The organism is Arthrobacter sp. Leaf69, assembly GCF_001422645.1.
Taxonomy (GTDB): Bacteria; Actinomycetota; Actinomycetes; order Actinomycetales; family Micrococcaceae; genus Arthrobacter.
On record NZ_LMLR01000010.1, the window covers coordinates 115344 to 229971 of the forward strand.

The window sequence follows — 114628 nt, forward strand, 5'->3', positions numbered from 1 at the left end:
GTCGTTGATGTCGGCGCCGTACAGGCAGTTCGCGACAACCTGCCGGATGGCTCGCAGGTACAGGTTCTTACGGTGCGAGTTGGACGGATCTTCCTCAGTCCATGCCTCCACCACGCGGTCCGCGAGGTATCGGGCGGCAGCCACAAGGAACGCCCCGGACCCGCAGGCGATATCGGCGACCTTGAGTCCCAGCAGTTCGTCGGAAGACTTCAGCTTCCACTGCTCGCCGTCAGCGGTCTGATGCGGACCGGGAGAGTAGCACAGCGGCTGGAGAGCATGGAGTACGACCTCTTCAGCCAGGGACTTCGGCGTGTAGTGCGCGCCGGCGTTCTTTCGTGAAGGGGTCTCCTTCACCACCAGCCCTCCGGTCACGACAACGAACGGGTGGCCCCGCAAATCAGGCCTGATAAGCCCAAGCCATGGCTTGATGCGGTCGCGCAGCGTGTTGTCGTCGCCAACAGTCTGAGTGAGGGCACTGATTGCACTCGGGTCGGGGGCTGCGGTGACGGCTTTGGCGATCGCCGTAGCTGACGACGGGCTAGCAGAGGGCTGGTCTTTATCAACCCATTCGCGGACCGCCGCGGCGAGCTTCTTCGGGTCGGTGTGGGTAGTCGCCAGGTCTTCGAGTATGGCCAGCGGGATCTCGGGTTCCGCTCCGGTGGTTCCGATGATGCCTAGGGTGGGCTCACTGACACGTGTCGCTGTATAGCCGAGCAGGCCTTCATAAATGTAGCCGATCTGCTCGACGTCGATGTCGCGGAACGAAATCTGCCGACTTTCCCCTTTCACGTAGGCCACCTGGATGGAGCGCAGCACGTGGAGCATTACCCGGTCGGAGACCGTGACGGCTAGAGCGCCCTGTTCATCTATGCCCGTGAGGAAAGGGAACCGTTCCGGGTTGAACAGCGATCCGCCGTAGGCGGGCATGCGCAGGTTCTCGAATGATGCACCCTTGTAGAGAGCCTGGCTGGTTGCGAGCAGCCGGTGCCAGGTCAGCGAGGTGGCATCGAGAGCCTCCTCGCTTTCTTCGTTCCTCCGGGCAGTGAGCCTGTCGAGTTCGCCGGCAATGCCGTAGCCCTGCTCGAAAAGCTCGCCAGCAGGAAGCAAGCCGCGCTCTTCCGCGAACAGCAGGAACACCGCCCGCATCATCACGGTGACGGCCGCCTCGTAAGTGTCATGGTTCCGATCCGGGAGCGGATCGGGCATGCCCCGGCGTTTAGCCTCCGCAGCCGACTCTGAGAACGACTGTATGAGCAGTTCGACGGCCCGACGTACCTGCGCGCCCAGAGCCTCGGTGATCTCCTCCGCTGCGGCGATGGATTCCTTGAAAAGCACAGGGAGGCGCTCGGCGGGGTCGCCACCGATGATGTGCTGCCTCCCGACCAGAGTGAGGAAGGCGTCCCGCGTCCGGGGTTCTTCGACCCAGGTGAGCGCGTCCACGATGCCGGAAGCGGCCATGCTGCCCTCGCGGGCGCAGACCATGCCCCACCAGCGACCGTCAGTGACGATGCCGATCTCGACCCTGTTTTCGCGAAGGAGTGCCTCACAGCGGTCGATTGGAGTTGCGGCCCACAGGTCGCTGGGTGTCTGGCGCAGTGAGTCCGTCGGATCGACGACGAGCACGAGCGCGCCACTACCCTCCGCGCCGAGAAGGGTTCCCTGCGCGGTGACGGTGACCGCGCGGTTGGGCGACTGGACCTCTGCGCCGGGGACGATGCCCCATTCCAGTGATTCACCCCAGCCGACGACGTCCCGCAGAACGGTCTCGATCCACTTGTCGCGTTCTGTTCGATAGCCGCCCAGCCTGATGTCACTGTCGGGGTCACGGTCAAGGGCTTCCCATGCAGACTCGAACGCCTTGCGGGCTTCGACCAGCGCGTAGAAGCGGTCAGGGTGAGTGGCACGGAAGTCCGGGATGCCGTTGGGCCAGACCTTTTTGAGCGGCGGGATTGCGAGGAACGGCCCGTCCGTGTCAACGAGCTGGAGCCACGCCCGGTGCAGGTCTGTAGCGTTGGTCTTCAGACCCGTGACCTTCTTTGGTCGCGCCATCAGTTGGTCCATCCTTCTGCGTCTTCACGGGTGAGGGCAAACACGACCGCTGCAGCCGTTGTGTGCGGCTTGACGTCCGCGTAGCGCTCTTTGATCGCGTCGATCTCACGGGCTTCTTCGTCGTCTAGTTCGTCGAGACGGCGTTCCATTGCCTCCATGTCCCGGCGGCGTTGGCGCTGCTGGTCATCAGGCAGGAGCATCGCGGCCGCCTCATCCTCGGCGCGACGCAGACGGGCTAGCGACTCGCGGAGGTTGGTCCGGAACGCCGTGAAGATGTCCCGTGCCCGCTGGACGTCGGCTTCCTGCCGACGCGTGAGCTGTTCAAGGACGAGCCCGTGGCGGCGGCCGGCACGGGCCTGCATGGACTCTTCCAGCCGGACACGCAGCGGAGCATCGGGCACGTTCCACAGGTCGCAGAGCTGGTCGCGGACGCGTTCGTCCGCCAGTGCGATGTGCTCTCCGTCGAGTGCGTGGTCCAGGGCGGTTTCGGCCTTTTCCTCTGCCATCGCACGGCGCCCATGCAAGCGGACGCCGGCCAGGAATACTTCCTCATGCAGGCGGATACCGCCTCTGCCGACCAGGACCATGCGGGTGACTGCGGCGACGAACGATTCGGGCAGATCGTCGACCACGACAGCGGTCACGCGGCTGAGCGGCGAGTCGACGCTCCAGAGTGACCGGCGCAGAAGACGCTGGGCCTTCTGCACGATCGGATGTCCGAGGTGCACGTACACGAGTTCGTTGCGCCCGTCGGCTGCCTGGGGATCGAAGGTGATGGGGCGTAAGGAATCGGGTTTCAGACGTGTCGGCAAGCCTTTGAGGGCTGCGCTCCATCCCGCCGACAAGCTGGGCACATCGAACACCTCGGCGTCGGTGAACTCCTGGAATTTATGGTTCGGCGCGAGTGGCTGCTGGTGGTTGATTCGCAACGCGGTGTCGACCACCCTGCGCAGGTTGGCAGGGTCAAGGTGCATTTCCGTGCGTGAGGCCTCGTAGCCCTGTTCAAGCTGTGTCAGCCTGGCGTTGAGCTCCATACCGCCGGCGAGGGCGGTATTGATGACGTCGTTCGTATCAATGCCTTTTGCCTTGGAGCGCGCAGGTGCACGCTTGCCGAAGTGGCGCTGGATCTCGTCGCCGATGACCTGGTTCACTGAGCCGAGGTCCTGCTCGACGTTTGCGACTTTCCTCGCAACACGGGCCATGAAGGAGGCATCCGCGGCGTAGACGGAGGAGTCGGTAGCAGGTGCGAAGTGGTAGACCAGAGGCTCCTGTTTCTGGCCGTACCTATCGATGCGGCCGATGCGCTGTTCCAGGCGCGACGGGTTGAAGGGGATGTCGAAGTTCACGAGCCGGTGGCAGTGCGTCTGGAGATCGATGCCCTCGCCGGCGGCGTCCGTGGCGAGCAGGACCCGCACGGGTTCTTTCTTCGGGTCTTCGGTGAACTGGGACCGGATGTACTCGCGGTCCTCGGGCGAGGTGGAGCCCTGGATAACGGCAAGCCTGTCCCCGTACCCGCGCTGGGTGAGCACACGGGTCAGCCAGTCGACGGTGTGGGCGTACTCGGTGAACACGACCACACGGTCTGACTCAAAGTCTTTGCCGTCCGGACGGCACACGGAGTCGAGAAACTTCAGCAACTCGTCGAGTCGGGAGTCTGCCCGGGACTCGTAGCTTAGGCTCCACTCCAGGAGAGCCTTGAGCTGCTCGGGCTCCGCCGCGACCAGCGGATCGGAGCCCTTCGATTCACGCAGCCGTTCGGCCTCGTCCTGCTCCCACAGGCCCTCTTCCTCATCCGACTGTCCCTCGCCGAAGACGTCATCGTAGTCATCGTCTGCCAGACCGCGGCCGGCCTTGGCGCTGAGGTAGTGCGAGAGGGTCTGTCCGAACGCGAACGGGCTGGACAGGAACCTCTTCTTCAGCAGCATGGTGACGATGTCGCCGCTGGGTTTGGTGCCGTTGGCCTTGGCACTTTTGACGACAATCTGATCCAGGAGCTGGAACATCTCCTGCTCGTCGTCGCGCGGGGTGTAGGGCAGGGCGCTGACCTTGCGCTTTTTGAAGTCCTTGCCGGTCAGGTCGCCCTTGAGGCGGCGGATGGTTACATCCTTGAGTGCTTTGGAATCCAGGAGCGCGCCGCGGGAGAAGCGCCGGGAGTCGATCATTTCCATCAGTGCGGTAAAGGATTCCGGGTGTCCGTTGTGCGGGGTCGCGGAGAGGAAGAGCCGGTGTTCGCAGCGTTCCGCGAGATCCCTCACCGCGACGGTGCGCTGGGTGTCCACGGCGTACCCGCGGCCTCCGGCGATTGCGGGGGGACTGGACGGGGCGACGTGGTGGGCCTCGTCGACAACGAGGATATCGAATGCGAAGCGTTTCGCCGTCTTTGGGCTTTTTACTTGCGCATACACGTCGCGCAGCAGCCGCTGGGAGCGGACTTGGGGCAGCCAGGCCATGCTCACGATGACACGGGGGAACATCAGGAACGGGTTGGCGTGCAGTCCGTGGGTGCGGCGTACTTCTGCCATTAGCTCGGAGTTGACGATGGTGAAGTCCAGCCCGAACTTGTCCCGCATCTCGTCCTGCCATTTTAGTGACAGGCTCGGAGGACACACGATCACAGCGGTGCGGGCACGGTGCCGCAACAGCAGTTCCTGAATCACCAGGCCCGCCTCGATGGTCTTTCCCAGGCCGACATCGTCGGCCAGCAGCAGGTTTGTGCGCGGCGCGCCTAGGGCACGGCGCAGCGGCTCAAGCTGGTATGCCTCCACGTTCGCGCCGGACCAGAACGGAGCCTGGTAGCGGTTTGGGTCGGCGCTCGTGACCGCACCCCATCGCATGGCGTCCACAAAGCCAGCCAGGGTGGTTGGGTCATCGAATTGCTCGGCATGGATCGTCTCCGGCAGTCCCTGAGCCGGGGTGAGTGTGTGACCTACTTCCAGCTCCCACACCACTGACAACTGATCCCCGAGACGGTCCTCGTCAAGGGACTGTAAATCGACCACGTGCGTAAGCTGCGCAACTGATTCGTCCGCCGGGCTGCGGGGCAGTCCCTGTGCCTGAACGTTGGCCACGGCCCAGGTTGATCCGCGAACCTCGACAACCTGGCCGGGCTCCGGCAACGGCGGCGCGGCAACAGCTGATGTTGACACGTGTGGCTCCTAGCTCCGTTGCTTCACCCCTGGGAACCCCAGCACGTGGCAACGGTGACGCCCGGGGTGTGGACTCATCTAATCATTGTCTGATGGGGATCCTCGTAACTTGCGAGCAACTCCGCCTTCTGAGGGTGCAGACGGCTTCTGAAACTGACACACTTTCCGGGCACTTAGGGGAACTGGAACACGTTCGAGAGGACGCTCCCCCGGAGGCGTATTTTGATCATCATGCCACGGCGTGCTTAGCCCTCCAGGCTAGCTCGCTGCTCCATGACTGCCTCAACGTAGCCGCGCACGCGCTCCCTTTCCGGTCCTGACAGGTCACGGATGAGGTCCTCCAGTTCCACCGTGTTCACGGACTTGCCGCGACGCCGCACGATCGGGGTGGGCTTCTGCAGGCGAGGCATCCGTACCCCGTCGCGCGATGTGAAATTGGCCCAATATACCCAGATGATCGGTAGAGGAACGAAGGCCGCGAAAGCTGCTTCGAGCTTCTTTTGGGTATTGGGGAAAGTCACCCATGCGCCTGCTTCGTCTACATCGGGCATCATGTAGGGGCTATCGAACTCGTCCGGCTCCACCTGTACCGATGCGTTCGGAAGAAGCCGTTTTAGAACACCGGCGATTCGTACCGCGAGCCGGAAAGTCGCCTCAAGATCAGGCCAGTCGCCCAACGTCTCGATGATGTCAGCATCTAGTGGTGCCGAGCCGAGCGCGTCGGGACGATCGCTGTAGAAGGCGAGTCGATCCCTCCCTACAGGTACCAGTCCTTGGCATAGCACCCAGAGTTCGTGGAGATCAGCTTCGCTCACCCCGAGGGCTGCAGCCCACGGCGCGAGCTTCGGTTCCTTAAGGGCCCGCTGACCCTTCTCGACCTGGGATACGGTCGCGGCCGGCGCCCCGATGTTCTCCCCAACCTGCCGCATGGAGTCGCCAACCCCTACCGACCGCACCAGTGAGAGTAACTGGCCGAAGAGTTTCGCTGACGGTGTTCCTCGCCTCATGTCCACGAAATGAGCCTAACGCATTTCAGAGAGATGCATTCATCCGCAATATGTACCCCTTGAATGCTCTTTCGAGCTATGTCTATGATGTCTACGTGCGACGGTTTTCGTCGCCCCTCCCCGATCAAAGGTTGAGAGCAATGAATGATGACAAGTCGGAGGTCCAGGAAGTGCTGGTCGACATCCCGAAGTACGACAAGGACGGAAACCCCGTCACCCTCGACTCGCTGAGCTCGGGCGGCGCCCGGAACGCTGCCGGCTTCCTCCAAGTTCAATACCGCAACCCGAGGATTCCGGAGGCGGCCAACGAACCTGAGTTCGACCGCGACTTCGAAGAGAGCCTCCGCCGCGAATACGACGCGCGGCGCAGGCGCGAAGAAATAGCCGAAGAACGCGCCCGCAAGGAATATGCCCGCCTCCAGTTTGTCTATGACAATGTTGTAAGACCGTACGTAATTCCAAGGGTGGCGGAGTTGTGGGACACCCAGGTGCTGCCCGCGGGCAAGCGGTTGTGGGACACCAAGATGCTGCCCGGCGGCAAACGGCTTGCGCAGCGCTGGCTCCGCCCGAAGAGGAGCCAGTCCGAGGCCCCAGGTGGGAGCGAAGATTCGTCTGAGTTTGGGGCCGAGAATGCCAACCCTCTCGCAACCTCCACGTACAACACCGACCACACCGCTGAAATATCGACAGTCCAAGAGGGGGGCGACGACGCTCCGCTCGCTGACGTGATTCAGATAGATGAATTTCAGAACCGTCGGTCCGCCTAGCGATTCAGGCGCGTTTGACGTCGTAGGCAGTCTCCGCCAGGGATTCTTTACTGACATGGACGTGGGCCTTCAAGCTGGCGCTAGAACGCGCGAGCGGTGGCATAAGGTGTTCCCGTGTCTGATCTGCAATCCATTGCCCCCTTCGTGCCAGCCGAGACGGGGGTCCCCGCCAAGCCAGCGCCCACTGCGTCCCTTACCCTCGCTCATGTACTCACTGGCATGGGAGCGGACCACGATCCGACGGTCCGGCCGGAGGACATTCACGTCATCCGCCACACCTTCAAGCCAGGCGACCCCGGAGCGCTGCGCGGGCCGGAGGACCTGACCGAGGAGCGAGTCCTCGCCTACACCAGAGAGCAGGACCTCTCGACGCGTCGCTTCCCCGCAGACCCTCCGCGATACTGGGTGATCCTCGTCGCGAACGGCCAGCACCGCTCCCGCCTGTGGGGTACCTTTGAGAACCACGGCGAAGTGACCGCAGATCGCACCGAGTCGAGCCGTTTCTTCGACCTGCGCCCGTCGGTTTTCCTTGCACCCCTCAATGACCGACTCGTGGTCGAATGGGACACCCCTCGCAGCTGGCACCGAAGCGCCGCCGCTGCCAGCGCCGCGCGCATGCCCGTATTAGAGATTGCGGACCGCGACAAGGTCCAGTTCCCTGGGTTCGATGGCGTCCTGCTCAGCTACCACCAACTACGCGACATGGTGGAAGATCCCCGCTACGCGGACTGGCGCGCGGCTCTGTCAGAGGTTCAAGGGATTTATCTCATTACAGACTCCACCAACGGCAAGCAGTACGTCGGCAAGGCCGACGGTGCCGAACGCATACTCGGCCGGTGGACAGCCTACGCGCGCGACGGTCACGGCGGGAACGTCGCTCTCCGCGAGCTTGCCCTCGCCAGCGCAACCGGGGAAGGCACAAGGACGAAGACAGACCACGCTCGACACTTCGTTTTCAGCCTCCTCCGCGTCTTCGGACCCAGCACACCGTCCTCCGAGGTGAACTCGGCCGAGTCCCACTACAAAGCAGCGCTTATGACGCGCATATTCGGCCTCAACAGGAACTGATCGCGCCGCCGGGAAAGCCGGCGGCACCGGCTATACCTAGGGAAGGAAGCTGCCGCCGGCGAAAAAGGGCTGCCATGCTGAACCATCAACGCGGATGCCGGGAGTAACCTCTCCCGGCGAGATGATGCAATACACGACGGCGTTCGCGAGCCGCCCGGCGAACAAGCGAAGCTGTGGCATCCTCAAAACATGAACGCACCGAACGACGCACCCCAAGTCCTCGACCTGCAAGCCTGGGAGACACTTCGAGAGTCCCACGCCGCCTACATGGCAGGCACATCGCGGGCATACGACGAGGTCCTCGCCGACGTCGCGGACCGAATCCGCTCGACGGGCAGCATCGGCAAAGCCGACATCGGGGCGTTGCTGTTCTGGAAGCGCCTCCGCGCGGATACACCGTGGGTCCGTGAACTGATGGTCAAGCCCGAACAGGAAGTCAGGGAGATTACGGAGAAGGCCGTGTCTGCCGTCACCGATGTGTCACTTTCCGTACCTAAGGCGGCTTCCGCCGGCCGGGCGGCGCTCTCACCGCTTCCGGGCTTCAAAACGGGAGATGCACTGGCTTCAGCACTTCTGCTGGCCGCATCTCCTGAACGAATGGCGGTATACGACGAGCGTGCCCAAACCGGGCTGGAGACTCTGGGTCTCCCGCTCTCCCCTGCACCCGGGAGGTATGGACGCTACATGGAGCTGGTTGAAGACCTGCGGTCGGCGGCGGCCCACTTTGGGCACACGTGGTCTGCGAGGGATGTCGATGTCGCGCTATTCTGGCTCGGCGGTCCGAAGTGACCGTCCGGAACGACGGGCTGACCGGAGAGCCTTAGATCCCAAACGCTTCGCGGGGGCGGATCTGCTCCCACGATTTTGCGTCGCCCCAGACTGAGTTGAAGTGCACAAACCGCCGAACCTGTTCCAAGCGCTCCTGGTCAGCATTTCCTCGGAGCGCGTTCTCCGCAACTTGTCTGCAGAAGCCCGCTGCAATATCCGCCAGCTGGATCCTAGGGTCGGTTTTTGAATCGATCTGTTTTACATCAAGCAATGGGAACTTGAGGTTGGGCAAGTTGAAGCTTGATGGGCTTCCCTCATTGGCGACTTTCACTAACAGCCTCAACAGCTTCTCTGTGAGAGCTGTCTGTTCGTCATGCATGATGACGATCGGCCGCTTCAGCGCTCCGTGCCAGCTGTAGGCGAGCTGGAACAGTGATGACTGCAACGGATCAAGAGTCTTCTGGGCCCATCCTGCGGCCAGGGCTTGTTGGAAGGCGTCAGCATGGCTCCGGGTCATCCAGACCAGCTGCAACACTTGAGAAACCTTTTCACGGCGTGACCTAAGCCTGTATTCGTCGATCTTCTCGAAGAAGCCGTCGACGGTCTCTTTGGCGCCACCCTTACGCTGTTTAGTCCTCATCAGCGACGTGAACGCGGCGACCAAATCGTTCCAAGCGTCGGCGCCAAGGGCGCGGGGACCGTATTCATAGAGGTCGTCAGCCATCTGCTTGGCCAATCCTCCGGCATACAGGTTGATCCCACGGCGGTACGCCTCCTCCTCAATAAGGAGATCGATGATCTTCCCAATCGCAAAGTTGGCCTTCTCGACAAGGTAAACCTGCGTATGACCGACAAGCTTTCCTTTCTCTCCGAACAACTCTTTGATCGCCTGGCCATTTCGGAGCACATCGGACGCCTTCAGCTCCGGACTTTGAGCCTTGGTCTTCGAGCGGAGATACCCGACAAGATCAGTTGCTTCTCCAAGATCCATGTAGAGGCTGCTGTGGGCAAGGACCGGAGTCGTACCGGCCAGCAGGTTCTCGCCATCGTGACCCGACTCGTCACAGAAGATCTCAGCGATGTCGGTGGTTCCAGCCATCTCGTTCTTCATCCTTATCTCAGAGTGGTTCAAAGGTACGCACGCCATAGCTCTGAACAGACTGGCACGAAAGACAAGTACTAGCATGTCTGGCACAAGGAGGCAGCTATGGCGATAAAAGCGACTGAAGCCCGACGCGACCTCGTACGTCTTATCGAGCGCGTCAACCTCGACCAGACCGAAATCGAGATCATGTCGAAGCGCGGATCCGCCGTGCTCGTGGCGAAGGATCGGTACGACGCCCTAGTGGAGACCAACTACCTGCTGCGCAGCCCCGTGAACGCCCAGCGCCTGCTGTCCGCCCTCGGATCCGTCCGCACGGTCGAAACTGCCGAGCACAAGCCTTAGGGCCGTAAACGGACGTAGCTTGGACTAAGCGGGCTACATCTTCCTGCAGAGGCAGTGTTGACTCAGGACACCGCGGGGATTCCCGTCATCGCCGGGGCCTCAATCAGGATGTCCTTCGTCTAATCCGGGAGCTGGTCGGGACTTCAGTATCTGCTTGGTGATCCACCACTCTGCTGCGGCCTCCCGATCGATGGCAGCTTCATCCCAGCCAGATACTTCACCGTCGGCGACGACTCGCGGCCAAGCTGATTGTCGAGGGTGACCTTCAGTCGGGCCGCGAGGATTTCGCGGCGCAGCGTGGCGAAGACCTCGTTCGTCTTTGCCGGGTCGTCTCTTGTGGCGTTGCCCGCAAGGCTTCGTTGCATTGCTTCGTTTTCTCCGGTTGCCGACGGGTCCTGCTCTTCGTCTCGGTCGTTGGCTGCGAGTTTGTCCCGCGCGAGCGCACCCCTGCATTCCGCAATGAGCTGCCGGATCTCGTCGTCGTGCATCCTCGTGTATGACCCTGCCCAGACGGTATCGAGGATCGATTTGTCCTCAGGGCCGGTCAGATCGCTACGGGCCAGTGCCTCAAGGATCGTGGTGCCGTAGAAGTGCCTCATGTCGTTGTTGGAGGCAGCAGCCCCGAGGGCCCATTGGGTGCGCCGAATCCATTCGGCCCTCGCGTCCGCCTCACGCCTCCACCCCAGGCTGTCGGTATAGGTTGCCGATTTGCCAAGGAGAGCCCTCCTCTGGCGTCGCAGTTTCAGCAAAATAAGAACGGCAGCCCCGATTAGGGCAGCGGAGAAGGCGATGGATGTGAGCGCTGAAATCTGCGTCCACTGCTCTAGGCCTTCCGGCATCGGGGACTCATGGGGAGCAGCTATGAGTACCCGCAGCATCGTGTCTGTATTCATTTCAGGGGCATCCTTTGTAATGCAGATTGCGGAGGCTCAGTCGAGTTCATCCAGAATTCGGGCTATCACCCGAAGTGTCGCTGCATCTATCTGCCCGCTCTGACAGGCACGAAAATTGCGCACGCCTGCGCGGCGCATGCTGCGGAGCAGAATAAGTTCCGCCTCGACACGCTCGGAAACGGGGCCGTCCTCCTCCAACAGGTATTCAGGGCTAACGCCGAACACCCCTGCCAAGGCCCGTAGGAGCTCCTCCGAAAGGGCCTGCTCCTTGCCGGCTTTCAGCAAGTCCCACTGCTCACTGGAGACGTAGAAACCGTGTGCTTGGGCTGCGTCGCGGACTGCCGGATAGTCGAAGGGTTTTCCGTTCTCAGCCGGGATGGTGTCCACGAGAAGGTCGACCTTACGGGCAAGCGTCTCAGTTCGTCGCCAACGAGGACCATGCTCAGGGATCAGATCAAAATCGTTCATGTGTTCGACTCCAGGTCACTGCTATCCAAAACAATTGAACGGTGCCATCTATCCGCGGCGAATGCTTTGGCTTGTTCGCGCCAGGACTATGTATCTTCCTTTGTGCATGGTTGTCTCGGTTCCTGCCCTGCTGCGGCAGGCCGCGCCTGGTGCACTTTCACATCGCGGGCACGACCGTGCCATGCCCTTTCTCATTCTTTCTTCAAGCCTGCGATTTTCCTCCGCCCGGATTCGCTCCCACTCCCTGGCCTCGATTCGCTCTGTAACCAGCTGTGGGGGGCTGGAATGCGCGCTGATCCCCTCCGCGTAATTAACCGTGAGCTCCGGCCGCTTCTGGCCAAGGTCAGCCAGCCACACGATTTGTTTTGGGGATAGTGGCGCACCGCCGGGTGAGGACCACGAGGGCTGCCCCAAGTCGTCCTCCCCAGGAAACTCGGGCGCAAGAAGAGTGCCGGCGCCCACGTGTTCGCAGGCCCGCTCCAGGAGGGCGATCTCGCTGCTCATTAGGCGCCGAGCATCCACCACAGCTCCATAGGAGGAACGCAGGTTGAGGCGCACATTGACGCCTACGATCTTGTCGAGGACATTGCTCAAGGCACCCCGGGCACTCTTCAGGGACTGGATCAGCTCCGGGAAGGTACCCTCGACCGCTTCGGGAAGTGCCTTGGCAAGGCCTCCTTCCTCGGGGAAGGCCCAGTGTTGGACGTTTTCTGTATAGAGGCGGGTAATTTCGTCGATGAGGTCATCAGTCAGAGTCTGGTTTCCGCGGACTCCGTCGAGGAAGGTGGAAACTGTGGACTCCTCCGTCACAGCCATGTCCCACTTGAGAATATCGAGTAGGGCTCTCCGGGAGAGCCTCTTCTTCTGGTACATTTCGACGGCCCGATTCAGCTGAGAGAGTTGATCGTCCGCACTCTGGATCTTGTTCACTCGGACACCGTAGCCTCAAAGATTTGACCCAAAGTGCGGCGTTCGACAGCTGCAAAGCCCGGCGGGCGAGGGACCTCTCATAAACGAGCAGAAACGGTGTGGTGAAGTTCACAAAATCGGTCCGCGCGGGTGACGGGGCGGCAGCCTGATCACAGCCCGCCAAAAGCAACGCGGACCCGGGTCTCAGATCCAGGCGATCATCAAGCCCGTCACGGTCCCGGGCCACCAATCCGTCCATCTCGCCGGGGAGGGGCCGGCGAAGCGGACGTCCCTTCTCCAACCACGCCTCAGTAGCCCCTGAAGAACTCGTGCAGCTTCCGCCCGACCATCACGGTGAGCCAGCCGAAGCCGATCAGCACAGCGAAGGCCGTTCCGGCGATGGCGAGCCTCCAGTACCACTCGTGGGCATCCAGAAACCAAATCCAAAAGGTATAGAGGATGGGCTGAAGCCCGAATGCCGCCCAGACTGTCTGGGCTGTCCCGAACACCATGGAGACCGCTATCGCCAGCGGCAGGAGCGCGGCGCTGATCTGGCCGAGGGTACGCCATGTCACCGTTCCTCGGAGCTGTGCGACTTGTTCACCGGCCCGTCGGACCTGCTCGCTGACCTGCGCGCCGGCTTCGTTGAGCGCGGCGCGACTCTCTTCCAACTCGGCCAGCATCGGACGGCTCACATCAGCGAAAGCAGTCTGCATGGCGTGCTCGTGCGCCAGCAACTGCTTTCCGAGCTCGGGAACGAGGTACTTGGCCAGCTTGTCGTGGTCGACGCTGACGGTGCGCTGGCGGCGGACGGCCTCAGCCAACTTCAGGTTCGTCGTTCCGAATGCCTTGATCTGCACCGCCATATCCTGCGTCAGAGCGTGGGCGGACACGCCCCCGGCCCGCACTGTGGACCCGTCGGGGAGCTTGACGACTCTTGAGCTGGCCATCAGTTCCAGCATCTCGCTCTGCGTCGTGGCGAGTGTTGTCAGCGTCTTCCCGTGCGAGTCGCTCGCGGAGACGTTGTAGTTGTACAGCTGCTGCGTCAACCGCTGCGTCTGCTCCATTCCTTCCCATGTGCTGAGGAAGTTCTGCGCCACCGAGCTGATCGAGGTCACGACCTCCCGCTGGCTCTTCTCGATCGCGTCGAGTCGGTCGAGCAACGAGCTCAACATCGCCGAAGTCAGTTGCTGTTCGTTGTCCAGCTCGTGCTGCTGGTTGAGAGATTCCATGATTGACACGCCTTTGCTCCTTCATCTCCTGCTTTTTCGTAAATACTTCCTCCAGGCCGTCAGCGGTGAACTCGAATGACAACGCCGAGGCCTTGCGCCGTCGAACCCGGGGATTCTTCCCGGTCGTGGACACATCGCGCATCTTGTACGTGAGGCCGGTGGCTGTCTCACCGGCCGTCTTACTGCGGTACCCGTCGCTTACAACTTTGTGTTCCGCTGTGAGTACCTCGACGCCGCGCTCATTGCACGCCGCTATGAAGGTCGGCAGATCCACAGCGGACGGGTCGAGACCAGCTTGCTCGATTGCATCGCCGAGCTGCTGGTCGAAGGCCGCCATGTCACCACGCTTATTGGCCCAGTAGGAACCTGGTGCGTACGCCCGTGCGGACGAAGTCACCTGCATCCCTTCCTCCTGCATCAGGCGGTCGTTGGCGCGCTTCACCTGCCAGTGCACACGGAAGGATGGAGGTGCCTTGCCGGTAAAGGTGTCGTGGTTCAGGATCGTGATGTGGGCGTGGGCGCAGCCGCCCGTGCCGTCGTCGTGAACCACGACCATCGCTGGACTGTTGGGCCGCATCTTTTTCGCCAGCAGGAAAGCCAAGTCACCGGCGCGCTGAAGGTCCCGTGGATCCTTGACATCCAGTTCGTCGGGATGGAAAGAAACGATGTAGGAATGCGCCTTAACTCTGCGGCCGTTCTGCTCGGCCAGCAGGTTGCCCATCTTGACGAACGCGTCGATGCTCGGTGCATCGCAGTAAAACCCTGGAGCCAGCCGGTCAGTCCCTGCCGCCTTATGACCCTTCTTCTTCGCCCCGACGCCGAGCTCCAGATAGGCCGCCCGAGTGCCCAGGTCGTAGACCGGAGACACCGTCGTGATGCTCATGAACACTCCTTCCCGCTGAGCACTGAAACCATGCGTGCGTAGCGCTCAGCCAGTTCGTCGACTACGGGGGCGAGAGCTCCGAGGTCTAACTCGCGCTTATGCGCCAAGCGGCTCAACTGGTTGAGATTCACTCCGACCCGCCGCACGTCCACCCGTGCAGCATCGAGGACCCTGAGTTGGACCGCCGTGAGCACAACCGGCGGCGGCACCGTCGCCCCGTCCCGGCTGTGTCCCTCGGCCTGCTTCGCCGCGGCAAGAGCCGCGCCTCGAACGAAGGCCGATGGAGGCAACCCCCGCCAAGTCGCCACCTTCTCGACCAACGCGAGTTCAGCTTCGCTGAACCGCGTGTCGATCCGGTGGATCCTCCGCGGGGGAGCAAGCTGTTTCGAAGTGCCGCTCATATGGCCGCCTCCATCTGCCCCTGAAGCACGAATTCTGCGGTGGAAAACGAACGCAAGCAGGCACTCTGTCCGACACCGCTTCGCTCCTCGTCCAGTGCGCCGCTTGCGAGGGGCTGGGCTCCGCCCTTCCCCCTCGACCCCCAAACCCGAACCACGGCACCGCACCCGGGTGCTTCCGCACCCAGGTACTGGCCGCCGACGACAACCTGCCCGCCGGTCACGGCGCATCCTCCGTGCTGCGCCCGTCGTGCGTAGTAACGGCATTCCCGCCGTTGCCTTGGCCCGCCGGCGGCGGCACCGCCCTCGATGTCTTGGCCCGCGTGGACCGCTGGGCCGACTCGGCGGCAAGCTGCGCACGCGCTTCACCCTCGAGCTGAGCTGCCGGCCCAGGGTGCTTGTCGCGCATCAACATGAGCATCCTCGTGTCCACGGCCTGCTGCTGCTTGCGCTCACGATCCCGCAGGAGCCGGAGCTTCTTCGCTGCCGCTGCTTTGACTGCTGCAACCTCATCTTCAATGGCCATAGTGTTTTTCCTTTCGTGGGTTCTCCAGCCACAGGTGGTGACCTGGAAGTTACTGAGTTACGCCGCGTTTACGGTGCGGTCCTTGCCCGTAACGACGTTGCTGGCCCGCAGCATGCGGTCATTGTTATCTCCCTCGAAACCCAGCCGATCCGCGATCCAGTTCAAGCTCTCTGTCAGAGTCACTCCAGTGCGCACCCTGAGTTTCATGTCCTGGTGGTGGGGCGTCATGGTCCCTGCTTCAACGTGAGCCATCCTGCATTCCTCCGCCAAGCGCTTCAGGGTAGTGAAGTGTTTCGCGTACATGAGCGGGTCGGTCTCACGGACTTCCCATATCGACAGGTTCCCGGACAACACTCGGACTTTGACTTCGTCCGAGCGTGTCGGGAGCTTCAGGGGCCTTGCGAAATGGGTGTCCACTTCACTGCGCCAGGCAAAGTTGGCCACGACCTTGGTATCCGGGTACCGGTGCTTACCGAGAGCCTGCTGAGTCGGATCTTCGTGGGTCAGGTAGCGAAGGTAGCTCGCGAAGCCGCCCCTGCCACCCAAGATTTGGACTAACTCCAGGGGTACACCGAACCACTCGGCGATTTGCTCACGGGTGCGGGCATCCCTGCATTGCAACGCGATATGGATGTGGGGAGGAACCAGGCTTCCATCATGACGACGATCCTGGTCGTGCTCAGTCCATGCCCACTTGGTGATCGAACGGTGGGCAAGGCCCCGCTGGAGTTGCATCGGGGTCATGAGTGCTTCCCCCGTTTCCGGGTGACGCCGGTACTGCGTGATCTTGAATGAGCGATAGCGAGGGGGCGCCGGCTTCTTGTCCTTGGACTTGGACTTGGACTTGGACCGGACAGTAGATCGTCCAGGATTGCGCGGACCGACCGCTCTCGAAGTGTCGTTCGCGACGGAACGGTTTTTTGCTGCCGGCATTAGTAACGCACCTCCTCGGAGGTGCTGCGGTGCTCCTGGGAAAGGAGCCAGGCTTCGACAGCCGCGGACCGGTAGCGGACCGTTTTGCCCAGTCTGATGAAAGCCGGACCGCGGCCCGTGATACGCCACTCGCTGAGAGTGCGCTCGGTGACATCCAGTTGGCCGGCGAGGGCCGGCGGAGTGAGAAGGCTGTCCAACACGGGGACGCGAGTACTTGAGATATCGCGTTCGATGGCCGCTAGGCGTTCGGCGATGGAGTTGAGGGTGGGTCGGCTTATGGAAATGGATGTAGTCATAGGAATCCCTTGCGGCTTTTCAGCGGCAAGAGGATCACCCGACGAACCATTTCAGATTTCTATGTCGGCCGTGCACCTTGTGGTGCGTATCCACTCGGGGAGATTACTCTCCACTACTCCTTGTGACTGTTTTCGGAGCATTGATCTCGTGTGTCACACAGTATACACACATGCGTGAGTCGTCCCACGAATCCTCACATTCTTTTACGTAATCCAAATATTTTGGGCTGGCACAGCTCAGCACAGTTCGGGGCTATGGACACATCGCAACGGTTCGCTTGGCGTCGACACGCCCGACCAGGTCAATGATGGCGCTGATATCGACGCAGAGTCACCCATCGACCCTCGGACTGTCGCGCACAGTTCGGCACAGCCCGGCTTCAGTCTCACTCAAGAGCAACTGCCTCTGGGCACGCGGGCGTAGAGTCCAGCAATGGCAAGAGATCCGGCGCCGACCACTGCCGACGTGGAATGCTCGAGCACAGTTAGGCACGCCAATTTTCAAAGTTTTTGATGTCGGGACAAAGTCGAAAATCGGCGGTACACACGGCACACGTCTTAAAGCAGCGGGATCCCCTGATAAACCAACAGAAAACGGTCCCAAGGGATGTGCCATCTTTTGTGTCAAAAACGGTACACCGTTCCGTGGAGTCACAAATCCCGGTACGCCCAATGCCTTTTTGGCGCTTGACCGATTGCCGAAACTCACATTTACTGACACTTCATCCGCACCACGGCATCTACAGGGAAGGCAGAGCATGGGGAGTATCCACGCCTACGAAAATAAGAGCGGTAAGTGGTACCGCGTGCTCTATAAAAAGCCGAATAACGCCCAAGGCCAGAGGCGCGGGTTCAAACTCAAGCGTGATGCTCAGGCCTTCCTGGACGGCGTAGAGGTCTCCAAGAGGAACGGCCAGTTCATCGCACCGAGTGACGGGCGAATCACTATCGAAACCCTTGGGGCGGAGTGGCTGGCAGCCCACAAACACTCGGTCAAACCTTCAACGTTCCACAGCGACGACAGCGCTTGGAGAAACCACGTACGTCCGATGTGGGGGGACCGCCCCATCTCTTCGTTGAGGCGAACGGAAATCAAGGCATGGGTGGCCTCGCTTTCCGAATCTCGAAGTCCAACAACGGTTTCTCGTTGCCTCGGCGTGCTCTCAGGGATTCTCCACGACGCAACAGAAGACAAACGTATTGCCTCGAACCCGGCAGAGGGCGTGAAAATCGCCCGAAAGACGAGCCGCCCCCGCGCGTATCTGACGCACAGCCAGGTGGAAGCCCTAGCATTGGAATCTAAATACCCGGATTTCGTGCGGTTCCTGGCCTACACCGGGCTCCGATGGGGTGAGGCCACCGGCCTGCGGGTCGGCCACGTGGACCAGTCAGCGCGGCGGGCGCTGATCGTTGAGAACGCCGTCAATGTCAATGGCAAGATGGTGATCGGTACACCCAAGACACATGAGAGCCGTTCCGTCGTCTACCCAGCCTTTCTGGCGCCGGCAGTTGCGTCCGCCTGCGCCGGCAAGGGGAGTCATTCCCTTCTTTGGGGCGACGGTGTGAGCTATCTTCGCCCCGGAAATGCCGTCAGCGGTTGGTTCGGGGCGGCCCTGAAGCGTGCGCAAGCCAACGACCCGGCGTTCCCCACGCTGACACCGCACGATCTGAGGCACACGGCAGCGTCCCTTGCCATCAGCGCAGGAGCGAACATCAAAGTGCTGCAGCGGATGCTCGGGCATGCCTCTGCTGCTATGACGCTGGACCGCTATGCCGACCTGTTTGAAGACGACCTGGACACGGTAGCCGGAGCGCTCCACAACGCCCGGCAAGATCAGCTCGTGGCAACGGGACGCCATGCCGATTGATGCCTGAACTGCAGGATGGCCGGCCTCCCGGAATCCACGGCAGCCCTGGCGTCGGGCCGGCACAACCACGTGCTTAGACTGGCGTCTTCGGCGAAACGCTACTGGGAAAACTGGACGCTCGAAAACCAATTAGCTATCACATAGACGCCGGACTGCTAACGGGGGCCAAACCAATAGGGCCTCATTGACTTGGTTAGATTCTGGGCTTGCCAATACGAACTACTGACCGCGCTCAGCGCATGTCCCGACCTGAATGATGCCAAGATCGAATGAGCAGTGCTCAGTGTGGGTGCGACGAGGCTGAGCATCGTTGTTTGACTTCATCGCTGTCTCTGCTTCGAGCCTAAGGTGTGGCCAACCCCAATTGCGCCCATCTCCACGGACCGTGCAACCGTAGCCGCACCCTTCGGAGCTGCTTCGCATCTGCTCAATAGTTTCGGACATCAACGAACATTTTGCGGATCCCAAGAGTGAGAGTGTCTGATGCGCGCAAACTGAGTTGTAGCTCGCCACGTGAGCGTTGAGGCAATAGAGGTAGTCGTCCCCAGGCTCACAGATTCGTTCGGCTGTTTCAACTACGTTGAACGCGCCCGTTGGCTGCAGGCTCTGTGTTGCGGCGCGAGCCTCTTGGTCGACGATTTCGACATCGTAACTATTTGTTGCTCCAACGACCAGGAAGGACAGAGTCACAACCACTACGAGTGGTAACCAGACCCACTTCTTGAAGTCATGCCATGACCTAGCAAACTTCCACATAAGCAGGCCGCCAATTAGAGCTACAAGCCCACCGCTAGACCAAATTCGAGCCCCTGGTGCTAGCTCGAGTCCGGCCATCTCCACTGCCGTCAGGTGACTGGCAGTTGCGACCACACCTACCAGAAAAACGGTTGACCAACCGCTCCCTAAGCCTCGGAACCAGCCTGGTCCGACCAGTCCCTTCTCGGAAGGATTCTCTACTCCTGAATTTGCGCTCATGCAGTCTGCTTACCTAGATCCGCGCATCGCCGTGTCGCCCAGTCTTCGAACTGCCTGTCGGCTTCTTCGAGCATTCGAGTACTCAATTCATTAAGGACCCGCACTCCCCGAGCAGTCTGCGCTTTCACGCCCCACGGGGTAGCTGAGCCATGCGCAAACATGTGACGAAGCACTCTCCCAAAGAAGAGAATGTCATCTGTTGAGTGCATTCCGGAAAAGCTAGTCCGTGAGGTGTTCTCGTCGGAGCTAATGGAATCCAGGTCAAGAACTTCACTGAGACTCTCGGCCAGATCCATATCTTGAAGTGGCTTGCCTCGCAGGGCTGGAATTATATGGATTAGTTGGTCCACCGCGGAGTACGAGAGAGTAACCCGAAGAAGAGCCTCGTAGCCAGCGATGGTTCGCGAATCACGCTTCCCGCTAAGCGTTAGGCTCTCAAAATCCCGTGCAAATGTGCGGCGCGCATGGAACCGTTGTCGCTCGGCGCACTTGGGGTCCGAGGCGGTTGCCTTAATGTAGTCAGCATAACCAGGAAGCTGATAGGGCATTGGTACTTCAACTGGAGCAGCACCGATCAGTTGATCACGCATCGTCCCCCCATTGAAGTTCTCGTTCAGTTCCTTGACGTCGATGCTACCGAATTCCAATGCCGGGATAGGACGGGCACGTCGACCGCATCGCCGCACTTGTCCGCGCCGCGCCGGCGACCGTCGGCTACCACCTTCGCGTGGCCCGGCGCCAGGATCCAGAGCTTGAAGCGGCGCACCGCACCGCCGGGGCAGCGCCGTCTCCGGCCGCGGTGGCGCGGATGGAGGAAGTCATTGCCTGGGTCACCGAGGCGGGCCGGCTGCCGCGCGGCCGTTCCGATTACCAGGCAGAACGTTCCATGGAGGCATGGATCAGGCAACGCCGCAGCGAGGCGGCCGCCGGGACACTTCATCCCTCCTACCGGGACGGGCTGGCCCGGATCCCCGGCTGGGACAGTAACGCCAGGACAGCTGCAGATGAAGCACGCTGGCAGGCGCGGCTGGTAGAGCTCGTGCGCTACCGCGCCCAAGGCAACGACTGGCCCCGCCACCGCGCATACGAAACCGAACAGGAACACGCCCTCTGCGTGTGGATCCATGGGCAAGGCAGAAGCTAAGGGAAGACGCTCTCTCCCCTGACAAGGCCGCCCAACTTGACGCCGCGGTCCCGGGCTGGGAAAAAGGGAGAACGAGGGGCCGCCCAGCTCGGTCTTGAACGCGTCACCGATTCCGCCCCTTGCAGGTCTGTTCAAGGACGGACCTGAACACCGTGGCCAGCGGCCCCGGCCTACGCCGACCGGATGGGTTCCTTGGCAAAGAATTGGCAAAGGAATCGCTGTGAAGTGATGTTTTCAACTGTTTGAGAGTGTGACCAAAAGTCCTATGTTTAGCTGGAAAACCAAGGCTTTTCACGATTTTCCGCGAAGCTACGGGGATGATGAAATGGGTTCAAATCCCACCGTCACCGCCAATGAGAAAGGCCCTGCTTCCCCTGTAATGAAAGGGAAGCAGGGCCTTTTGCTTTCGCCCCGAAAGGGTCCTGCGGTAATGCGGCAGGTCGGCGATGCGTTGGGCGGTGTTTGTTGGTGTTAGTGCTCCGCTTCCGCGGCAGCCTTCTTGGCGTTCTTCTCCGCGTCCCTTTCGGCACGCAGAGCCTCCGTCTCGTGCTGTTCCTCAGCTTTTTCCTGGTGGATTACCTGTGCGAAGAGCTTCTCCATCTCCTTGGCCACGCCGGCGGCTGAGGCCGGGTTCTGGCCGGTCACCAGCCGCTCGTCAACCACGACTTTTTCCTCGAAGACGTCAGCGGAGACGTGGGTGGCGCCCTGCTCCTCAAGTCGGTCTGCCAAAAAGAACGGGATGACTTTGTCCTTTCCTGCGGCAACCGATCTCGGAAACGCTGGTCAGTACCATGAGGATTTTCTTCATGAAGTGTTCCTTTCGTCTAACGTCCACCGTACGCCCAGGCCCGCATGGGGGTTCTGCAGTTTTATTGGATCACCGGTGTCCAGCCATTCCCTGGCAGGCATTGCCACCCTAAGCTTTCAATCCGGGGCAGCTGCCTCTCATCAAAACCGGGGGGAAAATGCCAGGAGCATGGACGTGCGAACACTGCGGTGCCAACACAATCAACCGAAAAGTCGAATCCACATCGATGGGTGATCGGGCGAAGCAATTCATAACAGTCCCGGCCAAGTGCAGCGACCCCCAGTGCCCCAACAGCAACCGGCTACAGCACGGCTTGGAATGGTGCAGTCCTGCTTAGGTGAGTCCCCTGAAAGGCCGCGCCAGGCCTGAATAGTTCCGCAAGCTGGCTCCATCGTTTTGAGACCATGGAGCCAGCCTTTGCGGAATCCGGCTCGATCGGAACACCGAAATGGTCTCTCCCCAGAAAGATGCCCGGGCCAGATCCCAACGTAAGGGTAAGTGCCCTGGCCTTGACGGGCAATAGCCTTCATTTGACTTGAAAAATTGGCCTTACTGTGGTCATTCCGGGCCGCGCCTTCGAGATTCCCTCAATTAGTGCCCACCACCCCTAGGCCCGGGTGACGGTCAGCATGACGTTGGGGCAGGAGTTTGCGTAGCGGATGAGCGCCGCCTTCTCCGCGCTGTCCACGCGGAGGCCCCAGCGGATCTTCACCGCGACCCACTGTCCGATGTAGGCGCAGCGATTCGCCGGCGGCATCCAGGCTTCGGGACCCCTCGCCTGCTTGGACGAGTTCAGTGCAGACGTCTGGGCACTGAGGGTGCGGGCGTCGCCCATGTCGTTGTAGAAGGCCACGCGCCGCGCCTGGGTCCAGTACCTTGCTCCGGAGCCCCACGCCTCATGGACCGGAACGGTGTGGTCGATCTGGAGCGTCGACGCGGACGTGTGGATTCGGTTGTCCCACGAGGTCACCCAGCGTCCCCTGCTCACCGTGCACCGGCGGCTGGTGGTGTAGGACAGGGCGGCGCGGGCTTCCTGGATCAGGACCTCGTGCCGCGTGTTCTGGCAGTCACGGTTGGTGTCCTTCCAATCGCCGAATTGACGGTCCCGGTCGAACCCCGTGTTGACCTCAGCGGAGACCGCAAGCGCGCGAACGGCGGTGCGCAGGGGCGCCTTGTACACAGTCGCCGCCTCGGCCGGAACCGAAAGACTTGTGAGCAGAAGCCCTGCGACCACACCGGTCACACCGGCCGTCCGCGCCAGGCTAACGAACGGCTTTGCTGACTTCAGTGCCAGCAGCGCCTTGACGCGGACATAGTTGATCTGACGGACCTTCATGATTCCCCCATAAAACTCAAAGAAAGTGGCGCCTCATCCAGGCGCGAAGGTAATAGTGCCACAGCAAAACCAAATCGCCGCGCAATTGAGAGGAAACCCGCTAATTACCGCCTGCGCCGCGCCCCTGGGCGGCATACGGTATTGAAGCGGCAGGAATTCTGCTTGAACTCCGCAGCTTTAAAAAGGGGCTTCTACAGGGCCCCTGCCTGACTTCCGCAATTTGTGGCTGTTCAGAGGAGCCTCACCCCGCCGGACTCACCACATCCTCCAGCACCGAGCGGTCGAAGAAGCGCACCTCGCCGGTTTCCTGGAAATACACGGGCACCACGGAAGTGCTGGGGTCCTTCGAGGTCTCGTAAATTTCGGCCGGGCTCCCATGCTTGCGGGCAATGGTTCCGACCAGGTCCGTGCCGCGAACCTTGACGGTTCGAAATTTGTAGCTCATTGGGGCTCCCTTGGTGACGTGAGACACACCCTACTCCCCGGCGCCCGGAGCGTCATTCAACAACACCGCGGCCCGCTCTGGGGCACAATGCGTTCATGACCAATGACGCTCCCCGCCCGGTTTACTTCCTTTCGGACAGTACGGGCATCACCGCAGAAACGCTCGGCAACACCCTGCTGACGCAGTTCCCCGCGAACGAGTTCGACCGCATCACGGTACCCTTCATCACCACCGTCGAACAGGCCCGGGCTGTCGTTAAGGTGATCGACGACCTGGCTTCCACCGGCCTGCAGCCGATCGTGTTCTCCACGGCCGTCGGCGCGGACATCCGCCAGACGCTGGGAACCTGCCAGGGGATCATCGTGGACCTCATCGGGCCCCACGTCGGGCAGCTGGAGCGCGCCCTGGGCACCCAGTCCAGCGGGGAACCAGGCCGTGCGCACGGACTGGGCAACGCCGCCCGCTACCAGTCCCGGATGGCCGCCGTCGAATACGCCATGGAGCACGACGACGGCCAGAGCCTCCGCGCGCTCGAAAAGGCCCAGGTCATCCTGGTGGCCCCGTCCCGCTGCGGCAAAACGCCCACCACGATGTACCTGGCGCTGCAGCACGGCATCTTCGCCGCGAACTTCCCGCTGGTGGACGAGGACTTTGAACGCGAGGGTCTCCCCAAACCGTTGCGGCCGTTCATTTCAAAGTGTTTCGGCCTCACCACCAATCCCCTGCGCCTCAGCCAGGTGCGCACCGAACGCCGCCGCGGCTCGCCCTACGCGTCCCTCCGACAGTGCGGCTTCGAGCTGCGCAGCGCCGAGCGGCTGTACGTGTCCCACGGGATTCCGTACCTCAATTCGGCCAGCGTCTCCGTGGAGGAAATGGCCGCCACCATCCTCCAGAAGATGAACCTGAAGCATTAGGTGCCGCTTCACAAGTGTTGCGTGGACCACATCAGGTGGAAACACCGGCGGAGACCTGTCACTGTGGACAGGAATTGCGCCCTCAACCGGCGAACGCCCCGCGCGGGGCGGCGATACCGCATGCCATCATCTGCAAAGGAGCAGTAACCATGACGACAGACATCCTGTGGTTCTCAGAACTCGGCCTCAAGGACCTGGACCGGGTGGGCGGAAAGAACGCCTCCCTCGGCGAGATGGTGCAGAACCTGACGTCTGCCGGCGTCCAGGTTCCGGACGGCTTCGCCACGACAGCCGACGCCTACCGCAGTTTCCTGGCCGACTCGGGCCTGGACCAGAAGATCGCCGACCGGCTGGTCGGACTGGATACCGACGACGTGACCGCCCTGGCGGCAGCCGGCCAGGAAATCCGGGCGCTGATGCGCGAGACACCTTTCCTGCCGGACTTTGAAGCGCAGATCCGTTCCTCCTACCAGACACTGGTGGACAAGCACGGCGGCTCCGAGGACCTCTCCTGGGCCGTCCGCTCCAGCGCGACGGCAGAAGACCTCCCGGATGCCTCCTTCGCCGGACAGCAGGAAACCTTCCTGAATGTCCGTGGCATCGAGAACATCCTGCAGGCCATCAAGGATGTCTTCGCGTCCCTTTATAACGACCGGGCCATCGCCTACCGGGTGCACCACAAGTTCGAGCACGCCGAAGTGGCCCTCTCGGCGGGCGTCCAGCGCATGGTGCGTTCCGACGTCGGCGCGTCCGGTGTGATGTTCACGATGGACACCGAATCCGGGTTCCAGGACGCCGTCTTCGTCACCTCCTCCTACGGACTCGGGGAGGCCGTGGTCCAGGGCGCCGTCAACCCGGACGAGTTCTACGTCTACAAGCCGGCCCTGGAGGCAGGCCGCCCGGCGATCCTCAAGCGCGGGCTGGGCGAGAAGGCGCTCCAGATGACGTACACAAGCAACCGCGAAGTGGGCCACACCATTGACTTCGTCCCGGTCGAGGCCTCGCTGCGGAACCGCTTCAGCCTCACGGACGACGACGTCGAGCAGCTCGCCCGCCACGCCGTCGCCATCGAAAACCACTACGGCCGCCCGATGGACATCGAGTGGGGCAAGGACGGCGTCGACGGCGGCCTGTACATCCTGCAGGCACGCCCGGAAACCGTGCAGTCCCGCCGGGCCTCCGGCAGCCTGAGCCGCTTCCGCCTGAACGGGACCGGCCGGGTCCTGGTCGAGGGCCGCGCGATCGGCCAGCGCATCGGCGCCGGCAGCGTCCGCATCCTCACGTCGATCGACCAGATGGCCGCCTTCAAGACCGGCGATGTCCTGGTGGCCGACATGACCGACCCCGACTGGGAACCGATCATGAAGCGCGCCTCCGCCATTGTGACCAACCGCGGCGGACGCACCTGCCACGCGGCGATCATCGCCCGGGAACTGGGCATCCCCGCCGTCGTCGGCACCGGCGCCGCCACCGACGTGCTGTCCGACGGCCTCGATGTGACCGTCTCGTGTGCCGACGGCGAGACCGGCGTGATTTACGAGGGACTCCTGGACTTCGTGGTCGAGGAAACCGAGATCACCCAGCTGCCCGAGGCCCCGGTCAAGGTCATGATGAACGTCGGCACCCCCGAGCAGGCTTTTACGTTCGCGCAGCTGCCCAACCACGGCGTGGGCCTGGCCCGGCTGGAATTCATCATCAACCGGCAGATCGGCATCCACCCCAAGGCGCTGCTGAACCTGGACGAGCAGCCGGCGGACGTCATCGCGGAAGTCCGGGAGCGGATCGCCGCCTACGACAGCCCGCGCGACTACTACATCAAGCGCCTGGCCGAAGGGGTGGCGACCATCGCCGCGGCGTTCGCGCCGGAGCCGGTCATTGTGCGGATGTCCGACTTCAAGTCCAACGAATACGCCAACCTCATCGGCGGACCCGCCTACGAACCGCACGAAGAGAACCCCATGATCGGCTTCCGCGGCGCCTCACGGTACCTCGAGCCGTCCTTCCGGGACTGCTTCGATCTGGAATGCGAGGCGCTGTCCTTCGTCCGCAACGAGATGGGCCTGACCAACGTCAAGCTGATGATCCCGTTCGTGCGCACCCTGGACGAGGCCAGCGGCGTCATCGACCTCCTCGCCGAGAACGGCCTGCGCCGCGGCGAAAACGGCCTTGAGGTCATTATGATGTGCGAACTGCCGTCCAACGCGCTGCTGGCCGATGAGTTCCTGGACCACTTCGACGGCTTCTCGATCGGCTCCAACGACATGACCCAGCTGACCCTGGGCCTGGACCGGGATTCCGCCATCGTCGCGGGCAGCTTCGATGAACGGAACCCCGCCGTCAAGAAGCTCCTGAGCATGGCCATCAAGGCCTGCAAGGCGCGCGGCAAGTACGTGGGCATCTGCGGCCAGGGACCCAGTGACCACGCGGACTTCGCCGAGTGGCTGGTGGACGAAGGCATCGACTCCGTCTCGCTGAACCCCGACACGGTGGTGGACACCTGGCTGCGCCTCGCCGGCGCGGCTGTCGCCGCCCCGGTGGACTGACACGGTGAATTGACTCAGTGATCTAACACAGTGAACTGAGACGGTGAGCTGAACTCACGTCGAGAGGGAACCCCGGTCCACGGACCGGGGTTCCCTCTTTGCCGTTGAGCCTGGCCCCCGACATTCCGTGGACGTCTGGACACGTTGGACGCCTGCCTACGTTGGACGCCTGCACAACGGCGAGCAGTTGCTGCCGTCCGTTGTTCCATTGAGGGGCGGCCCGCGCACAGGGTTAGCTAAGTTCCATCAGCGTTCCGCACCAATGACGTTCAGGACACCACGTGACTTTGCAGCAGGACCGGGCCAACGGCGCCTCCGGACTTTGGACAGACAGACTTATCGGCGACCCGCTTGAGGAGCTGACCGTGGAGGAACTGTGCGCGGACGACTGCCATTTTTGCCGGGGCCCCGAAACTGACTGACGTCATCCGGGCACCGGCCACACCCGCCCGAGGTTTTTCGAAGCCCGGCCGGTAGAATCGGGGGACAGCCCGCAGGCGGTACTGCCCGCGGGAGCGACCATGGCAGCCGCCGGTGAAGGGAGGGTTCTGTGCGCACAGCCGCCAGAGCACCATTCCACGCCCTGCGCTCGGCCATGGTGGCACTTACCGTGATGTCCCTCGCCGCCGGAGCGCACACCCTCGCCGGCGGCCGGCTCCCCTCCCCCGGCATCCTCCTGGCCCTGCTGGCGCTGACCGCGCTGGCGTCCACCACGGCCACCCGGCTGAAGCTGAACTTCCCGGCGATGGCGGGGCTGCTGGGCGCAGGGCAACTGGTCCTGCACAACGCCCTCACTGTTTTCAGCGGCCCGGCGCCTGGAGCCGCGCCGGAACCGGCGGCAAGTCCGGCGCCGCACCACCTGGGACCGGCTTCCCTGCCGGTCGGCGGCGCCGGCGAGTTCGCGGTGTCCGGCCTGGATTCACAACTTTCGTCGCTGTCCCTGCTGATGCTTGCCGGCCACGCCCTGGCAACGCTTCTCTGCGCCCTTCTCCTCGCCAGGGGCGAGGCGGCCCTGTGGGCCCTCGCGGCCTGGCTCCGTCCGCTGCTCAGGCTCCCGGTCCCGGCAGCACCTGTTGCCGTGGCGGCACCGGCGGCGGTCATCGGCTGGCCGGCAGACTCCGTTCCGCTGCCCTGGCGGAACCTCCGGCGCGATTGCCGCCGCGGGCCGCCCGCCGTCGTCGTATCTTCCTGACCCTATTACCGGCCACGGCCGCGTCTTTGCCTAGACATCCGGGCCACAACATCGGCCCCGGATCATCAGCATCCCCGCCGCGCCGGCCTCCCATTTCCTTGCGCTGCCTCTAGGCAGCGCGCGCCTGAAAGGCACCCCCATGAAGACTTCGTCCATTCCCGTTCTGCGCCGTACCCTCACTGCCACAGCCGTGGCCGGTGGAACCGCGGCTCTGATGCTCGCTGGTATTTCGGGCGCCTCGGCGCACGTCGGCGTCACCCCGGACAAGACCACGGCTAACTCCTACGCACTGCTGACCTTCGGGATCCCGCACGGCTGCGAGGAGTCCGGCACCACGAAGGTGACCATCACGCTGCCCGCCGAGCTCAACGATGCCCAGCCCACGGTCAACCCGAACTGGACGGCCCAGAAGGTCACCGAACAACTGGCCGCACCCAAGAAACTCGCGGACGGCACTTCCATCACCAAGCGGACCAGCAAGATCGTGTACACCGCCAAGGCGCCACTGGAACCGGCCCTCCGCGACGCCCTGGTGCTTTCGGTGAAGTTGCCGGACGTTGCGGGGAAGATTCTGTATTTCCCCACGCTGCAGAACTGCGAAGTCGGGCAGACTGACTGGTCGCAGCTGCCTGCCGAAGGGCAGGATCCGCACTCGCTGAAGGCGCCGGCGCCGTCCGTGACGGTCACCGCGGCGGACACGGAGGCGGACGGCCACGGAGCCCATGCCGCCAGCGCGTCGGACTCCACACCGGAGACGGTCCAGGCCGCCGCGGTGAGTAACGACGGCGCCGAGGCCCGGAGCTGGGCGGGGCTGGTGGCCGGCGTCGGCGGCCTTGCCCTCGGCGGCCTCGCCCTGGCCCGCAGCCGGAGCAACAAGCCCGTTCCGGTCCGCGCCCCGGCACCAGGCTCGGCACCCAAGGAGTAGCTGACCTCGGTTGATGCCCGGAAATCACAATCCGGGCATCAATCGGGTACGGCCGTCGTGGCGTCGTTGACTCAGGCCGCGCCGGGCATGAAGGTGGTGCCATGACGGCTCAGCGATTCAACACCAGACTGGCATTTACGACGGCGGCAGCCGCGGCAGCGCTCTTCCTCGCCGGGTGCGGGGCCGGCACTGCGCAGTCCCAGACATCCAGCACCCCGGAGTCCTCCCCCGCCAGCTCCAGCAGCGCCCCCGGCGCCAGCGCGCCCGCTGCCTCCGCCGCAGCCACGGGCACCGCCACCCCCGGATCCTCGTCCGCCGCACCGGCGACGTCCGTGCCTGCCGGCCCCGCCCTGTGCAAGGCCGCCGGGCTGACGCCCACCGTCGATTCCACCGGCGGCGGCGCGGCCGGCAGCGTCTACATGAAGCTGATCCTGACGAACTCCGGCACCGGACCCTGCCTGCTGAAGGGCTTTGCCGGCGTCTCCCTCACCGCGAACGCCAACGGCGCCCCGATCGGCGCCGCGGCGGCCCGCGACGAGTCCACACCCGCCGCCGCCGTCGTGCTCGCGCCGGGCCAGGCCGGCGCCGCCACGCTGCGCTACACCCAGGCCGCCAACTACCCGGACTGCAACGTGACTCCGGCCGCCGGCCTGCGTATCTACCCGCCGGAGGACACCGCGTCGCTCTTCGTCGCCCAGCCGCGGAGCGCCTGCAGCAATGCCGGCCCGACGCTGCTGACCATCAGCGCTTTCGAAGCCAAGTAGCTTTTCTCTCGCCGAGGTGAGACTTTGCGCCCATGCCCGCCCGGGTCATGGGCGCAAAGTCTCACCTCGCGGTGATCCCAGCCGCGGATGCCACGTGGATACCGCCTGGGCTGCGGCCCGGCATTTCCTGTCTGTGCGTTAGGGCATGATGGAGGAATGAAGGGGCAGGAGCTCGCCGGGGGCACACTCGCGGCAGACGCCATTGACCGGTTCAGCCGGCCCACCAGGGATTGGTTCCTGGGCGCATTCAGCGCGCCCACCCCGGCCCAGAACGGCGCCTGGAACGCGATCTCCTCCGGCGCGCACGCACTGGTAGTGGCGCCCACCGGTTCCGGAAAAACGCTGGCGGCCTTTCTGTGGGCCCTCGACCGGCTGCTCGTCTCGGCGCCCGCCGAGCCCGAATCGCTGCCCGGCTTGGAGACCGGGAAAGGCCCCCGGCGGAAGGCGCCCAAACGCAACACCCGGGTGCTCTACATTTCACCGCTCAAGGCGCTGGGCGTCGACGTCGAACGCAACCTGCGCGCCCCGCTGATCGGGATCACCCAGACCGCCAAACGCCTCGGCCTGCCCGCGCCGCTGATCACCGTGGGCGTCCGCTCCGGCGACACCCCGGCCTCGGACCGCCGCGCGCTGCTGAGCAACCCGCCGGACATCCTGATCACCACGCCCGAATCGCTCTTCCTTATGCTGACGTCGAAGGCGCGGGAGACGCTGAGCGAAGTGGACACCATCATCGTCGACGAGGTCCACGCCGTCGCGGGCACCAAACGCGGCGCCCATCTGGCCGTGTCCCTGGAACGACTCGACGCCCTGCTGCCGAAGCCCGCCCAGCGGATCGGGCTCTCGGCCACCGTGGAACCCAAGGAGCTTGTGGCGCAGTTCCTCGCCGGTTCCGCACCCGTGGAGATCGTGGCCCCGCCGTCGAAGAAAACCTGGGACCTGACAGTCTCCGTCCCAGTGGAGGACATGTCAGATTTGCAGGGCGCGGCGGGCGCATTCGACTCCGGACCGGCGTCCGGGCTGCAGCCGCAGGCGTCCATCTGGCCGCACGTGGAAGAGAAGATCGTGGACCTGGTCCTGGCCAACCAGTCCACCATTGTGTTCGCCAATTCCCGCCGCCTCGCCGAACGCCTCACCGCCCGGCTCAACGAGATCTACGCCGAGCGGCAGCTCATGGCGGCCGGCGGCGGCTGGGCGGAGTTTGGCGCCGGGGCACCCGATTTCGACTCCGTCCCGGCGGGTGCCCCGGCAGGCACGGCCGCCGCGCTGCCAAGTTCTACCGCGACACCTGCCCACATGATGGCGCAGGCCGGCAGCACCGCCGGCGCGGATCCGGTCCTGGCACGGGCGCATCACGGGTCGGTCTCCAAGGACCAGCGGGCCCTGATCGAGGACGACCTGAAATCAGGCCGGCTGCGCTGCGTCGTGGCCACATCCTCCCTGGAACTCGGCATCGACATGGGCGCCGTGGACCTCGTGGTGCAGGTGGAATCCCCGCCGTCCGTGGCCAGCGGGCTGCAGCGGGTGGGCCGCGCCGGCCACCAGGTCGGCGAGGTCTCGCAGGGTGTGCTGTTCCCCAAACACCGCGCGGATCTGGTGCACACCACCATCACGGTGGAACGGATGCTCGCCGGCAAGATCGAACGGCTCTTCGTTCCTGCGAACCCGCTGGACATCCTGGCCCAGCAGACCGTCGCGGCCACGGCACTGGGCGCCATCGATGTGGAGGACTGGTTTGCCACCGTGCGGCGGTCGGCACCGTTTGCCTCGCTCCCCCGCTCCGCCTTCGAGGCCACCCTGGACCTGCTCGCCGGCCGCTACCCCTCGGACGAGTTCGCGGAACTGCGTCCCCGGATCATCTGGGACCGGAACGCCGGCACCATTGAGGGACGCCCCGGAGCGCAGCGGCTGGCCGTCACCTCGGGCGGCACCATCCCGGACCGCGGGCTCTTCGGCGTCTACATCATCGGCACCGAGACGGAAGGGACCGGTTCCGCCGGATCCGCAGGCTCCGCCAGCGGCGACGGCAGGGCGGCCAGCCCGTCCGCCGCCGCAGCCAAGGGCGGCCGCCGGGTGGGGGAACTCGACGAGGAAATGGTCTACGAATCGCGCGTCGGCGACGTGTTCGCCTTGGGAGCCACCAGCTGGAAAATCGAGGACATCACCCACGACCGGGTCCTCGTCTCCCCCGCCTTCGGCCAGCCGGGCAAACTCCCGTTCTGGAAGGGCGACTCCCTCGGCCGCCCGGTGGACCTGGGCCGTGCCCTGGGGGCGTTCGTGCGCGAACTGTCCGCGTCCGACGTCGGGCCGGCCACCGAACGCTGCAAGGCCAGCGGCCTGGACGATTTCGCCGCCAACAACCTGATCCAGTACCTCTCCGAGCAAAAACTGGCCACCGAGGTGGTCCCCAGCGACACCACGCTGGTGGTGGAGCGCTTCCACGACGAACTCGGCGATTGGCGGGTGGTGCTGCACAGCCCGTTCGGCATGCCGGTGCACGCGCCGTGGGCCCTCGCCGTCGGGCAGCGGCTGCACCAGCGGTACGGCATGGACGGCTCCGCGATGGCCGCCGACGACGGCATTGTGCTGCGCGTGCCCATGATGGAGGACGAGCCGCCCGGCGCCGAGCTGTTCCTGTTCGACCCGGAGGAACTGGAACAGATCGTGACGGCGGAGGTCGGCGGCAGCGCCCTCTTCGCCTCCCGCTTCCGCGAGTGCGCCGCCCGCGCCCTGCTGCTGCCCCGGCAGAACCCGGGCAAACGGCAGCCCCTGTGGCAGCAGCGCCAGCGCTCCGCCCAGCTGCTGGATGTCGCCCGGAAGTACCCCACCTTCCCGATCGTCCTCGAAACCGTCCGGGAATGCCTGCAGGATGTCTACGATCTTCCGGCGCTGAAGGACATCGCGGCGTCGATCGAGCGCCGTGAGCTGCGGATCCTGCAGACCACCACGCAGCAGCCCTCGCCCTTCGCCAAGTCCCTGCTGTTCGGCTACGTCGCGCAGTTCCTCTACGAGGGTGATTCCCCGCTGGCCGAGCGCCGGGCCGCCGCCCTGGCGCTGGACTCGACCCTGCTTAACGAGCTCCTCGGCCGGGTGGAGCTGCGCGAACTGCTCGATGCCAAGGTTATTGACGCCACCGAGCGGGAGCTGCAGCGCCTCGCGCCGGACCGGAAGGTCCGCGGGCTCGAAGGGGTCGCGGACCTGCTCCGGCTGCTGGGCCCGCTGACACCGGTGGAAGTCGCCGCCCGGCTCGAACCGGCCGCAGCGCCTGGCCAGAAGGCCGGGTCTGGCGAGGCGGCCGGGCCTATCGAGGTGTCAGTGGCCGAGCCGGACGAGGCTCCGGAGGCCGAGGCATCGGAGGTTGAGGCCCCCGTCGCCGACGCCGCCGCGCACCTCGCGGCGCTCCAGCGCGCCAACCGCGCCATCAAGGTCAATATCGGCGGCGCCGAGCGCTACGCCGCCGTGGAGGACGCCGCCCGGCTGCGCGACGCCCTCGGTGTCCCGCTGCCGATGGGCGTGCCGCTGGCCTTCATCGAGCCGGTCGCTGATCCGCTGGGCGACCTCGTCTCGCGCTACGCCCGCACCCACGGGCCCTTCACCTCCGCCGAGGCTGCCGCCCGGCTGGGACTCGGCGTCGCCGTCGTCGGGACCGCGCTGAAGCGGCTCGCCGCCGACGGCCGCGTGGTGGAAGGCGAGTTCCGCCCCCACGCCGCACCCCCGCCTGCGCCCGAGGCATCTCCCGATGCCCGGACCGACGACGACGGCGATGCGGTTCCCGGCGCCGCCGCGGCAGCCACCGCCTCCCCCGCGGCCCCGTCGCTGGCCGGCATCAGCGAATGGTGTGACGCCGAGGTCCTGCGCAAGCTCCGCCGCCGCTCGCTCGCCGCATTGCGTGCCGAGGTGGAGCCCGTGGACGCCGCCGCGTACGGCCGCTTCCTGCCGGCCTGGCAGAACGTCCGCGTTCCGGGCCGGCGCGGGCAGTCGGCGCTACGCGGACTGGACGGGATCATCACCGCCGTCGACCAGCTGTCCGGCGTGCCCATTCCGGCCTCAGCCTGGGAACCGCTGATCCTCGCCGGCCGGGTATCCGACTACCAGCCCGCCATGCTCGACGAGCTCATGGCCGCCGGCGAAGTGCTCTGGTCCGGCGCGGGCGCGCTGCCCGGCAATGACGGCTGGGTGAGCCTGCACCTGGCCGATTCGGCCGAGCTGACCCTCAATCCCGCCCTCGACTTCGAACCCGGCGACGCGCAGCAGCGGCTGCTGGACCACCTGCGCAATAACGGCGGCGGCTACTTCTTCCGGCAACTCACGGAGGTGGCCGGCGGCATGGATGCGGTGCTCAGCGACCAGGACGTGGTCTCGGCGCTCTGGGACCTCGCCTGGGCGGGCCGGATCACGGGCGACACCTTCGCCCCTGTCCGGGCGATGATTGCCGGCGGCCACACCGCGCACCGTCAGGTTGCCCGCGCGCCGCGGGCCCGGGCGCCCAGGTTGAGCCGGCGGGGACGCGCCCACGGCACCGGGTTGCTGGGGTCCCCCGGGCTGACCGGCGGGCGGTACGGCTCCGTCACCGGGGCGGCTCCCACTCCCCCGCTGGCCGCGGGCCGCTGGTCCGCCCTCCCCGCACCGGAGCTGGACGCCACCATCCACGCCCGGGCCACCGCGGAACTCCTGCTGGACCGGTACGGCGTCGTGACCCGCGGTTCCGTCATGGCCGAGAACATCCTGGGCGGTTTCGGACTCATGTACAAGGTCCTGGCCCGGCTGGAGGAGGCCGGCCGGTGCCGCCGCGGCTACTTCATCGAGCACCTTGGCGCCGCACAGTTTGCCGTGCCCGCGACGGTGGACCGGCTGCGCTCGTACGCCGAGGACACCGAGCTCCATAAGCCCGAGCCCGTCGCCCTGGCCCTTGCCGCGACGGACCCCGCCAACCCGTACGGCGCTGCCCTGCCGTGGCCCGCCCTCAACGTCGACGCAGGAACCGGCCACCGTCCCGGCCGGAAGGCCGGCGCCCTGGTGGTCCTGGTCGACGGCGCCCTGGTCCTGTACGTGGAACGCGGCGGCAAGACCCTGCTGGCCTTCAGCGAGGATACGGACGTCCTGGCGGCGGCCGGCGCGGCCCTGGTGGGTGTGGTCACCCGGGGTGCGGTGGACAAACTGATCATGGAAAAGGTCAACGGCCACGGAATCCTGGACACCCCCATCGCTGCCGCCCTGGCCCACGCGGGCGCCTACTCCACGCCCAAAGGACTGAGGATCCGTGCCTGAGGGCGATTCGGTGTTCCGCGCGGCCGCCCAGCTTCATGCCGCGCTGGCCGGCCGGCAGCTGATCTCTTCCGATTTCCGCGTGCCGCGCTTTGCCACGCTCAAACTCGACGGCTGGACTGTTACCGAGGTGGTGCCGCGCGGCAAGCACCTGCTGATGCGGCTGGAGGGCCCGGCAAAGCCGGACGGCGCCGGCCCGGCGGGACCGGACCGGTTGACGATCCATTCCCACCTCAAGATGGAAGGCGCCTGGCAGGTCTACCCTCCGGGCGGCCGCTGGCGGAAGCCCGGCTTCACCGCCCGGTGTGTGCTGCGCACCGCCGCGGCAGACGCCGTCGGATTCTCGCTGGGCATCCTGGAGGTGGTCCGCACGTCCGAGGAAGACTCCGTCGTGGGCCATCTTGGCCCGGATCTTCTGGGTCCCGACTGGGACCCGGCCGAGGCGGAGCGGCGGATCCGCGCCGCGCCGGACGTCCCGATCGGCGTCGCACTGCTGGACCAGCGGAACCTTGCGGGGATCGGCAACATCTACCGTTGCGAGGCCTGCTTCCTCTCGGGGGTGCATCCGGCGGCGCCGGTCTCGGCTGTCCCCGACGTGGCGGCCATGATCACCGATGCCAAGCTCCTGCTGGAGGCAAACCTGGGCCCCGGGCGCCGGACCACAGTCCTGAACCCGCGCGGCGTTGCGGTGGGCCGGACCTCCGGACTGCCCGGCTACTGGGTCTACCGGCGCGAACACCAGCCTTGCCTGAAGTGCAGGACCCCGGTGCGGCGTGGTGTCCTCGCCACGGCCGCCGGAACGGAAGAACGGGACATCTACTACTGCCCCACGTGCCAGCCGGCGCCGGGACCGGCCTAGTCACAATCAGCGGGGCCTACCGCACGGCTCAGGGCTCACTTCTCAAGGCTCTTCTCAGGGCGCCGCGACCGCCGGCTCGGCGGCGACTGCCGGCAGCGCGGCCGCTTTCGTCTCCGGCACGGTGAACCGCGGCAGCAGGAGCTGCACCAGCGGGCCGATCGCCAGGGCGTACAGCACGGTCCCGACGCCGACCGAGCCGCCCAGGAGCCAGCCGGCGGCGAGCACCACCACCTCAATGCCGGTGCGGGACGTCCGCACGGACCAGCCCGTACGCCGCGCGAGTCCGGTCATGAGCCCGTCCCGCGCCCCCGGTCCCAGCCGCGCACCGATGTAGCAGGCGGACGCGATGCCGTTGAGCAGGATGGCGCCCGCGAGCATCCCCGCCTGCCCGCCGAGGTGCGAGAACTCGGGGATCAGCGCCAGTCCGACGTCGGCGAAGACGCCCACCAGCACGGCATTGCACAGCGTGCCGATGCCGGGCCACTGCCGCAGCGGAATCCACAGGAGCAGCACGAGGAAGCTGACGATCACCACCACCGTGCCAATGCTCAGCCCGGTCTTGACCGCGAGTCCCTGATGGAACACGTCCCAGGGGTCCAGGCCGAGGCCAGCGCGGATGAACATGGCCAGCGATATGCCGTACATGGCGAGGCCGATCAGGAGCTGGAGGAGTCTGCGGGTCATCATGGACTCCATATTCCTAAAAACTGGCCTTGCAATCCATAGCCAGTTTGAAATACTGGCCCTATGTCCGGATCCCTGAATCCCAGTTCGCTGGCCCGACTGCTCGGCGAGTGGAACCTCGGCGCAGCACCCGCCTACCGGGAGCTCGCCGACGTCGTCCGTCTCCTGGTCCTGGACGGCCGTGTGCCGCTCAACGTTGCGCTGCCCAGCGAACGGGCCCTCGCCGCGACCCTCGGCATCAGCCGGACCACCGTCACCGCCGCCTACTCCCTGCTCCGCGAACAGGGCTTACTCAGCAGCGGGCAGGGCAGCCGCGGGCGGACGTGCATCCCGCAGGCCGGTCCGGGTGGCGGCAGGGGAAGCGGGGCGAACCTCAGCGGTGCTCCGGGCTTGGCTGTTCCGGATGGCATCTTGGATCTCGCCTATGCCTCGTTGCCGGCCAGCGGCGAAGTGGTGCACCGTGCGTTCGCTTCCGCGCTGACCGAACTGCCCGCGCTGCTGCCGGGATTCGGCTACGACGCCCTCGGAGTGCAGCCGTTGAGGGAAGCCATCGCCGGGCACTATTCGGCGGCCGGTGTACCCACCACCGCGCAGCAGATTCTGGTGACGTCCGGTGCGCAGCACGCGCTGAACATCGTGCTCCGCACCCTGGCCGGCCGGTCCGATAAGGTCCTCGTGGAGCACCCCAGCTACCCCAATGCCATCGATGCCATCCGGGCCGCGGGCTGCCGGCTGGTGCCGGTGGCCATGCCCGCCAACCACGCCGGCGCGGCGGGGACGGGTTCCACCGCACGTGCGGGCTGGGACGTGGGCGCCCTCGAGACCACATTGATGCAGCAGCGGCCCGCCATGGCCTACGTGGTCCCGGACTTCCACAACCCCACCGGCCGCCTGATGTCCGATGCCCAGCGGCGACGCCTGGTCCGCGCCGCCGCCGCAGCCGGCACCATTCTCGTGGTGGACGAGACACTGCGGGAACTGAACCTCGACGGCGTCGCCTCGACGCCGTTGGCCGCCTTCAGTTCCGCCGTCGTCTCCATCGGTTCCCTCAGCAAGTCACACTGGGCAGGGTTGCGGACCGGCTGGATCCGGGCTGACGAATCCCTGATCCAGCGCTTCGCCGCCGCCCGCACCACCATGGACTTGGGCGGCCCGGTGGTGGAACAGCTTGCGGCGGCGCATCTGGTGAACGCTCTCTCCGAGCCGCTCCCCGCCCGGCTGGCCACCTTGCGGGACAACCGGGACGCCCTGCTGGACCTCATCGCCGGATACCTGCCGGGCTGGCAAGGCGAACGGCCCGACGGCGGCCTGTCCGTGTGGTGCCGCCTTCCCGCCCCGATCAGCACCGCACTGGCCGTAATAGCCCCGGACTTCGGCATCCGACTCGCGGCCGGTCCCCGCTTCGGCACGGGCGGCGCCTTCGAGCACTATCTTCGGGTGCCCTTCACACTGCCCCCGGACCAATTGGAAACCGCCGTGCTGGCGCTGCGTGCCGCCCAGGACAAGCTGTCGGCCTCCCCGCAGCTGCGCCGCAACCTCGGCGCCCCGCCCGCCGCGGCCATCGCCTGACGTCAGGCCGGGCGGCTGTAGCGCTGCCTGTGGCATTGCCCGGCACGGCACGCGACGCGGGCGCTTCTCCACGACGCGCAGAATTCCGGGCGCCGCGTTATTCCGGTATCGCTAGGTATGTGGAGTGTCGTCAGACATTTCCTGCGTCGCACGGCAGCTGGGCGTTGCCGGCGCGCCGCCGCGAGTGACGGCGACGCGGCCAGTCGCCACCGACACCGCCACCGACACCGCCACCGCCACCGCTCAGGCGTAGACCCTCTCGAGGAACCCGCCCCAGGCCTTCGCCGTGGCTTCGGAGTCCCCCCTGCCGCTGAAGTCGTGGACCGTCATGCCCACCGTGGCGCCGAAGGCATTGCGGCCGAAGAACCGGTACAGCGTGTCCGCGGTGCGCAGGCCAAGGAAGTTCTCGTTGGCGAAGTCCACCTCTCCGGAGAGCCGTCCGACGCCGTCGAGCTCCAGTTCCACGGTGGTGCCGGCCGGCACCCCCTCAATACCCATAGCCTTCTTGAGCCGTACAAACCCATCGGGCGTTGCCGAGGCGGGACGGGCCTGGACGTCGGTAAAGACGACCGGCTTGCCGTCGAAATACTGCAGGTACTGGCCGAGCGTGTGCAGGTAGAACTCGGTGTGCTTGCTGGCGCCGTCGTACTGCTGGTCCCAGTTCTCGGCGAAGATGCCGCTGTGGACGTAGTGCAGCCGGGCGCGGCCGCCGTCGAGCGGTTCCAGGACGTGCTCCAGCTGGTTGAACCAGCCATCCGGGCCATCCATGCGGGAGACGAGATGGGCGGGGTATTCGTCCACGGTCCGCACGGCCGGCCACTCATCCGTGGGGAACATCCAGGCGGGGGTGTCCTTGGTGACCGCCTCCCAGACCCGTTCCGGCGTGGCGGGCAGTTCCGTGTCCACGATGATTTCAAAATTCCGCTTGTCAGTCATTGTCCTGCTCCTTAGCTGATGGGTCTGTGGGTGATGCCGTGACTGGTGTCTTGAGTGAAGGGTGAAGCGCGACGACGAGGCGGTGCTTGCGTCCGCCGCCCGCTGAGGCGCTCACCCGGGCCGCCGGGCCGCCGTCGTGGTATTTGTCCACGAGCCGGGTCACGGCGACGCCCAGTTCCTCGGCGAAGGCGGCCCGGTCCGCGGCCGTGCGGAAGGTGATCTCGCCGTCGATGGCGAAGGTGGCGAGCGGCTGCCTGGCCGCCGCGGCGCCGGCAATCAAGCGGCCCGTTTCCTGGACCATGCGGCTGGCGAGCGCCAGCAGCCAGAAAGCCGAAAAGCGGTCCGTGAACCGCTGGGGGTCCGGGGCCACCGACGCCAGTGCGGCCGGGGAGATCAGGTAGGAGGCGGCGCTCGCCCGCAGGATACGCTCCGTGACGTTGCCCTTGCGGCGCTCCTCCACCAGCTCCACCAGCCCGTGCCGCTCCAAGGCCTTGAGGTGGTAGTTCACCTTCTGCCGCGGCAGGCCCACCTTTGCGGCGAGCTGCGTGGCCGAGCCTGGTTGGGCGAGTTCCATCAGGATGCGGGTCCGGATGGGGTCCAGGGACGCCTCCGCCGCGGCCGGGTCCTCAATCACTTCGATGTCCAACATGCTTCCAGTTTCGCTACCGACAGTTTTATTTGTCAAGAACTTTTTTACCGTCGGTCCGTCTCGACGGTTCCCCGCCGAATCGAGGCGCGGAAACGTCGTGTGGGCTCGGAACTGTCGAAACGGCGGAGGGGCGCAACCCCGGCAAAGTAGAATGGACCGGTGATGCAATCCCCCCTGCCCGTGCGCGACGGCGTCAACGCGACCCGTCTCCGCCTCCCGGACGAGGGGCCGTGGGACACCGCGATGGACTACATGATGCACCGCTGGGGCCACATCGACCCCCAGGGCATCGAGGACCGCTTCGACGCCGGCGAGATCGTGGGCGAGGCCGGGGTCCCCCTGGACCGGACCACCCCGCTGCGGAACCACACCTTCATCTGGTACTACCGCACCCTGCCGCCGGAACTCCGGATCCCGGTGGAACTGAACATCCTGCACCAGGACGAGCACCTCCTCGTGGTGGACAAACCGCATTTCCTGCCCACCACCCCCGGCGGCACCTACATCCAGGAATCGGCCCTCGTCCGGCTCCGGAACCAGCTGGACCTGCCGGACCTTATCCCCATGCACCGGCTGGACCGCATGACTGCCGGGATCCTGCTGCTCTCCACGAACCCGCAAACCCGGGGCAAGTACCAGGTGCTCTTCGAAAAACGCCAGGTCCAGAAGGAATACGAGTGCGTGTCCGCAGCCGTGCCCGCGCACGGGCACCCCGCCGTCGACTTCCCCGTGGTAGTCCGCAACCGGATGACGAAGTCCCGCAGCTACCTGCTAGCCGAGGTGATCGACGGCGAGCCCAACGCCGAGACCCGGATTGAGCGGCTGCGGACCTTTGCCGGCCCCGTCCCGGGGACTCCCGCCCCGGCGACGCCCGCCGCCGGAATTCCCGGCAACGACGGCACCGCCGGCCGCCGCGCGCTGTACCGGCTCGAGCCGCACTCGGGCAAGACCCACCAGCTTCGGGTGCACATGGCCTCGCTGGGGTTGGGGATCGTGAACGACGCCTTCTACCCGGAGCTGCTGGACAAGGCGCCCGACGACTACTCGAAGCCGCTCCAGCTCCTCGCCCGCGGAATCCGGTTTGTGGACCCCATCACCGGCAAGCCGGTGGAGTACCGCAGCGGGCTGGAGCTCAGCGAAGCACTCTGACCCCTAAGGACCTCCAGCGCACCCGCGCCCGCACCCGCACGCTGCAACGGGCGTGCGTCCGGACGGAAGTGCGGTACCTTGTGGCCATGGACTTCGGCAGCGCGGACACCTGGCGGGACGCGATCTATTTCTGGATCGTCCCGGTGGTTATGGGCGACGCCATTTTCCCGCCCGTCCCGTCCGAAATGGTGGTGATCACCGGCGGCGCGCTGGCCGCCGTCGGGCGAGCCAACGTGTTCCTGGTGGTGCTCCTCGCCGCGGCAGCGTCTTGGCTCGGCGACATCCTGGTGTTCCAGCTGTTCAAACGGCGCCTGAGCCATACCCTTGACCGCTGGCGGTGGGGCCGGACGTTCCATCTGGCCGTGCACACAGCGATCGGGAGGGCCGGCCGCTCCACCACGTACGGGGCCATCATCGGCATCCGCTTTATCCCCGGCGGACGGCTGGCGACGACTGCCGCCGCCGGCATCGCCAACGTCTCCACCCGTGGCTTCAGCCTGTGCGCAGCCCTCGGCGGCCTGCTCTGGGCCGTCTGGTCCGTCAGCCTCGGCTATGTCACCGGCGCGGCAACCGGGCTGCCGTTCTGGGCGAGCTCCCTGATCGGCGTCGGGGTCGGGGTCGCGATCGGCGCCGTGGTGGGGGTAATTGTCACGCGGAGGCGCGGCAACTCCTCGCCGGTCGTCGACGGCCCCGACGAGGAACTGGACTTCTGAGCTCGGTCTCTGAGCCGGTCCCCGGCTAAACGGGCGCCCAGCGGCCGCGGTTGCGGCGGAGCACCATGAGGTTGCCGGTCACCGCAACGCGTTCGACGGCGTCACGCATCATCGCTGCCGACTCGAGGGCCTGGCTGTTCTCGCCGCTGTAGGAGGTGGGCTCGACGAGGAACCGCAGGTTCAGCTGCGGAACCCCGCCGGCCAGATCGAGCTGGTTCGCCTCGACGTGGTGCCGGGTCTCCAGCGCTTCGACGGCGGCAGCCATCACGGCCTCGGGCGCGTTGCCCGGCTTGAGCCCGGTGATCTTCAGTCTGGTCTGGAACGACGGCATGCTTCAACCCTATCGGGACTGCCGGCCGGACCGCGGCGGGACTAGCCGGTGTTGCGCAGGCCCGCCGCCACACCGTTGACCGTGATGAGCATGGCACGCTGAAGGCGTTCGTCGATCTCGGCGTTGGGCATGCCCTCCCCCGCGGCCTCGGAACGCACCCGGCGCAGCAGTTCCACCTGGAGGTAGCTGATCGGGTCGAGGTACTGGTCCCGGATCTCCAGTGAGCGCTTCAGGGTGGGCTGCGCGTCGAGCAGCAGGTCCTCGCCGGTCAGGTTCTGGATCTCGGTGACGGTCAGCTGGTATTCGGCCCTGATGGCGCGGAACAGGTGGTGCAGCTCCTCCGGGACCAGGGTGGAGACGTAGTAGCCCGCGATGTCCATGTCCGTCTTCGCCAGCGTCATTTCCACGTTGGAGAGCACCGAGCGGAAGAAGTGCCAGCCGTCCATCATCTCCACGAGCTGGGCCGAGTGGCCGGCTTCGCGGGCGGCCTTGAGCCCGGAGCCGACGCCGAACCAGCCCGGGACGATCTGGCGGGACTGCGTCCAGCCGAACACCCACGGGATGGCCCGCAGGCCCTCGAGCCCGGCGCCGGAATCGGGCCGCTTGGACGGACGGGAGCCGATGTTGAGGGACCCCAGCTGTTCCACGGGGGTGGACGCCATGAAGTAGGCGGGCAGGTCGGGGTCGTCGATCAGCGTCCGGTAGCGGGCGAACGCGGCGTCGGAAATGGTCTCCATCACGTGGCCGTAGCGCTCGCGCTGGTCCTCCGAGGTGCGCGGCGTGCGGTGCAGCGCGGAGCCCTGCATGACCGCCGCGAGCGAGAGCTCAAGGTTCTCGCGGGCGAGCTCGGGCAGCGAGTACTTGTCCGAGATGACCTCGCCCTGTTCGGTGAACTTGATTTCGCCTTCCAGCACACCGTTCGGCTGCGCCATGATGGCGTCGTAGGTCGGCCCGCCGCCGCGGCCCACGGAACCGCCGCGGCCATGGAAGAGACGCACCCGGACGCCGTGTTTGGCCGCGACGTCGCGCAGCTTGCGTTGCGTTTTGTGGATTTCCCACTGGCTGGTCATCACACCGGATTCCTTGTTGGAGTCCGAGTAGCCGAGCATGATTTCCTGCACGTCGCCGCGCAGCCGGACCAGCTCGCGGTAGGACGAATCGGAGAGCAGGGCGTCCACGATCTCGGCCGAGGCGCGCAGCTCCTCCACGGTCTCCAGCAGCGGTGCGAAGCCGATCCTGGCATAAGGGGCCTCGCCGAAAAGGTTGACCAGCCCGGCTTCGCGGGCCAGCACCGCCGCGGCCAGGACGTCGTCGGCGCCGCGGGTCATCGAGATGATGTACGTCTCGATCACGTCCGGGCCGTACGTCCGCAGGGCCCGCCGGATTTCGCGGAAAACGTCATAGGTGCCGTCGGCGACGCCGTCGAGCTTGATCGGGTGGCCGGACAGCGGGCGGCGCGAGGCCAGCTCAGAACCCAGCACCTCAAGCCGTTCGGAACGGCTGAGTTCGGCGTACCGGACGCCGGGTCCGCCGAGGCGGTCCATCAGCTGCCCGACGGCGTCGTGGTGGTGGTCCGCGTGTTCGCGGATGTCCAGGGTGGCCAGGTGCAGGCCGAAGGAGGCGATGGCGCGGCGGACCCGGGCCAGGGCGCCGTCGGCGGCGAGCGCGGCGTGGTGGTTGCGGAGCGAGCGCTCCAGCAGGCCAAGCTCGGCGAGGAGATCCGCAGTGGCGGTGTAGTCGCGGCCGGGCTCGTGCGCCGATCCCGCCGAGACGCGCCGCGCGGTGTTGAGCAGCTTGGCCTTGATGCAGGTGAGTTTGAGCCGGTAGGGCTCCTGGGCGTTCAGTTCGAGGACCCGCCGGTCCAGGCCTGGCAGGTTCTTGAGGTCGACGTCGATCGAGTCCAGCAGCTCCGGGTCCGCCCCGGCAAGCGCGGTTGAGTTGGACAGGATGGAGATCAGACCGTCGATCAGGCCGATGCTGATCCGGACGGCGTGCTGGTTCTGGATCTGCAGGATCTCCCGGGTGACAGCTGCGGTGACGTTGGGGTTGCCGTCCCGGTCGCCGCCGATCCAGGAGCCGAAGCGGAGGGGAGCCTTTTCCACGGGGAGTGTCACGCCGTGTTCGGCGAGAAGTTCGGAGAGGTCGGCGAGCATTTCCGGCATGGCGTCGCCCAGGATGCCGGTGAGGTAGTAGATCGCGTTCCGGGCCTCGTCCACGGGCGTGGGCCGGACCTGGCGGAGCTCGTCCGTCTGCCACATCTGGTCGATCACTTCGGCGAGCTGCCGGTCCTGGCGGCGCCGCGCCGAGGTGCCCTCCGCCGTGGCCACGGCCAGGATGTCGGAGAGCCGGCGGACCTTGTCCAGCACCGAGCGGCGGGAGGCCTCGGTGGGGTGGGCGGTGAAGATGGGACGGACATCGAGTTCGTTCACCACATCCTGCAGCACTGACGGGCCGGCCTGGCTGGCGACGTCGGCGACAGCCTTGGCCAGCCAGCCGTCCTTTTCCTGCCGCGTGCGCAGGCCGCGGACCCGGTGCACCTGCTCGGCGGCGTTGGCCAGGTGGAAGTAGAACGCGAAGGCGCGGACCAGGTCGGTCGCCTGCTCGAGGGGCAGCGAGCCGAGCAGCTCGCGGACCTGGGCCACGACGTCGTACGAGCTCCACGGCCCGGTGGCGTCCGCACCGCCGCGGGCGGCTTCCTTGGATTCCTTGGTCAGCAGGCGCACTTGCTCCACCAGGTCCAGGAGCTCGGGGCCGTGCTGGCGGACGAGTGATTCGCCAAGCAGCGTGGACACCCGGCGGACGTCGGCCCGGAGTTCGGCCGCAAGATCGGTGCCGGAGTGCATTGCAGTGTCAGCCATGGAAAATATCTTTCGAGAGGACTTGGCTCGTACACTGCGCTGGATACTGTGAGCCGGGTTACTTTCTTCCCTAAGGATGCTACCCGCAGCCACGCCCGGCTGGGAATCCGTCTCAGATAGTGTCAGCCGCGCCGGCCCCTGACCCGGCCGGTGGGGCTAGCGGGCCACTTTGAAGTTGAACACTCCGGTTCCGAGCGCGCCCCAGACCCGCAGCCAGATCGGCAGGATCATTTCGGCACCCCGGGCGGTGGTGATGTCGCCCAGATCGATGATGTCCCGGTGCCCAAGGTCCGTGAGCAAACCGGCCACGGCCTCTTTGGCGTCCGCGTCGTTGCCGGAGACGAAGACCGAATGGTCTCCCCCGGCCACACTCGCCGGATCCACCATCACGCTGGCGGTCATCGTGTTGAGCGTCTTGACCACACGGGCTTCCGGGAAGGCACGCTGGATCTGCTCACCGAGGCTGTCCGTATTCACCGGGTTCAACGACGGCGGGAACCCGTGGGAGAAGTCCAGCGGGTTCGCGATGTCCATCAGCACCTTGCCGCCCAGGTTCTCTGCGCCCGCTGCGGTCAGTGCCGCAAGGGAGCCTGCGCCGTTGGTGGCATTGACGACGACGTCGGCGCGGGCGGCGGCGTCCGCGAACGTGCCGATCCCGATTTCGCCGTGCGCCGCGTGCCACTGGGCGAAAGGCGCGGTTCCCATGGCGTCAGGCTCGGTCCGCGCCAGCGTCGCCTGCGGGTCGCGGGTTCCAATGACTACGTCGTGGCCCAGGTGCGCGAGCGCACCGGCGACCGAGCGCCCTACAGTTCCGGTTCCCAGTACGGCAATCTTCATGGCGTCCTCATTCTGAAAGGGGTGGGGTAGACAGGTTGGTCTACTGATGCGCAAGACGCTATCAGACAGATCTGTCTACCACAATCGCAGACAGACTTGTCTGTGTACGATTGAGCCATGACGCCGACAGCAGCCCCAGGAAAGCAGGCCGCCCGGACGCCCGCCGGGCAGGCCCGGGAAAAGATCCTTGCCACGGCTTTCCGGCTCTTCTACGCCCAGGGGCTCCGGGCCGCGGGCATCGATACGATCATTGCCGAATCGGGCGTCGCGAAAGCCACCTTCTACAAGTACTTCCCGGCCAAGGACGACCTGATCCTGGCCTACCTGGAAAAGGTCGACGGCGTCTGGACCGGACAGCTCCACGCCGCGGCGGACGCCGCCGGCTCCGACCCGGCGGACCGGCTCGTCGGACTGTTTGATGCGCTGACCAGCGCCTGCCGCCGCGACGGCTACCGCGGCTGCGCCTTCATCAACGCTGCCGCCGAGTCCGCCTCCGGAACGCGCGTCCACGAACGCACGGCGGCGCACAAGGAGAATGTCCGGACCTGGATCCGCGGCCTGGCCGAGGAGGCCGGCGCCCCGGATCCGGACCAGCTGGCCCGCAGCCTGACCCTGGTGCTCGACGGCGGGCTCGCCAGCGGCGTGCTCGACGCCGATCCGGCGGCGGCCATCGCCGCCCGCGACACCGCAGCACAACTTGTGGCCGCAAGCCTGGGGCACACGGCAGCTCCCGGGAACTGACCTCCCACCGGGCGCCCGCCGGGCATCCGCGGTGAAGAGCCGGCGAATTCTGGCCAAATCCCGGCGGCCGCGAGGCGCAAACCCTTCCCGCCCGGCGCGTGATGACATATCTTGAAGTGTCTTGACAAAACCTGTCAATTCTCTGTGTGCGACCGTTCCGGCGATCGCCCCGCGTCGAGGAGCACGTCATGACCCCAGCCCCCATCCCGGCCGCCGCTACCACAAGGCCGGAGGCCGCCGTGTCCCAGCGGAATCCGCTGATCGCCGCCGTCGTGATCCTCGGTATGCTGTTCGTCGGCCTCGTGGGACAGTCCGCCGCGGCGCCCGGCTCGCAGGCCGCCGCCCCGCTCACGGTGGCCCAGGCCGTCGCGACCCAAAACGGCTCCACGGCCGCGGTGACCGGCTACATCGTGGGCCAGCCGACGTCCGCAACGTCGGTGCTCCGCAGCGGCTTCACGTCCGACACCGCCCTTGCAATTGCCGATTCGGCCGCGGAAACGAACACGGCCAAGATGCTCTACGTCCAGGTCACCACGGAGTACCGTTCCGGATTTGGCCTGCAGACCACGCCGTCCCTGCTGGGCAAGAAGGTGGACGTCACCGGACAGCTGACGGCCTACTTCTCACACGCCGGCCTGAAAAGTCCCAGCAACATGGCCCTGTCGGCAGCGCCGACGCCAACACCGACCCCCACGCCAACAGCCGGCGACTACTACGCTCCCGCCGCCGGCAAGACCGGCGCGGCCCTGGAAAGCAGCCTGCACCAGATCATCTCCGTGCAGCAGAAGCTCAGCTATGACCAGGTCTGGGACGCCCTGAAGGACACGGACCAGGACCCGGCCAACAGCAACAATGTGATCCTGCTGTACACGGGACGCTCCCAGTCCAAGGCCACCAACGGCGGCGGTGTGGATGATTGGAACCGGGAACACGTCTGGGCCAAGTCGCACGGGGATTTCGGCACGGCCACCGGCCCGGGAACGGATGTGCACCACCTCAGGCCCACCGACGTGACGGTCAACTCCGCCCGCGGCAACAAGGACTTCGACCTTGGCGGCACACAGTCCGCCGAGGCGCCGGGCAATTACACCGACGCGGATTCCTGGGAGCCGCGCAACGCGGTCAAGGGGGACGTCGCCCGGATGGTCATGTACATGGCGGTCCGCTACGAAGGCGGTGACGGCTTCGCCGACCTGGAAATGAACAACCTCGTCAACAACGGCACCGCCCCCTACATGGGCAAAATGAGTGTCCTGCTGGAGTGGAACCGGATCGATCCGCCGGATACCTTCGAACAGCGCCGCAACCAGCGCATCTACGAGCTGTGGCAGGGCAACCGCAACCCGTTCGTGGACCACCCGGAGTACGCCGACGCCATCTGGAACTGACGCCGTTGCCCGCCCTTGCCCGGTAGCGGCGAGCCGGGGCGGGGCCTAGGGTGGTAGCCAACGCCGTTCACCGCCTGGAAGGAACCCGCGAGCACCATGCATCCCGATTCTGACGCCATGCTCGCCCGCTGGCAGCGCTTCCGGAACAGCCGCAACGCGGCCCTGGCCAGCGACTACGGCTGGCTGACCCTGACGTCCTTCCAGTGGCTGGAAGACCAGCCGGCCGCCGTCGAACTCGTCCCCGGCCGCTGGTCCTCGGACGGCACGACGGCGTACCTCACCGCTGCGGCGGCCGACGGGCTCACCCTCGTGGAGACCGGCGAACCCGTGGACGGCACCATCAGCGCAACCCTGTCTAACGAGGAGTCCCTGCTGTGGGTGCAGTACGGCGGCGAGGACGGCCGGCAGGTGGTGGTGGAACTGGCCATGCGCGCCAGCAGGTACGCCCTGCGCACCCGGGATTCAACGTCGCCCGTGTTCACCGGGTTCGACGGCGTCCCCACCTTCGACTACCGGCCGGACCTGGTGGTCGAGGCCAGCTTCCGGCCCTATCCGGAGCCCGTGGACGTCCCGGTCGGCACGGCCAACCCGCTGGTGGACGGGGTCCACCGCTCGGTGGGCGAACTGGTGTTCCGGCTCCCCGGCAAGGACCACGAGTTCCACCTGCAGGCCGAGGAGGAAAAGCTCGGCGCGTTAACGGTGACGTTCCACGACGAGACCAACGGAGAACTAACGGATGAGTGGCGGAAGGTCTCCACCGCCCGGCCCCGCGTCGACTCCCTGGGAAACCGCACGGTCAGCCTGGACTTCAACCGGGCCATCAACTACCCCAGCGCCTTCACCCCGTACGGCACGTGCCCCATGCCGGTGAAAAACAACAGCCTGGACTACCGGATCGAGGCCGGGGAGAAAGAGCCCGGCCTGTTCTAGGCGCCCGGGGAAGGCCCCGGTCAGACGATCGCGGAAACCCCCGTCACGGCGCGGCCCACGATGAGCGTGTTGATCTCGAACGAGCCCTCGTAGGTGTAGATCGCCTCGGCGTCGGCGAAGATCTTGGCCATCCGGTAGTCGGTGACAATCCCGTTGCCGCCCAGCAGGGACCGGCCCATCGCCACGGTTTCCCGCATCCGGCCGCTCACATAGGACTTCGCCAAGGCCACCTGCGGCATGTCCGCTGCGCCCTGGTCCTGCAGCTGCGCGATCCGGACCATCATGCCCATGCTCGCCACCGCGTTGCCAAGCATCGTCACCAGCTGCTGCTGGACCAGCTGGAATTTCGCCAGCGGCCGGCCGAACTGCTGGCGTTCGACGGCGTACTGCCGGGCGACGTCGAACGCCGCCAGTTGTTGGCCGACGCCCTGCCAGGCGACCATGATCCGCGAGCCGCGCAGCAGTTCGTTCGTGTCCTCGAAGCTGTTGATCCCGGCGAAGCGGTCCGCCTCGGCCACGTGAACATCCTTGAGGACGATGTCCGCGTTCTGCACCGTGCGCAGGGCGATCTTGTTCTCGATCCGGCTCCGGGTCACACCGGGCAGGGTCGCGTCCACAATGAAGCCGCGGATGGCGCCTCCGGCCTCGTCACGCGCCCACACGAGCATGTAGTCGCAGAACGTCCCGTTGCCGATCCAGCGCTTGGTGCCGTTGAGCACCCAGGTGTCGCCGCCGTCGGGCCCGCCGCCGGGCACACGCCGGGCGACCGTCTCCATGCCGCCGGCCACGTCGGAGCCATGCTCCGGTTCGGTCAGCGCGAACGCGCCGGTGGTCCGGAGGTTCGCGGCGTCGTCGAGCAGGCGCGCCTTCTGCTCCTCGGAGCCGAAACCGTACAGGGACTCGACAAAGAGGTCGTGGTGGACCAGGAAGAAGGTTGCCAGCGAGGTGTCCACCCGGGTCATCTCGGCGATGACCAGCCCGGCGAACAGATTGCTGTAGCCGCGCTGGGCCGGGGCGCTCAGTTCGAGGGCCGCCAGCTTGGGCAGGATCTCTGCGGGGAACTCGGCCTTGTTCCACCATTCGCCAGCGAAGGGCGCCACCTCGCGGGCCAGGAACTCCCGCAGTTCGGCGAGCTTCGCCTGTTCCGCAGTGTTGAGCATCGACTCGAAGTCGAAGAAATCGGCCGTCGGCAGCCCCTCGACGGAGGCAGCAGCCGGGGACTGGGCAAGACCGGCCCGCATCACCTCGGCCCCATCCGGATGGCCCCATCGAGGCGGATGGTCTCGCCGTTGAGCATGGCGTTCTCCACGATGTGCGCCGCGAGGTTCGCGTACTCCGCCGGCCTGCCCAGCCGGGACGGGTGCGGCACCTGCTGCCCGAGGGAATCCTGGGCCTCCTGCGGCAGCCCGGCCATCATCGGTGTTTCGAAGATGCCCGGCGCAATGGTGACCACCCGGATCAGCGAGCGCGCCAGTTCGCGGGCGATCGGCAGCGTCATGGCGTGCACCGCCCCCTTGGAGGCGGCGTAGGCCGGCTGGCCGATCTGGCCGTCAAATGCGGCGACGGAGGCGGTGTTGATGATGACACCGCGCTCCGGTCCGCCGAGTTCGGTCACGGCCGGCTCCGTGGCCGCCATGGCGGCCGCGGCAAGCCGGATGACGTTGAAGGTGCCCACGAGGTTGATCTGGATGACGCGGTTGAAGCTCTCCAGCGGCAGCACGCCGTCGCGGCCCAGGACCTTGCCGGGGGTGGCGATCCCGGCGCAGTTGACCACGATCCGCAGCGGGCCGAGGGCGACGGCGGCGTCGACGGCGGCCTGCACCTGCTCCTCGCTGGTGACGTCTGCGGGAACGAAGACCGCCTTGTGGGCAGGCTCCTTCCGGTCCCCGGCGGCGGGGGCGTCCACGTGGACCTCCCCCCAAGCATTCAGCTCGGCGGCGAAGGCGTCACCCGCGGAGCTTGGCAGGTCCGCCAGGACCACGGAGGCGCCGGCGTCGAACAGGCGCCGGGCCGTCGCGGCGCCCAGGCCCGAGGCCCCGCCCGTAATCAGCGCGACTGTACCTTTGATGTCCATGCATCCTCCTTGATGTGGAACCGGAACCCGCAGGGGCGCTGTGTGCAGCGTCACGAATCTGCAGGGAACATTAGTTAGTGAATGTTAACTGGAATGCGGACTTTCCGCACCTTCACCCCGCGATGCCGCGACGATCCCGGCCCGGACGCCGTGCCGCCAGTAGGCTGGAGCCATGACCCCAGCAGAGATTTCCACCGCCCCCAACTGGTCGTTCCGGGCAGACGAGGCGGCCCGCTCGGTGACCAGGCTGTTCGGGCAGCGGCTCTTCTTCCTGCCGGGGACGCACATCGCCGCGGTGGTGCGGCCCTCGGGCCGGGTCAAGAACCTCGCCCGGCCCTGGCACTACTGGTGGCAGGCGCACTACGTGGACTGCCTCGTGGACACCGGCCGCCGGGAACTCGGCACCGAGGGCCGTCCCGGCACGCGGTTCGACGGCGAGAACCGCCCCAGCGCCGGCCGGCTCGCCTCCCAGCTGGTCACCGGGATCCGGCTGCGGAATTTCCTGACCTTCGTCAATAACTACTATGACGACATGGCCTGGCTGGCGCTCTCCACGCTGCGGCTGGAGAAGCTCGCAGAGGACAGCCGCAAGGCGGCGGGACGCCGCCGCAATGCCAAGGTCCTGCAGAGCCTCACCCTGCAGTTTGATTCCGCCTCCACGGATGACCTCGGCGGGGGCACCTTCTGGAGCAAGAAGCGGGATTTCAAGAACACCCCGGCCACGGCACCCGTGGCGCTCTACTTCGCCCGTACCGGCAAGGCGGCCAGGGCGCAGGCCCTGCTGGATTGGCTCGATGCCCGGCTTTTCGATCCCGAACAGGGGATGTACCAGGACGGACTGCGGATCGCTCCGGGCGGCGACGTGGTGCTGGAGAGCGCCATCTACACCTACAACCAGGGGCCGGTCCTCGGCGCGCTGCTGGAACTCGGCGGCGACACCAACCTGGCCCGCGCGTCCACCCTCGTGGCCGCCGTGGCCCGCAACCTCACCCTCCCGGCGCCGCTGATGGGGCGCAGCGCCACGGTGCTGCGCTGCGAGGGTACCGGCGACGGCGGGCTCTTCACCGGCATCCTCGTCCGGTACCTGGCCCTGGCCGCCGTCGACGAGCGGCTTCCGCAGGAGGTCCGGACGACGGCCGCGACGCTGGTGAACGACACCGCCGAGGCCTTCTGGGAGGGCCGCCGCATCGTGTCCTCCAAGGAACCCCTGGCGCACAAGGGCGGCAGGATCCTGTTCTCTGCCCGCCCTGAGCTGCCGGCACGGCGCAGCTACCCGGCGGGCGCCGCCGTCGAGCTTTCCACCCAGCTGCAGGCCTGGATGGTGCTGGAAGCGGCCGCGTCAATTACCGGAAGGTCCGGCGCGGCAGAGCCGGAAGATACAGGGCGGGAGGACGCGGCGCGGGAACAGGTTGAGCCGGGCGAGGCGGGTCCGGCGGCGGAATCACCCGCGGAATCCCAGTCAGGGAATTAAGTCACGCAATAGTTTCGTAATCCATGTGATCCTCGTCACTTAAGGCGCTCTCGGCTTGGTTGCTTAGGTTTGGCTAACCTACAGTTTTTCGTAGTGAGCACGCCCTAACTTCCCCGCTCACAGGGGGATAGGGTCCCTACGAACTTCCTTGCAGAAAGTAGCCCCATGAAGATCCGCAACAATGCGCTGGCCGGTATCGCGCTGGCCGCGACCGCCGCGCTCGGCCTGGCCGCCTGTGGCTCCGGCGCCTCGACTTCCCCCAGCAGCAGCGCCGCCGCTGACGGCAAGATCTCCGGCGAGATCACGGTCTACAACGCCCAGCATGAATCCCTGACGCAGGAATGGGTGGACGCGTTCACCGCGGAAACCGGCGTCAAGGTCACCCTGCGCCAGGGCTCGGACACCGAGATGTCCAACCAGATCATCCAGGAGGGCCAGGCGTCCCCGGCCGACGTTTTCCTCACCGAAAATTCCCCGGCGATGGCCCAGGTGGAAAACGCCGGCCTCTTCGCCGACGTCGACAAGGCCACCATCGACCAGGTGCCCGCCGAATTCCGGCCCTCCACCAACAAGTGGACCGGCATCGCGGCCCGCTCCACGGTGCTGGTCTATGACAAAACCAAGCTCACCGAGGACCTGCTGCCCAAGTCCATGCTGGACCTGGCCAAGCCGGAGTGGAAGGGCAAGTGGGCGGCCTCGCCGTCCGGCGCCGACTTCCAGGCGATCGTCTCCGCCCTGCTCGAACTCAAGGGCGAAGCTGCCACTGAGGAATGGCTCAAGGGCATGAAGGAGAACTCCAAGGCCTACAAGGGCAACAGCACGGCCATGAAGGCAGTCAACGCCGGCGAGGTCGATGCCGCCCTGATCTACCACTACTACTACTACGGCGACCAGGCCAAGACCGGCGAGAACTCCAAGAACGTCGCCCCGTACTACTTCAAGAACCAGGACCCGGGCGCGTTTGTGTCCGTTTCCGGCGGCGGGGTGCTGCAGTCCTCGAAGAACGCGGCGGCGGCCCAGGCCTTCGTCAAGTTCATCACCGGCAAGAAGGGCCAGGAGATCCTCCAGAAGGGCACGTCCTTCGAGTACGCCATCGCCTCCGATGTCCCGGCGAACGAGAAGCTGGTCCCGCTGGCGGAACTGGAGGCCCCCACTGTGGATCCGGCCAAGCTCAACTCCGCAAAGGTCACCGAGCTGATGACCAAGGCAGGACTGCTGTAACCAGGTGACAACCAAGGTGGCGGCTCCCCGGACGTCCGGGAGCACGGCGACGGCGGGCAGGGGCACACGCCCCCGCCCGCCTTTCGGCGTATCCGCAGTGTCCGTCCTGGCCGTCCTCATTGCCCTGTTCTCCCTGATCCCGCTGGGCTACGTCATCGTGATGACGGCCGCCACGGGGTGGGAGACCGCTGTTGCCCTGATTTTCCGGGAGCGGGTGGGTGAGCTCCTGCTCAACACAGTGCTGCTGATGGCGATCACCGTGCCGCTCTGCCTGGCCCTGGGCGTGGGCGGGGCCTGGCTGGTGGAACGGACCACGCTCCGGGGGCACAAGTGGTGGGCCGTCCTGCTCGCCGCACCGTTGGCCATCCCGGCGTTCGTCAACAGCTACGCCTGGGTCTCCGCGGTCCCGTCACTCGAGGGCCTGTGGTCCGGTGTGCTGATCGCCACGCTCTCCTATTTCCCGCTCGTGTACATCCCGGCCGCGGCCACGCTCAGCCGGCTGGACCCGGCCATTGAGCAGTCCGCCGCCGCCTTGGGGCTCGGCGCCTGGCGCACGTTCTTCCGGGTGGTGCTGCCGCAGCTGCGTATCGCGATGACGGGCGGCGCGCTGCTCGTGTCCCTGCACCTGCTGGCCGAGTATGGCGCCTTCGCGATGATCCGCTTCGACACGTTCACCACCGCCATCATGGTGCAGTACCAGTCCACGTTCAACGGCACCGCCGGGAACATGCTGGCCAGTGTCCTCGTGTTCCTCTGCCTGATCCTGCTCCTGATCGAAGTCCGCAGCCGCGGCAGTGCCCGGTACGCCAGGATCGGCTCGGGTGCCCAGGCCGGCGCCCTGCGTCTTCCGCTGCACGTCTACCAGCTTCCGGCCCAGCTGTTCCTGGCGGCGCTCACGGCGCTGGCCTTCGGGCTGCCACTGACCTTCGTGCTGCGCTGGATCGTAGCCGGCGGCCCGGAGATCTGGGCCGCGGACGAGTTCCTGCCGGCCCTGCTGCAGACCCTCATGTACGGCCTCGCCGGCGCCCTGGCCACCACCGTCGTCGCCTTCCCGATGGCGTACCTGGCCGTGCGGCACCCCAGCTGGTTCAGCAAGGCCCTGGAGCTGTCCAACTACATCACCAGTTCCCTGCCGGGGATCGTTGTGGGCCTGGCCTTCGTGACGGTCAGCATCAAGGCGGCCCCGGACCTGTACCAAACGACGGCGCTGCTGATCGCGGCCTACGTGTTGCTTTTCCTCCCGCGCGCGCTGGTCAATATCCGCTCCGGCCTGGCCCAGGCGCCCAAGGAACTCGACGAGGCCGCCCAGGCGCTCGGCAAGCCGCCGCTGCTGGCGTTCCTCCGGGTCACGCTGCGGCTCACCGCCCCGGCCGCCGCGGGCGGCGCCGCCCTGGTGTTCCTGGCGATCGTGAACGAACTCACCGCAACACTGCTGCTCTCCCCCAACGGCACCCGGACGCTCGCCACCGAGTTCTGGAGCAAGAGCAGCGAAATCGACTACGCCGGCGCCGCGCCCTACGCCCTGCTGATGATCCTGATTTCGGCACCGATGACCTACCTTCTCTTCCAGCAGTCCAAGAAAGCAGCGGGACAGTGACCGACTACAGCCCCTCCCGGCTCCCGGAACCGCGGATCGCCGCGTCCGTGGCCACCAGCACCAACAGCCATCTGGAAATCGACTCCGTCACCAAGAACTTCGGCTCCCAGGCCGTCCTCCAGGGAGTCAACCTTTCGGTGGCCAAGGGAGGCACGACAGCGATCGTGGGTCCCTCCGGCTCCGGCAAGACCACGTTGCTGCGCCTGATCGCCGGATTTGAGCACCCGGACAGCGGCAGCATTTCGCTCAGCGGCAGCAAAGTGGCCGGCGGAGGCGTCTGGGTCCCGGCGCACAAACGCCACGTGGGCTACGTGGCGCAGGACGGTGCACTCTTTCCGCACCTGAACGTCGGGCAGAACATCTCCTTCGGCCTCGACGCCGCCAAGCTCCCCGGCGGGCACCGCGGCGTGAAGTCCCGCGTGGCCGAACTCCTCGAGATGGTCTCGCTGGACCCTGCCATGGCCAAGCGCCGCCCGCACGAACTCTCCGGCGGGCAGCAGCAGCGGGTGGCCTTGGCCCGCGCCCTCGCCCGCGAACCGGAACTGATGCTGCTGGACGAACCGTTCTCCGCGCTGGACGCCGGACTGCGCGTGGCCACGCGCCGGGCGGTGGGCAAGGTGCTCCACGACGCCGGTGTCACCACCATCCTGGTCACCCATGACCAGGGCGAGGCGCTGTCGTTCGCGGACCAGGTGGCGGTGATGCGCGGCGGTCGGCTAGCGCAGATCGGCAACCCGTTCATCGTCTACACGCGCCCGGCGGACCGCGCCACCGCTGAATTCCTGGGCGACGCCGTCATCCTCGACGCGTGGATGGAAGGCTCCCTGGCCACGTGCTCCCTGGGCGGCATCCCCGTGCGCCGGCCCCCGGCGCAGGGCCGGGTCCAGCTCATGCTCCGCCCGGAGCAGATCCGGATCGCCGAGGACGGCCCCATCCGCGGCGTCGTCGTGGACACGGATTACTTCGGGCCGGAAACCACCGTGCGGCTCAAGCTCGCCGTCCCGCCCGTCCTCGCGGCCGGCGCCGTGGCCGACCACCGCTATCCCGGCGGCGGCGAAATCATCACCATCCGGCACTGGAACGCCTCGATCGCCCGCCCCGGAACGGAGCTGTGCCTCCGCGTCGTCGGCGAGGCAGTGGCTTTCCCGGTGGAGGACCTGCCGCCGGCCTAGCGGCTGCCCGAACGGCCGCCCGTTCACCGGCTGGCCTTCGCAGGCCTTAGCCGGCCTTTGCAATAACAGGGCGGTTGTTCCCCGCGGGGCCCGTTGAGCCGGTCCTGCTCCCGGCATAGGGTGGGGCGCATGACAGTTCAGCCAGCGCTCCACCGCCAGCACTGCTCCGTGGCCGCCCCCACCCAGTTGTGGCTCGACGCCGACGGTCGGCTGGCCAGCGTCCCCGGCGGCACGGGCTCCTCGAGCGCAGCGGGCGGCGGCTGGTTCACAGGCCTGCTGCACGGGGACACCCGGATGCTGTGCCGGGCGGAGGTCCGGGTGAACGGCATGGAGCCGGAGCCCGCCACGGTCGAGGCAGAGGCCGGCGGTGTGCTGCGCGTGCGTGGACTGGTCCGCGGCATCCCGGGGCCGACGGAGGATCCCGCCGTCGAACTGCTTCAGATCTGGACGGTCACGCCCGGCGTCGTCCGGCACTCCCTTCACCTGGCCACCTCCCTCGAGTCACTGGACGTGGAAATCGAAATCCAGCTCGCCGCGGACTTCACCGACATGGCCGCCATCCGTCTCAGCCGCTTCCGCGATCCCGCCGAGCCGTTCTCGGCGGACGATTCGACGCTGCGCTGGCGCGACGGCGGACGGACCCTGACGGTAGCGGCCCCCGGCAGTGTCGCCGCCGGCGAAAGGCTCGTCTGGCGCGGCACGGCAGGGCGGGGACGCCCGTTCGAAGCGGAATGGCAGGCCGTGCTGGCCGACAGCGACGATGCCGTCGTGGCGGCCCGGCCGCCAGCCGCACGCCGGGTCCGCGCCGAGCCGTCGGGCGCCTTGGGCCTGCTGCTGGACAACGCCCTGGACGATCTCGCGGGTCTCCGCCTGGCAACCCGGAAGCTGCCCGACGCGCCGTTCCTCGCCGCGGGGGCGCCCTGGTATTTCACCTTGTTCGGACGCGACTCGCTCTGGGCCGCCCGGATGCTGCTGCCGCTGGACGCTGGGCTCGCCGCCGGAACCCTGCGCACCCTGGCCGCGTTCCAGGGCACCCGGCATGACCTGGGCGCCGCCGAGGAACCCGGCAAGATCCTGCATGAGCTCCGGTCCAAGGAGCTCGTTCTGGAGAGCCAGGGCCTGCGCCTGCCGCCCGTGTACTACGGCGCAGTGGATTCCACCCCGCTGTGGCTGTGCCTGCTGGCCGAACTGGGCCAGGCCGGACTGGACGACGCCACGGTCCGTTCGCTGCTGCCCAGCGCAGCGCATGCGGTGGAGTGGCTGCTGGCCGCCGGGGGTGCGCCGGGCAGCCCGAACGGCGGGTTCCTCAGCTATCAGGACGCTACGGGCCACGGCCTCAGCAACCAGGGCTGGAAGGATTCCGGGGACGCCATGCAGTTCCGCGACGGCCGCCAGGCGGACGGCCCGATCGCGCTGGCCGAGGTCCAAGGCTACGCCTACCAGGCCGCCGTCGACACGGCCGATCTCTTCGATGCCTACGGCGAACCAGGCGGCCAGGCGCTGCGGGACTTTGCCGAAGCGCTACAGCAGAATTTCCGCGAGCGCTTCTGGGTCGAGGATTACGGCGGCCCCTTCCCTGCCATGGCCCTCGACGGGCACGGCGAGCCGCTGGACATCCCGGGCTCCAACATGGGGCATCTGCTGGGCACCGGCATCCTGGATGCTTCCGAAGCCCGCCTCGTGGCGGACCGGCTGCTGAGCCCCGAACTGTTCTCCGGTTACGGGGTGCACACGATTTCCCGTCGGGCCGCTGGCTTCTGGCCCTTCAGCTACCACTGCGGTTCGGTCTGGAGCCACGACACCGCGATCGCGGTCCGGGGGTTGCTCGCCGAGGGTTTCCTGGCCGAAGCCCGGACCATCGCCGAGGGGCTGCTTTCCGCGTCCGGCGCTTTCGGCCACCGCCTGCCGGAACTGTTCGCGGGCATCACGGCGGAGGAGGCGGGGCACGCGGTGCCGTATCCGGCGTCGTGCCACCCGCAGGCGTGGTCCTCGGCGTCCGCCGTCGTGATCGCACAGGCCATGGGCGTCGGGTTCTAGGGTCCGCGGACCACGGTCCGGGTGCAGGCCGCGGGCCGCCGTCAGGGCGCCGGCGGACGTTTTTTCTGCGGGTAGGGCGTTTCGTGCCGGGCGAGCATCTCGACGAAACCCGCGATCTTCTTCTCCCGGGTGGCGGCCTGCTTGACGCCGTCGGTCCGGTAGATCAGGGCGAACCTGTTCACCGAGGTCAGGACGTCGAACATCGCCTGCGCCCGCGGTACGTCCGCGATGGCAGCGGCGAGATCCGCCGGCACTTCGGCCTCCGCCGCTCCGGAGTAGGCGGCTTCCCAGCGGCCGTCCGCCTTTGCGCTGTCGACGGCGGCGCGTCCCGCGGGAGCCATCCGCCCGGCGGCCTCGAGGCGCCCGATCCGCTCCACGTTCCGGGCGGACCACACACTTTTGGGTCCCCGGCGGGTCATCCGCTGGAACGAGCTCTCCTCATCGCGGCGCCGTCCCTGCCCGTCGATCCAGCCGAAACACAGGGCTTCCTGCAGGGCGGCCTCGTAGTCCAGCTCCGTCACGGCGCCGCCCTTCCTATGCAGCACCAGCCAGACGCCGGGACTGTCCGCGTGGTGTTCCTCCAGCCAGGCGCGCCACTGCACCGCGTCCTTCACCAGCAGTTCCTCGAGTTCAGCAGCCATGGCACCATTGTGCTCCGCACTGGCCCGTTCCGGCCGCTTTGGTGGGACGATATCCCTGAGAGCCGGAATCCGTTCCAACCTTGAGGAGCAACGATGCTGCGTGTCCGCCCGATCCACTTCACCTCCCGTCTTGATGAATGGGAGCGGCTACTCACGGGCCTGGGCCTGGTCAAGACAGTTGACGAGCCCACCTGGCGGGAGTTCGACGCCGGTTCCGGCCGCCTCGCCCTCCACGTCGCCGAACTGGGCTCGCCCGAGGACGGCAGCACCTCCCTGGGCGTCGAGGTGGGAGACCTGAAGGAGTTCGCCCGCCGGACCAAGGAGGCAGGGGCCGCCGAGTCCACCATGTCCGGCGGCACCACCGCCGAGCTCATCGAGGCGGACCATGGTCCGTCCTGCCGCATCACGGCCGCGGACGGTTTCAGTTTCCTGGCCGATCCGGCCGCCCGCGCCGGCGATGGCAGCTGGGGCGGGTCACCGGAGGCGGACCCGGGCGTCGCCGTCGTCGGCGTCTGGTTCGCAGAAGACGCCGTCGCCGCGGCCCAAACCCTGCGCAACATCGGCGCGCGGCCCCGCCCGGTCCCGGGCAGCGGCGGTTCCGCCGGCGGCGATGCCGACGCGGACACGGCCGAGTCGGAAGCGTTCACGGCGAAAAACGGCGGGGTCCTGATGGTCGGTGCCGGAACCGGGGCCGGCAGCGCCGGCCTGGGCTTCGAATACGCCGGTGACCTTGGCGCCCTGCGTCAGCGCCTGGAGGAGGCTGGACACGAGGCGGCGATCATCGAGGAGGCTGCCGTCCCCACCCTTCACGTGGCCAACCCCGATGCGGGCGGCACCGCCGCCCGGCCGCCGCTCTGGATATCCGCGGCGCCCGCTGCCGGGTGATGATGCGGCGCAGGGTGCCGGCTGCCGGTTGAGGACGCGGCCGGAGTCAGTCCTCGAGCGCCCCGTTGCACAGGCGGTTGACGACTTCGGTGAGCATCGTCAGCCCGGCTACGATGTCCTCGTCTCTGGTGTATTCGTGCTCGTTGTGGGAGATCCCGTCCACGCTGGGCACAAAGAGCATCACGGTCGGCACGAGGTCCTTCATGTTGGTCGAATCGTGGCCGGCCAGGGTCATAACCTGCTTGTTCGACAGGCCCAGGTCCGCCGCGACCTTGGCAGCCAGTTCCACGCCCTCGGGCTGGTAGGGCGTCACGGGCCAGGAGTGGCCGTGGTTGCGTTCAACGGTAACGTTCGCCAGCCGCTCGATCTCGGGGATCCGCGCGTGCAGCAGCGCGTCCGCCTCAGCAAGGACCGCTTCATCGGCGCTGCGCAGGTCCAGGAGCAGGTTGACCCGGGACGGCACCACGACGGGCGAGTTCGGGTACACGGTCAGCTGCCCCACGGAGGTGTGCAGCACGCCGGGGAAGGCGTCGGCGAGTTCCCGGGCGGCGACCACCATCATGGAGGCGCCCAGCAACGCGTCTTTCCGGTCCGCGATCACGGTGGAGCCCGTATGGGCCTGCTCGCCGTGGACCACGAACTCGTATTTGTTGGCCGCCCAGTTGGAGCTCACCAGGCCGATCGTGATCCCTTCGCGCTCCATGCTCCGGCCCTGCTCGATGTGGATTTCAGCGCAGTAGGCGGCTTCGGGGCCCTCATAACTGCCACGGCAGCCGATCGCGTCTAAGGCATCGCGGACCGAGACTCCCGCCGCGTCCGTGGTGGCCAGCGCGGTTTCGAGTTCGAGTTTGCCGGTGTAGACGGACGAGCCCATCATGGACGGTTTGAAGCGGGAGCCCTCCTCGTTGAACCAGTTGACCACCGCGATGTTGAACCGGGGCTGCCCGGCGGGTCCGGCCGCTGCCCACTGCTCCACGAGCCGGAACGCTGCGTGGGCCGCGGCGAGCACGCCGTACGCGCCGTCGTAGCGTCCCGCCGTCGGCTGGGAATCCATGTGCGAACCCACCACCACGAAAGGGGCCCCCGGCACGGCCTCGTACAGGCCCCACTGGTTGCCGGCCCGGTCGAACTCGACGGTGAACCCCCGGGCCTCCAGCAGGCCCGTGAGCCATTGCCGCTGCTCGCCGTCCGGCACGCTGGCGGCCTGCCGTTCGACGCCGCCGTTCGCGGTAGCGCCGAACGCGCTCATGATGTGGAAGTCCCGCACAAATGCGGCGTCGCGGGTGCTGAAGCTGGTCTGAGTGGTCACGGTGTTCCCCTATGAACGGTTGGAGGCTGGGCTGAGGCTGGGAGTGGTTACGGCGGAGTCGTCCGCCGGCCGGGGCTGCAGGCCGGGCGTCCGGAACGTGAACCTACCCCCGACGGCGGTGGCCAGGACCTCGAGCTCCGCGATGCTGCCGGCGGAAAGCGGGGACCCGGAGAGGACGGTAAAGTCGGCGAGTTTTCCGGGGATCAACGAGCCTTTGAGGTGCGATGCGCCGGTGGCCGCCGCGGCTTCCGTGGTGTATGCCGCCAGGGCCTGGAACGGGCTCAGCCGTTCGTCCGGGTTGCCGAACACGTTGCCGGAGGCGGTGCGCCGGTCCACGAAGGCTTGCATGCCCCGGAGCACGTTTCCGTCCGCCACGGGCCGGTCGGAGCTGCCGGCGAGCGTCACCCCCGCGGCAAGGAACGACGCCGCACGGTAAGCCCAGCCCAGCCGTTCCGGACCGAGCGAGGCGGTCATGCCGTCCCCGCCGTCGAAGAAGAAGCTGGCCTGCGGGGTGACGGCGATGTCCGCGGCGGCCAGCCGGTGCAGCTGCTCCGGCCGGGTCATCGAGGCGTGTTCGATCCGGTTGGGCACGGCCCGCCGGCCGTACTTCGCGGCGCAGTCCGTGATGATGTCGATCGCGAGATCGACGGCGCGGTCACCGATGGCGTGGGCAGCGATGGACCAGCCCGCCGCGTAGGCGGCCTCGATTTTCGTCCGGAGCTCCTCCGGTTCGGCCTGGAAATATCCGGTGTTGCCGGTGTTGTCCGTTCCGCCGTGGCTGCAGTAGTCCTGGCTGACCGCAGCCGTTTCGCCCAGCAGGGAGCCGTCCAGGAACACCTTCGCCGGGCCCAGCGACAGGAATTCGCCGCCGAAGCCGCTGGTGATGCCCAGGTCCAGGCCGGCCGTTGCCGCGTCCGGCGGGTTCTGGCCGCCCAGGGGGTGCAGCACGTCCAGGACCGGCATCACCTGCGCCCGGGCGTGGAGCCGGCCCGCCGACGCTGCCCGTTGGTAGGCGGCCAACTCCACCGGGCTGTGGCCGATCCAGCCGCCGCCGATCCCCGCCTCGGTAAAGCTGGTGATGCCCTCCGCGGCGTAGTAGCTGGTGGCCCGGTCCAGCGCGGCTTCGATGGCCTCGCTGGAATACGGCAGGATCAGCTGCTGGATCAGCTGCTGGGCCGTTTCCTGGACCAGCCCCGTGGGCCGGCCGGCGGCGTCGCGGACTATCACGCCGCCGTCGGGGTCCGGGAACGACGCCTGGTCGGCGCCGGCCAGGCGGAGCGCGGCGGTGTTGACGATGGCCATGTGGCCGGAGTTGTGCCGCATGAACAGCGGCCGGTTCCCCGTGATCCGGTCCAGGACGGTAATGTCCGGGAATTCGCCGCCGTGCTGCTGCTGGCTGAAGCCGGTGGCGAGAAGCCAGTCCGGTGCCGGCGCTGTGGCACGGGGCTCTGTCCCTTGTCCTGCGGAACTGACCGCGGCGCCGTCCGCGGCCATGCCGGCCTCCAGAAGGGCGTAGAGCTGGTTCAGCCCGCGCGCGGCGGAGACGTCCAGTTCGCCGAGGCCAAGACCGAACCACGTGGTGTGGCAGTGCGCGTCAATGAAGCCGGGGGTCACGGTGGCGCCGGCGAGGTCCAGGACCTCGGCCGCTTCCAGCCCGTCCAGGTCATCATCGAGGCCCACAATCCGGCCCTGCCAGATTCCCAGCGAGGTGGCATGCGGGCGGCGCTCGTCCATGGTGATGATGTCCGCGTTGCGCAGCAACAGATCGAGTTTCATGGGATACCTAGCGTGGTTCTCAGCGGTGGGAGGTGGTGACTGACTTGATGCGGGTGTAGTCCTCCAGGCCAAAGACGGAGAGGTCCTTGCCGGTGCCGGAGTGCTTGAAACCGCCGTGCGGGGCCTCGGCGGGGATCACCTGGTGGCAGTTGATCCAGACGGCGCCGAAGTCCAGCTCGTTGGATACCCGGGTGACGACGCCGTGGTTGTTCGACCAAACGCTGGAGGCGAGCGCGTACTTCGTCCCGTTGGCGAGTTCGATGGCTTCCGCCTCCGTGGCGAACGGCTGCACTGTGACAACGGGTCCGAAGATCTCCTCGCAGACCACCTCGTCGGACTGGAAGACCCCGTCGATCACGGTCGGTTCGAAGTGGAACCCGGCGCCGGTGCGCTTGCCCCCGGCGAGGACCCTGGCGTTTGCGGGGAGCCGGGACATAAAGCCCTCCACCCGGTCCAGCTGCGCGGCGCTGTTCAGCGGTCCCAGATCCGCGGCGTCGCCGCCGACCTGCAGCGCGGCGGCCGCGTCGGCGAGCGCTGTGCCGAACTCGTGGTGGATGGATTCCTCCACAAGCACACGGGTGACGGCGGTGCAGTCCTGTCCGGCGTTGAAGAACGCGCCGAGCGCAATCTCCCGGGCCGCCAGGTCAATGTCGGTGTCGGCGAAGACGATCGCGGGTGCCTTGCCGCCGAGTTCCAGGTGAACGTCTTTGAGGGTCTTCGACGCCGCGGACATCACCTGCGCCCCGGCCCGGGTGGAGCCGGTGATGGATACCATTTCCGGGATCTCGTGCTCCACCATGGCGGCCCCGGTCCCCCGGCCGCCGCAGATCACATTCACGACGCCGGCCGGGTAGGCTTCCTGCGCCAGCTCGCCCAGGATGAGGGTGGACCAGGGGGTGGTGTCCGCCGGTTTCAGCACCAGGGTGTTGCCGGCGGCGAGCGCCGGTCCGATCTTCCAGATGGCCATCATGAACGGGTAGTTCCACGGGGTGATCTGGGCGACCACGCCGAGGGGTTCCCGCCGGACGGTGGAGGAGAAGCCGCGGACGTATTCGGTCTGCGCGGTTCCGGACACCACGCGGCAGGCGCCGGCAAAGAAGCGCAGCTGGTCTGCTCCGCGGAGGATCTCGAGCTCGCGGGTGACCGGGCGGGGTTTGCCGGTGCAGGCCACCTCGGCGTCCAGGAGCCGGTCGGCGTTGGCTTCGATGAGGTCGGCGAGCCTGAGCATCATGGCCTGGCGTTCGGCCGGGGTGGTCCGCTTGTAGCTCTGGAAGGCGGTGTGGGCGGCCTGGAAGGCACGGTCCACGGTGGCGGCGTCGCTGTCCGGGGCGGTGCCGAGCTGGACTCCGGAGGCGGGGTCGAAGAACGGCAGGGTGGACCCGGCCGAACCGTCGGCGGCACTGCCTGGGACGATCTCACCGTTGATGATGTTGTGCAGGGTGATCATGGCGGGCTCCGGTCAGTTGCTGGCAGTTTTGGGTGAGCGGGTGGCGGGGTCCTGCGGGAGGTGCAGGACCGCCGGCAGCCCGGATTCGACGGCGCGGCGGAAGGCGGCGCCGAAGTCCTCAGTCTTCTCCACGCGTTCGCCGTAGCCGCCGTAGGACCGGGCCAGCGCGGCGAAGTCCGGGTTGGTCATGTGGGTGCCCGAGGGGCGGCCCGGGTAGTGGCCTTCCTGGTGCTCCCGGATGGTGGCGAAGATGCCGTTGTCCACCACCAGGGCGATGAACTTCCCGCCATGGCCCATGGCCGTGGCCATCTCCTGGCCGTTCATCAGGAAGCACCCGTCGCCGGCCACGGAGATCACCTGGCGGCCGGGGTAGGCCAGGGAGGCGGCCACCGCCGCCGGGATCCCCATGCCCATGGCGCCGTTCCGGGGCGCGGCGAGCGAGTTCGCCGTGTTGTGCTTCAGGTAGCGGGCCGGCCACAGCGAGTGGTTCCCGGCGCCGTAGGTGATGACGGCGTCGTCATCCATTTCCTGCTTGAGGATTTCCATCACGACGGCGAGGTCCACATGGGTGCCCCCGTCCGGCTGTGCCGTGGAGAATTTCTCATAGTCGGCGCGGGCGCCGGCCAGCCAGCCGGGCTCGGGTTCCACGGCGGATTCCGTCGCGGCGAGGGCCGTGGCGAAGGACGTCACGTGGGCGGGAATGTGCTGGTCCAGCCGGCCGAAGTGGCCCAGCAGATCGGCGCCGGGGTGGACGACGACCGTGACGGCGTCCAGTCCGCGCTTGTAGCCGTCGGAGAGCACGTCGGCGCGGACGCAGCCGACGAAGACGAGCAGGTCGGCATCGTCGAGGCGGCGGGCGTTGGCGTCGCTGCGGGCGTAGCCGAGGTAGCCGGCGTAGGAGTCGCTGCCGTGCGGGACGGCATCATAGGCGCGGAAATCCGCGAGCACGGGGACGCCGTGGCGGGAGGCCCAGCCGGCCAGCGCGTCCGAGGAAGCCTGGTCCCAGCCTTCGCCGCCCACCACGATCAGGGGTTTCCTGGCCGCGGCCAGCTTCGTCTCCAGACCGGCCAGGTCCGCCATGGCGGGTTCGCTCCGGGCCACGGTGCGGGGCTCGACGGTTCCGGACTCGATGGCGTGGACCAGCACGTCTTCGGGCAGGCCGATCACCACGGGCCCGGGACGGCCGCTGAGCGCCGTGAAGATGGCGTCGTCCACCACGCGGGCGGCGGAAGCGGCGTCGTCGAGCGTCACCACTTTTTTCGCTGTGCTGCCGAACCAGGCGTTGATATCGAATTCCTGGAACGACTCCCGGCCGCGGTCCGCGACCGGGATGAGGCCGACGAACAGGATCATGGGGGTGGCGTCCTGGTGCGCGGTGTGGATGGCGATGAAGGCGTTGGCGGCGCCGGGGCCCCGGGTCACCATGGCCACGCCCGGCAGCTCCGTGAGCCGGCCTTCGGCGAGCGCCATGAAGCCGGCGCCGCCTTCATGGCGCGTCACCACGGTTTCTATCGAGGAACCGTGCAGGCCGTCCAGCACGTCCAGGAAGCTTTCGCCGGGGACGCCGTAGACGCGCTGGATGCCGGCCCGTTCGAGCTGGGCAACAATCAGGTGCCCGGCGGTGGTCGATGTTGTTTGTGGCGTGCTCAATGCTTCATGCCCTCTTCTTCGATGCTGAGCGCGGGGAGGAAGATCCCGGACAGGGCTGTCATCACGGAGACGACCAGCAGGATGATGGCGCCGGGCCAGAACGAGTTGCCGTTGGCGGCCACCAGGGCCGTCGCGATCAGCGGCACAAAGCCGGAGATGACGCCGGCGCTGTTGGAGGTGATGGCGACGCCGGTGTACCGGACCTTCGTGGCGAAGAGAGCGGTGAGGGCCGTGCCGGACACCGCGTACGGGACGGACAGGGTGCACACACCGATGATCATGGCGGTGATGACCAGGGCCGGGATGGCGGTGTCGATGGCCAGGAAGACCGGGACGGCCACCAGCGCGGAGGCAACGCCGCCCCAGAGGATCACCTTGCTGGCGCCGTACTTCTCGCCCATGCGGCCGGCCCAGATGAGGACGAAGATCTCGAAGACCGCGGCGAGGAGCGAACCCAGCAGCAGGGTTTCATAAGGCATTTTGAGGACCTTGGTGCCGTAGAAAACCACGAAGCTGGTGATGAGGTAGAAACCGCCGATGCCGAGCAGCGCGGAGCACATGCCCACCAGGATCTGGCGCCAGCTCTTCGTCAGCACGCCGCGGATGGGGGCGTGCTCGGTCTCGCCGGACTCCATCAGCGCTTCGAATTCCGGGGACTCGCTGAGCTTGCTGCGGATCCACAGGGAGATGGCCAGCAGCGGGATCGCCGCAATGAACGGGACGCGCCAGCCCCAGGCGTCGAAGTCGGCCTGGCCCACCAGGTAGAGCATGCCGAAGAAGCCGCCCGAGGAGAGGATGGTGCCAATCGGTGAACCGATCTGCGGCAAGGCGGCGTAACGTGCACGTTTGGCGACCGGGGCGTTTTCGACGGCGATGATCACCGCGCCGCTCCACTCGCCGCCGACGGCCAGGCCCTGCAGGATCCGCAGCGCCACCAGGATGATGGGGGCTGCGACGCCGATGGTCATGTAGTTCGGCAGGAGGCCGATCAGGCCGGTCACGACGCCGATGCCCACGATGGTGACCATCAGGATCTTCTTCCGCCCCACCTTGTCCCCGAGGGCGCCGAAGATGAAGCCGCCGATCGGGCGGGCCACGAAGCCCACGGCCAGTGTGGCGAAGGAGCTCATCGCCGAGACGAAGGGGTCCTGGGACACGAAGTACTGCGCGTTGAACACCAGGGCCGCGGCGGTGGTGAACAGGAAGAAGTCGTACCATTCCAGCGCCGTTCCGACGAGGGCCGCGAGGGCGACTTTCTTGGCCACGCTCTCATCGACGGGCCCTGGCGACTGCGGGCTGGCGATGGTGGTGGCGTTGCTTGCGCTACTTGCCATGATTACTCCAAAGAAATGTGACTGGTCTTTGCGGTTGCCGGTGCGCTCTCCCCATCCGGGGATAAATCCGGCTCCGGGAGGATGCTTCCGTGGGGTGTGATTGGGCTCACCCGGGTGCTTCGTTCCATTCTGCCAGTAGCTTTTTCCAAAATAACTAGCAGTGTGTCACGCATACCGGACCCTAGAATGTGAGAATGCACAATTTTGAATCACCGGGTGCCGAGGTCCGCTGGAGTGAGCTGGTGGACCAGCTCGAGGGACGGCTGGACATCCTGGCCCAGGCTTTCACCGCCCGGGTGCGGCAAATCCCGGAGTATGGCGAGAGCCAGGTGACGGTCCCGGAAATCCGGGACACGGCGCGGGAAACGTTCCGCCGGCTCATCCACGGGCTGCGGAGCGGCCCGGAGGACACGGCACGGGACGGGCTGCTCGCCTTTGCCTCGGACCTCGGGTCCAAGCGCGCCCGGGCCGGGATCCCGCCGGAGTCCTTGACCTCGGCCGTGCGACTGGATTTCAGCATCCTGTGGGCGGACCTGCTGGAGATCGCCGCGCCGGAGGACGCCGGCCTGCTCGCCTCCCGGGTGGATCTGGTCTGGCGGGTCGTCGACGAATTCGCCACCCGGACCCACATGAGCTACCTGACCGAGCGGGTGGGCATGGCCCAGGAAGAGTCCAGCATCCAGCGCGAATTCATCGCGCGGCTCTTCAACCAAAGCACACCCTCGGCGGAAACGTCCGCCCAGGTCGGTTCGGCCCTGGGTATCGGTCCTGATGTGCGATGCGGCCTCGTCGCTGCCAGCGGCGAAGCCGGTGCGCGCCTCCGTGCCGCGGCCACGCAGTTCGGCTCCGCCCAGCGCCGCCACAAGATCTTCCTCCACGAATCCGGCGGAAACACCTACCTGTTCTGGCCGCTGCCCCCGCGCGCGGCCCGGGCGGCGCGGAGCATGGCGCTGCAGTTGCCCCCGGCCCTGGCGGACATCCCCTGCGGCTACGTGCCGGAGGTGTACGGGCTGCGGGGTCTCCCCGCCGCCGCCCGGACGGCAGAAAGCCTGGCCGCCCTGCTTCGCCCGGCCGATTCCGGGCCCCTCTCCGCGGATGCCGCGTGGACCCGGCTGGCGCAGCAGAACCTCCAGGATGCCGGCCTCGACCTCGCCGCCCAACTGGATGAGGCACTGGAGGAATGCCGCGGCGGGGAACGCGAACGCCTCACGGAGACGGTGCAGCACTATCTGTCGACCGGCAACATCACGGCAACGGCCGAACAGCTGTTCTGCCACCGGAACACCATCCTCAACCGGATTAACCGCTTCGAGGAACTGACCGGAATCGACCTCACGGTCCCTGCCCAGGCGGCCCGGCTGGTGGTGGCCTGGGCCTAGCCATTGTGTGAACGCACACTTCGGGGCGGTTTCTGGTGGGATTTTCGCCATTGAGCTGTGATCCCCAACACAGGAGAGTTGGCTACTACCTTGCATCGGACACTCGTCCCCGCACCCCATCTGGAGATACTGATGGCTCAACTGGTAGAAACCACCTCCCCCGCCGCTGCCCGGCTAGACCTGGTCAAAATGCGCAAGATCGCCCTCGCGAGTGTCATCGGCACCACCGTCGAGTGGTACGACCTCTTTGTGTTCGGCACAGCCTCCGCGCTGGTGTTCAACAAGATCTTCTTCCCCAGCTTTGACCCGATCGTCGGCACCATGCTCGCCTTCGGAACGTTCGCCTCCGCCTATGTGGCCCGCATGGTGGGCGCCATCATCTTCGGCCACTTCGGGGACCGGCTGGGCCGGAAGTCCATGCTGCTCATTTCGCTGCTGACCATGGGCGCCGCCACCTTCGCGATCGGCCTGCTGCCGGACTACAACAGCATCGGCATCATGGCGCCGCTGCTCCTGCTCTTCCTGCGCGTCATCCAGGGCCTGGCCCTGGGCGGCGAATGGGGCGGCGCCGTCCTGATGACGGTGGAGCATGCTCCCCCGTCCCGGCGCGGGTTCTACGGCTCGCTGGTCCAGGTGGGCGTCCCCGCCGGAACCCTGATCGCCAACGTCGCGTTCCTCATCGTCGCCTCAAGTGTGAGCACCGAAGACCTCCTCGCCTGGGGCTGGCGCATCCCGTTCCTGGCCTCCGCGCTGCTCGTGGCGGTGGGCATCTACATCCGGCTGCACATCGAGGAAACCCCGTCGTTCCAGGCGGTCAAGGAAGCCGGCGCCAAGGCCAAGCTGCCCTTCGCGGCCCTCATGGCCAAGTACTGGAAGCAGGTCATCCTCGGCGGTGTCGCCACCCTGTCCACCGGCAGCACCTTCACGTTGCTCGTCGCCTCGGGTGTGGCGTACGGCAAGAAGGAACTGGGCCACTCCGAGGCCCTCATGCTGTGGGTGGTGCTGGCGGCCTGCGCCCTGTGCTTTGTCCTGATCCCCTTCTTCGGCCAGCTTTCTGACAAGTACGGCCGCAAGCCGATCATCTACGCCGGTGTTGCCGCCGAAGCCTTGTTCGCCTTCCCGATGTTCTGGCTCATGGACACGAAGTCGGTGCCGCTGCTCTTCGTCGCCTACCTGGCCATGATGACGGCCTTCGCCGCCAACTACGGCCCGATCGCCACCTTCCTCGCCGAACTGTTCGGTTCCAAGGTCCGGTACTCCGGGCTGTCCGTCGCCTACATGCTGTCCGGGCTCCTCGGCAGCGCCGCGACGCCGTTCATCACCACGTGGCTGCTCGGTGTGACCCACCAGAGTTCCTCCATCGCGTGGTACATCATGGCCGCCTCCCTCGTCTCACTGGGCGCCTTGTTCGTCCTGACCGAAACCCGGCACGGCAACATCGACGCCGTCGACATGGCCCCCGCCGACGCCGTCGAAGCGGAGGCCGCCAAATGACCGGTGCCCCCGGCCTTCTTCCTGCGGACCTTCCCGCCGGCCTTCCCGCTGTTCCTCCCGTAAACGGAACTGTCCGCCGGATCGCACAGATCCCGGGGGGCGCGGCCGCCGTCGGCCCGTTCTCCCAGGCGGTCGTCGCCAACGGTTTCGTCTTCACCGCCGGCCAGATTCCCGCGATCAGCGGGCTGGATGACCAGCCGGACACGTTCGAGGACCAGGTTCGCCAGACCATCCTCAACCTCCAGTCAGTACTGGAGGCCGCAGGGTCGGGCCTGGAGCACGTGGTCAAGGTCAACGCCTACCTCACCGATCCCGGACGTCTCGACGACTACAACCGGGTCTACTCGGAGTTCTTTGGAACGGCCAGGCCTGCGCGGACCACGGTCTGCGTGAGCCTGTGGGGGGTGGCGCTGGAAATCGACTGCGTCGCCGTGGTTGCCGGCGCGACCGCCCCGGTGAACCAGTGAGCGGCGGGAACGCCGTGCGCGCCCGGCTCACCGAGCGGCTCGGCGAGGGGCCGGATGGGGGCCTCAGGGAAGGCCTCGCCGCCGTCAGCTACCCCACGATCGGGCACTTCCTGGAGGACGGGTTCGTGGATCCGGCCATCCGGTCGCTGCTCGACGGCGTCAAGGTGGCGGGCCCGGCGGTCACGGTGCGCATCGCGGACTGTGACGCGTACGCCATGAACCGGGCCCTGCTGGAGCTGTACCCGGGGGCGGTGCTGGTGGTGGACATGTCCGGTGACCACCGGCACGCCCCCGTGGGCGCGGTCACCGCGGCAGCGGCCACAGCGCAAGGCGCCGCCGGCGTCGTCGTCGACGGCGTGGCCACCGACATCCTGGAACTTCGGGCCACCGGCCTGCCGGTTTTCGCCCGCGGTACCTCGTGCCTGACCACCAAACGGGTCCGCAGCGGCGGCTCCGCCGTGAACGTGCCGGTGCAGTGCGGAGGCATCCGCGTCCGGCCCGGCGACTGGGTGCTGGGGGACGACAACGGCGTGATCGTCCTGTCCCCGGAGGCGGCGGCCGAGGTCCTGGGGCGGGCCCTGGCTTCCGACGCCGCCGAACCGGCGCTGCTGGCACGGATCGCCGCCGGGGAACCCCTGGAATCGGTGCTCGCCACCTAACGACGGCGCAGGGTTCGGGTCAGGGATGGGGTAGAACTTAACCATGAACGTTCGCACTCCTGACCCGAACCCCGGCTGGCTCTCCGACGATGACTTGTTCGAGGCCCGCGGCCGGTTGCCCATGGTCTACGTCGAGGCCGTCCCGGTCCGGCTGGATCCGCTCGGGTTTGTGAACGAGGTCGGCACGCTCCTGCAGGCCGACGAGGACGGCAACATGATCCGCTCGCTGGTTTCCGGCCGGGTGCTGTACCGGGAGACCATCCGCGCCGCCCTGTTGCGCCACATGGAGAAGGACCTGGGCCCGCTCGCGTTCCCGCAGCTGCCCATCAGCCCGGTGCCGTTCACGGTGGCCGAGTACTTCCCGTCCCCGTCCCACACGGGCTTCACCGACGACCGCCAGCACGCGGTCGCGCTGGCGTACATCATCCCGGTCACCGGCGAATGCTCCCCGCGCCAGGACGCGCTGGAACTGACGTGGATGACGCCGCAGGAAGTTATGAGCTCGGACGTCCAGCTCGAATTCAGCGGTGGCCGCGGCGCCTTGATCCGGCAGGCCCTGGCCTTCGCCGGCGTCGGGAACTGACCGCAGCCGGCTGCGGCAACTGCCCCTCCGCTGGCAGCCCGCGGGTGCCTTTGTAGACTGTTGGGCGGACCGCAAAAGAATTTAAGGACTCCAGATGACCCACCCCCCGGCCGCCCCGAACTACATCGAACAGCAGGCTGGATCTCTGCAGAGCGGCGATCATCTGCTCCTGCCCGACGGCAACCGCTCCGCCGAAATTCAGCGCGTGGACGTCGAAACCGACGATTTCGGTACCCCCGCCATGGTCCTGGCGACCCTCACCGGCGGCGGCGGTCTCAGGATTGCGGCAGCGTCCACCGTCCTGATTCTGGAGGCGGCTGCCGAGGTCGTGGAAACCCCGTCCGACGACGATGGCTCGCCGTTGCAGCTCGTCGAACCGGCCCCGGAGGATGACAGCGTCGACGTCGATAGCGTCCACGCCGTCGCCGGCGCTCAGGACAAGAGTGGCGCTCAGGACAAGGGCGGGGAGAACGACGGCGACGCTGCCGCCGTCGTCGTTCCTCCCCTGCCGCCCGCTCCGCCCGTGGTGAGCGGCCCCAGCGACGAGGACCTGGCCCTGATCCCTGCCCCGGCGGGCACACCCGAGGCCGTGGTGGAGGCGGCGGCCGGGGCGCACCCGAAGTCGGTGGGGGTGCTGCTGCTCAGCGAGCGCCTGGCGAAGGGCATCAACACGAAGTCCGGCAGCTGCCTCAAGGACCTCAGCGACCTCGCGCAGGAGCTGTTCATCATCCTCAAGGACCCCGAAAACGCCCTCGCCGTCGCCGATCTGCTCAATGTGCTGCCCTTCGACGGCAACCGCGGCCGCTGGTCGTCGGTGGAGGCCTCCCTGGCACTGTCCAGCTACATCTGCCGCCAGCTTGGCCAGGAAGAACGCGCCGCCGTCTACGAGAAGTTCCTCCGCGCCCCGGAAGCCATGGAGACGGACCCGTTCAAAGCCCGGATTAACGCCAAGGTCCGCCAGCGCTCTCTCAACGAACCGAACCTGTACGACAAGGAAATCTTCCGCTCGATGGACAACTCGAATCCGGATGCGGAACGAGAGTGGCGGCTCCTGCGGCTCGAGGCACTCCTGTTCCTGCGCGCCCACGGCGGATCGGAGACCATCGGCGCCCCGGAGCTGGACCGCCGGATCGGCAACGAACTCGAGTCTGTCCGCTCCTAAGGCGTTTGGCCCCTACCCCCTCACGGGCGGCCGTTGTAGATTCACCCCATGACGAACAATCTGAGCGTTGTGATCAACTCCGACGCGCAGCAGGTTTGGACAATGCTGCGCGAACCCGCCAAGGTAGCCCAGTGGCACGGCTGGGAGGCCGACGACCAGGCGGCCGAGATCAATGAAATCTACTTCAGCCCCAATGTCATCGAGGGCGCCGACCACACCTCCCTGGTGGTCGACGGCGGGGACGTGTTCACCCTGAAACCGGTTCCGACCGGCACGGAAGTCAGCGTCACGCGGGCCGCCGTGGACCACAATTCAGAGTGGGCCGCCTGGGACGAGGACATCACCCAGGGCTGGCTGACGTTCATCCAGCAGCTCCGTTTTGCCCTCGAACGGCATCCGCACGGCAAACGCCGGACCTTCTTCTTCTCGGTCCCCGGGAATGAGGGGTCCGCCATCGAAAAGCTGGGACTGTCGGATGTTCCCAAGCCCGGCGAACCGTATTCGCTCACCCTGGCGACGGGCGAGGAAGTCTCCGGCAGGGTCTGGTTCCGCAGCAACCACCAGGTGGGGCTCACGGTCCACCACTACGCCGAGCACGGCGAGGGCCTGGTGATCGTGGCGGACCAGCCGGCCATCAAGGACATCCGGCCCGAGGGCGGGTCCTTGGTCATCGTCTCCACCTATGACCTCGGGGCGCACCAGCTGGAGTCCGTCCGCAGCTACTGGGACAAGTGGCGGGCTGAGAACTACCCCACATCCGAACCGCTGCACTAAGGGTTGGCTGCTGTTAGCTGGCACACTTGAACGGTGCCAGCCAATCCTGAATCACCCGTGTCGCCGCTCCTGCCGGCCCAGCAGTCCGAGTTTTCCTTCCGCGTGGGCAAACGCCTGAGCGAAAGTTGCTCACCGTCGGAGGCGCAAATTTCGGCCAACGGCGGGGAATTCCTCGGCCGCACCGGCACCATCACCACCCCTCACGGCGAGATCCAGACCCCGGCGTTCATCGCCGTCGGCACCAAGGCAACCGTCAAGTCGGTGCTCCCGGAGTCCGTCGCCGAGCTGGGCGCCCAGGCCGTGCTGGCCAACGCCTACCACCTGTACCTGCAGCCCGGCGCCGACATCCTGGATGAGGCCGGCGGGCTGGGCGCGTTCATGAACTGGCGCGGGCCCACGTTCACCGACTCCGGCGGGTTCCAGGTGATGAGCCTCGGCTCGGGGTTCAAGAAGGTCATCGACATGAAGTCGGTGGACAATTCAGGGCCCGATGACGCCGTCGCCCCCGGCAAGGAGCGGCTGGCCCATGTGGATGAGGAAGGCGTGTGGTTCAAGAGCCACCTCAACGGCGACCGGCACCGCTTCAGCCCCGAAATCTCCATGAACGTCCAGCACCAGATCGGCGCGGACATCATGTTCGCCTTCGATGAGCTCACCACGCTGCAAAATTCCCGCGGCTACCAGGAGGAGTCCCTGGAGCGGACCCGCCGCTGGGCCGAGCGCTGCATCACCGAACATTTCCGGCTCACTGCCGAGCGGACGGGCAAGCCCTACCAGGCCCTGTTCGGGGTCATCCAGGGCGCGCAGTACGAGGACCTGCGCCGGAAGGCCTGCCGGGACCTGGGCGCGATGAACTTTGACGGCTTCGGCATCGGCGGCGCCCTGGAGAAGGAGAACCTGGGCACGATCGTGCGCTGGTGCAACGAGGAACTGCCGGAGAACAAACCCCGGCACCTGCTCGGCATCTCCGAACCGGACGATATTTTCACCGCGATCGAGAACGGCGCGGACACCTTCGACTGTGTCTCCCCCACCCGGGTGGCCCGGAACTCGGCGTTCTACCACCCCACCGGCCGGTACAACCTCTCCGGTGCCATGTACAAGCGGGACTTCGGCCCGTTGCAGGAAGGCTGCGACTGCTACGCCTGCCTCAACTATTCGCGGGCCTACATCCACCACCTGTTCAAGGCCAAGGAAATGGTCTCCGCCACGCTGATCTCGATCCACAACGAGCGCTTTGTGGTGAAAATGGTCGACGACGCCCGTCTCGCCATCGAGGCCGGCAACTTCTTCGAGTTCAAGGCCGAGACCCTGCGGAACTACTACTCCTAGGCTCCGGGTCGCCGCCGATTCGACGGTTCCCTGCGCCCACGACGTCGGGAAACGTCGAGCAGGCGGGCACCCGTCGGAGCTCGTCCGCTTGCGCCGCGGCACTTACGCCCGCGCAGAATGGTGGCGGGGGCTGAACTCCACCGTCCGACGGCGGCAACTGGTCTTCGCCCATGCGCTCGGGACGCTAAGGACGTCGCCGGGGCGCTTTGTCTACAGCCACGTCTCGGGCGCCAGCCTGCATGACCTCCAGCTGTGGAAAGTCGATGACCGCGTGCACCTGACCCAGGAAACATCCCCCTCCGGGATCTCGCCGCCCGGATGGGCGCTGACCTTGGCCTCGTCCGGGCCCGGTGCGCCGATCTCGCAGGCCGCAATGGAGTGGTCGCCTTGCGGCGGGCCCTCGAACTGGCTGACCCCCGCTCCGAGTCTGCTGGCGAAAGCCTGACAAGGGAACTGCTGCACAGGCTCAGGATGACGCCTCCCGAGGTGCAGTACGTGGTCCGGACTCCGCTCGGGGAGCATCGGCTGGACTTTGCCTGGCCGGAGCGAAAAGTTGCCCTTGAATTCGACGGGAACACCAAGTACTTCGACTACCGTCCCACCGGCGACGTACTGTTCGCCGAGCGGCGCCGCGAGAAAGCCCTGATGGAACAGGGCTGGACTTTCATCCGGATCGAGTGGAGGGACTTGTTCAACGAAGTGGAGTTCAAGTACCGGGTGTTACGGGCGTTGAGCCGCGGCACGGCCGCCGACAGCCCGCCGTTTCGACGGTTCCGCAGCGGCTAGACGGTTCGCGGCGTCGTGTGGGCACCGAACCGTCGAAACGGTGGAGGAACGAGGAACCCTTACGCCCCGTAGCTCGGTTCGCGCTTCTTGATCCAGCCGATCGCGCCCGCCGTGACCGGGACGAAGAGGAACTCCACAAGGGTCTTGTAGAGGAAGCCCACGGCGACGTAGTTCACGAAAGTGCCGACGTCGGTAATCCCGATAACGGAAGCCGCGATGCTGCAGAAAATCAGGGTGTCCACGAACTCCCCGGCCACCGAGGAGCCCATGATGCGCGCCCACAGGGACTTCTCCCCCGTGCGCGCTTTCATCTTCACGAGGATCCAGGCGTTGATGGTCTGTCCGGCCAGGAACGCCAGCAGCGAGGCGAGCACGATCTGCGGGACCGGGCCCAAGGCGCCTTCCAGCGCGGCCTGCTTGGCGGCGCCGAAATCGTCGTCGAAGCCCGGCAGCGCGATGATGACCCAGTAGCAGAGCGACGCGAAGACGGAGAGCGCGAAGGTGGTGAAAATGGCCTTGCGCGCCACCTTGAAGCCATAGACCTCGCTGATGACGTCGCCCAGGATGTAGGCCAGCGGGAAGAGGAAGAAGCCGCCGTCGGTGATGATCGGGCCGATCGCGACGCCCTTCGATGCCCCGATGTTGGACAGGATCAGCACCACGGCCATAACGGCGAGCATGATGCCGAAGTACGGGGAGCCGATGGAAGCGAACTTCGGCGGGGCTGCTGCCGGGATGGTCTTGGCGGAAGTCATGGGTGTTCCATTCGTAGTGGTTCGCTCGGCGCCCGGATCCTCATGGAGGACAACACGGCGGCCGGCTGTATTAGCACTGGATGGCTCCTGGCGGGCTGGCCGCGGGAACCGCCTTCCATTCTCTCACCCCGCGCCAGCATACGAACCGGCCGCCGCAAGAACCGGAACCTGTGCTGGGCCCGCTGTGAATACTTGCACTGTGAACGCTCCGGACGTGGTGGCAGGATGGGGCCATGGAGGAGACCCATCCTGCCACCGCAGTTTCCACGCGCGCCCTCGTCAAGCGGTACCGCGACGTCACCGCCGTCGACTCGCTCAACCTCGATGTCCGCCGCGGCGAAATTTACGGATTCCTTGGCAGGAACGGGGCGGGAAAGACAACCACTATCCGCATGCTGCTCGGCCTGATCCGACCGAGCGGCGGGGAAGTAACCGTACTCGGCCGGCGCATCATCCCAGGGGAGACGAGCGTGTTCTCGCGCGTCGGATTCCTTGTCGAGACGGCCACCGCCTACCCCAATCTCACCGTGCGCGAAAACCTCGACATTCAGCGCCGCCTCACCGGCTCACCGCCGGGGTCGGTCGAGGACTCAATCACGCTGCTCCGCCTCGGCCCGTGCGCCGGGCGGCGCGCCGGGCAGCTCTCGCTCGGCAACAAGCAACGCCTCTCGCTCGCCCGCGCGCTGCTGCACTCCCCCGAACTGCTGGTGCTCGACGAGCCCGCCAACGGCCTCGACCCGGCCGGCATCGTCGAGATCCGCGAACTCCTCCGCTCACTCGCCGACAAACGCGGCGTCACCGTCTTTATGTCGAGCCACATCCTTGCCGAGGTCGCCCATCTTGCCGACCGTATCGGCATCATCCACAACGGGCGTCTCATCGAGGAGTCGTCGCGCGACGACCTCGCCGCGAAGGCACGCTCCTTCGCGGCCGACGCCTACACCCCGGAGGAACGCGAGCAGGCGCTGCTGACGCTGGACCTTGAGCGTTACTTCCTCGCGCGCACTGGCGATGCAGCCACGGGCGAGGCAGCCGCGGGCGCTGCAGCCACGGGCACTGCAGCCAAGGGTTCCGTGGCCTGATGTTCGGTCAGGTTCTCGCCACCGAGTTCACGAAGCTCCACCGCGCCAAGGCGACCTGGGCCACCCTGGCGGTGCTCGCGATGATGCCGCTCGGCATAGCGCTGTTCATGTGGATCGTGCGCGAGCCAGGGCGGGCGGCCCAGCTGGGGCTTGTGGGCACCAAAGCGAGCCTCGCTGGCCTCGAGGCGACGTGGCCCGAATACTTCTACATGCTCACCCTGGTCTTTGGCATTGGTGGGATGCTCCTGCTGGCGTTCATCGTCGCCAACTTGTTCGGCCGCGAGTACGGCGATGCCACCGCCAAGAACATGCTCGCGCTGCCCGTGGCCCGTCACTGGTTCGCCGTCGCCAAGCTGGCGGTCGCGGCTGTGTGGTGGATGGCACTCATCGTCCTCGTCCTCCTCGAGGCGATGGCGATCGGATTTGCGATGGGGCTGCCGGGGTTCTCTGCGGAGCTGGCCGCTACCGGCCTGACCAACGTCCTGCTCGCTGCGTCGATATCCTTCCTGCTCGCTCCCGTGGTTGCCTGGATTGCCGTGTTGAGCCGCGGTGAGGTGGCCCCCATCGCCTTCTCCCTCGTGATGCTCGCTTTGGGGAACCTGTTCGGCAGAACCGGCTGGGCGGAGTGGTTCCCCTACTCGATCGTCCCGCTGCTGATCGGAATGGTGGCGGACCCGGTCGACACGCTCACGGCCGGCAGCTACGTGGTGCTGGCGGGGACGTTCACGGCAGGCACCATCGCGACGATCCTGCAGCTGCGGTTCGCAGACAACGCCCAGTAGGCGCGGGCCGAACGGCCCCAGCCCAAGCGGCACCGCCCGCGTCGGCAGCACCCGTCTTAACGACGACGGCGGGCCGCCAGCTCCCGGAACGTGCGTTCCGTAGCCGGCAACCCGCCGTCGTAAGCGTGCCGTTTCGCGAGCAGCCGGTGGCCCTAGCGGCGCGAGGCGTCGACGAGGTCCTTGTCGTCGTCCAGGCGACCGTCGCCCGGGGAAACCGGGGCAACCGCGGGCTCCCACGCGTGGCCCTGTTCGTGGTCCAGGTGCGTGGACTTCTTGTTCTTCAGCGCGAAGATGTAGACCAGCAGCGAGAGGCCGATGGCCACGGTGACGTAGGTGAAGAACAGGTCCACCTGGCCGGCTTTCTGCAGCGCGGCGCCAATCAGCGGAACCGTGCCGCCGAACAGCGAGTTGGCAATGGCGTACCCCAGGCCCACGCCGAGCGCCCGGATGGAGGCCGGGAACAGCTCGGCCTTCACGAGGGCGTTGATCGAGGTGTAGCCACCGACGATCAGCAGGCCGCCCATCATCAGCAGGAACGCCGTGAACGGGTCCTTGGTCCCGGCCAGGGTGGACAGCAGCGGCCACGTGAACAGCAGGCCGGTGATACCGAACCAGAGCAGCAGCGGCTTCCGGCCAACCTTGTCGGAGATGAGCCCGTAGACCGGCTGGAGCAGCATAAAGATGAACAGTGCCCAGAAGTTGATCACCGACGTGTCTGTCTTGGCGATGCCGGACGTATCGTTCATGAACTTCAGGATGAAGTTGGTGTACGTGTAGAACGCCACGGTGCCGCCGAGGGTCACGCCGATGCAGATCAGCAGGGGCTTCCAGTACTGGGTGAAGAGCAGCTTCATGGTGCCCGGCTGGGCAACGCCTGCAACGGCAGGAACCTTCGCGGCCTCGACTTGCTCCTCGGACACGGTTTCTTCCATCGAGCGCCGCAGCCACAGGACAACGAGCGCCGCAACGCCGCCGATTGCGAACGGGATGCGCCACCCCCACTCGGTCAGCGCTGATTTGTCCATGGTGTTCTGCAGGATGACCAGCACCAGCAGCGCCATCATCTGTCCGCCAATGAGCGTGACGTACTGGAAACTGGAGAAGAATCCGCGGCGCTTGGAGGTAGCGGCCTCGGACATGTAGGTGGCGCTGGTGCCGTATTCGCCGCCGACGGAGAAGCCCTGGATCAGGCGCACAAAGATCAGCAGGATCAGCGCCCAGACGCCGACCTGCTGGGTGGTCGGCAGGATCGCGATGGCGAAGGAACCGGCCGACATCAGCGTCACGCTGAGCGTCAGTGCGGCTTTGCGGCCCTTGCGGTCGGCGTAGCGGCCGAAGAACCAGGCGCCGATCGGGCGCATGAGGAACGACGTCGAGAAGACGGCCATCGCCTCAAGGCCCGCCTGGAGCTCGTCCTCGGAATTGAAGAAGTGCGACTGGAAATACGCCGCGAAGACTGTGTAGACGTAGAGGTCGTACCACTCCACGAGGTTGCCGGCAGAGCCTTTGAGAATATTGCTTACGGCTCGTCTCGTCTGCGCCGATTCGGACAGCTGGGTGCTCATCAATGAACCTTCCTGGATCCGGCGCCGCAAGAAAGCAACACCGTCCGCCACCTTATTAGCGGTGATCCGGAACACTTGGGTTTTGTTCATATTGGTCATGCGCACAATGCGGGCGGTTTTCCGGTGATGGCAGGATGGGACCATGACTTCCACCGCCTTCGACTCCGCCGCCCTGGCGGCCCCCGCCCACGACGACGCCGCGGCCGCTCCCGCCGTCGCCCTGACCATCGCCGGCTCCGAAGCGACCGGCGGCGCCGGCGCGCAGGCCGATCTGAAGACCTTCCAGGAACTGGGCGTGTTCGGCATTGCCAACCTGACCTGCATCGTGTCCTTCGATCCGCAGGACAACTGGAACCACCGTTTCGTCCCGGTCGACCAGCAGGTCATCGCCCACCAGTTGGAGGCGACGACGGCGGCCTACGGTGCCGCGTCCGGCGCTCCGTCGGTTCTGGACACCGTGAAGATCGGCATGCTTGGCAGTCCGGCAACGATTTCCACGGTCGCCGAGGCGCTGGCCGGCTCCGCCTTCAAGAACGTGGTCCTGGATCCGGTCCTGATCTGCAAAGGCCAGGAGCCCGGCCACGCGCTGGACACGGACCAGGCCCTCAAAGCGCAGATCCTGCCGCTGGCCACGTTCGTTACACCGAACCATTTCGAGGCAGAGTCCCTCTCCGGACTTGAAATCACCGACCTCGAATCGCTCAAGGCCGCCGCGATCCGGATCCACGAGCTCAGCGGCGCCGCGGTGCTCGCCAAGGGCGGCGTGCGCCTGGCCGGGCCGGACGCCGTCGACGTCTACTACGACGGCGACACGCTGGAAGTGCTGTCCGCCCCGAAGGTGGGCGACGTGGCGGTGTCGGGCGCCGGCTGCTCGCTGGCGGCCGCGGTGACGGCCGAGCTGGCCAAGGGTGCGACGCCGCTTGAGGCCGCCCGGACGGCCAAGGCGTTTGTGACCGCGGGAATCCGCAACCGGGTGGCTTCAGGAGCGCCGTTCGACGCACTGTGGCAGGGCGGCCCGCGCTAAACCCGCCAGATTCGACGCTCCCTCAGGTCTGGCAGCTACTGTCCGGACGCTCCCTCAGGTCTGGCAGCTTCTGTCCAGACGCTTCCTCAGTTCTGGAAGCTACTGTCCGGACGCTTCCTCACGTGCTGCGGCAGCCTGCAGAATCCGCGGGAGCGTCTCAAGATGAGCGGGGATCGGACACCCTGCCCATAAAAAGGGGCAGCCCGGTCTCGGCATGGACGATCTCGTAGTGGAACGGCCGGTCGAAATGGATCACCGTCGTCGCCGCTGCGCCGCTGACGGCCCGCGCGTTGATCTGGGTCACGGCAGCGGCAACCGTGCCTTTCTCCGCCACGGTGATCGTGGCGGACTGCCCTGCCGCCTGGATCTTGAGGCCGCGCTGGATGGCGTTGAAGTCGGTCTTGGTGTGGAGCATTTTCTGCAGGCCCAGGTCAGTGAAGACTTTGCGCAGTTCAAAGTCGGTCTTGTGGTCCCACCGTGGCAAGAAGATCTGCACGGGCGCCGGGGCGGCGGCTTCAAGCGCGAGGGCAGCGTCGGCGGCTTCCTGCGGTCCGGGCATGGCGGCCCCGGCATCCGGGAGCACGAGCCGCATCACAAATCCCTCGGCATAGGGCAAGTCCACCGCCTGCCAGCCTGCACCCTGGGCGAAGGCAAGGTCCTGAACGCCCGACATGGTGGAGGCGGAAACCTGCCCGCCGTCGGGCGTGGTGAAGGGCAGAACGGCAGTGTCGGCCGGGTCGAAGGGGACCCTCCACGCCGAGGCGAAGTACACGGCGTTGAGCACGCTGAACGTGTCTCTAAGGTCATACTTCGCGGGCCCCTTCTTGATCCGTCCGCCGGTGTTCTGGTTCACCCAGGCGTCGATCGCCGGCTTGGTGGCCGCCTCATCCTGGAAGTCCACCGGGTACACACCGGTTCCGTAATACCGGGCCAGGGACTGCAGATAGCCCTCGCCCGTGGGCTCGCCCTTGTCTATGAACAAGCCGTTTGCCGTGTGCAGGACCGGCCGGCGCGGAGGGTCCTTTTCGTCCACCGAGGCGGGGTCTCCGTCGAAGGCTTCCAAGGATGCCAACAGCGCGTTCAGGGCGGCGTCGCGATGCTCCGCGGGGAGGCCCAGCACGCCGTCCATCTCGGCAGCGGTCCCCCCGGATGCGCCCGCCCGCAGCATGGCCAGGGCAATCAGCATGCTGCCCGGGGACGAAACCACGTTTCCGTTTCCGGCGTTCCCGCCGTCTGCCAGAAGCGCGGCGCCCAGCTTCCGTGCCGACGCCCTAAGCTGGGCGAACTCGGCCGGATAGGCGGCCCCTTCCGCCGAAGCGCGTTCGACGCCGTCGGCCTTCACCATCGCCGGCGGCGAGGAGGAACAAGCTGTCAAGGCCAATGCCATGGCCGCACCCGCGGCAACCAATCGCGCCGAAATCTTCTGTTTCATCGCGCCCCCAAGGAATGGCGGGGATCCGCCTACGGCCAGTCAACCAGCCCGCCCGGAAAAGAGCGACCACGCCCGGGTCACGATTTGACGCCGGTCGGGCCACCCGATTCGCCGGAATCGTGCGGGTTTCCGGCCTCAGGAAAGGGCTGTCAGCGGCGCGGGATGTTGCGCAGGTTGCTCCGTGCCATGCTGACGGCCTCGCCGGCGCCCCGGTTGAGGACCACCTTGGACATCGCTGTGGCGAAGCCCAGGACCTGGGCGCCCTTGATCTTGGGCGGGAGGGACAGCGCCTTAGGGTCCGTGATGAGCTCCACGAGCGACGGTCCGGGGTGGGCGAAGGCTTCCCGGTACGCGGCCTCGATGCGGGACGGGTCGGTGACGCGGACGGCGTGGAACCCCAGGGCGCGGGCCACCGCGGCGTAGTTGGCGTCGGGCACGTCCACGCCGAAGTCCGGGAGCCCGTCCACCAGCATCTCCAGCTTGACCATGCCCAGGGTGGAGTTGTTGAACACCACGACGTTGATCGGGAGCCGGTGCGCGGCAACGGTGACCAGCTCCCCCAGCAGCATCGACAGGCCGCCGTCGCCCGATACCGACACCACTTGGCGCCCGGGGTAGGCCAGCTGGGCACCGATCGCATGGGGAAGCGCGTTCGCCATGGATCCATGCAGGTAGGACCCGATCAGCCGGCGGGTTCCCAGCGGATTGATGTACCGGGCGGTCCAGACATTGCACATGCCCGTATCCGCGGTGAAGACCGCGTCTTTCGCTGCCACCTGGTCAAGCACCGACGCCGCGTATTCGGGGTGGATCGGCTCTTTGGTTTCCACTTTGCGCGTGTAGGCGCCGACGGCCTTGTTCATCAGCCGGTCGTGCTTTTTGAGCATCGCATCGAGGAAGCGGCGGCTCTTCTTCGGTTGGATCAAAGGCATCAGGGCCGCAAGGGTGGGCAGCACGTCGCCGTGGACCGCGACGTCGACGTCGGTCCTGCGGCCCAGATACTGCGCGGCCCGGTCCACCTGCGCCGTGCGGGTTGCGGGCAGGAACTGGTCATAGGGGAAGTCTGTGCCGAGCAGGATGAGCAGATCCGCGTCCTCGATCCCCTCGGCCGCGGCGCCGTAGCCTAGCAGCCCCGTCATGCCGATGTCATAGGGGTTGTCGTACTGCATGAAGTCTTTGCCGCGGAGCGAGTGCCCGATCGGGGCGTTCACGGCTTCCGCGAGGGCGATGACCTCGCCGTGCGCGCCCTCGACGCCGGCACCGGCGAAGATGGCGACCTTCCCGGCAGCGTTGATGGCATCCGCCAGCTCCCGCACGCTGGCGGGGTCCGGCACCAGCGCCGCCGGGCGGAACGCGGCGGGGGCAGGGGTGGGAGCTGCCGCCTCCAGATCCGCGATGTCACCGGGAAGCGTGACGACGGCGACGCCCCGGAGGGCGACAGCGTGCTGGATGGCACTGTGCATGACCCTCGGCGCTTGTTCGGCGGTGCTGATCAGCTCGGAGTACACCGAACACTCGTTGAAGAGCCGGTCCGGGTGGGTTTCCTGAAAGAAGCTGCTGCCGATTTGTTTGCTCGGAATGTGCGAGGCGATGGCCAGCACCGGGGCTCCGGAGCGGTTGGCGTCATACAGTCCGTTGATCAGGTGGAGGTTTCCCGGCCCGCAGGAGCCAGCGCACACCGCGAGACGGCCGGTCAGCTGCGCCTCCGCCGCGGCTGCGAAGGCCGCGGCCTCCTCATGCCGCACGTGAATCCAGTCGATCCCGCCCTTGGCGGCACCACCCGTCTTCCGGACCGCGTCGACGATCGGGTTGAGGCTGTCGCCGACAATTCCATAGATTCGCTGCACGCCGGCGGCTTGAAGTTGTTCGATGAGCTGGGTCGCAAGTTCCTTGGCCATGGGTGCACGCTCCCGCGAGGTGGGTCGATGAGCTGACACTGGCCAATATAGTCCGCCCGCCTTGGCGCGGCTCCCAGGTCGACAGGTAGCGGCGTTCTGCAGGCGGGCTGGAAGGACCACTTTTCCACATACGGCTAGCCACCGTTGAAGTCCTTTGTTGCCCACTCATAGCGTGGTGGAAGGCAGTCCGCCTCTTGCCTCATCCACCGTAAGGATCGATTGTGGCCAAAAAATCCCGGCGTCGGTCGGCACGTCGAAGCACTGGGGGGCACCAGGCCGGGAAACCGGCCGGTCGGCCAGGTTCGCGTGCGTCGCGCCACGACCAAGCACTGGGGTCGCTGATCGCATTTGTTGGTTGGCATCGCGAGCACGGGATCTTGCCAGAACTTCCCGTCCTGGCACAGTTGACAGCATTCCTCCCGATTTATACCGAAACCACCGGCGGACAAGTGACCGCAATGGACCCCGTACGCATAGCCAGGTTCGTCGAGGCGCTCGATAAGCGTGATGACAGTCTTGCACCGTTTTTCTGCGCCTCCCTTCATGAATACCTGCGTTTCCTCACGGACACGGGTCGCTGGTCCGGGAGCGAAGTACGCTATCGGGATTTGCACCGCGTCGTGTGTCGGGGGGCACTCGGGAAAAATAGTCCGCCGTAGAGCAGCGAGCCTGCAACGGGCGAAACGCGAGTCAGGTCAGGTCCCAGAGTGCGCCTGCAGGAACGAGTAGACCTCGGTTTCGTCCACGCCGGGGAAGGCACCCGGGGGCATCGCGGCCAGCAGATGGGAGTGCGCCCTCGCCGAGGGCCAGGCGTTGCCGGCCCACTCGGAGGTCAGGGCGGCCGGAGGCCTGCGGCAGCAGCTTTCGTCCGGGCAGGTGGACTTGGACCGCTCCGTGGTGTCGCGGCCGCGGAACCACTTGACCTGCGCATACGGCACTCCAACGGAGAGCGAGAACTCACCGTTGGCGGAGCGCTCGGTCCGCGCCGTGCACCAGTAGGTCCCCGCCGGCGTGTCCGTGTACTGGTTGTAGGCGCTGAACTTGTCCGGCACGTCGAACACCACCCGGGACGTCCAGTTCTTGCAGGACGGCTGGCCCTCAATGGCGCCGGTGTGGTCCTGCGGGAAGGTCACGCCGTCGTTCTCGTAGGCCTTGTAGATGATGCCGCTCTTGTGCGTCTTCTGGAAGTGTGTGCGGATGTCCAGGTGCTGGGTGGCGAGGTTGGTGAAGCGGTGCGCGGCCGTCTCATAGGACACGGCAAAGGCGTCCCGGATGTCCTCCACCGCGATTTCCTTCGCCTGCTTGGCCCTCTGTAGGAATTCCACCGTGGCCTGCTCCGGCAGCAGGAGCGCGGCGGCGAAGTAGTTCGTGGCCACGCGCTGCATCAGGAAATCGCCGTAGTTGGTGGGCGTCTGGTGGCCCAGGACGTAGTGGCCCAGCGCCTGCAGCAGCACCGAACGGGGGTCGTGATCGCTGCGCGCGTTCTGCGTGAGGTAAATCCGGCGGTTCTTCAGGTCGGTCACGGAGCGGGTGGAGTGCGGCAGGTCGCCCACGTGGTGGAGGCTGAAGCCGAGGTGCCCGGCGATGTCCGCGATTACATGGTGGGACAGCGGGCCGCTCGTGTGCCCCACGGAGGCCAGGACCTTCTGTGCCTCGGCCTCGTACTCCGGGAAATAGTTGTTCCGCTCGCGCATCATGGCGCGCAGCTTCCCGTTCGCGCGGCGGGCCTCTTCCGGCGTCGCGACCTGCTCGTTGAGCCGGCGTTCCAGCTCGTGCTGCAGCCCCACCATGGACTCGAGCACGTCCATCGGAAGCCGCGAGCTGACGCGGATCTTGGGCAGCTTGAGTGACTCGTAGATGGGGCTGCGCTGGTAGCGTTCCAGCTCGATCTCCAGGGCGGCGCGCCGGTTGGGCGGCTCCGCGCCCAGCAGCTCGTCGATGCTCACGCCGAGTGCCGCCGCGAGCTGCTGGAGCAGGCCCAGTTTGGGCTCGCGTTTGCCATTCTCGATCAGGCTCAGCTGGCTGGGGGCCGTTCCCACCGTGGCGCTGAGGTCATCGAGCGTGAGTCCGGCGGCTTTCCGCAGATGCCGGACGCGCCGGCCCATGCTGATGACGTCCACCTCCGGCACGGCAGGCGAGGCGGCTGACGAGACGGGGCGGTTCCAGCTGGTGGGATGCATTTCTTGAGAATACGCGAAGAAGTGCATTTCTTTCCATACTTTTGGTCTAGCAAGCCACTTGAAAGTAAAGAAAAGTAGATCTCACGGAAAGATTCACCATCCGGGAACAACCAGCCAGGATCTGCAGAGACGCAGACTGGCCGGCCCGGACCCCACCAAGGAGACAACAATGACTGCAGCATTTGAGCCCACCCAGCAGACGCCCGAAGAGCAGGCCGCCGCCCTGGAGCTCGAGTGGGCTGCCAACCCGCGCTGGGAAGGTGTCACTCGGGACTACAAGGCTTCCGACGTCGTCCGGCTCCGCGGCCGCGTCTCCGAGGAACACACCTTGGCCCGCCGCGGCTCCGAGAAACTGTGGAAGCAGCTCACCGGGGAGCACAAGGAAGGCAAGTACACCAACGCCCTCGGTGCACTCACCGGTAACCAGGCCGTCCAGCAGGTCAAGGCCGGCCTCCGCGCCATCTACCTTTCCGGCTGGCAGGTCGCCGCCGATGCCAACAACTCCGGCCACACCTACCCGGACCAGTCCCTGTACCCGGCCAACTCGGTGCCCACCGTGGTCCGCCGCATCAACAACGCCCTGCTCCGCGCCGACCAGATCGAGTTCTCCGAGGGCATTCAGACGGTCGAGGACTGGATGGTCCCGATCGTCGCCGACGCCGAGGCCGGTTTCGGCGGCCCGCTCAACGCGTACGAGCTGATGAAGTCCATGATCCAGGCCGGCGCCTCGGGTGTGCACTGGGAAGACCAGCTCGCCTCGGAGAAGAAGTGCGGCCACCTCGGCGGCAAGGTCCTGATCCCCAGCCAGCAGCACGTCCGCACCCTGAACGCCGCCCGCCTGGCAGCGGACGTCGCCGGCACGCCGTCGGTCATCATTGCCCGCACCGACGCCGAGGCAGCCACGCTGATCACGTCCGACGTCGACGAGCGCGACCAGGAATTCATCCTCCGCGAAGGCGGACAGCCAGTGCGCACGGCGGAAGGCTTCTACAAGGTCCGCAACGGGATCGAACCCTGCATTGCCCGCGCCAAGGCCTACGCCCCGTACTCCGACCTCATCTGGATGGAGACGGGCACTCCGGACCTGGAACTGGCCCGCAAGTTCGCCGAAGCCGTCAAGGCCGACTTCCCGGACCAGATGCTCTCCTACAACTGCTCCCCGTCGTTCAACTGGAAGAAACACCTCGACGACGCCACGATCGCCAAGTTCCAGCGCGAACTCGGCGCCATGGGCTTCACCTTCCAGTTCATCACCCTGGCCGGCTTCCACGCCCTGAACTACTCGATGTTCGACCTCGCCCACGGCTACGCCCGTGAAGGGATGAGCGCCTACGTCGAGCTGCAGGAAAAGGAATTCGCCTCCGAGTCCCGCGGCTACACCGCCACCAAGCACCAGCGCGAAGTCGGCACCGGCTACTTCGACGACATCGCCACCGCGCTCAACCCGAACGCATCCACCCTGGCCCTGGTGGGATCCACCGAAGAAGGCCAGTTCCACTAACTTCCCAAACTTCCCGCCCGTTGCCCTGTCACTTTTGGTTCCCATCGACCTCCTTTGGCGACCAAAAGTGATAGGGCAACGGCGGACATCCAAGGAGCAACTCCCATGAACAGCTTCACTGACAACTTCACCATCAACGGGGTTATGCTGACTGCCCAGCCGATCTGCCGGCAGAGCGAGGTCCTGACTCCCGACGCGCTGGCGTTCGTTGCCAAGCTGCATAAGGCGACCGCGGGACGAAGGCTGGAGCTGTTGCAGGCCCGCCGGGACCGCCGCCAGCAGATCGGCAAGGGCCAGGACCCGCGGTTCCTCCGCGAGACCGAGTCCGTCCGCAACGATCCGAACTGGCGCGTCGCTCCCCCGGCCCCAGGCCTGACGGACCGCCGCGTGGAGATCACCGGCCCGGTGGACAAGAAGATGACCATCAACGCGCTGAACTCCGGCGCCAAGGTTTGGCTCGCGGACATGGAGGACTCTTCCACCCCGTCATGGCGCAACGTCATCCAGGGCCAGCTCAACCTCACGGATGCGCTGGAACGCCGGATCGACTTCACCTCCCCCGAGGGCAAGGAGTACAAACTCCGCTCCGCCGAGGAGCTCCCCACCATCGTGGTCCGGCCCCGCGGCTGGCACCTGCCGGAGAAGCACATGCTCATTGACGGGACGCCGGTGGCCGGCGGAATCGTGGACTTCGGCCTGTACTTCTTCCACAATGCCCGCCGCCTCATCGCCCAGGGCAAGGGTCCGTACTTCTACCTGCCGAAGATCGAAAACCACCTCGAGGCCCGGCTGTGGAACGACATCTTCGTCCTCGCCCAGGACCTGCTGGGCATTCCGCAGGGCACCATCCGCGCCACCGTGCTGATCGAAACCATCACCGCAGCATTTGAGATGGAGGAGATCCTCTACGAACTGCGCGACCACGCCGCGGGCCTGAACGCCGGCCGCTGGGACTACATCTTCTCCCTGATCAAGAACTTCCGCACCCGCGGACCGCGCTTCGTCCTGCCGGACCGCAGCCAGGTGACCATGACGCAGCCGTTTATGCGCGCCTACACCGAACAGCTGGTCCGGGCCTGCCACAAACGCGGCGCCATGGCGATCGGCGGCATGGCCGCGGCCGTCCCCAACCGCAAGGACCCGGAGGCCAACGCGATCGCCATCGAGAAGGTCCGCGCGGACAAAACCCGTGAGGCCGGCGACGGCTTCGACGGATCGTGGGTTGCGCACCCGGACCTGGTGCCGGTCTGCCGCGAGGTGTTCGACGCCGTGCTCGGTGACCGCCCGAACCAGCTGGACCGCCTCCGCGAGGACGTCACCCCGGACGACCGCGCACTGCTCGACATCGCCTCCACCACCGGCACCATCACCGAACAAGGCGTCCGAAACAACATCGAGGTAGGCATCCGCTACATCGAGTCCTGGCTCCGCGGCAACGGCGCCGTCGCCATCCACAACCTCATGGAGGACGCCGCCACCGCGGAGATCTCCCGCTCGCAGCTGTGGCAGTGGATCTTCTCCCGGGCCATCACGGACCAGGGCGACGTCATCACCCGCGACTGGGTCGAGGACATGCTGGATGAGGAGTTCGCCAAGCTCGAACGCTTCGAAGGTGACCGTTTCGCCGATGCGCGGGACATCTTCGAGGAAGTCACGCTCACTCCGGCGTTCCCGGCGTTCCTGACACTTCCGGCCTACGACCGGTTCCTGCATGAAGCGCGCGACGGCGGCGACGTCCCCAGCGAGGACCCGGCGCTCGTCCCGGCCTGACGGCAGGGCGCCGCACCCGCCTAACAGGCCGGGGCGGCGCAGAATTCCGTTCGCTGGGCTGCCATGCCCTTCGCAACAGGCACCCCGAGATCCGGGGCGGCGGCCCGGCGACGGAAAACCCACTGAATCGACAACGGCGTCGAGGTGACAGTTAAAGCCCATGTTCCCCGTGAACATGGGCTTTAACTGTCACCTCGCGGTCGGACCCCGACGCCGGTCAGTGCGCCTTGGGGACGTGGCGCAGTGAAAACCCCGTCCCGACAATGAACAGCGCCACCGATCCGAGCACCATCAGCAGCGGCCCGGTCCAGGAACCGGTGACGCCGTTGACGTAGCCCAGCAGGGTCGGCGCCAGCGCGCCGAAGGAGTAGCCCACACCCTGCACGACGGCGGACATCCGGCCTGCCGAGGCCTGGTCCCGGGCCAGCCGGATGATGGCGATGAAGATCAGCGTGATGCCGCCGCCCTGGGCCACGCCGCCAAACGAGGACCACAGCCACCACAGCTCCGGTGCCAGCAACAGGCCCGCGGGAACGGTCAACCAGAACAGCCCGAGGGTGAGACCGACCGCCGTCGTACTGGCAAAACGGGCCGCGAGCGGAACGCCCAGCCCGCCCACGATGGCCAGGATCTGGAACAGGGAGGACCCGGCCCCGGCCTGTGCGGCTGTCATGCCGAGTTCGTCCGCAAGGATGCTGGGCAACCAGGCGGTCACACCGTAGTAGGAAAATGCCTGCCCGGCGAAGCCCGCGGTGAGCCCCACCGTGATCCAGCGCGAGGCCCGCCTAACCCCGGGGCGGGCGGGATCCGGTCCCGGGACCGGTTCGGGGCGGAACGCCCGGGGGCCGAAGGCGAGGACCCAGACAACCAGCGCCGCGACGGCGAAAAGTCCGCAGGCGGCCAGGGCCAGCCGCCAGCCGAACAACTCGGCCAGCGGCGCCATCACCATGGCGGTGATGAACGAGCCGATGTTCAGGGCGGCGGTGTAGATGCCCATCGCCGTGCCCTGCCGGGCAGGCGCGAAGTCGCGCCGGATGATCAGCGGTACGGCGATGTTCCCGATCGTGATGGCGACGCCCAGAATCACCGTGCCGAGCATCACGACGGCGCCGTTTCCCGCCGAACGCACCATCACGCCCAGCAGCACGCCCAGCAGCGTGAGCGTTATGGCGACTTCCGCGCCGAGTTTGCGGCCTGCCAGCGAGGCGAGCGGGGAAGCGAGGGCGAAGCAGAGCACCGGGATGCCGGTCAGGAGTCCCAGTTCCACCGGGGAGAACCCAAGTTCCTGCTGCATCAGGCCGACCACCGGCGCCACGGCCACGAACGGGCCGCGCATGTTCAGGGCAATGAGTCCGATGGCGGCCAGCAGGATCCAGCTGCGCGGCACCTTGGCCAGGACGCTGGTGCTCACGGGTGCCGCGGCTCGGCCGGCGGGCAGAAATATGCTTTCATCAGTCCCATTGCTATCACGCGCCCCCGCCGGACCCGCCGATTATGACACCCGCGGGGTTCCCGCCGGCATCAGCCCGTGGCCTGTAGCGTCTCCTCGATCACCGCGGGCGACAGCACATACTGCGTCACCATCTGGCCGGCGCCCCGAATGGCGGTCTGGTCCCCCGCCATGGACAGGCCGATCCGCAGATGGGTGGTGGCCAGCGGCAGCGAGCGCCGCTAGACCACCGCCTCCGGTGTCGATGCTCCAGCCCAGTTACCCAGCGCCGGACCCGGCATCCACCACAAAGTACCGCGCCATTCCGCAGGGTCGGTGCGGCGCGGCCGGCAGTATCTGGGCGGGAGCGTCGCGACGCCGTCGGGAGGCCACCGGTTTCGGCGCGTGGCACGCGGTTCTTGAAAGCAGCCGCAACAACGCTTCACGAAGCGAGGACGGCCTAGCTGCCGGACTAAGGTTTTGGCATGACCCACGCAATCCGGACGGCAACCGCGGACGACGCCGGCGGGCTGGCTGCGCTGGCGGCCGTCACCTTTCCGCTGGCCTGCCCGCCCAGTTCGACGGCTGCGGACATCGCGGCCCATGTGGCGGCCACCCTCAGCGAGGACAACTTCCGTGCCTACCTGTCGGATCCGCAGATCACCGTCCTGGTGATCGACGTCGACGGCGACCTCCGCGGCTACAGCCTCTTGGTGGTCCGGCCCGCCCGGGACCCGGACGTGGCCTCCGCCCTGACCATCCTGCCATCGACCGAACTCAGCAAGTGCTACGTCCATCCGGACCATCACGGGCTCGGCGCCGCGGCCGAACTGATGCACGCCAGTGTCGCCGCGGCCGCAGCGGCCGGCGCCCGCGGGCTGTGGCTCGGTGTGAACGAACAGAACGCCCGTGCCATCCGCTTCTACGAAAAGTCCGGATTCCGGAGGGTCGGAACCAAATCCTTCACGCTCGGCAGCTCGGTGGAACACGACTTCGTGATGGAGCGCCCAGTCACGCCGTGACCAAGCCGACAGTCCCGCCGGGAATGCGGCCGGCCGCCGCAGGGTTGTGGCGAGCATGAAGATTGAGATCTGGTCCGACGTGGCCTGCCCCTGGTGCTACATCGGCAAACGCCGCTTTGAGACCGCCCTCGCGGCCTTCCCGCACCGGGAGTCCGTGGAGGTGCAGTGGCGCAGCTACCAGCTGGACCCGTCGCTGCCGGAGCACTACGACGGCACGGAACTGGACTACCTGAGCACGCGCAAGGGGATGGCCCCGGCCCAGGTCGCCGGAATGTTCGCGCACGTGGCGGAGCAGGCCAAGGGCGAGGGCCTCAACTACCGCTTCGACGACGTTGTGGTGGCCAACAGCTTCACCGCCCACCGGCTGATCCACCTTGCCGCCGCACACGGACGGCAGGACGACGCAAAGGAACGCCTGCTCAGCGACCACTTCGAGCACGGCCGGGACATCGGCAGCCGGGAGTACCTGACGTCGCTGGGTACGGACCTTGGGATTGGCACCGTCGAACTGGACGAACTTTTCACCACCGACAAGTACGCCGACGACGTCCGGCTGGACTTTGAGGAGGGCCGCGCCCTCGGGATCAGCGGCGTCCCGTTCTTCGTGATTGACCGTAAGTTCGGGCTCTCCGGCGCCCAGCCGGCCGAGACATTTGCCGCGGCCCTCGAGCAGGCCTGGCAGGAAAGCCAGCCGCTGGTCATGGTGGGAGCGGCAGACAGCGGCGAAGCCGTTTCAACATCTGCCGCCACCGGCGAGGCCTGCGGTCCGGACGGCTGCGCCAGCTGAGTCCCGCCGGCGTCGAAGTCGCCGGACTCGTCCGGGGTCGCCGGAAGTTCCCGGCGACTGGGCAGGTTTCCGGCGACCCCGGACCCCATGCCGCCGCCAGAAGCCGCTTTTGCTGACAGATAGCGCTAAAGTGTCTGTATGCCCAGGATTTCGGCCGCGAGCAACGCCGCCCAACGCGCCGAGACCCAGCACCGCATCCTGACTGCGTTCGGCGAACTCCTCTTCACCCATGGTCTTCCCGGGCTGACCATGACCGACGTCGCACGCCACGCCCGGATCGGACGGACCGCCGTGTACAACTACTACGCGGACATCGAAGAGCTCCTGATCGCCTACGCGCTGGACGAGACCGAGCGGTTCCTGGTGGACCTGCGCGAATCCCTGGATTCGCTGGACAACCCGGTGGACCGGCTGGCCCTCTACGTCCGCGCCCAGGTCGAGGACCTCAGCAGGCGGCACCTGCCACCGGGCCCCGCGATGGGCGCTGTGCTCTCACCGGCGTCGTTCGCGAAACTGGCGGACCACGTCGGGGAGCTCAGCGTGCTCCTGCAGGGCATTCTGCGCGACGGCATCGCGCAGGGCTACCTGCCGGAGGCGGATATCACCCAGGTCGCGCAACTCATCCACGGCACACTGTCCTCCAGCGCGGCCCGCGGCGACGGTGCCGGCCAGGACTCCGGGGCGGAGGCCCGGCTGGGCCGCACCGTGCGGTTCGTCCAGCTCGGCGCCGGGGCGCGTTTCGACGACGCCGGCCGTCCCGTCCGCGTGAACCCCTAGGCTCCCGCTACGTCCGCACTGCCCGCCGGGCGCGGCGTCCGCGCTAAGCGTCCGTACTAGCGCGCTGTCGGCGCCACCGTCGGAGTCACCGGCCACGCCGATTCATCCACGATCCGCCGTTCCTCGCGCGGGCAGCTGAGTTGCCCCGGCGTCTGGTCGACCAGCTCCGGTTTCGCGAGTCCCTGGAAGTCTCCGGTGAGGACGACGTCCACGCTCGGGTCCGTCCGGCCGTCCTGGAAATAGTCCGAGCCGGGCAGATTGCGCTGCACACTGAACGCCGCAGACTGTCCCGCGGCGCCCGAAACGATCAGCGCCACGCCGCGGTAGCCCGACGTCGTATTGGCCACGGCCCCGACCTTGAATTTGCGGGCGGCGAACTCGCCGGCCACGGACCGGGCGAGGCCGGGCCGGGAGGTGGAGTTGAAAACGTTGAGATTGATTTTCTCCGGCGGCGTGTAGTCGTAGATTGCCTCCGGGCAGACGGACGCGGCTGCCTGGCTGCGCCCCGCCGTCGGGATCTTGATCTGGCCGTTCATGATGGCCAGTGCAACCACAATCGCCGCGGCGACCAGTCCCACGAGCAGCACCAGGACGACGCCATGCAGGATGCGACGTCGCGTCCTGCCGGGATGTTCCGGCAGTCCGTCATCGTCGACGAAGGTGGCGCGCAAATCCGAGCCGGAGATGACGTGGTGCCCATGCAGGACGGTGACGTCCTTCGGCCCTCTAGCCATTTATCACCAGGACGCGCGCGTGAATCGCCGTGCGCTGATGCAACGCCGTCCGGACGGCACGGTGCAGGCCGTCCTCCAGGTACAGGACACCCCGGTACTCCACAACGTGCGGGAACAGGTCGCCGAAGAACGTTGAGTCCTCCGCCAGCAAAGCCTCGAGGTCCAGCGTGCGCTTGGTGGTCACCAGCTCGTCCAGCCGGACCGGCCGCGGCGGCAAGGCCGCCCAGTCCTTGGGCGTGTTGTAACCATGGTCGGGGTACGGGCGTCCCTCGCCCACGGCTTTGAATATCACCATGCCAGCCTAAGGAACTTGGACTGCCAAGGGAATCCAGACTCCCCGGCGGCGGGAGGTTGTAGCCAAACGGTAACCATTTGTCACAGGGTGCGCCCCGGGTTGTCATGGCCAAGACCGCGCCTGCGGCGCAGTCCACAGCGCATGCAAAGATGCCCGCCGGCTGGGAGAATGGTGCCATGACAACTCCCGAGACCCCAGCTTCCCTCTCGCCGTCGGCTCCCCCGCTGGCACTGCTGCTCGACGTCGACGGTCCCGTGGCGAGTCCGGTCACCCGCGCGGTCCAGCCGGAGATCATTGCGGACCTGCTGGCACTGGCCGCGGCGGGGATCCCGGTCATCTTCAACACAGGCCGTTCGGCTGCCTTCATCCGCGAACAGGTCATGGAGCCGATGATCGCCGCCGGGATGCCCGCCAGCATCCTCATCCACGCCATCTGCGAGAAAGGCGCCGTCTGGTTCAGCTACACCTCCACCGGGCCCGGAGCCGTCCACGTCGATCACGATCTGGCCATCCCGAGCGCCTTCGGCGACGACGTCCGCCGGCTGGTCGCCGAGGACTACGCCAGCCACATGTTTTTCGACGAAACCAAACTGGCGATGGTCTCCGTGGAGCAGCACATCTCGGTCGAGAACTCCGACTACCGGGCCGAACAGCAGCTGTTCGACGCCGATGCCATGGACCTGATGGGCCGGCACGGCCTCGGGGTGGTGCGGCTGGACCACCATGCCCCCGATTCCGATGACCGGATCGACTACCGGGTGGATCCCACCATCATCTCCACCGACATCGAGTCGGTCCGGCTCGGCAAGGACCTCGGCGCGAGCCGCGCCGTGGAGCTCCTGGCGGCCCAAGGCATCACCCCGCAGGCCTGGCGCACGGTGGGTGATTCCCGCACCGACTACGCCATGGCCGACTGGCTGCACCACAACGACCACCCGGTGAAACACGTCGACGTCCGGCCCGCCGACGGCGTCCCCGTAAAACCGTACGAGGTACTCACCGCGGCGGACCTGGGGCTGGGTGATGATGTCATCCACGACGACGCCGGCGCCGCCTTCCTGCGCAGCTGGCGCAAGGCCCTGCTGGGCTGAACCAACGGCGTGGAATCCGCGGAAATTTCGGGCGATTTTGGGGCGGGCGTTATTATGCAGGTAGGCACACATTCGCGCAAACATTCACGGAGAACCGACATTACAGAATCATTGGTCCAGGACGAGATCTATTACGGCAGCCAGGCATCGGTCGACGCCCACGAAGAGGTCACCTCAGCGGCGGCCGTCGCGAGGTTCCGGACCCGCGAGGACGTTGTGCGCCGACGCGGCCGGTACGGGCTGGTCAATGAGAACCGTACGCCGTACCAGGCCATGGTCGAGGACCTGATGTTCATCCGCTCGGTGCTGGACGGCGCCGGCCTCGACTACCTCCTGGTCCGTGGCAACAACCACCGTCCGGTCATTGCCGTGGACTGGAAGGACCGCAAGGAACTCCGTGACGCCCTGGTGGCGGCCTGCCACGACGAGCCGTTCTACTCCATGAGCGTCGACGCCAAGAAGAAGTCCGCAGTGCTCGTGGCCGACGGGGAGCTCTCTCCCAACCGGCAGGCGCGGATCTTCCGTCTCTACCGTCCGCGGGTGGAGCCGGAGGGCGGCTTCGAATTCGGTGCCTCGGCCGGGGTGCAGCTGGAACTGTGGAGTTTCGACGGCGACCAGCTGATCCTCCCGATCGAAAACTCGCTGACCCGCCGGACCCTCCTGGCCCAGGACGCCGTCCGCGGCACGGTGGAGCGGTACGGCCACACCTGGCCCACCATCGAGAACATGTTCGCCGACCACGCCAGCGACATCAGCTTCGACGTGGATCTGGTGTTCTCCTGGGTGGACGGCAGCTCCCCGGAATACATCGCGGCCCGGCGCGCACGGATGGCCGGCGTCGTGGTGGGTGAGGGCGACGACCACGAAGCCCGTTTCCGCCAAATCGACGAACTCAAGTACGCGCTGCGCTCGGTGTACATGTTCGCGCCCTGGATCCGCCGGATCTTCATTGCCACGGACTCTCCCGCACCCGCCTGGCTGGCGGATCATCCGGGAGTGACGATTGTCCGCAGCGAGGAATTCTTCGCCGACCCCTCCGTACTGCCCACCCACAATTCGCAGGCCGTGGAGTGCCAGCTCCACCACATCGAGGGCTTGTCCGAGCACTTCCTGTATTCGAACGACGACATGTTCTTCGGCCGCGCCGTCGGACCGGACATGTTCTTTACGCCTGGCGGCATCACGAAGTTCATCGAGGCGGAGACCCGCATTGGCCTCGGGGACAACGACGCGGAGCGCAGCGGTTTCGAGAATGCCGCCCGGGTGAACCGGAAACTGCTCTGGGACCGTTTCGGCCGGATCACCACCCGGCACCTGGAACACACGGCTGCGCCGCTGCGCCGCAGTGTCGTGGCCACGATGGAGCAGGAGTTCCCGGCGGAGTTCGCCAAGACAGCAGCCAGCACCTTCCGCGCGGCTGACAACATCTCGGTGACCAATTCCTTCTACCACTACTACGCGCTGCTGACGGGCCGGGCCGTCACCCAGACGGCGGCCAAGGTGCGGTATGTGGACACCACGGCGAGGGCAGGGCTCAACTACCTGCCCAAGCTGCTCGCCAAGCGGAACATGGACTTCTTCTGCCTCAATGACGGCAGTTTCCCCGAGGTCGCGGCCGAAGAACGGGCCGAGCTGGTGACGGACTTCCTGGAGAAGTACTACCCGATCAAGGCGCCCTGGGAAAAGTAGACAGTTCTGCCAGCGGCGGGCCGCTAGTTGCTGGCGGTCAGCCGGCGGTGACCTGGGGTCTTGGCCGGGTCCTCAAGCTTGGCTTTGCTGGGGATGCGGATCCCTGCCGCTGAGATCCGCCGCTGGGCTTCCGCAGCGGAGACGAGCTCGCCGACTGCGGGGGTGTCGCCCAGCAGAACCACAGAGTGCACGATCGTGTGCTCGTAGACATGCACAAGGTTGAACGCCTGGCCGCCGTCGCGTCCGCGGGTCCCGCCCACCGGGACGTTGAGGTCCTGCGTGTAGCACGTGGCTGACGCTACGGAGACCGGGATCCCGGCGAAAGTCGCCGTGGTGGAGTAGTGCAGATGGCCGCCCAAAATGGCCCTGACGTCGGAATTGCGCAGTACCCCGGCCAGTGCCGCCTGGTCCCGCAGCTCCACCAGGACGGCGAGGTCCAGGACCGAAGGTACCGGCGGGTGATGCAGTGCCAGAATGGTTCCGTCCGGGGCGGGGGTCGCGAGTTCAGCCGCGAGCCACTCCAGCTGGTCAGGGCTCAGCTCACCGTGGTGGAAGCCCGGGACCGAGGTGTCGAGAGTGATGATCCGCAGCCCGTTGATGAAATACGTGTGGTCCACGGGGGCGTCGTCGGCGGGCAGGTCGAGGAGTCCGGTGCGGAAATTAGCGCGGTTGTCGTGGTTGCCCATGGCCCAAATGACTTTAGCGCCCAGGGCCTTGCAGGCAGGCTCGACGATGGCCCGCAGTTTCGCGTAGGCCTCGGGTTCGCCGCGGTCAGCGAGGTCGCCGGTGAAAATCACGGCTTCGGGACGCGCACCGGACGCCCGGACTTCGTCGAAAAGCTGCTGGAGCAGGGCATCGCTGTCGACTTTGCCGAGCAGCGGCGCGGAACCTCCCAACAGGTGGGGGTCACTCAGATGGAGTAGAAAATGACGTGGCCGGGGGTGCTCGGCCTCCATGAGCTCCATTGCTACCTTCCTGGTTGGGTGAAGGCTGTAGCCTCCAACTTCCCTCTCAGTAATGTCTATCCAACCAGACATCCGGCGAACAATGTGCAAACTCCAGTAGGCATGTTTGAAAAAAGGGCAACAACGGGTAATCCGGCGGACACATACTTGCTCCGGTATGTGTCCGCCGGAACCCACTTACTCAGGTACCCGGCGGCTAGCTCAGGTAGCCGTTCGGGTTCAGCACGTACTTCGTTGCGGCGCCGGCGTCGAACTCCGCGTAGCCCTTGGGCGCGTCCTCCAGCGTGATTGCCTTCGCGTTGACGTTCTTGGCGATGTGGACCTTGTCATGCAGGATCGCCATCATCAGCTGGCGGTTGTATTTCATCACCGGACACTGGCCGGTGGTGAAGCTCAGCGATTTGGCCCAGCCGGTGCCGAGGCTGAGGCTGAGGGCACCCTTCTTGGCGGCCTCGTCCACGCCGCCCGGATCCCCCGTGACGTAGAGTCCCGGGATGCCCAAGGCACCGCCGGCGGCTGTGATCTCCATCAGCGAGTTGAGCACGGTTGCCGGCGCTTCCTTCGCATCGTGGCCGTGACCCCTTGCTTCGAAGCCGACCGCATCGACGCCGCAGTCGACTTCGGGGACACCCAGGAGCTGTTCGATCTGCTCGGCCGGGCCACCCTGGGTCAGGTCCACGGTTTCACAGCCGAAGCTTCGGGCCTGCGCCAGCCGGTCCGCGTTCAAGTCCCCGACAATCACGACGGCGGCCCCCAGCAACTGCGCGCTGGTCGCTGCGGCGAGTCCGACCGGGCCGGCTCCTGCGACGTAGACCGTGGAGCCCACTCCCACCCCGGCAGAGACGGCACCATGGAAGCCGGTGGGGAAGATATCTGACAGCATTGTCAGATCCATCATCTTCTCGAGGGCCTGGTCCTTGTCCGGGAACTTCAGGAGATTCCAGTCCGCGTAAGGCACGAGGACGTAGTTCGCCTGGCCGCCGACCCAGCCACCCATGTCGACGTAGCCATAGGCGCTGCCCGGGCGGTCAGGGTTGACGTTGAGGCAGATGCCGGTTTTGCGCTCCTTGCAGTTGCGGCAGCGGCCGCAGGCGATGTTGAAGGGGACCGAGCAGATGTCCCCCACCTTGATGAATTCCACGTCCGGCCCGACTTCCACCACTTCGCCCGTGATTTCGTGGCCGAGCACCAGGTCCGAGGGTGCTGTAGTGCGGCCGCGGACCATGTGCTGGTCGGACCCGCAAATGTTCGTGGCAACGGTTTTTAGGATTACGCCATGGCGCACCGAACGGCCCACGTTGGCGGGGTTGACCCCCGGACCGTCTTTGAGTTCGAAGGTGGGGTAGTCAATGTCGATAAGTTCGACCTTGCCCGGGCCCTTGTAGGCAACGGCTTTGTTCCCTGTCATCACTTTCCTCCTGCTTTCACGGACCCTCGCTAGGAGCGTCCAGTTGTGATTCACGAAGCGTGCTGATGTACCGTCCCCAGGCACCCGGCGGCAGATCCGCCAGCGCGCTGACGCACGTCGGCGCCATGGAAGTACCCGGATTTTTGGAAGGTCCGGCCAGTCTAGGCGGTAAGCATGCTTAGGGATAGGGGCCGTTGTCCCCTTGTGGTCTTGGGAGCCGGCTCTCAGCTGAGAGCCGACTGCACCGCTTCAATGACCTCCGGTGAGTCCGGCTCCACCGTAGGGGCGAAACGGGCAACTACCTCGCCGTCGCGGTTCACCAGGAACTTCTCGAAGTTCCATTTCACGAGTCCGGGCAAGACACCGTTCTTGAACTTCGTGAGCTCGGCGTAGAGCGGATGCTGCTTCTTGCCGCGGACATGGGATTTGGCGGTGAGCGGGAAGGTCACGCCGAAGTTCCGCTCGCAGAATTCGACAATCTCGGAGTCGGCAGCCGGCTCCTGGCCCGCGAACTGGTTGCAGGGGACGCCGAGGACCTGGAAGCCCTGATCGCGGAACTTGTCGTGCAGGGCCTGGAGGCCTGCATACTGCGGCGTGAAACCGCACTGCGACGCCACGTTCACCACCAGTACCACCTCCCCCTTAAAGCGGCCGAAGCTGGTGTCCGTGCCGTCGATCAGGGTGATCGGAATGTTATGGAGAGCTGTCATGGGTGCGTTCCTCGCGAAGTCGGTGGTGAAGGTCGTGTCCGGCGTGCGCTCCGGAATAGGTCACAACAGTCCTTCGATACCACAACGCGCGGGTATGGGTTTGTATGCCTGCTACGGTCCGGGCGACAACGACGGAGCCGCCGTTGAGTCGCTGGTCGCCGTTGGTTCACCGGTCGTCGACGCTTCACTGGTCGGTGTGGCCGCGGGCGTGGCCGGTGCCGAAGTAAGCTCCGGGGCCGGCACGGGCGCCGGATCCCCGGTGGGCTCCAACGAGGTCGGCGCCGGTTCCACGATCGTGGGGAGCGCCGGCGCGGTCGGCACCGTCGGGGTCGGAGTAGGAGTCGGCGTCGGGGTCGGGGTCGGCGTCGGCGTCGGGGTCGGCGTCGGCGTCGGGGTTGGCGTCGGGGTTGGCGTGGCGGAGCCGGGCTCCGAGGGAGACGGGGTGCCGCTCGGCGGCTGGGAGCCCCCCGGGGTGGCGGTTCCGCCAGGCGTCGAAGTGCCCGGCCGCGGCTTCGTCGGCGACGGCTCCTCCGGAGTAGGGGTGGCCGTGGCGGAGGGCAGTTTCGGCAGCGCGGATATGGGCAACTCCTGGGCGCCGCCGGTGACTTCATGCGTCTTGTCGTCGGACACCGGGACGGCCCAGCCGAGCGCCGCGTTGGAGGGCTTGTCGGCGTCGGGCGCGTAGCTGGTCATGGCGATGGTGCCCAGGCGGTCCGTCTGCTTGATCGGAAGAAGCGTCCAGTCATGAGGGTTCTTGTGGGAGCCGTTAAGGATGGTCTCAAAATGCAGGTGGCAACCGGTGGAGGATCCGGTGGTTCCCACCCGGGCAATGACCTCGCCGACCCGCACCGAGTCGCCCTTCTTGACGGCGATCGCCTCAAGATGGTTGTAGGTGGTGATCAGCCCGTTGCCGTGGTCTATTTCCACGCGGTTGCCGCCGCCCCAGGGGTGCCAACCGACTGCCCGCACCACACCGGCGTCGGCCGCATAGACACGGGTGCCGCAGGCCGCGGCGTAGTCCTGCCCCCAATGGAATTCGCCCGCCGACCCGGTGATGGGGCTGGTCCGCAGCCCGAAGGGAGAGGACTCCCGAAGGGATTCGAGGGGCGCCATCAGGAAGCCTTCCGCCGGCCGCTTCAGCCCGGAAGATGCCACATTGAGCTCACCCGGGACTCCGCTCTTGGACGCCGTCTCGACCTGGGAGCGCGTGTACGCCACCAGCGCCAGGGCGTCCGCGGTGACAGCTGACGACGCCGGGGCCTCACCGCCATTACCGGAAGCAGCGCTGGCGGCTGCGCCGGCGGTGCCTGGGTCCAAAACGCCGGGCCCCACAACACCGGAGGCCAGAGACGAAGATGGCGTCACAGCTGAGCCCGTGCCGGACAGCCCCTGGACCCCGAAGGTCAGGACCGCCAGGGACAGGCAGACGCCGCCGGATATACAGCGCACGGCGGTGATCCGTGCCCTGACTGCCTGCTCACTCGATGAGTTTCCCCAATGTTTTCCCACGATGTGACTCCTGCATCCTGTCCGCCAGTCCCCGATTTCACGGACTCAACGTTCTTATGGGACCACAATCGGGTGGCACTGGGAACCGTAAAAGCTACCCCTTTCAAACTCAAGTGGCAGCCCAGTAGTACTGGGACGCGGGGCAAGTACTGTGACTTCAGCGATGAGCGAGAATGGACTATGCGCAACCTCCTCAGGGAATGGCAGGCCGAACTCAAACAGACGTTTACCGGGACCCGGGACGCCGTGCCGGAGTGGGTGCCGCGGCTGGCAGAGGGGGACGATCCCGGCTACCACCTGCCCGGCTCCGCGGTCTGGGCAGTCCATGGGGACATGCCGACAATCGTCGCGGGAATCCGGGCCCTGCTGATGCAGGCGCTCCATCCCGGTGCGCTGGCCGGGGTCCACGACCACTCCCGGTTCCGCGAGGATCCCCTGGGCCGGCTGGCGGGAACCATCCGCTGGATTTTCACTGTTTCTTACGGTTCAACTGCCGCGGCCCGCGCAGCCTCCGACTGGGTGTTGCGGCTGCACGAATCGGTGCGCGGGGACTATGTGGACGGGCACGGTGTCGCCCGGACCTATGCGGCGAATGACCCGGAGCTGCTCCGCTGGGTGCACATCGCCTTCACCGACGCGTTTCTCTCCGCTCACAAGATCTGGGGCAGGCCCATACCTGGCGGTCCCGACGCCTACGTCCGCGAGTGGGCGCAGGCCGGCGAACTGATGGGGGTGGTATCCCCGCCGCTCAGCGAGGAGGAAATGCGCCGGCAGCTGGACCACTGGTACGACGCCGGCGAGCTGCGTTCCGACGAAAAGGTCGCCGAGACGGTCGCATTCATCCGCGATCCGCCGCTCCATCCCGTGCTCAGACCGGGCTACCGGGTTTTGTTCGCGGCGGCCGTAACCAGCCTCGAACCCAAATACCGCGAACTGCTGGGCCTCCGAACAGCGCGGCTCGGACCGATCCCCCTGCCCGTGCGGCTGGCCACCAGGGTGACACTCGGCGTCGTCCATCTTGCCTTGGGCCGGATGGGGCCCAGCGAGCAGGCCGCCCGGGCCCGGCTTCGCAGGCTCGGCTACCCCGGGACGCAAAAAGGCCCCGGTCCAAAGGACCGGGGCCAACCGCGGAGAATGGGGGATTTGAACCCCCGAGGGCGTTAACCCAACACGCGTTCCAGGCGTGCGCCATAGGCCGCTAGGCGAATTCTCCAGTAGCTTCTGAATCAAAAGCAGATACTAGAATACCTGAACTTCCCGGCATCGCCCAATTGGCCCCTCCGGCCCCCGCCCCACGGGACATGCCCCACCCCCGCCGCGGCCCCTGGACATACCCCCGTTATGCCCACTCCTGGACGCGAAAACTGGGCATGTCCCACGGGATTTCCCGGGACCAAAGAGTGCGATTCGGGGCACACTCAAATGTCGGGTAAACTTGCTGACGGCCCCTCATGTGGCGTCATCCTGTTGAACTCCCCCAGGACCGGAAGGTAGCAAGGGTAAATGGGCTCTGGCGGGTGCATGAGGGGTCTTTTATGTCTGTGCCGATTGGTAGGGTTTAGCTGTGACTGTTACTACCGCTCTTTACCGTAGATACCGCCCTGATTCGTTCGCGGACGTTATCGGGCAGGAACACGTCACCGAGCCGCTCATGACGGCCCTGCGCAAGAACCGTGTGAACCACGCCTACCTCTTCTCGGGCCCCCGCGGCTGCGGTAAAACCACTTCCGCCCGCATCCTGGCCCGTTGCCTGAACTGCGCCGAGGGCCCCACGGACACCCCCTGCGGGAAGTGCCCCAGCTGCGTCGAACTCGCCCGCGGCGGCTCCGGGTCCCTCGACGTCATCGAAATCGACGCCGCCAGCCACGGCGGTGTGGACGACGCCCGCGACCTTCGCGAACGGGCCACGTACGCCCCCGTCCGAGACCGCTACAAGATCTTCATCATCGACGAGGCCCACATGGTCACCTCCGCCGGCTTCAACGCGCTGCTCAAGATCGTCGAAGAACCGCCGGAACATATCAAGTTCATCTTCGCCACCACGGAGCCGGACAAGGTCATCGGCACCATCCGCTCCCGCACGCACCATTACCCGTTCCGCCTCGTGCCGCCGGAACCGCTCATGGCCTACCTTGAACTGCTCTGCGCGCAGGAAAACGTCCCCGTGGCGCCGGGCGTGCTCTCGCTCGTCATCCGGGCCGGCGGCGGCTCCGTGCGCGACTCGCTGTCCGTCCTGGACCAGCTCATGGCGGGCGCCGGCCCCACCGGCCTGGACTACGAACTCGCCGTCGCGCTTCTGGGGTACACCCATGCCTCCCTGCTGGACGACGTCGTGGAGGCCGTGGCCGCGTCCGACGCCGCCACCGTCTTCCGCGCGGTGGACCGCGTCATCCAGACCGGACATGACCCCCGCCGGTTCGTCGAGGACCTGCTCGAACGCTTCCGGGACCTCATCATCGTCCAGGCGATGCCGGAAAGCGCCCAGTCAATCCTTCGCGGCATGCCCGCGGACCAGATCGCACGCATGCAGAACCAGGCGCACAACCTGGGCGCGGCCGAGTTGTCCCGGGCGGCGGACGTCACCAACACCGCCCTGACCGAGATGACCGGGGCCACCTCGCCGCGGCTGCACCTCGAACTGCTGTGCGCCCGAATCCTGCTGCCGTCCTCCGAGCAGACCGAGCGCGGAATTGCCGCCCGGATCGACCGGGTGGAACGCCGCCTGAACTACGCCGGGAACGACGTCGGGTCCCCCGCAACGGCGCCTCCCGCTCCGGCGCCGTTGGTTGCGGCGCCATCGGCTCCTGTGCAGTCCGTTACTGCGCCGTCCGCTTCGGCGCCATCGGCTCCTGTGCAGTCCGTTCCTGCGCCGTCCGCTTCTGCACCCGCGGTTCCTGCCGCGGCCGGTCCGGCGGCCCCGGCACCCGCAACTCCGGCTCCTGCCGCCGTCCCCGAAACTGTCCCTGCCCCCGCCACGACACCGGAGCGCGAGACGGAACCGGCCAGGGAAACGCTCACGCCCCCGCGCGTCAGCACCAGCGACTGGCCCGTCGACGAGCCCGCCGGGGCGGACCGGGCACCCTCCGGGAAGGCTCCGGCCCCGCAGGCGTCCGCGCCGACGCAGCCGGCTCCAGCGCCAGCGGCCACGGCACAACCCGTTCCGACTCCTTCCGGACACAATGCGTCCGTCCCATCCGTGCCGGTCCGCACCCAGCAGCCCCCCGCGCCAGCGCCGGTGACGGCACCGGCCGCCGGCTCCGGGCCCGACGTCGAGGTCCTCCGCCGCGCCTGGCCGGAGATCCTGCAGACGCTGACCAAGATCAAGCGGAGCACGTGGGCCCTCGTCGAACCGAATGCCCAGGTGGGCCACTTCGAGGACCATGTCCTGACGCTCGCGTTCACCACCTCCGGGCTGGCCGGCGCGTTCGGCCGCGCGGACCACTCAGAGAACCTGCGGCAGGCGATCCACAAGACCATCGGCATCGAATGCCAGATCAATGCCGTGGCCAGTGGAAGCAACAGCGCAGCGAGCTCTGAGCCAAACCCAAAAGTACCCGTTAGCCGGGACGTCCCGGCCACGTCCACTGACGCTGACTGGGGGCTGCCCCCGGCCGCCGCCCCGGCGCAAACCGGGTCACCGCAGCCAGCGCCCGCCCCGGCAGCTGTTCCGGTCATTCCGGCTGCTCCGTTACTCGCGCATCCGGCGGCTCCGGCTCCCGCGCTGCAGACCGCTCCAGCCCGGGCAGCCGACTCCCCTGCCCCGGCAGCGTCCGCTCCCGAGCGGCCGTCCGCGCCGGCAGTCGCAGCGGCCGGCGAGCAGCCGGCCGGGCCGCCGGAGCCCGCCGGATCCTACGCCTACCCCGACGACGACTGGGGACCCCCGCGCGACGAGGACGCTCCGCCGCTCGACGAAGAACCGCCTATGGACTGGGACCCGTCGACCCCGGCCGTGGTGCGTTCCGCCCGGCCGGCCGCCGAGCCCGCACCCTCCCGCCAAAGGAAGGCCGCGGCAGGGCGAGCAAGCACGGCCTCTCAGGAGTCCCCGGCCACTGTCCCGATTCCCCAGGCGCCGGACGCCGCCAACGACCCGTGGGCCCGTGCAGTTGAAGCGGCTCCCGGAATCTGGGCCGTCGGGACAAGTTCCAATGTCGGGAGCTACCCGCCGGAGGAGTCGGTGTCACCCGAGCCGACGCCGGAGCCGGAACCGCCGCACTACGAACCCGCGGCGGCCCAGGTCCCGCACTACGCCGCAGCAGTGTCGTCATCCGCCGCCTATGAGCCAGTGGTGTCCGCGTCGAACGGCTGGGGAGACTCCGCCGAGTTGGTGCCGGCCGGTGCTGCAGCCGCTCCAGCCTCGGCAAGCGCTGCGCCCATCGCCGCGCCCGCCATACCCGCTGCTCCAGTCTCGGCAAGCGCTGCGCCCGTCGCCGCGCCCGCCCTTTCACCAGTTACTGCCCCTGAAGCTCCGGCCGCGTCGAACCCGACGGCGCGGCAAAGCCTCTACCAGCGGCTGTCCAACAGCCCGGAAGCCGAGGCCGGACGGGCCAAGGCTCCGGCCCGGGCCGCAACCACCACCTACGTCCAGGACATCCCGAGCGCTGACGACGAAACGATCGAGGAATCGGGCGTATTCGGACGGGCCGCCGTCGAACGCATCCTGGGCGGAAAGCTGGTTGAAGAGCGGTCACTGGACGGAAGTCCGCTGCCGCCGCGCTTCTAACCTCCCCGTCGGGCCCTCCGCCCGTCATCACCCCAAACGAACGAGGACATTGTGTACGAAGGTGCAGTTCAAGAGCTGATTGACGAGCTCGGACGCCTTCCCGGAGTCGGGCCGAAATCCGCGCAACGGCTAGCCTTCCACATCCTCGAGGCGGACCCGCAGGACATGAAACGGCTCGTGGACGCCATCACCATGGTCAAGGAACGGGTGAAATTCTGCACGGTATGCGGCAACGTGACGGAGCAGGAGCTGTGCAACATCTGCCGCGACCCGCGGAGGGACCCCTCGATCATCTGCGTCGTCGAAGAATCCAAGGACGTCCTCGCCGTCGAACGCACGCGTTCGTTCCGCGGCCGGTATCACGTGCTGGGCGGGGCGATTAACCCCATTGCTGGCATCGGCCCGGAGCAGCTCCGGATCCGCGAACTCCTCACCCGGCTCAATGACGGCGCCATCCAGGAAATCATTATCGCCACGAACCCCAACCTTGAGGGCGAGGCCACTGCGACCTACCTGGCGCGCATGCTCAAATCGATTGGCATCGCCGTCACGCGTCTGGCCTCGGGTCTGCCGGTGGGAGGCGACCTCGAGTACGCCGACGAGGTCACCCTGGGCCGTGCCTTCGAGGGCCGCCGCAACGCGCTGAGCTGAGGAGACGCGCCAATGTCCCGACCGGCCCCGATCCGCACGGAACGCCTGGTGCTGCGTCCTGTCGCAATCGAAGATGCGACGGCCGTCCTCCGGTTTCGCGGCGATCCAGTGGCCACACAATATCTGTCCCACGATCCCCTGAGTCCCACGGAGAACTTCGCCAGACTGGTTCAGTTGGTCGAGGCCGCTGAATCGTCCGGCGTGGATTGGTTCAACTTCGGCTGGGCCATTGAGCTCCGCGAGACGGGCGAGGTCATTGGTGAGGGACGGACGTGGAACTCGGCAGAGCCGCCGGCGCCGGGCAGGATACCCGCCGACTGCGGGAGCCTCGGCTATGTTCTCCATCCCGACCACCACGGTCGCGGCCTGGGCCGCGAGACGGCAGGTGCCCTGGTCAGCTGGCTTTTCGAACAACGCGGAACACAAACTGTGTTCGCCGGCGTGTATGAGCCCAACCTAACCTCCAGCCGGCTCTTGGCGGGCCTGGGCTTCCGGCAGGACCGCCACTTCACGTCACTACAGGACACAACGGCCAAGAACCTTCCGTCTTGGCGCTACAGACTGGACCGGGCCACATAACCCACCGGAGCCCCAACCGCCGCTAACCGGGTACGCCGCCGTCGCGCCTGGATCCCGTCATGGACATGCCCAGCCTGCACGCCCAGCGGTGGACATACTGCCCTTATATCCATCCTTCGACACCACCGGGGCACATGTCCCCGCCGGGCAGGGGAACATGCCCGCTCCTCGTCCCCGGCGCCGGGCATGTCCGGTGGACCGGCTACGGGACTGTCTGGCATTTGGTCACAATTCAGCAACCGCGTGGTCGCGGCGATAAACTGGGCTAAGAAGTTACGCCGTCGCGCCGTTTGGTTGCTTGGCCCATAACCCCGATGATCCAGTGAGGGTGCGCGCATGAGTTTGCCCACTAGAGAAGTCCACCCCGGACCGCAGCCGCAGGGGCTGCCCGTTTCCTCCGCCCCCACGAAGCACCTTGTGGTGAAGAAGTTCGGCGGCTCCTCGGTGGCGGATGCCGAGGGCATCAAGCGCGTGGCCCGGCGGATCGTGGATGCCCAGAACGCCGGCGACGAAGTGGTTGTGGTGGTGTCCGCCATGGGCGACACCACCGATGAGCTCCTGGACCTTGCCGCGCAGGTCACCGACTCCGCCCCCGCCCGGGAAATGGACATGCTCCTTTCCGCCGGCGAACGCATTTCGATGGCCCTGCTCGCCATGGCCATCAACAAGTTCGGTTCTTCGGCCCAGTCCTTCACCGGATCCCAGGCCGGCATGATCACCGACGGCATCCACGGCAAGGCACGGATCATCGACGTCGACCCGCACCGCATCCGCACTGCCCTGGATAAGGGGCATGTTGCCATCGTCGCGGGCTTCCAGGGCATGAGCCGCACCACCAACGAAGTCACCACGCTGGGCCGCGGCGGCTCGGATACGACGGCGGTGGCCCTCGCCGCCGCCCTCGACGCCGACGTGTGTGAGATCTTCACCGACGTCGACGGAATCTACACCGCCGATCCCCGCGTTGTTCCCTCCGCCCGCAAGATCGACCGGATCTCCAGCGAGGAAATGCTCGAACTGGCCGCATCCGGGGCCAAAATCCTGCACCTGCGCTGCGTGGAGTACGCGCGGCGTTTCGGTGTGCCGCTGCACGTCCGTTCCTCATTCAGCCAGAACGAAGGCACCTGGGTCCTGCCCGGCGCCGACGACAAGATCACAACCCAAGAGGGAGTTGCCTTGGAGCAGCCAATCATCTCCGGCGTCGCACACGACCGCTCCGAGGCCAAGGTCACGGTCGTCGGGGTTCCCGATATCCCCGGCAAGGCTGCTGCGATCTTCCAGGTCATCGCTGATGCGCACTCGAACATCGACATGATCGTCCAGAACGTCTCCACCCACGGCACCGGCCGGACCGATATTTCCTTCACGCTGCCGATCGTCGAGGGCGCCGACGCCCTGGCCGCCCTGCACGCCGCACAGGACCGGATCGGCTTCGAGAGCATCGAGTACAACGAGCAGATCGGCAAGCTGTCACTGATCGGTGCCGGCATGCGCTCCCACCCGGGCGTCTCTGCGCGGTTCTTCGCCGCGCTCTCGGAGGCCGGCATCAACATCAACATGATCTCCACGTCCGAGATCCGGATTTCCGTCGTGACACACGCGGACCTTCTCGACGACGCCGTGCGCGCCATCCACAAGGCCTTCGACCTGGACAGCGAGGACGAGGCCACCGTCTATGGCGGTACCGGCCGCTGAGCCACCCCGTGAACACCGGGAGCCGACTGGAAAAGGGAGCGGCCTCGGCCGCTCCCTTTTCCATGCCCTCGCGGGCCGTTGTTCAGACTTCCTCTTTCGGGAGGTCTTCTTTTCGGACCGCGTAGTGATGTCCCTGCGAGTCGGTCTCCACTTCAAAACCGGCGAGGTCCGTCTCTGACGCGTATTCGAAGTCGTCACGTTTGTGCACAACCGGCGCGGCGTAGTCTCCCCGCGAGGCAGGTCCGAAAAGGAAGCGCGCCCAAGAGGACGGGTGCAGATGCTGCCTTAGTGCAACTTTCTTCAGTGCACGTGCCACAATTCCCACCCCCTCTCCAGCCCCTAGGTCACACGGAACGGCTGCAGCCAAGTGCTGGCACCGGTGCCAGTGCCCTCATTTTACGCCCGGCGCCGGGAAAAGGCATGGGCTCCCTCGGCCGGAATCGCGGCCGGGCGCCGCTCAGCGCAGTGACTTGTCCTCGGGGTTGCGCGGCACAACATAGGTGCTGCCGTCGGGGCGGTGGAGTGTCTCCCACTGCTGGGTTTCGGCTTCGCGCTGGGCCAGCAGCTGCCGGTTCTGCTCGGTCATCTCGTGCCCGAGGGAACTGCGGTTGGCCGGACCGAAAATCATCCGGAGCTTGCCCATTGAACGCATGAACCTCTGCGAGGCGTTTTCGGTGCTTTCCTTGCCCATCACTATCCACTCCTGAGAACGAGACGTTCCTATCAGTGTACGCTAATGATTAGTGCACTAACTATCGACGGAGGACCCCGTGACGGATGTGACCGACGGAACCCAGGACGACCTCCTGCTGGAACACCAACTGTGCTTCGCGCTCACGGTGGCCTCCCGCAGTGTCGTCGGCGCATACAAACCGGTACTGGACAGGCTCGGGCTAACCCACCCCCAGTACCTCGTGATGCTGTCCCTCTGGGAATCCAGCCCCCGGTCCGTCCGCGACATCAGCGACGCCCTCACCCAGGAACCGGCAACAATTTCGCCCCTGCTGCGCCGTCTGGAAGCGGGCGGGTTCATCACGCGCCAGCGGGTGCCCGGCGACGAACGGACCCTCGCCGTTGGACTGACCCCGCAAGGCGCCGCGCTGCGGAAGCAGGCCACCGCCGTTCCCGGCACCATGATGGACCGGCTGGGCCTGACGCGTGAACAAGTCCAGCAACTGCATGCTTCCATGATGGACTTGATTGCGGCCACGAAGACCGGCGCCGACGGGCCGCCCCGGCGGTAGACTGGGCACAACACAGGAGGACTGCTGATGCGCAAGCAACTGAGCCACGCGGCGCTCGTTCTGATCGCGGTAGCCACACTGGCCGCCTGCACACCGGGCGGCGGCGGAGCCCCCTCGTCGTCGGCCCCGACTCCCGGTCAGACCGAAGGGACGGGCACCCCTTCGCCGGACACTGAGACTAAGACTCCGGCGCCCCCGCCTTCTGCTTCGGCCGTGCCCTCGGGCCCCGGGGAGGGCAACGCCGAACTCGCAATCATGGTCAAACCGTCCGAGACCGGCAAACCCACGAACTTCACGCTCGTCTGCCAGGATGGCGTCCCTGCGGCCGAGAGCCAGCACCCCGACGCCGCCGCAGCCTGCCTCGCGCTGAAGCGCAACACGGCGCTGGTCAGTCCCGGCCCGCGCCCAACGGACCAGCCCTGCACCCAGCAGTACGGCGGCCCGCAGCAGGCCACGGTAACCGGCGTCGTGGACGGCATCCCGGTCGAGTCGAACTTCAGCCTGACAAACGGCTGCGAGATCGCTGAGTGGAATGCGGCCAAGGTTGTCCTCGGCTCAAGCGGCGGAGCTGTCTAAGCTGCAACATCTCCTGCAGGAAGACTGGCTGCCGCGCCAGGCCGACCATCAAGCGCGTGTCCGGCGCTACGCGGACCCGTACCTCGCGCGCCGGTCGGCGGGCAAGAAGCACCCCGTCGAGGACTTCCTCTTCACGTACTACACCCAGAAACCGGGCCAGCTGATGCGCTGGCACCCCGGTGCCGGCGTCGTGCTCTCCGGTGCCGCCGCGGCGGAGCGCGCCGGTTGGAAGCATTACCGCATGCCCGACGCCGGCGAACTCGCCGCCGTCGGGCTGCCGGCCGGCACCACGGCCGTCACGGTCGACGTCGAAACGTTCGTGCGCGACCGCCGGGAGGCCCTGCAGTTTGCCGGGATCATCCTCGCCGGAACGGCGGCGCGGCCCGCCCAGTTCGGCTGCTTCGGGCTGCACGAATGGGCCATGGTCTACCGGCAGGACAAGTTCGAGCTCCGGCACGAGTACCTCCAGCTGCGGCTCGGCGCCGAACGGACTGACCGGGTGGTCGAGGAGAACAGGATCCGCTGCTCGCACTTCGATGCCTTCCGGTTCTACACTCCGGACGCCGTGCCGCTGAACAGCCTGGAGCCGAGCCGGGAAACCCAGCCGACCATGGAACAGCCGGGGTGCCTGCACGCCAACATGGACCTGTACAAGTGGGCCTACAAGCTCGCGCCGCTGCTCCCCAGCGAGCTGGTGATGGACTGCTTTGAACTCTCCTGGCGCATCCGGGCCATGGACATGCAGGCTTCCCCCTACGACTTGAACGAGTGGGGCTATCCCGCAATCCTGATCGAGACGCCCGACGGCAAAGCCGAGTACGTCGAACACCAGCGCGCTTTTTCCGCCGAATCGCAGGACCTGCGGCAGCGGCTGCTGCGGGAACTCGCGCCCTGGCTCGAGGCGGCGGCGTCCAGCCCGGTCGCTGCTCCCGACAGCACGGAAGGACCGCAATGACAGACAGTCTCAGCCTCTACGACATCGATCTCACCATCCGCCTGACGGAGGCCCCCGGCGCCCCGGAATACGTGTTCCGGCTGACGGCCAGCGGCGGCGCCCTCGCCGAGGGGTGCACGCTGCCGGATTCGCCCGCCGCCCTGGAGGCGGTCAGCCGGCACGGGGAGGACATCTTCTTCCCCCAGCCCGGCCCGCCCAAGTTGTGCACCCAGCAGTATGGAGGTCCGCAGGTGGCCGTGGTGACCGGCTGGTTTGATGGCCGGGAAGTCAACAGCCAGTTCAGCCGCACCGACGGTTGCGAGATCGCCCGCTGGCGCACCATGGCACCGCTGCTGGGCGGGGTGGCAGGTTCCACCGGCGCGGTCTAGGACGAACATACAGGCGACAGCTGCCAGCCGCAAGAATGCTGAACAGGATTCAGCCCGGACGGCACTGGCCCCAGGCTTAAAAGCAACGGCCGGCGGTGGAAACCGCCGACCGTTGCTTTTGTTGTTGCTTTGAGAGTCGGGTGCTGCGCCTAGATGGCGTTGTTCGGGCCGGCCAGCTCCTCGTTCTGGATCTTGCCCTGCTCCTTCTTCACCTTCTTGCCCTTTTCCTTCTTCTCCTTCTTGTCCTTCTTACCGTCGTCGCCGCTGTTACCGGGACCGTCGTTGCTGTCCTGGTCCTCGGACGTCGGCGGAACCACGACTGTGCCGGACGGGGTTACCAGCACGCTGACGAAGGTCGGCTCACTGGCACCGGCGAAGGTCACCCGGCCGATGTACGAGCCAACCGCTAGGCTCTTCCAGTTCATCGTGACGACGCCGGACTTGCCGTTGGCGAGCCGCAGCGGGTTGGGCGTCAGCGTCGCGTTGCCGACGTTGGCGCCGAGGATTGCTGCATCCACGCTTGCCTTGGTGGCCTGGCCGTTCGGGCTGTCGTAGAGGTGCACGAAGATCCGGTAGGTTCCCGGGGCCGGGTTCGGAATTGAAAGTGATTCACTCGCGGACGACGTCGCAACCTGGATCAGCTGGTTGGCCGGGTTCACCACGTACATGTCGAAGTCGGCATTCGGGTCCGCAGAGTAGACCGAGAGCTTGGCCAGCGGGCTGCCGGCCGGAACCTGGACGGTCTTGGCGTAGTTCGAGGCATTGGTGGCCCCAAGAACGCCCGGACCAGGAACCAGTTCAATGGCCGAGGAATCCGCCTTGGACAGGCCGTCCAGGGTCATGTTGATCGGGTTGTTGGTGCCCGAGACAACCTTGAGCTCACCGGAGCCGGTGCCGCCCTCGGAAGTGAAGGCAACGTCCTTGGCCGTAACCACCGACTGCGGGCGGACCGCGATCGGAGAGGTGACGTTCTTATTCGCACCCTGCCAGGTCAGCGAACCCATGGCGAACTTGCCCAGGGCTGCGTTTTGGTTTTCGAAGGAGACCTTGAAGGTCTTCTTCTCGCCGGCCGTGCCGAAGGTCAGGATCGACGGGGTCACGGTGACCTTGACACCGGGGACGTCCGTCTTGGCCCGGTAGGTGCCCGGGGTCAGCGCCGTCAGCGTGCGGGTGACCTCGATCCTGCCGGTCAGGTTGCCCAGCGAGAAGGAGGGAACGTTCATGTCGCGTGCCTTGGTGGTGCCCAGGCCGGGTATGCCGAGATCGACCCCGGTACCTTGGATGAACTTCAGGTAGTCATCGCCATTGGCGTCGTAGACCAGGCCCGGATCCAGCACGCGGGCCGGGTCGACCTGCCCTGCGCCGGTGGCGAGGACATCGGTGTTCTTGCTGCCGTCGGCGTTCTTGACGTCACCAGCGGTGGTCATCATCGCGGACTTGACCGTCGCCGGGGACCAGTTCGCGTTCTTGCCGAGAATCAGCGCACCGAAGCCGGCTACGTGCGGGGCGGCCATGGAGGTACCCGACATAAAGCCAAAGTTGTCCCCGCCGGTCCCGATCGGCGATACGCCG

97 protein-coding genes, 1 tRNA gene, 1 other RNA gene and 2 pseudogenes (2 of these 101 only partly in view) are annotated in these 114628 nt (G+C 66.6%); 54 read left to right on the forward strand and 47 right to left on the reverse strand.

All coding sequences use genetic code 11. The annotated features are described in order from the left end of the window. The 3 genes from ASE96_RS05860 to ASE96_RS05870 all read right to left on the reverse strand — a co-directional run. A protein-coding gene (locus tag ASE96_RS05860) for an Eco57I restriction-modification methylase domain-containing protein (RefSeq protein ID WP_056427396.1) crosses the window boundary here: on the reverse strand, positions 1–2061 show its 5' portion. 2019 nt of this gene lie to the left of the window's left edge; only the first 2061 of its 4080 coding nucleotides appear in the window; it begins with the start codon at positions 2059–2061; its stop codon lies beyond the left edge, outside the window. Next, on the reverse strand, positions 2049–5195 hold the full coding sequence (drmD, locus tag ASE96_RS05865) for a DISARM system SNF2-like helicase DrmD (RefSeq protein WP_056427399.1): 3147 nt from the start codon (positions 5193–5195) through the stop codon (positions 2049–2051). Before drmD ends, ASE96_RS05860 begins: the two co-directional genes overlap by 13 nt. 245 nt (positions 5196–5440) lie before the next feature. Beyond that, positions 5441–6208, reverse strand: coding sequence for a helix-turn-helix domain-containing protein (locus ASE96_RS05870; RefSeq protein ID WP_156367519.1), 768 nt, complete (start codon positions 6206–6208; stop codon positions 5441–5443). Positions 6209–6342: 134 nt separating this feature from the next. Between ASE96_RS05870 and ASE96_RS05875 the strand changes: the two genes are divergently transcribed. The 3 genes from ASE96_RS05875 to ASE96_RS05885 all read left to right on the forward strand — a co-directional run bounded on the left by ASE96_RS05875 (position 6343) and on the right by ASE96_RS05885 (position 8826). After that, complete coding sequence (locus ASE96_RS05875; RefSeq protein WP_056427404.1) at positions 6343–6969, forward strand: hypothetical protein; 627 nt, start codon at positions 6343–6345, stop codon at positions 6967–6969. Between the two features lie 114 nt (positions 6970–7083). Then, complete coding sequence (locus ASE96_RS05880) at positions 7084–8037, forward strand: GIY-YIG nuclease family protein (RefSeq protein WP_200913002.1); 954 nt, start codon at positions 7084–7086, stop codon at positions 8035–8037. Positions 8038–8226: 189 nt separating this feature from the next. Then, complete coding sequence (locus ASE96_RS05885) at positions 8227–8826, forward strand: hypothetical protein (RefSeq protein WP_235500152.1); 600 nt, start codon at positions 8227–8229, stop codon at positions 8824–8826. Positions 8827–8857: 31 nt separating this feature from the next. Here the strand turns inward: ASE96_RS05885 and ASE96_RS05890 are convergent, their stop codons facing one another. Then, a complete protein-coding gene (locus ASE96_RS05890; RefSeq protein WP_156367521.1) occupies positions 8858–9904 on the reverse strand; it encodes a DUF3800 domain-containing protein in 1047 nt (348 codons plus the stop codon). 108 nt (positions 9905–10012) lie between these two features. On the opposite strand from ASE96_RS05890, the gene ASE96_RS05895 reads away from it, so the two are divergent. Then, positions 10013–10252 carry a type II toxin-antitoxin system Phd/YefM family antitoxin gene (locus ASE96_RS05895; RefSeq protein ID WP_056427410.1) on the forward strand — a complete coding sequence of 80 codons (240 nt, stop codon included), beginning with the start codon at positions 10013–10015 and terminating at the stop codon, positions 10250–10252. Positions 10253–10395: 143 nt separating this feature from the next. On the opposite strand, the gene ASE96_RS05900 is transcribed toward ASE96_RS05895, so the two are convergent. The 9 genes from ASE96_RS05900 to ASE96_RS05940 all read right to left on the reverse strand — a co-directional run bounded on the left by ASE96_RS05900 (position 10396) and on the right by ASE96_RS05940 (position 16790). Then, on the reverse strand, positions 10396–11145 hold the full coding sequence (locus ASE96_RS05900) for a hypothetical protein (RefSeq protein WP_056427413.1): 750 nt from the start codon (positions 11143–11145) through the stop codon (positions 10396–10398). 36 nt (positions 11146–11181) lie between these two features. Further along, positions 11182–11613, reverse strand: a complete 432-nt coding sequence (locus tag ASE96_RS19500; RefSeq protein ID WP_056427416.1) for a hypothetical protein — start codon at positions 11611–11613, stop codon at positions 11182–11184. Between the two features lie 48 nt (positions 11614–11661). Then, entirely contained in the window at positions 11662–12543 is an 882-nt protein-coding gene (locus tag ASE96_RS05910; protein WP_056427418.1) for a zinc finger domain-containing protein, read from the reverse strand. Positions 12544–12830: 287 nt separating this feature from the next. Continuing rightward, entirely contained in the window at positions 12831–13382 is a 552-nt protein-coding gene (locus ASE96_RS18760; protein ID WP_082492607.1) for a hypothetical protein, read from the reverse strand. Continuing rightward, positions 13339–14637 (reverse strand): relaxase/mobilization nuclease domain-containing protein, encoded by a 1299-nt coding sequence (locus ASE96_RS18765; RefSeq protein WP_082492608.1) that lies wholly within the window; start codon positions 14635–14637, stop codon positions 13339–13341. The genes ASE96_RS18760 and ASE96_RS18765 overlap by 44 nt, the downstream gene beginning before the upstream one ends. Further along, positions 14634–15038, reverse strand: a complete 405-nt coding sequence (locus ASE96_RS05920) for a hypothetical protein (RefSeq protein WP_056427424.1) — start codon at positions 15036–15038, stop codon at positions 14634–14636. The genes ASE96_RS18765 and ASE96_RS05920 overlap by 4 nt, the downstream gene beginning before the upstream one ends. A gap of 217 nt (positions 15039–15255) precedes the next feature. Beyond that, positions 15256–15561 carry a hypothetical protein gene (locus tag ASE96_RS05930; protein ID WP_056427431.1) on the reverse strand — a complete coding sequence of 102 codons (306 nt, stop codon included), beginning with the start codon at positions 15559–15561 and terminating at the stop codon, positions 15256–15258. A gap of 57 nt (positions 15562–15618) precedes the next feature. Further along, on the reverse strand, positions 15619–16494 hold the full coding sequence (locus ASE96_RS05935) for a Rep family protein (RefSeq protein WP_082492609.1): 876 nt from the start codon (positions 16492–16494) through the stop codon (positions 15619–15621). Then, on the reverse strand, positions 16494–16790 hold the full coding sequence (locus tag ASE96_RS05940) for a helix-turn-helix transcriptional regulator (RefSeq protein WP_156367522.1): 297 nt from the start codon (positions 16788–16790) through the stop codon (positions 16494–16496). The genes ASE96_RS05935 and ASE96_RS05940 overlap by 1 nt, the downstream gene beginning before the upstream one ends. A 758-nt stretch (positions 16791–17548) precedes the next feature. Here ASE96_RS05940 and ASE96_RS05945 point away from each other — a divergent pair. Continuing rightward, on the forward strand, positions 17549–18658 hold the full coding sequence (locus ASE96_RS05945; protein ID WP_056427436.1) for a tyrosine-type recombinase/integrase: 1110 nt from the start codon (positions 17549–17551) through the stop codon (positions 18656–18658). 1702 nt (positions 18659–20360) lie between these two features. Continuing rightward, positions 20361–20777 (forward strand): hypothetical protein, encoded by a 417-nt coding sequence (locus tag ASE96_RS05950; protein ID WP_056427439.1) that lies wholly within the window; start codon positions 20361–20363, stop codon positions 20775–20777. Positions 20778–21248: 471 nt separating this feature from the next. On the opposite strand, the pseudogene ASE96_RS05955 reads toward ASE96_RS05950, so the two are convergent. The 3 genes and pseudogenes from ASE96_RS05955 to ASE96_RS05965 form a co-directional block, all read right to left on the reverse strand. Beyond that, a pseudogene (locus tag ASE96_RS05955) lies at positions 21249–21542 on the reverse strand (type 1 glutamine amidotransferase domain-containing protein); the annotation flags it as partial. Between the two features lie 650 nt (positions 21543–22192). Next, positions 22193–22921, reverse strand: coding sequence for a GmrSD restriction endonuclease domain-containing protein (locus ASE96_RS05960; RefSeq protein ID WP_235500153.1), 729 nt, complete (start codon positions 22919–22921; stop codon positions 22193–22195). A 241-nt stretch (positions 22922–23162) separates the two neighbouring features. Continuing rightward, positions 23163–23366, reverse strand: a complete 204-nt coding sequence (locus ASE96_RS05965) for a hypothetical protein (RefSeq protein WP_056427442.1) — start codon at positions 23364–23366, stop codon at positions 23163–23165. A gap of 95 nt (positions 23367–23461) precedes the next feature. On the opposite strand from ASE96_RS05965, the gene ASE96_RS05970 reads away from it, so the two are divergent. From ASE96_RS05970 to ASE96_RS06005, 7 genes are all read left to right on the forward strand, one after another. Beyond that, the gene (locus ASE96_RS05970) at positions 23462–24280 is read left to right on the forward strand and encodes a pyruvate, water dikinase regulatory protein (protein WP_056427445.1); all 819 of its coding nucleotides are present in this window, start codon (positions 23462–23464) and stop codon (positions 24278–24280) included. 149 nt (positions 24281–24429) lie between these two features. Further along, positions 24430–26823, forward strand: a complete 2394-nt coding sequence (gene ppsA, locus ASE96_RS05975; protein ID WP_056427448.1) for a phosphoenolpyruvate synthase — start codon at positions 24430–24432, stop codon at positions 26821–26823. Positions 26824–27373: 550 nt separating this feature from the next. Then, positions 27374–28015 carry a hypothetical protein gene (locus ASE96_RS05980; RefSeq protein ID WP_056427451.1) on the forward strand — a complete coding sequence of 214 codons (642 nt, stop codon included), beginning with the start codon at positions 27374–27376 and terminating at the stop codon, positions 28013–28015. Between the two features lie 139 nt (positions 28016–28154). Then, positions 28155–28940: a YcnI family copper-binding membrane protein gene (locus tag ASE96_RS05985; RefSeq protein WP_056427454.1), complete on the forward strand. Its 786-nt coding sequence runs from the start codon at positions 28155–28157 to the stop codon at positions 28938–28940. A gap of 101 nt (positions 28941–29041) precedes the next feature. Beyond that, a complete protein-coding gene (locus tag ASE96_RS18770) occupies positions 29042–29704 on the forward strand; it encodes a DUF4232 domain-containing protein (protein ID WP_082492610.1) in 663 nt (220 codons plus the stop codon). A gap of 156 nt (positions 29705–29860) precedes the next feature. Continuing rightward, the gene (locus tag ASE96_RS06000; RefSeq protein WP_056427460.1) at positions 29861–34972 is read left to right on the forward strand and encodes an Lhr family ATP-dependent helicase; all 5112 of its coding nucleotides are present in this window, start codon (positions 29861–29863) and stop codon (positions 34970–34972) included. Then, positions 34965–35828: a DNA-formamidopyrimidine glycosylase family protein gene (locus ASE96_RS06005; RefSeq protein WP_056427461.1), complete on the forward strand. Its 864-nt coding sequence runs from the start codon at positions 34965–34967 to the stop codon at positions 35826–35828. Before ASE96_RS06000 ends, ASE96_RS06005 begins: the two co-directional genes overlap by 8 nt. A gap of 54 nt (positions 35829–35882) precedes the next feature. Here ASE96_RS06005 and yczE read toward each other — a convergent pair whose 3' ends face one another. Next, on the reverse strand, positions 35883–36524 hold the full coding sequence (gene yczE, locus ASE96_RS06010) for a membrane protein YczE (protein ID WP_082492611.1): 642 nt from the start codon (positions 36522–36524) through the stop codon (positions 35883–35885). A 51-nt stretch (positions 36525–36575) separates the two neighbouring features. Here yczE and yczR point away from each other — a divergent pair, with 51 nt between their 5' ends. Beyond that, positions 36576–38081, forward strand: coding sequence for a MocR-like transcription factor YczR (yczR, locus tag ASE96_RS06015; RefSeq protein WP_056427465.1), 1506 nt, complete (start codon positions 36576–36578; stop codon positions 38079–38081). A gap of 243 nt (positions 38082–38324) precedes the next feature. Here the strand turns inward: yczR and ASE96_RS06020 are convergent, their stop codons facing one another. Together ASE96_RS06020 and ASE96_RS06025 are read right to left on the reverse strand one after the other, a co-directional pair. Further along, positions 38325–39017, reverse strand: coding sequence for an SRPBCC family protein (locus ASE96_RS06020; RefSeq protein WP_056427468.1), 693 nt, complete (start codon positions 39015–39017; stop codon positions 38325–38327). After that, positions 39010–39666, reverse strand: coding sequence for a winged helix-turn-helix domain-containing protein (locus tag ASE96_RS06025; RefSeq protein WP_056427471.1), 657 nt, complete (start codon positions 39664–39666; stop codon positions 39010–39012). The genes ASE96_RS06020 and ASE96_RS06025 overlap by 8 nt, the downstream gene beginning before the upstream one ends. Positions 39667–39828: 162 nt before the next feature. Here ASE96_RS06025 and ASE96_RS06030 point away from each other — a divergent pair, with 162 nt between their 5' ends. Beyond that, positions 39829–40815 (forward strand): RluA family pseudouridine synthase, encoded by a 987-nt coding sequence (locus tag ASE96_RS06030; RefSeq protein ID WP_056427474.1) that lies wholly within the window; start codon positions 39829–39831, stop codon positions 40813–40815. Positions 40816–40901: 86 nt separating this feature from the next. Beyond that, positions 40902–41528 (forward strand): DedA family protein, encoded by a 627-nt coding sequence (locus ASE96_RS06035; protein ID WP_056429201.1) that lies wholly within the window; start codon positions 40902–40904, stop codon positions 41526–41528. Positions 41529–41553: 25 nt separating this feature from the next. Here ASE96_RS06035 and ASE96_RS06040 read toward each other — a convergent pair whose 3' ends face one another. From ASE96_RS06040 to ASE96_RS06050, 3 genes are all read right to left on the reverse strand, one after another. Then, entirely contained in the window at positions 41554–41859 is a 306-nt protein-coding gene (locus ASE96_RS06040) for a hypothetical protein (RefSeq protein ID WP_056427477.1), read from the reverse strand. A 41-nt stretch (positions 41860–41900) separates the two neighbouring features. Next, positions 41901–44717 carry a phosphoenolpyruvate carboxylase gene (gene ppc / locus ASE96_RS06045; RefSeq protein WP_056427480.1) on the reverse strand — a complete coding sequence of 939 codons (2817 nt, stop codon included), beginning with the start codon at positions 44715–44717 and terminating at the stop codon, positions 41901–41903. Between the two features lie 156 nt (positions 44718–44873). Next, complete coding sequence (locus tag ASE96_RS06050) at positions 44874–45554, reverse strand: NADPH-dependent F420 reductase (RefSeq protein ID WP_056427484.1); 681 nt, start codon at positions 45552–45554, stop codon at positions 44874–44876. A gap of 117 nt (positions 45555–45671) precedes the next feature. Here ASE96_RS06050 and ASE96_RS06055 point away from each other — a divergent pair, with 117 nt between their 5' ends. The 3 genes from ASE96_RS06055 (at position 45672) to ASE96_RS06065 (ending at position 48613) form a co-directional block, all read left to right on the forward strand. Beyond that, a complete protein-coding gene (locus ASE96_RS06055; protein ID WP_056427489.1) occupies positions 45672–46295 on the forward strand; it encodes a TetR/AcrR family transcriptional regulator in 624 nt (207 codons plus the stop codon). Between the two features lie 188 nt (positions 46296–46483). Further along, the gene (locus ASE96_RS06060) at positions 46484–47683 is read left to right on the forward strand and encodes an endonuclease (RefSeq protein WP_056427492.1); all 1200 of its coding nucleotides are present in this window, start codon (positions 46484–46486) and stop codon (positions 47681–47683) included. Positions 47684–47779: 96 nt separating this feature from the next. Beyond that, entirely contained in the window at positions 47780–48613 is an 834-nt protein-coding gene (locus tag ASE96_RS06065; RefSeq protein WP_056427495.1) for a DUF1684 domain-containing protein, read from the forward strand. A 20-nt stretch (positions 48614–48633) separates the two neighbouring features. On the opposite strand, the gene ASE96_RS06070 is transcribed toward ASE96_RS06065, so the two are convergent. Then, entirely contained in the window at positions 48634–49854 is a 1221-nt protein-coding gene (locus ASE96_RS06070) for an acyl-CoA dehydrogenase family protein (RefSeq protein WP_056427498.1), read from the reverse strand. After that, positions 49854–50687 (reverse strand): SDR family NAD(P)-dependent oxidoreductase, encoded by an 834-nt coding sequence (locus tag ASE96_RS06075; protein WP_056427501.1) that lies wholly within the window; start codon positions 50685–50687, stop codon positions 49854–49856. Before ASE96_RS06075 ends, ASE96_RS06070 begins: the two co-directional genes overlap by 1 nt. Before the next feature lie 172 nt (positions 50688–50859). On the opposite strand from ASE96_RS06075, the gene ASE96_RS06080 reads away from it, so the two are divergent. From ASE96_RS06080 to ASE96_RS06100, 5 genes are all read left to right on the forward strand, one after another. Continuing rightward, on the forward strand, positions 50860–52158 hold the full coding sequence (locus tag ASE96_RS06080; protein WP_082492612.1) for a glycoside hydrolase family 76 protein: 1299 nt from the start codon (positions 50860–50862) through the stop codon (positions 52156–52158). A 165-nt stretch (positions 52159–52323) separates the two neighbouring features. Beyond that, positions 52324–53379, forward strand: coding sequence for an iron ABC transporter substrate-binding protein (locus tag ASE96_RS06085; RefSeq protein WP_056427504.1), 1056 nt, complete (start codon positions 52324–52326; stop codon positions 53377–53379). 4 nt (positions 53380–53383) lie between these two features. Beyond that, positions 53384–54976 carry an ABC transporter permease gene (locus ASE96_RS06090; protein ID WP_200913003.1) on the forward strand — a complete coding sequence of 531 codons (1593 nt, stop codon included), beginning with the start codon at positions 53384–53386 and terminating at the stop codon, positions 54974–54976. Continuing rightward, positions 54973–56148, forward strand: coding sequence for an ABC transporter ATP-binding protein (locus ASE96_RS06095; RefSeq protein WP_200913004.1), 1176 nt, complete (start codon positions 54973–54975; stop codon positions 56146–56148). Before ASE96_RS06090 ends, ASE96_RS06095 begins: the two co-directional genes overlap by 4 nt. A 129-nt stretch (positions 56149–56277) precedes the next feature. Next, positions 56278–58185 (forward strand): glycogen debranching N-terminal domain-containing protein, encoded by a 1908-nt coding sequence (locus ASE96_RS06100; RefSeq protein WP_082492613.1) that lies wholly within the window; start codon positions 56278–56280, stop codon positions 58183–58185. Between the two features lie 41 nt (positions 58186–58226). Here the strand turns inward: ASE96_RS06100 and ASE96_RS06105 are convergent, their stop codons facing one another. Next, positions 58227–58826 (reverse strand): YdeI/OmpD-associated family protein, encoded by a 600-nt coding sequence (locus tag ASE96_RS06105; protein WP_056427515.1) that lies wholly within the window; start codon positions 58824–58826, stop codon positions 58227–58229. A 93-nt stretch (positions 58827–58919) separates the two neighbouring features. Between ASE96_RS06105 and ASE96_RS06110 the strand changes: the two genes are divergently transcribed. After that, positions 58920–59711 carry a hypothetical protein gene (locus ASE96_RS06110; protein ID WP_056427518.1) on the forward strand — a complete coding sequence of 264 codons (792 nt, stop codon included), beginning with the start codon at positions 58920–58922 and terminating at the stop codon, positions 59709–59711. A 46-nt stretch (positions 59712–59757) separates the two neighbouring features. Here ASE96_RS06110 and ASE96_RS06115 read toward each other — a convergent pair whose 3' ends face one another. From ASE96_RS06115 to ASE96_RS06135, 5 genes are read right to left on the reverse strand one after another with little or no spacing between them, the layout of a single operon-like run. Then, positions 59758–61020 (reverse strand): M20 family metallo-hydrolase, encoded by a 1263-nt coding sequence (locus tag ASE96_RS06115; protein WP_082492614.1) that lies wholly within the window; start codon positions 61018–61020, stop codon positions 59758–59760. A 9-nt stretch (positions 61021–61029) separates the two neighbouring features. Further along, a complete protein-coding gene (locus ASE96_RS06120) occupies positions 61030–62796 on the reverse strand; it encodes an amidohydrolase (protein ID WP_056427521.1) in 1767 nt (588 codons plus the stop codon). Between the two features lie 19 nt (positions 62797–62815). Continuing rightward, positions 62816–64243 (reverse strand): gamma-aminobutyraldehyde dehydrogenase, encoded by a 1428-nt coding sequence (locus ASE96_RS06125; protein ID WP_056427524.1) that lies wholly within the window; start codon positions 64241–64243, stop codon positions 62816–62818. A gap of 12 nt (positions 64244–64255) precedes the next feature. Beyond that, on the reverse strand, positions 64256–65893 hold the full coding sequence (locus ASE96_RS06130) for a thiamine pyrophosphate-dependent enzyme (RefSeq protein WP_056427527.1): 1638 nt from the start codon (positions 65891–65893) through the stop codon (positions 64256–64258). Beyond that, the gene (locus ASE96_RS06135) at positions 65890–67227 is read right to left on the reverse strand and encodes an MFS transporter (RefSeq protein WP_056427530.1); all 1338 of its coding nucleotides are present in this window, start codon (positions 67225–67227) and stop codon (positions 65890–65892) included. The genes ASE96_RS06130 and ASE96_RS06135 overlap by 4 nt, the downstream gene beginning before the upstream one ends. 194 nt (positions 67228–67421) lie before the next feature. Here ASE96_RS06135 and ASE96_RS06140 point away from each other — a divergent pair, with 194 nt between their 5' ends. The 9 genes from ASE96_RS06140 to ASE96_RS06180 all read left to right on the forward strand — a co-directional run bounded on the left by ASE96_RS06140 (position 67422) and on the right by ASE96_RS06180 (position 75863). Then, positions 67422–68606, forward strand: a complete 1185-nt coding sequence (locus tag ASE96_RS06140; RefSeq protein WP_056427533.1) for a PucR family transcriptional regulator — start codon at positions 67422–67424, stop codon at positions 68604–68606. Between the two features lie 132 nt (positions 68607–68738). After that, positions 68739–70100 carry an MFS transporter gene (locus ASE96_RS06145; RefSeq protein ID WP_056427536.1) on the forward strand — a complete coding sequence of 454 codons (1362 nt, stop codon included), beginning with the start codon at positions 68739–68741 and terminating at the stop codon, positions 70098–70100. Then, positions 70097–70567, forward strand: a complete 471-nt coding sequence (locus tag ASE96_RS06150) for a RidA family protein (protein WP_082492615.1) — start codon at positions 70097–70099, stop codon at positions 70565–70567. Before ASE96_RS06145 ends, ASE96_RS06150 begins: the two co-directional genes overlap by 4 nt. Further along, positions 70564–71226, forward strand: coding sequence for an RraA family protein (locus ASE96_RS06155; protein ID WP_235500154.1), 663 nt, complete (start codon positions 70564–70566; stop codon positions 71224–71226). The genes ASE96_RS06150 and ASE96_RS06155 overlap by 4 nt, the downstream gene beginning before the upstream one ends. A gap of 43 nt (positions 71227–71269) precedes the next feature. Further along, positions 71270–71809 (forward strand): NUDIX hydrolase family protein, encoded by a 540-nt coding sequence (locus ASE96_RS06160; RefSeq protein WP_056427539.1) that lies wholly within the window; start codon positions 71270–71272, stop codon positions 71807–71809. Positions 71810–71903: 94 nt separating this feature from the next. Beyond that, positions 71904–72971: a DUF6707 family protein gene (locus ASE96_RS06165; protein ID WP_056427542.1), complete on the forward strand. Its 1068-nt coding sequence runs from the start codon at positions 71904–71906 to the stop codon at positions 72969–72971. Between the two features lie 48 nt (positions 72972–73019). Then, positions 73020–73745 carry a hypothetical protein gene (locus tag ASE96_RS06170; RefSeq protein ID WP_056427545.1) on the forward strand — a complete coding sequence of 242 codons (726 nt, stop codon included), beginning with the start codon at positions 73020–73022 and terminating at the stop codon, positions 73743–73745. A 33-nt stretch (positions 73746–73778) separates the two neighbouring features. After that, entirely contained in the window at positions 73779–75077 is a 1299-nt protein-coding gene (gene tgt / locus ASE96_RS06175; protein WP_056427549.1) for a tRNA guanosine(34) transglycosylase Tgt, read from the forward strand. A gap of 318 nt (positions 75078–75395) precedes the next feature. Further along, on the forward strand, positions 75396–75863 hold the full coding sequence (locus tag ASE96_RS06180) for a hypothetical protein (protein ID WP_056427552.1): 468 nt from the start codon (positions 75396–75398) through the stop codon (positions 75861–75863). Between the two features lie 59 nt (positions 75864–75922). Here ASE96_RS06180 and ASE96_RS06185 read toward each other — a convergent pair whose 3' ends face one another. Further along, positions 75923–76618, reverse strand: coding sequence for a queuosine precursor transporter (locus tag ASE96_RS06185; RefSeq protein WP_056427554.1), 696 nt, complete (start codon positions 76616–76618; stop codon positions 75923–75925). A 233-nt stretch (positions 76619–76851) separates the two neighbouring features. On the opposite strand from ASE96_RS06185, the gene ASE96_RS06190 reads away from it, so the two are divergent. Next, positions 76852–77700 carry an ABC transporter ATP-binding protein gene (locus ASE96_RS06190; protein ID WP_056427557.1) on the forward strand — a complete coding sequence of 283 codons (849 nt, stop codon included), beginning with the start codon at positions 76852–76854 and terminating at the stop codon, positions 77698–77700. Next, on the forward strand, positions 77700–78482 hold the full coding sequence (locus tag ASE96_RS06195; RefSeq protein WP_056427559.1) for an ABC transporter permease: 783 nt from the start codon (positions 77700–77702) through the stop codon (positions 78480–78482). The genes ASE96_RS06190 and ASE96_RS06195 overlap by 1 nt, the downstream gene beginning before the upstream one ends. 152 nt (positions 78483–78634) lie before the next feature. On the opposite strand, the gene ASE96_RS06200 is transcribed toward ASE96_RS06195, so the two are convergent. Beyond that, complete coding sequence (locus tag ASE96_RS06200; protein ID WP_056429211.1) at positions 78635–80047, reverse strand: MFS transporter; 1413 nt, start codon at positions 80045–80047, stop codon at positions 78635–78637. 142 nt (positions 80048–80189) lie between these two features. On the opposite strand from ASE96_RS06200, the gene ASE96_RS06205 reads away from it, so the two are divergent. Beyond that, positions 80190–81071, forward strand: a complete 882-nt coding sequence (locus ASE96_RS06205) for a hydroxymethylpyrimidine/phosphomethylpyrimidine kinase (protein WP_056427563.1) — start codon at positions 80190–80192, stop codon at positions 81069–81071. A gap of 157 nt (positions 81072–81228) precedes the next feature. Here ASE96_RS06205 and ASE96_RS06210 read toward each other — a convergent pair whose 3' ends face one another. From ASE96_RS06210 to ASE96_RS06220, 3 genes are all read right to left on the reverse strand, one after another. After that, a complete protein-coding gene (locus tag ASE96_RS06210) occupies positions 81229–82503 on the reverse strand; it encodes a serpin family protein (protein WP_056427565.1) in 1275 nt (424 codons plus the stop codon). 149 nt (positions 82504–82652) lie between these two features. Continuing rightward, positions 82653–84401, reverse strand: coding sequence for a pyruvate dehydrogenase (locus ASE96_RS06215; protein ID WP_056427568.1), 1749 nt, complete (start codon positions 84399–84401; stop codon positions 82653–82655). Positions 84402–85096: 695 nt separating this feature from the next. Next, complete coding sequence (locus ASE96_RS06220) at positions 85097–86608, reverse strand: helix-turn-helix domain-containing protein (RefSeq protein WP_056427571.1); 1512 nt, start codon at positions 86606–86608, stop codon at positions 85097–85099. Positions 86609–86750: 142 nt separating this feature from the next. Between ASE96_RS06220 and aceA the strand changes: the two genes are divergently transcribed. Beyond that, positions 86751–88082 carry an isocitrate lyase gene (gene aceA / locus ASE96_RS06225; RefSeq protein ID WP_056427574.1) on the forward strand — a complete coding sequence of 444 codons (1332 nt, stop codon included), beginning with the start codon at positions 86751–86753 and terminating at the stop codon, positions 88080–88082. Between the two features lie 105 nt (positions 88083–88187). Continuing rightward, positions 88188–89852 (forward strand): malate synthase A, encoded by a 1665-nt coding sequence (gene aceB / locus ASE96_RS06230; RefSeq protein WP_056427577.1) that lies wholly within the window; start codon positions 88188–88190, stop codon positions 89850–89852. A gap of 217 nt (positions 89853–90069) precedes the next feature. Here aceB and ASE96_RS06235 read toward each other — a convergent pair whose 3' ends face one another. Both ASE96_RS06235 and ASE96_RS19505 read right to left on the reverse strand, forming a co-directional pair. Then, positions 90070–91263, reverse strand: a complete 1194-nt coding sequence (locus tag ASE96_RS06235; protein WP_056427580.1) for an MFS transporter — start codon at positions 91261–91263, stop codon at positions 90070–90072. A 110-nt stretch (positions 91264–91373) separates the two neighbouring features. Continuing rightward, a pseudogene (locus ASE96_RS19505) lies at positions 91374–91523 on the reverse strand (sugar kinase); the annotation flags it as partial. 243 nt (positions 91524–91766) lie between these two features. Here ASE96_RS19505 and ASE96_RS06240 point away from each other — a divergent pair. From ASE96_RS06240 to ASE96_RS06250, 3 genes are all read left to right on the forward strand, one after another. Next, positions 91767–92303, forward strand: coding sequence for a GNAT family N-acetyltransferase (locus ASE96_RS06240; RefSeq protein WP_056427584.1), 537 nt, complete (start codon positions 91767–91769; stop codon positions 92301–92303). 55 nt (positions 92304–92358) lie between these two features. Continuing rightward, on the forward strand, positions 92359–93090 hold the full coding sequence (locus tag ASE96_RS06245; protein ID WP_056427587.1) for a DsbA family oxidoreductase: 732 nt from the start codon (positions 92359–92361) through the stop codon (positions 93088–93090). Positions 93091–93228: 138 nt separating this feature from the next. After that, positions 93229–93867 carry a TetR/AcrR family transcriptional regulator gene (locus ASE96_RS06250; protein ID WP_056427590.1) on the forward strand — a complete coding sequence of 213 codons (639 nt, stop codon included), beginning with the start codon at positions 93229–93231 and terminating at the stop codon, positions 93865–93867. Between the two features lie 56 nt (positions 93868–93923). On the opposite strand, the gene ASE96_RS06255 is transcribed toward ASE96_RS06250, so the two are convergent. Then, positions 93924–94601, reverse strand: coding sequence for a LytR C-terminal domain-containing protein (locus ASE96_RS06255; RefSeq protein WP_056427593.1), 678 nt, complete (start codon positions 94599–94601; stop codon positions 93924–93926). Further along, positions 94594–94893, reverse strand: coding sequence for a type II toxin-antitoxin system VapB family antitoxin (locus tag ASE96_RS06260; protein ID WP_120954228.1), 300 nt, complete (start codon positions 94891–94893; stop codon positions 94594–94596). Before ASE96_RS06260 ends, ASE96_RS06255 begins: the two co-directional genes overlap by 8 nt. Positions 94894–95072: 179 nt before the next feature. Here ASE96_RS06260 and ASE96_RS06265 point away from each other — a divergent pair, with 179 nt between their 5' ends. Together ASE96_RS06265 and ASE96_RS06270 are read left to right on the forward strand one after the other, a co-directional pair. After that, the gene (locus tag ASE96_RS06265; RefSeq protein ID WP_056427600.1) at positions 95073–95987 is read left to right on the forward strand and encodes a hypothetical protein; all 915 of its coding nucleotides are present in this window, start codon (positions 95073–95075) and stop codon (positions 95985–95987) included. A gap of 54 nt (positions 95988–96041) precedes the next feature. Continuing rightward, the gene (locus ASE96_RS06270; RefSeq protein WP_056427602.1) at positions 96042–97676 is read left to right on the forward strand and encodes a stealth family protein; all 1635 of its coding nucleotides are present in this window, start codon (positions 96042–96044) and stop codon (positions 97674–97676) included. A 23-nt stretch (positions 97677–97699) separates the two neighbouring features. Here the strand turns inward: ASE96_RS06270 and ASE96_RS06275 are convergent, their stop codons facing one another. The 4 genes from ASE96_RS06275 to ASE96_RS19705 form a co-directional block, all read right to left on the reverse strand. Next, a complete protein-coding gene (locus ASE96_RS06275; protein ID WP_056427605.1) occupies positions 97700–98641 on the reverse strand; it encodes a phosphodiesterase in 942 nt (313 codons plus the stop codon). 196 nt (positions 98642–98837) lie between these two features. Beyond that, positions 98838–100049, reverse strand: a complete 1212-nt coding sequence (gene fdhA, locus ASE96_RS06280; protein ID WP_056427608.1) for a formaldehyde dehydrogenase, glutathione-independent — start codon at positions 100047–100049, stop codon at positions 98838–98840. Positions 100050–100273: 224 nt separating this feature from the next. Next, a complete protein-coding gene (locus tag ASE96_RS06285) occupies positions 100274–100759 on the reverse strand; it encodes a glutathione peroxidase (protein ID WP_056427611.1) in 486 nt (161 codons plus the stop codon). A 111-nt stretch (positions 100760–100870) separates the two neighbouring features. After that, positions 100871–102208, reverse strand: coding sequence for a M23 family metallopeptidase (locus ASE96_RS19705; RefSeq protein ID WP_056427614.1), 1338 nt, complete (start codon positions 102206–102208; stop codon positions 100871–100873). Between the two features lie 240 nt (positions 102209–102448). Between ASE96_RS19705 and ASE96_RS06295 the strand changes: the two genes are divergently transcribed. Then, entirely contained in the window at positions 102449–103432 is a 984-nt protein-coding gene (locus ASE96_RS06295; protein WP_082492616.1) for an oxygenase MpaB family protein, read from the forward strand. On the opposite strand, the gene ASE96_RS06300 is transcribed toward ASE96_RS06295, so the two are convergent. Further along, a tRNA-Ser gene (locus tag ASE96_RS06300) sits at positions 103397–103481 on the reverse strand. The two genes, ASE96_RS06295 and ASE96_RS06300, sit on opposite strands and share 36 nt — an antisense overlap. 227 nt (positions 103482–103708) lie before the next feature. On the opposite strand from ASE96_RS06300, the gene ffs reads away from it, so the two are divergent. The 5 genes from ffs (at position 103709) to ASE96_RS06320 (ending at position 109913) form a co-directional block, all read left to right on the forward strand. Continuing rightward, an RNA gene (gene ffs, locus ASE96_RS18775) (signal recognition particle sRNA small type) lies at positions 103709–103805 on the forward strand. A gap of 27 nt (positions 103806–103832) precedes the next feature. Continuing rightward, entirely contained in the window at positions 103833–106988 is a 3156-nt protein-coding gene (locus ASE96_RS06305) for a DNA polymerase III subunit gamma and tau (protein WP_082492617.1), read from the forward strand. Positions 106989–107039: 51 nt separating this feature from the next. Beyond that, complete coding sequence (gene recR / locus ASE96_RS06310) at positions 107040–107639, forward strand: recombination mediator RecR (protein WP_056427620.1); 600 nt, start codon at positions 107040–107042, stop codon at positions 107637–107639. Between the two features lie 12 nt (positions 107640–107651). Further along, the gene (locus ASE96_RS06315; protein ID WP_056427623.1) at positions 107652–108218 is read left to right on the forward strand and encodes a GNAT family N-acetyltransferase; all 567 of its coding nucleotides are present in this window, start codon (positions 107652–107654) and stop codon (positions 108216–108218) included. Positions 108219–108554: 336 nt separating this feature from the next. Then, entirely contained in the window at positions 108555–109913 is a 1359-nt protein-coding gene (locus tag ASE96_RS06320) for an aspartate kinase (RefSeq protein WP_056427624.1), read from the forward strand. 82 nt (positions 109914–109995) lie between these two features. On the opposite strand, the gene ASE96_RS19515 is transcribed toward ASE96_RS06320, so the two are convergent. Both ASE96_RS19515 and ASE96_RS06330 read right to left on the reverse strand, forming a co-directional pair. Continuing rightward, complete coding sequence (locus tag ASE96_RS19515; RefSeq protein WP_056429214.1) at positions 109996–110190, reverse strand: hypothetical protein; 195 nt, start codon at positions 110188–110190, stop codon at positions 109996–109998. A 180-nt stretch (positions 110191–110370) separates the two neighbouring features. After that, on the reverse strand, positions 110371–110604 hold the full coding sequence (locus ASE96_RS06330; protein WP_056427627.1) for a hypothetical protein: 234 nt from the start codon (positions 110602–110604) through the stop codon (positions 110371–110373). Positions 110605–110683: 79 nt separating this feature from the next. Here ASE96_RS06330 and ASE96_RS06335 point away from each other — a divergent pair, with 79 nt between their 5' ends. Genes ASE96_RS06335 through ASE96_RS06350 form a run of 4 tightly spaced genes read left to right on the forward strand, consistent with a single transcriptional unit; the run spans position 110684 to position 113056 of the window. After that, positions 110684–111157 (forward strand): MarR family winged helix-turn-helix transcriptional regulator, encoded by a 474-nt coding sequence (locus tag ASE96_RS06335; protein ID WP_056427630.1) that lies wholly within the window; start codon positions 110684–110686, stop codon positions 111155–111157. A 27-nt stretch (positions 111158–111184) separates the two neighbouring features. Continuing rightward, entirely contained in the window at positions 111185–111733 is a 549-nt protein-coding gene (locus ASE96_RS06340; RefSeq protein WP_056427632.1) for an SSI family serine proteinase inhibitor, read from the forward strand. Beyond that, a complete protein-coding gene (locus tag ASE96_RS06345; RefSeq protein ID WP_056427634.1) occupies positions 111690–112688 on the forward strand; it encodes a hypothetical protein in 999 nt (332 codons plus the stop codon). Before ASE96_RS06340 ends, ASE96_RS06345 begins: the two co-directional genes overlap by 44 nt. Beyond that, positions 112685–113056 carry a hypothetical protein gene (locus ASE96_RS06350; RefSeq protein ID WP_056427638.1) on the forward strand — a complete coding sequence of 124 codons (372 nt, stop codon included), beginning with the start codon at positions 112685–112687 and terminating at the stop codon, positions 113054–113056. Before ASE96_RS06345 ends, ASE96_RS06350 begins: the two co-directional genes overlap by 4 nt. A gap of 149 nt (positions 113057–113205) precedes the next feature. Here ASE96_RS06350 and ASE96_RS06355 read toward each other — a convergent pair whose 3' ends face one another. Beyond that, positions 113206–114628, reverse strand: the 3' portion of a protein-coding gene (locus ASE96_RS06355; protein ID WP_235500155.1) for a S8 family serine peptidase. 1775 nt of this gene lie beyond the right edge of the window; the window shows 1423 of its 3198 coding nt (coding positions 1776–3198); its start codon lies beyond the right edge, outside the window; its stop codon occupies positions 113206–113208.

What these genes read in the sequence shown, in the direction of transcription:
- ASE96_RS06075 (WP_056427501.1), bottom strand. Translation starts at nt 50,687, where the DNA reads ATGGACATCAAAGGTACAGTCGCGCTGATTACGGGCGGGGCCTCGGGC.
- aceA (WP_056427574.1), top strand. Translation starts at nt 86,751, where the DNA reads ATGACTGCAGCATTTGAGCCCACCCAGCAGACGCCCGAAGAGCAGGCC.
- ASE96_RS18770 (WP_082492610.1), top strand. Translation starts at nt 29,042, where the DNA reads ATGACGGCTCAGCGATTCAACACCAGACTGGCATTTACGACGGCGGCA.
- ASE96_RS05940 (WP_156367522.1), bottom strand. Translation starts at nt 16,790, where the DNA reads ATGACTACATCCATTTCCATAAGCCGACCCACCCTCAACTCCATCGCC.
- ASE96_RS19500 (WP_056427416.1), bottom strand. Translation starts at nt 11,613, where the DNA reads ATGAACGATTTTGATCTGATCCCTGAGCATGGTCCTCGTTGGCGACGA.
- ASE96_RS06020 (WP_056427468.1), bottom strand. Translation starts at nt 39,017, where the DNA reads ATGACTGACAAGCGGAATTTTGAAATCATCGTGGACACGGAACTGCCC.
- fdhA (WP_056427608.1), bottom strand. Translation starts at nt 100,049, where the DNA reads ATGACAGGGAACAAAGCCGTTGCCTACAAGGGCCCGGGCAAGGTCGAA.
- ASE96_RS06285 (WP_056427611.1), bottom strand. Translation starts at nt 100,759, where the DNA reads ATGACAGCTCTCCATAACATTCCGATCACCCTGATCGACGGCACGGAC.
- ASE96_RS06025 (WP_056427471.1), bottom strand. Translation starts at nt 39,666, where the DNA reads ATGTTGGACATCGAAGTGATTGAGGACCCGGCCGCGGCGGAGGCGTCC.
- ASE96_RS06135 (WP_056427530.1), bottom strand. Translation starts at nt 67,227, where the DNA reads ATGGCAAGTAGCGCAAGCAACGCCACCACCATCGCCAGCCCGCAGTCG.
- ASE96_RS06170 (WP_056427545.1), top strand. Translation starts at nt 73,020, where the DNA reads ATGACGAACAATCTGAGCGTTGTGATCAACTCCGACGCGCAGCAGGTT.
- ASE96_RS06035 (WP_056429201.1), top strand. Translation starts at nt 40,902, where the DNA reads ATGGACTTCGGCAGCGCGGACACCTGGCGGGACGCGATCTATTTCTGG.
- ASE96_RS06065 (WP_056427495.1), top strand. Translation starts at nt 47,780, where the DNA reads ATGCATCCCGATTCTGACGCCATGCTCGCCCGCTGGCAGCGCTTCCGG.
- ASE96_RS06350 (WP_056427638.1), top strand. Translation starts at nt 112,685, where the DNA reads ATGACAGACAGTCTCAGCCTCTACGACATCGATCTCACCATCCGCCTG.
- yczE (WP_082492611.1), bottom strand. Translation starts at nt 36,524, where the DNA reads ATGGAGTCCATGATGACCCGCAGACTCCTCCAGCTCCTGATCGGCCTC.
- ASE96_RS06210 (WP_056427565.1), bottom strand. Translation starts at nt 82,503, where the DNA reads ATGAAACAGAAGATTTCGGCGCGATTGGTTGCCGCGGGTGCGGCCATG.
- ASE96_RS06215 (WP_056427568.1), bottom strand. Translation starts at nt 84,401, where the DNA reads ATGGCCAAGGAACTTGCGACCCAGCTCATCGAACAACTTCAAGCCGCC.
- ASE96_RS06265 (WP_056427600.1), top strand. Translation starts at nt 95,073, where the DNA reads ATGACAACTCCCGAGACCCCAGCTTCCCTCTCGCCGTCGGCTCCCCCG.
- ASE96_RS06270 (WP_056427602.1), top strand. Translation starts at nt 96,042, where the DNA reads ATGCAGGTAGGCACACATTCGCGCAAACATTCACGGAGAACCGACATT.
- aceB (WP_056427577.1), top strand. Translation starts at nt 88,188, where the DNA reads ATGAACAGCTTCACTGACAACTTCACCATCAACGGGGTTATGCTGACT.
- yczR (WP_056427465.1), top strand. Translation starts at nt 36,576, where the DNA reads ATGTCCGGATCCCTGAATCCCAGTTCGCTGGCCCGACTGCTCGGCGAG.
- ASE96_RS06105 (WP_056427515.1), bottom strand. Translation starts at nt 58,826, where the DNA reads ATGGCTGCTGAACTCGAGGAACTGCTGGTGAAGGACGCGGTGCAGTGG.
- ASE96_RS06240 (WP_056427584.1), top strand. Translation starts at nt 91,767, where the DNA reads ATGACCCACGCAATCCGGACGGCAACCGCGGACGACGCCGGCGGGCTG.
- ASE96_RS05960 (WP_235500153.1), bottom strand. Translation starts at nt 22,921, where the DNA reads ATGAAGGTCCGTCAGATCAACTATGTCCGCGTCAAGGCGCTGCTGGCA.
- ASE96_RS05965 (WP_056427442.1), bottom strand. Translation starts at nt 23,366, where the DNA reads ATGAGCTACAAATTTCGAACCGTCAAGGTTCGCGGCACGGACCTGGTC.
- ASE96_RS06055 (WP_056427489.1), top strand. Translation starts at nt 45,672, where the DNA reads ATGACGCCGACAGCAGCCCCAGGAAAGCAGGCCGCCCGGACGCCCGCC.
- ASE96_RS05935 (WP_082492609.1), bottom strand. Translation starts at nt 16,494, where the DNA reads ATGCCGGCAGCAAAAAACCGTTCCGTCGCGAACGACACTTCGAGAGCG.
- ASE96_RS06000 (WP_056427460.1), top strand. Translation starts at nt 29,861, where the DNA reads ATGAAGGGGCAGGAGCTCGCCGGGGGCACACTCGCGGCAGACGCCATT.
- ASE96_RS06140 (WP_056427533.1), top strand. Translation starts at nt 67,422, where the DNA reads ATGCACAATTTTGAATCACCGGGTGCCGAGGTCCGCTGGAGTGAGCTG.
- ASE96_RS06315 (WP_056427623.1), top strand. Translation starts at nt 107,652, where the DNA reads ATGTCCCGACCGGCCCCGATCCGCACGGAACGCCTGGTGCTGCGTCCT.
- ppc (WP_056427480.1), bottom strand. Translation starts at nt 44,717, where the DNA reads ATGGCTGACACTGCAATGCACTCCGGCACCGATCTTGCGGCCGAACTC.
- ASE96_RS05930 (WP_056427431.1), bottom strand. Translation starts at nt 15,561, where the DNA reads ATGGCCATTGAAGATGAGGTTGCAGCAGTCAAAGCAGCGGCAGCGAAG.
- ASE96_RS06120 (WP_056427521.1), bottom strand. Translation starts at nt 62,796, where the DNA reads ATGAAACTCGATCTGTTGCTGCGCAACGCGGACATCATCACCATGGAC.
- ASE96_RS05885 (WP_235500152.1), top strand. Translation starts at nt 8,227, where the DNA reads ATGAACGCACCGAACGACGCACCCCAAGTCCTCGACCTGCAAGCCTGG.
- ASE96_RS06085 (WP_056427504.1), top strand. Translation starts at nt 52,324, where the DNA reads ATGAAGATCCGCAACAATGCGCTGGCCGGTATCGCGCTGGCCGCGACC.
- ASE96_RS06180 (WP_056427552.1), top strand. Translation starts at nt 75,396, where the DNA reads ATGGGCGCTGACCTTGGCCTCGTCCGGGCCCGGTGCGCCGATCTCGCA.
- ASE96_RS06150 (WP_082492615.1), top strand. Translation starts at nt 70,097, where the DNA reads ATGACCGGTGCCCCCGGCCTTCTTCCTGCGGACCTTCCCGCCGGCCTT.
- ASE96_RS05895 (WP_056427410.1), top strand. Translation starts at nt 10,013, where the DNA reads ATGGCGATAAAAGCGACTGAAGCCCGACGCGACCTCGTACGTCTTATC.
- ASE96_RS06165 (WP_056427542.1), top strand. Translation starts at nt 71,904, where the DNA reads ATGACCCACCCCCCGGCCGCCCCGAACTACATCGAACAGCAGGCTGGA.
- ASE96_RS05985 (WP_056427454.1), top strand. Translation starts at nt 28,155, where the DNA reads ATGAAGACTTCGTCCATTCCCGTTCTGCGCCGTACCCTCACTGCCACA.
- ASE96_RS06190 (WP_056427557.1), top strand. Translation starts at nt 76,852, where the DNA reads ATGGAGGAGACCCATCCTGCCACCGCAGTTTCCACGCGCGCCCTCGTC.
- ASE96_RS06110 (WP_056427518.1), top strand. Translation starts at nt 58,920, where the DNA reads ATGCTGCGTGTCCGCCCGATCCACTTCACCTCCCGTCTTGATGAATGG.
- ASE96_RS05970 (WP_056427445.1), top strand. Translation starts at nt 23,462, where the DNA reads ATGACCAATGACGCTCCCCGCCCGGTTTACTTCCTTTCGGACAGTACG.
- ASE96_RS05920 (WP_056427424.1), bottom strand. Translation starts at nt 15,038, where the DNA reads ATGAGCGGCACTTCGAAACAGCTTGCTCCCCCGCGGAGGATCCACCGG.
- ASE96_RS06275 (WP_056427605.1), bottom strand. Translation starts at nt 98,641, where the DNA reads ATGGAGCTCATGGAGGCCGAGCACCCCCGGCCACGTCATTTTCTACTC.
- ASE96_RS18765 (WP_082492608.1), bottom strand. Translation starts at nt 14,637, where the DNA reads ATGAGCATCACGACGGTGTCTCCGGTCTACGACCTGGGCACTCGGGCG.
- ASE96_RS06330 (WP_056427627.1), bottom strand. Translation starts at nt 110,604, where the DNA reads ATGGGCAAGGAAAGCACCGAAAACGCCTCGCAGAGGTTCATGCGTTCA.
- ASE96_RS06060 (WP_056427492.1), top strand. Translation starts at nt 46,484, where the DNA reads ATGACCCCAGCCCCCATCCCGGCCGCCGCTACCACAAGGCCGGAGGCC.
- ASE96_RS06125 (WP_056427524.1), bottom strand. Translation starts at nt 64,243, where the DNA reads ATGATCACCCTGCACAACATCATCAACGGTGAGATCGTCCCAGGCAGT.
- ASE96_RS05875 (WP_056427404.1), top strand. Translation starts at nt 6,343, where the DNA reads ATGAATGATGACAAGTCGGAGGTCCAGGAAGTGCTGGTCGACATCCCG.
- ASE96_RS06030 (WP_056427474.1), top strand. Translation starts at nt 39,829, where the DNA reads ATGCAATCCCCCCTGCCCGTGCGCGACGGCGTCAACGCGACCCGTCTC.
- ASE96_RS06050 (WP_056427484.1), bottom strand. Translation starts at nt 45,554, where the DNA reads ATGAAGATTGCCGTACTGGGAACCGGAACTGTAGGGCGCTCGGTCGCC.
- ppsA (WP_056427448.1), top strand. Translation starts at nt 24,430, where the DNA reads ATGACGACAGACATCCTGTGGTTCTCAGAACTCGGCCTCAAGGACCTG.
- ASE96_RS05890 (WP_156367521.1), bottom strand. Translation starts at nt 9,904, where the DNA reads ATGGCTGGAACCACCGACATCGCTGAGATCTTCTGTGACGAGTCGGGT.
- ASE96_RS05900 (WP_056427413.1), bottom strand. Translation starts at nt 11,145, where the DNA reads ATGAATACAGACACGATGCTGCGGGTACTCATAGCTGCTCCCCATGAG.
- ASE96_RS06250 (WP_056427590.1), top strand. Translation starts at nt 93,229, where the DNA reads ATGCCCAGGATTTCGGCCGCGAGCAACGCCGCCCAACGCGCCGAGACC.
- ASE96_RS06160 (WP_056427539.1), top strand. Translation starts at nt 71,270, where the DNA reads ATGAACGTTCGCACTCCTGACCCGAACCCCGGCTGGCTCTCCGACGAT.
- ASE96_RS06195 (WP_056427559.1), top strand. Translation starts at nt 77,700, where the DNA reads ATGTTCGGTCAGGTTCTCGCCACCGAGTTCACGAAGCTCCACCGCGCC.
- ASE96_RS06340 (WP_056427632.1), top strand. Translation starts at nt 111,185, where the DNA reads ATGCGCAAGCAACTGAGCCACGCGGCGCTCGTTCTGATCGCGGTAGCC.
- ASE96_RS06200 (WP_056429211.1), bottom strand. Translation starts at nt 80,047, where the DNA reads ATGAGCACCCAGCTGTCCGAATCGGCGCAGACGAGACGAGCCGTAAGC.
- ASE96_RS06145 (WP_056427536.1), top strand. Translation starts at nt 68,739, where the DNA reads ATGGCTCAACTGGTAGAAACCACCTCCCCCGCCGCTGCCCGGCTAGAC.
- ASE96_RS06185 (WP_056427554.1), bottom strand. Translation starts at nt 76,618, where the DNA reads ATGACTTCCGCCAAGACCATCCCGGCAGCAGCCCCGCCGAAGTTCGCT.
- ASE96_RS05945 (WP_056427436.1), top strand. Translation starts at nt 17,549, where the DNA reads ATGGGGAGTATCCACGCCTACGAAAATAAGAGCGGTAAGTGGTACCGC.
- ASE96_RS06245 (WP_056427587.1), top strand. Translation starts at nt 92,359, where the DNA reads ATGAAGATTGAGATCTGGTCCGACGTGGCCTGCCCCTGGTGCTACATC.
- ASE96_RS06345 (WP_056427634.1), top strand. Translation starts at nt 111,690, where the DNA reads ATGCGGCCAAGGTTGTCCTCGGCTCAAGCGGCGGAGCTGTCTAAGCTG.
- ASE96_RS06070 (WP_056427498.1), bottom strand. Translation starts at nt 49,854, where the DNA reads ATGCGGGCCGGTCTTGCCCAGTCCCCGGCTGCTGCCTCCGTCGAGGGG.
- ASE96_RS06205 (WP_056427563.1), top strand. Translation starts at nt 80,190, where the DNA reads ATGACTTCCACCGCCTTCGACTCCGCCGCCCTGGCGGCCCCCGCCCAC.
- ASE96_RS06040 (WP_056427477.1), bottom strand. Translation starts at nt 41,859, where the DNA reads ATGCCGTCGTTCCAGACCAGACTGAAGATCACCGGGCTCAAGCCGGGC.
- ASE96_RS06080 (WP_082492612.1), top strand. Translation starts at nt 50,860, where the DNA reads ATGACCCCAGCAGAGATTTCCACCGCCCCCAACTGGTCGTTCCGGGCA.
- ASE96_RS06320 (WP_056427624.1), top strand. Translation starts at nt 108,555, where the DNA reads ATGAGTTTGCCCACTAGAGAAGTCCACCCCGGACCGCAGCCGCAGGGG.
- ASE96_RS06220 (WP_056427571.1), bottom strand. Translation starts at nt 86,608, where the DNA reads ATGCACTTCTTCGCGTATTCTCAAGAAATGCATCCCACCAGCTGGAAC.
- ASE96_RS06100 (WP_082492613.1), top strand. Translation starts at nt 56,278, where the DNA reads ATGACAGTTCAGCCAGCGCTCCACCGCCAGCACTGCTCCGTGGCCGCC.
- ASE96_RS06255 (WP_056427593.1), bottom strand. Translation starts at nt 94,601, where the DNA reads ATGGCTAGAGGGCCGAAGGACGTCACCGTCCTGCATGGGCACCACGTC.
- ASE96_RS06295 (WP_082492616.1), top strand. Translation starts at nt 102,449, where the DNA reads ATGCGCAACCTCCTCAGGGAATGGCAGGCCGAACTCAAACAGACGTTT.